The 115,343-nt window shown below is 47.0% G+C and carries 103 protein-coding genes and 1 tRNA gene (1 of these 104 running past the window's edge); 47 read left to right on the forward strand and 57 right to left on the reverse strand.

All coding sequences use genetic code 11. The annotated features are described in order from the left end of the window. Positions 1 to 66: 66 nt before the first annotated feature. Positions 67 to 1,704: a hypothetical protein gene (locus tag H6626_03435; protein USN48154.1), complete on the reverse strand. Its 1,638-nt coding sequence runs from the start codon at positions 1,702 to 1,704 to the stop codon at positions 67 to 69. Between the two features lie 295 nt (positions 1,705 to 1,999). Here H6626_03435 and H6626_03440 point away from each other — a divergent pair, with 295 nt between their 5' ends. After that, positions 2,000 to 2,449, forward strand: coding sequence for a hypothetical protein (locus tag H6626_03440; protein USN48155.1), 450 nt, complete (start codon positions 2,000 to 2,002; stop codon positions 2,447 to 2,449). Here the strand turns inward: H6626_03440 and H6626_03445 are convergent. Beyond that, positions 2,418 to 3,359 carry a rhomboid family intramembrane serine protease gene (locus H6626_03445; protein USN48156.1) on the reverse strand — a complete coding sequence of 314 codons (942 nt, stop codon included), beginning with the start codon at positions 3,357 to 3,359 and terminating at the stop codon, positions 2,418 to 2,420. The genes H6626_03440 and H6626_03445 overlap by 32 nt on opposite strands. Before the next feature lie 578 nt (positions 3,360 to 3,937). Between H6626_03445 and H6626_03450 the strand changes: the two genes are divergently transcribed. Then, a complete protein-coding gene (locus H6626_03450) occupies positions 3,938 to 6,826 on the forward strand; it encodes an Ig-like domain-containing protein (GenBank protein USN48157.1) in 2,889 nt (962 codons plus the stop codon). 140 nt (positions 6,827 to 6,966) lie between these two features. Here the strand turns inward: H6626_03450 and H6626_03455 are convergent, their stop codons facing one another. The 5 genes from H6626_03455 to H6626_03475 all read right to left on the reverse strand — a co-directional run bounded on the left by H6626_03455 (position 6,967) and on the right by H6626_03475 (position 12,420). Next, positions 6,967 to 7,446 (reverse strand): DUF2007 domain-containing protein, encoded by a 480-nt coding sequence (locus tag H6626_03455; GenBank protein ID USN48158.1) that lies wholly within the window; start codon positions 7,444 to 7,446, stop codon positions 6,967 to 6,969. Positions 7,447 to 7,541: 95 nt separating this feature from the next. Further along, entirely contained in the window at positions 7,542 to 9,623 is a 2,082-nt protein-coding gene (locus H6626_03460; protein USN48159.1) for a hypothetical protein, read from the reverse strand. 80 nt (positions 9,624 to 9,703) lie between these two features. Next, on the reverse strand, positions 9,704 to 10,597 hold the full coding sequence (locus tag H6626_03465; GenBank protein ID USN48160.1) for a hemolysin III family protein: 894 nt from the start codon (positions 10,595 to 10,597) through the stop codon (positions 9,704 to 9,706). 188 nt (positions 10,598 to 10,785) lie between these two features. Next, entirely contained in the window at positions 10,786 to 11,784 is a 999-nt protein-coding gene (locus H6626_03470; GenBank protein USN48161.1) for a 2-hydroxyacid dehydrogenase, read from the reverse strand. A gap of 33 nt (positions 11,785 to 11,817) precedes the next feature. Then, positions 11,818 to 12,420, reverse strand: a complete 603-nt coding sequence (locus tag H6626_03475; GenBank protein ID USN48162.1) for a hypothetical protein — start codon at positions 12,418 to 12,420, stop codon at positions 11,818 to 11,820. 252 nt (positions 12,421 to 12,672) lie between these two features. Here H6626_03475 and H6626_03480 point away from each other — a divergent pair, with 252 nt between their 5' ends. Beyond that, positions 12,673 to 12,939 (forward strand): DUF4160 domain-containing protein, encoded by a 267-nt coding sequence (locus H6626_03480; protein ID USN48163.1) that lies wholly within the window; start codon positions 12,673 to 12,675, stop codon positions 12,937 to 12,939. Further along, a complete protein-coding gene (locus H6626_03485; protein USN48164.1) occupies positions 12,918 to 13,187 on the forward strand; it encodes a hypothetical protein in 270 nt (89 codons plus the stop codon). The genes H6626_03480 and H6626_03485 overlap by 22 nt, the downstream gene beginning before the upstream one ends. A 55-nt stretch (positions 13,188 to 13,242) precedes the next feature. Here H6626_03485 and H6626_03490 read toward each other — a convergent pair whose 3' ends face one another. The 3 genes from H6626_03490 to H6626_03500 form a co-directional block, all read right to left on the reverse strand. Further along, positions 13,243 to 13,977, reverse strand: a complete 735-nt coding sequence (locus tag H6626_03490) for a PilZ domain-containing protein (protein USN48165.1) — start codon at positions 13,975 to 13,977, stop codon at positions 13,243 to 13,245. After that, a complete protein-coding gene (locus tag H6626_03495) occupies positions 13,974 to 15,095 on the reverse strand; it encodes a transglycosylase SLT domain-containing protein (protein ID USN48166.1) in 1,122 nt (373 codons plus the stop codon). Before H6626_03495 ends, H6626_03490 begins: the two co-directional genes overlap by 4 nt. 120 nt (positions 15,096 to 15,215) lie before the next feature. Further along, positions 15,216 to 17,576 carry a hypothetical protein gene (locus H6626_03500; protein USN48167.1) on the reverse strand — a complete coding sequence of 787 codons (2,361 nt, stop codon included), beginning with the start codon at positions 17,574 to 17,576 and terminating at the stop codon, positions 15,216 to 15,218. Positions 17,577 to 17,698: 122 nt separating this feature from the next. On the opposite strand from H6626_03500, the gene H6626_03505 reads away from it, so the two are divergent. Both H6626_03505 and H6626_03510 read left to right on the forward strand, forming a co-directional pair. Next, positions 17,699 to 19,555 carry a SpoIIE family protein phosphatase gene (locus H6626_03505; protein USN48168.1) on the forward strand — a complete coding sequence of 619 codons (1,857 nt, stop codon included), beginning with the start codon at positions 17,699 to 17,701 and terminating at the stop codon, positions 19,553 to 19,555. A gap of 92 nt (positions 19,556 to 19,647) precedes the next feature. After that, on the forward strand, positions 19,648 to 21,039 hold the full coding sequence (locus H6626_03510; protein USN48169.1) for a hypothetical protein: 1,392 nt from the start codon (positions 19,648 to 19,650) through the stop codon (positions 21,037 to 21,039). Between the two features lie 71 nt (positions 21,040 to 21,110). Here the strand turns inward: H6626_03510 and H6626_03515 are convergent, their stop codons facing one another. Then, positions 21,111 to 21,905, reverse strand: a complete 795-nt coding sequence (locus tag H6626_03515; GenBank protein USN48170.1) for a hypothetical protein — start codon at positions 21,903 to 21,905, stop codon at positions 21,111 to 21,113. A gap of 131 nt (positions 21,906 to 22,036) precedes the next feature. Here H6626_03515 and H6626_03520 point away from each other — a divergent pair, with 131 nt between their 5' ends. The 5 genes from H6626_03520 to cdd all read left to right on the forward strand — a co-directional run bounded on the left by H6626_03520 (position 22,037) and on the right by cdd (position 27,004). Then, positions 22,037 to 22,489, forward strand: coding sequence for a hypothetical protein (locus H6626_03520; GenBank protein ID USN48171.1), 453 nt, complete (start codon positions 22,037 to 22,039; stop codon positions 22,487 to 22,489). Between the two features lie 89 nt (positions 22,490 to 22,578). Beyond that, positions 22,579 to 23,331 carry a hypothetical protein gene (locus tag H6626_03525; protein USN48172.1) on the forward strand — a complete coding sequence of 251 codons (753 nt, stop codon included), beginning with the start codon at positions 22,579 to 22,581 and terminating at the stop codon, positions 23,329 to 23,331. Between the two features lie 10 nt (positions 23,332 to 23,341). Next, on the forward strand, positions 23,342 to 25,417 hold the full coding sequence (locus H6626_03530; GenBank protein USN48173.1) for a cyclic nucleotide-binding domain-containing protein: 2,076 nt from the start codon (positions 23,342 to 23,344) through the stop codon (positions 25,415 to 25,417). Positions 25,418 to 25,497: 80 nt separating this feature from the next. Further along, entirely contained in the window at positions 25,498 to 26,592 is a 1,095-nt protein-coding gene (locus H6626_03535; GenBank protein USN48174.1) for a DUF2817 domain-containing protein, read from the forward strand. Continuing rightward, positions 26,582 to 27,004: a cytidine deaminase gene (gene cdd / locus H6626_03540; protein ID USN48944.1), complete on the forward strand. Its 423-nt coding sequence runs from the start codon at positions 26,582 to 26,584 to the stop codon at positions 27,002 to 27,004. The genes H6626_03535 and cdd overlap by 11 nt, the downstream gene beginning before the upstream one ends. Here the strand turns inward: cdd and H6626_03545 are convergent. From H6626_03545 to H6626_03575, 7 genes are all read right to left on the reverse strand, one after another. After that, the gene (locus tag H6626_03545) at positions 27,001 to 27,510 is read right to left on the reverse strand and encodes an adenine phosphoribosyltransferase (GenBank protein ID USN48945.1); all 510 of its coding nucleotides are present in this window, start codon (positions 27,508 to 27,510) and stop codon (positions 27,001 to 27,003) included. The two genes, cdd and H6626_03545, sit on opposite strands and share 4 nt — an antisense overlap. Positions 27,511 to 27,527: 17 nt before the next feature. Beyond that, complete coding sequence (locus tag H6626_03550; GenBank protein USN48175.1) at positions 27,528 to 27,899, reverse strand: hypothetical protein; 372 nt, start codon at positions 27,897 to 27,899, stop codon at positions 27,528 to 27,530. A gap of 2 nt (positions 27,900 to 27,901) precedes the next feature. Further along, positions 27,902 to 29,065 carry a PQQ-binding-like beta-propeller repeat protein gene (locus tag H6626_03555; GenBank protein USN48176.1) on the reverse strand — a complete coding sequence of 388 codons (1,164 nt, stop codon included), beginning with the start codon at positions 29,063 to 29,065 and terminating at the stop codon, positions 27,902 to 27,904. A gap of 2 nt (positions 29,066 to 29,067) precedes the next feature. Then, entirely contained in the window at positions 29,068 to 29,871 is an 804-nt protein-coding gene (locus tag H6626_03560; GenBank protein ID USN48177.1) for a tetratricopeptide repeat protein, read from the reverse strand. 28 nt (positions 29,872 to 29,899) lie between these two features. After that, entirely contained in the window at positions 29,900 to 31,021 is a 1,122-nt protein-coding gene (locus H6626_03565; GenBank protein USN48178.1) for a Glu/Leu/Phe/Val dehydrogenase, read from the reverse strand. A gap of 98 nt (positions 31,022 to 31,119) precedes the next feature. Further along, complete coding sequence (locus H6626_03570) at positions 31,120 to 32,994, reverse strand: hypothetical protein (protein ID USN48179.1); 1,875 nt, start codon at positions 32,992 to 32,994, stop codon at positions 31,120 to 31,122. A gap of 158 nt (positions 32,995 to 33,152) precedes the next feature. Further along, positions 33,153 to 33,803 carry a hypothetical protein gene (locus tag H6626_03575; protein ID USN48180.1) on the reverse strand — a complete coding sequence of 217 codons (651 nt, stop codon included), beginning with the start codon at positions 33,801 to 33,803 and terminating at the stop codon, positions 33,153 to 33,155. A gap of 333 nt (positions 33,804 to 34,136) precedes the next feature. On the opposite strand from H6626_03575, the gene H6626_03580 reads away from it, so the two are divergent. The 4 genes from H6626_03580 (at position 34,137) to H6626_03595 (ending at position 37,494) form a co-directional block, all read left to right on the forward strand. Next, the gene (locus tag H6626_03580; protein USN48181.1) at positions 34,137 to 34,682 is read left to right on the forward strand and encodes a site-specific integrase; all 546 of its coding nucleotides are present in this window, start codon (positions 34,137 to 34,139) and stop codon (positions 34,680 to 34,682) included. A 347-nt stretch (positions 34,683 to 35,029) separates the two neighbouring features. Then, positions 35,030 to 35,542 (forward strand): hypothetical protein, encoded by a 513-nt coding sequence (locus H6626_03585; GenBank protein USN48182.1) that lies wholly within the window; start codon positions 35,030 to 35,032, stop codon positions 35,540 to 35,542. Then, positions 35,539 to 36,249 (forward strand): hypothetical protein, encoded by a 711-nt coding sequence (locus H6626_03590; protein ID USN48183.1) that lies wholly within the window; start codon positions 35,539 to 35,541, stop codon positions 36,247 to 36,249. The genes H6626_03585 and H6626_03590 overlap by 4 nt, the downstream gene beginning before the upstream one ends. Before the next feature lie 459 nt (positions 36,250 to 36,708). Then, a complete protein-coding gene (locus tag H6626_03595; protein ID USN48184.1) occupies positions 36,709 to 37,494 on the forward strand; it encodes a hypothetical protein in 786 nt (261 codons plus the stop codon). Positions 37,495 to 37,898: 404 nt separating this feature from the next. Here H6626_03595 and H6626_03600 read toward each other — a convergent pair whose 3' ends face one another. Next, positions 37,899 to 38,762 (reverse strand): hypothetical protein, encoded by an 864-nt coding sequence (locus H6626_03600; GenBank protein USN48185.1) that lies wholly within the window; start codon positions 38,760 to 38,762, stop codon positions 37,899 to 37,901. 88 nt (positions 38,763 to 38,850) lie between these two features. Further along, positions 38,851 to 39,132 (reverse strand): hypothetical protein, encoded by a 282-nt coding sequence (locus H6626_03605; protein ID USN48186.1) that lies wholly within the window; start codon positions 39,130 to 39,132, stop codon positions 38,851 to 38,853. A gap of 162 nt (positions 39,133 to 39,294) precedes the next feature. Here H6626_03605 and H6626_03610 point away from each other — a divergent pair, with 162 nt between their 5' ends. The 15 genes from H6626_03610 to H6626_03680 all read left to right on the forward strand — a co-directional run bounded on the left by H6626_03610 (position 39,295) and on the right by H6626_03680 (position 55,502). Then, on the forward strand, positions 39,295 to 39,888 hold the full coding sequence (locus tag H6626_03610) for a DUF177 domain-containing protein (GenBank protein ID USN48187.1): 594 nt from the start codon (positions 39,295 to 39,297) through the stop codon (positions 39,886 to 39,888). Positions 39,889 to 40,004: 116 nt separating this feature from the next. After that, the gene (rpmF, locus tag H6626_03615; GenBank protein ID USN48188.1) at positions 40,005 to 40,190 is read left to right on the forward strand and encodes a 50S ribosomal protein L32; all 186 of its coding nucleotides are present in this window, start codon (positions 40,005 to 40,007) and stop codon (positions 40,188 to 40,190) included. Between the two features lie 52 nt (positions 40,191 to 40,242). After that, positions 40,243 to 41,229, forward strand: coding sequence for a ketoacyl-ACP synthase III (locus H6626_03620; protein USN48946.1), 987 nt, complete (start codon positions 40,243 to 40,245; stop codon positions 41,227 to 41,229). Positions 41,230 to 41,232: 3 nt separating this feature from the next. Next, positions 41,233 to 42,204, forward strand: coding sequence for an ACP S-malonyltransferase (fabD, locus tag H6626_03625; GenBank protein ID USN48189.1), 972 nt, complete (start codon positions 41,233 to 41,235; stop codon positions 42,202 to 42,204). After that, positions 42,201 to 42,938, forward strand: coding sequence for a 3-oxoacyl-[acyl-carrier-protein] reductase (gene fabG / locus H6626_03630; GenBank protein ID USN48190.1), 738 nt, complete (start codon positions 42,201 to 42,203; stop codon positions 42,936 to 42,938). Before fabD ends, fabG begins: the two co-directional genes overlap by 4 nt. A gap of 43 nt (positions 42,939 to 42,981) precedes the next feature. Next, positions 42,982 to 43,221 (forward strand): acyl carrier protein, encoded by a 240-nt coding sequence (gene acpP, locus H6626_03635; GenBank protein USN48191.1) that lies wholly within the window; start codon positions 42,982 to 42,984, stop codon positions 43,219 to 43,221. After that, the gene (fabF, locus tag H6626_03640) at positions 43,221 to 44,507 is read left to right on the forward strand and encodes a beta-ketoacyl-ACP synthase II (protein USN48192.1); all 1,287 of its coding nucleotides are present in this window, start codon (positions 43,221 to 43,223) and stop codon (positions 44,505 to 44,507) included. Before acpP ends, fabF begins: the two co-directional genes overlap by 1 nt. A 21-nt stretch (positions 44,508 to 44,528) precedes the next feature. Continuing rightward, the gene (rpiB, locus tag H6626_03645) at positions 44,529 to 44,981 is read left to right on the forward strand and encodes a ribose 5-phosphate isomerase B (GenBank protein ID USN48193.1); all 453 of its coding nucleotides are present in this window, start codon (positions 44,529 to 44,531) and stop codon (positions 44,979 to 44,981) included. Positions 44,982 to 44,995: 14 nt separating this feature from the next. Next, a complete protein-coding gene (locus H6626_03650; protein USN48194.1) occupies positions 44,996 to 46,231 on the forward strand; it encodes a serine hydroxymethyltransferase in 1,236 nt (411 codons plus the stop codon). Continuing rightward, positions 46,179 to 46,844: a M23 family metallopeptidase gene (locus H6626_03655; protein ID USN48195.1), complete on the forward strand. Its 666-nt coding sequence runs from the start codon at positions 46,179 to 46,181 to the stop codon at positions 46,842 to 46,844. The genes H6626_03650 and H6626_03655 overlap by 53 nt, the downstream gene beginning before the upstream one ends. Before the next feature lie 93 nt (positions 46,845 to 46,937). Beyond that, positions 46,938 to 47,777, forward strand: a complete 840-nt coding sequence (locus tag H6626_03660; protein USN48196.1) for a TIGR02147 family protein — start codon at positions 46,938 to 46,940, stop codon at positions 47,775 to 47,777. Positions 47,778 to 48,175: 398 nt separating this feature from the next. Then, positions 48,176 to 49,324 (forward strand): hypothetical protein, encoded by a 1,149-nt coding sequence (locus tag H6626_03665; protein USN48197.1) that lies wholly within the window; start codon positions 48,176 to 48,178, stop codon positions 49,322 to 49,324. Positions 49,325 to 49,327: 3 nt separating this feature from the next. Then, on the forward strand, positions 49,328 to 50,440 hold the full coding sequence (locus H6626_03670) for an SDR family oxidoreductase (protein ID USN48198.1): 1,113 nt from the start codon (positions 49,328 to 49,330) through the stop codon (positions 50,438 to 50,440). Continuing rightward, complete coding sequence (locus tag H6626_03675) at positions 50,433 to 52,091, forward strand: AMP-binding protein (protein USN48199.1); 1,659 nt, start codon at positions 50,433 to 50,435, stop codon at positions 52,089 to 52,091. The genes H6626_03670 and H6626_03675 overlap by 8 nt, the downstream gene beginning before the upstream one ends. Before the next feature lie 552 nt (positions 52,092 to 52,643). Continuing rightward, positions 52,644 to 55,502 carry a hypothetical protein gene (locus H6626_03680; GenBank protein USN48200.1) on the forward strand — a complete coding sequence of 953 codons (2,859 nt, stop codon included), beginning with the start codon at positions 52,644 to 52,646 and terminating at the stop codon, positions 55,500 to 55,502. A 474-nt stretch (positions 55,503 to 55,976) separates the two neighbouring features. Here H6626_03680 and icd read toward each other — a convergent pair whose 3' ends face one another. Both icd and H6626_03690 read right to left on the reverse strand, forming a co-directional pair. Beyond that, on the reverse strand, positions 55,977 to 57,302 hold the full coding sequence (gene icd, locus H6626_03685) for an NADP-dependent isocitrate dehydrogenase (protein ID USN48201.1): 1,326 nt from the start codon (positions 57,300 to 57,302) through the stop codon (positions 55,977 to 55,979). A gap of 81 nt (positions 57,303 to 57,383) precedes the next feature. Continuing rightward, on the reverse strand, positions 57,384 to 58,847 hold the full coding sequence (locus tag H6626_03690; protein USN48202.1) for a hypothetical protein: 1,464 nt from the start codon (positions 58,845 to 58,847) through the stop codon (positions 57,384 to 57,386). A gap of 281 nt (positions 58,848 to 59,128) precedes the next feature. Here H6626_03690 and H6626_03695 point away from each other — a divergent pair, with 281 nt between their 5' ends. Then, positions 59,129 to 59,449: a cytochrome c gene (locus tag H6626_03695; protein ID USN48203.1), complete on the forward strand. Its 321-nt coding sequence runs from the start codon at positions 59,129 to 59,131 to the stop codon at positions 59,447 to 59,449. Positions 59,450 to 59,554: 105 nt separating this feature from the next. On the opposite strand, the gene H6626_03700 is transcribed toward H6626_03695, so the two are convergent. Both H6626_03700 and H6626_03705 read right to left on the reverse strand, forming a co-directional pair. Further along, entirely contained in the window at positions 59,555 to 60,763 is a 1,209-nt protein-coding gene (locus H6626_03700) for a hypothetical protein (protein USN48204.1), read from the reverse strand. Between the two features lie 221 nt (positions 60,764 to 60,984). Beyond that, positions 60,985 to 61,416: a cytochrome c gene (locus H6626_03705; GenBank protein ID USN48947.1), complete on the reverse strand. Its 432-nt coding sequence runs from the start codon at positions 61,414 to 61,416 to the stop codon at positions 60,985 to 60,987. A gap of 945 nt (positions 61,417 to 62,361) precedes the next feature. Here H6626_03705 and lipB point away from each other — a divergent pair. Together lipB and H6626_03715 are read left to right on the forward strand one after the other, a co-directional pair. Continuing rightward, a complete protein-coding gene (lipB, locus tag H6626_03710; GenBank protein USN48205.1) occupies positions 62,362 to 63,141 on the forward strand; it encodes a lipoyl(octanoyl) transferase LipB in 780 nt (259 codons plus the stop codon). Continuing rightward, a tRNA-Val gene (locus H6626_03715) sits at positions 63,132 to 63,208 on the forward strand. The genes lipB and H6626_03715 overlap by 10 nt, the downstream gene beginning before the upstream one ends. A 12-nt stretch (positions 63,209 to 63,220) precedes the next feature. Here H6626_03715 and H6626_03720 read toward each other — a convergent pair. The 7 genes from H6626_03720 to miaB all read right to left on the reverse strand — a co-directional run bounded on the left by H6626_03720 (position 63,221) and on the right by miaB (position 74,087). After that, positions 63,221 to 64,138 carry a hypothetical protein gene (locus tag H6626_03720; protein ID USN48206.1) on the reverse strand — a complete coding sequence of 306 codons (918 nt, stop codon included), beginning with the start codon at positions 64,136 to 64,138 and terminating at the stop codon, positions 63,221 to 63,223. Between the two features lie 150 nt (positions 64,139 to 64,288). Next, positions 64,289 to 65,461 (reverse strand): hypothetical protein, encoded by a 1,173-nt coding sequence (locus H6626_03725; GenBank protein ID USN48207.1) that lies wholly within the window; start codon positions 65,459 to 65,461, stop codon positions 64,289 to 64,291. 281 nt (positions 65,462 to 65,742) lie between these two features. Then, on the reverse strand, positions 65,743 to 69,222 hold the full coding sequence (gene dnaE, locus H6626_03730) for a DNA polymerase III subunit alpha (protein USN48208.1): 3,480 nt from the start codon (positions 69,220 to 69,222) through the stop codon (positions 65,743 to 65,745). Position 69,223: 1 nt separating this feature from the next. Continuing rightward, complete coding sequence (gene guaA, locus H6626_03735; protein USN48209.1) at positions 69,224 to 70,747, reverse strand: glutamine-hydrolyzing GMP synthase; 1,524 nt, start codon at positions 70,745 to 70,747, stop codon at positions 69,224 to 69,226. 35 nt (positions 70,748 to 70,782) lie between these two features. Further along, the gene (gene guaB / locus H6626_03740) at positions 70,783 to 72,246 is read right to left on the reverse strand and encodes an IMP dehydrogenase (GenBank protein USN48210.1); all 1,464 of its coding nucleotides are present in this window, start codon (positions 72,244 to 72,246) and stop codon (positions 70,783 to 70,785) included. An 18-nt stretch (positions 72,247 to 72,264) separates the two neighbouring features. Beyond that, positions 72,265 to 72,777, reverse strand: coding sequence for a bifunctional nuclease family protein (locus tag H6626_03745; protein USN48211.1), 513 nt, complete (start codon positions 72,775 to 72,777; stop codon positions 72,265 to 72,267). Beyond that, positions 72,774 to 74,087 (reverse strand): tRNA (N6-isopentenyl adenosine(37)-C2)-methylthiotransferase MiaB, encoded by a 1,314-nt coding sequence (miaB, locus tag H6626_03750; protein USN48212.1) that lies wholly within the window; start codon positions 74,085 to 74,087, stop codon positions 72,774 to 72,776. Before miaB ends, H6626_03745 begins: the two co-directional genes overlap by 4 nt. A 251-nt stretch (positions 74,088 to 74,338) precedes the next feature. Between miaB and H6626_03755 the strand changes: the two genes are divergently transcribed. Next, positions 74,339 to 74,881: a hypothetical protein gene (locus H6626_03755; GenBank protein USN48213.1), complete on the forward strand. Its 543-nt coding sequence runs from the start codon at positions 74,339 to 74,341 to the stop codon at positions 74,879 to 74,881. Between the two features lies 1 nt (position 74,882). On the opposite strand, the gene H6626_03760 is transcribed toward H6626_03755, so the two are convergent. Continuing rightward, on the reverse strand, positions 74,883 to 75,647 hold the full coding sequence (locus H6626_03760; protein USN48214.1) for a hypothetical protein: 765 nt from the start codon (positions 75,645 to 75,647) through the stop codon (positions 74,883 to 74,885). 66 nt (positions 75,648 to 75,713) lie between these two features. Further along, positions 75,714 to 76,754, reverse strand: a complete 1,041-nt coding sequence (locus H6626_03765) for a hypothetical protein (protein USN48215.1) — start codon at positions 76,752 to 76,754, stop codon at positions 75,714 to 75,716. Positions 76,755 to 77,038: 284 nt separating this feature from the next. On the opposite strand from H6626_03765, the gene H6626_03770 reads away from it, so the two are divergent. The 4 genes from H6626_03770 to H6626_03785 all read left to right on the forward strand — a co-directional run bounded on the left by H6626_03770 (position 77,039) and on the right by H6626_03785 (position 80,696). Then, the gene (locus H6626_03770) at positions 77,039 to 78,217 is read left to right on the forward strand and encodes an acetyl-CoA C-acetyltransferase (protein ID USN48216.1); all 1,179 of its coding nucleotides are present in this window, start codon (positions 77,039 to 77,041) and stop codon (positions 78,215 to 78,217) included. Then, a complete protein-coding gene (locus tag H6626_03775; protein ID USN48217.1) occupies positions 78,214 to 78,909 on the forward strand; it encodes a CoA transferase subunit A in 696 nt (231 codons plus the stop codon). Before H6626_03770 ends, H6626_03775 begins: the two co-directional genes overlap by 4 nt. Positions 78,910 to 78,912: 3 nt before the next feature. Next, a complete protein-coding gene (locus H6626_03780) occupies positions 78,913 to 79,575 on the forward strand; it encodes a CoA transferase subunit B (protein USN48218.1) in 663 nt (220 codons plus the stop codon). A gap of 131 nt (positions 79,576 to 79,706) precedes the next feature. Then, positions 79,707 to 80,696: a Crp/Fnr family transcriptional regulator gene (locus H6626_03785; GenBank protein ID USN48219.1), complete on the forward strand. Its 990-nt coding sequence runs from the start codon at positions 79,707 to 79,709 to the stop codon at positions 80,694 to 80,696. Positions 80,697 to 80,737: 41 nt separating this feature from the next. On the opposite strand, the gene pyk is transcribed toward H6626_03785, so the two are convergent. The 5 genes from pyk to bamD form a co-directional block, all read right to left on the reverse strand. Beyond that, positions 80,738 to 82,207, reverse strand: a complete 1,470-nt coding sequence (gene pyk, locus H6626_03790) for a pyruvate kinase (GenBank protein USN48220.1) — start codon at positions 82,205 to 82,207, stop codon at positions 80,738 to 80,740. A 47-nt stretch (positions 82,208 to 82,254) separates the two neighbouring features. Then, complete coding sequence (locus H6626_03795; protein ID USN48221.1) at positions 82,255 to 83,910, reverse strand: hypothetical protein; 1,656 nt, start codon at positions 83,908 to 83,910, stop codon at positions 82,255 to 82,257. 164 nt (positions 83,911 to 84,074) lie between these two features. Continuing rightward, positions 84,075 to 84,404 carry a ribosome-associated translation inhibitor RaiA gene (gene raiA, locus H6626_03800; protein USN48222.1) on the reverse strand — a complete coding sequence of 110 codons (330 nt, stop codon included), beginning with the start codon at positions 84,402 to 84,404 and terminating at the stop codon, positions 84,075 to 84,077. A 165-nt stretch (positions 84,405 to 84,569) separates the two neighbouring features. After that, a complete protein-coding gene (locus tag H6626_03805; protein USN48223.1) occupies positions 84,570 to 85,352 on the reverse strand; it encodes a hypothetical protein in 783 nt (260 codons plus the stop codon). Further along, positions 85,349 to 86,041 (reverse strand): outer membrane protein assembly factor BamD, encoded by a 693-nt coding sequence (gene bamD, locus H6626_03810; GenBank protein ID USN48224.1) that lies wholly within the window; start codon positions 86,039 to 86,041, stop codon positions 85,349 to 85,351. The genes H6626_03805 and bamD overlap by 4 nt, the downstream gene beginning before the upstream one ends. Positions 86,042 to 86,196: 155 nt before the next feature. Here bamD and H6626_03815 point away from each other — a divergent pair, with 155 nt between their 5' ends. Beyond that, entirely contained in the window at positions 86,197 to 86,940 is a 744-nt protein-coding gene (locus H6626_03815; protein ID USN48225.1) for a hypothetical protein, read from the forward strand. Here the strand turns inward: H6626_03815 and H6626_03820 are convergent. From H6626_03820 to argS, 3 genes are all read right to left on the reverse strand, one after another. Beyond that, the gene (locus H6626_03820; protein USN48226.1) at positions 86,937 to 87,941 is read right to left on the reverse strand and encodes a hypothetical protein; all 1,005 of its coding nucleotides are present in this window, start codon (positions 87,939 to 87,941) and stop codon (positions 86,937 to 86,939) included. The genes H6626_03815 and H6626_03820 overlap by 4 nt on opposite strands. A 150-nt stretch (positions 87,942 to 88,091) precedes the next feature. Then, on the reverse strand, positions 88,092 to 89,681 hold the full coding sequence (locus tag H6626_03825; protein ID USN48227.1) for a thioredoxin family protein: 1,590 nt from the start codon (positions 89,679 to 89,681) through the stop codon (positions 88,092 to 88,094). A gap of 58 nt (positions 89,682 to 89,739) precedes the next feature. Further along, complete coding sequence (argS, locus tag H6626_03830) at positions 89,740 to 91,446, reverse strand: arginine--tRNA ligase (GenBank protein ID USN48228.1); 1,707 nt, start codon at positions 91,444 to 91,446, stop codon at positions 89,740 to 89,742. A 184-nt stretch (positions 91,447 to 91,630) separates the two neighbouring features. Here argS and H6626_03835 point away from each other — a divergent pair, with 184 nt between their 5' ends. Continuing rightward, positions 91,631 to 91,906, forward strand: coding sequence for an HU family DNA-binding protein (locus H6626_03835; GenBank protein ID USN48229.1), 276 nt, complete (start codon positions 91,631 to 91,633; stop codon positions 91,904 to 91,906). A gap of 19 nt (positions 91,907 to 91,925) precedes the next feature. Here the strand turns inward: H6626_03835 and H6626_03840 are convergent, their stop codons facing one another. Together H6626_03840 and H6626_03845 are read right to left on the reverse strand one after the other, a co-directional pair. After that, complete coding sequence (locus H6626_03840) at positions 91,926 to 93,716, reverse strand: DUF4339 domain-containing protein (GenBank protein ID USN48230.1); 1,791 nt, start codon at positions 93,714 to 93,716, stop codon at positions 91,926 to 91,928. Beyond that, positions 93,713 to 95,344, reverse strand: coding sequence for a ChaN family lipoprotein (locus tag H6626_03845; protein ID USN48231.1), 1,632 nt, complete (start codon positions 95,342 to 95,344; stop codon positions 93,713 to 93,715). Before H6626_03845 ends, H6626_03840 begins: the two co-directional genes overlap by 4 nt. 119 nt (positions 95,345 to 95,463) lie before the next feature. Here H6626_03845 and H6626_03850 point away from each other — a divergent pair, with 119 nt between their 5' ends. Beyond that, positions 95,464 to 96,657 (forward strand): DsbA family protein, encoded by a 1,194-nt coding sequence (locus tag H6626_03850; GenBank protein USN48232.1) that lies wholly within the window; start codon positions 95,464 to 95,466, stop codon positions 96,655 to 96,657. 41 nt (positions 96,658 to 96,698) lie between these two features. Here the strand turns inward: H6626_03850 and H6626_03855 are convergent, their stop codons facing one another. Continuing rightward, complete coding sequence (locus H6626_03855) at positions 96,699 to 97,292, reverse strand: hypothetical protein (protein USN48233.1); 594 nt, start codon at positions 97,290 to 97,292, stop codon at positions 96,699 to 96,701. 474 nt (positions 97,293 to 97,766) lie between these two features. Here H6626_03855 and H6626_03860 point away from each other — a divergent pair, with 474 nt between their 5' ends. Beyond that, positions 97,767 to 99,200, forward strand: a complete 1,434-nt coding sequence (locus H6626_03860) for a hypothetical protein (protein USN48234.1) — start codon at positions 97,767 to 97,769, stop codon at positions 99,198 to 99,200. Positions 99,201 to 99,248: 48 nt separating this feature from the next. Here H6626_03860 and H6626_03865 read toward each other — a convergent pair whose 3' ends face one another. After that, positions 99,249 to 99,707 (reverse strand): STAS domain-containing protein, encoded by a 459-nt coding sequence (locus H6626_03865; GenBank protein USN48235.1) that lies wholly within the window; start codon positions 99,705 to 99,707, stop codon positions 99,249 to 99,251. A gap of 241 nt (positions 99,708 to 99,948) precedes the next feature. On the opposite strand from H6626_03865, the gene H6626_03870 reads away from it, so the two are divergent. The 3 genes from H6626_03870 to lptD all read left to right on the forward strand — a co-directional run bounded on the left by H6626_03870 (position 99,949) and on the right by lptD (position 105,761). After that, positions 99,949 to 102,573, forward strand: coding sequence for a CHASE2 domain-containing protein (locus tag H6626_03870; protein ID USN48236.1), 2,625 nt, complete (start codon positions 99,949 to 99,951; stop codon positions 102,571 to 102,573). Between the two features lie 121 nt (positions 102,574 to 102,694). Next, a complete protein-coding gene (locus H6626_03875; GenBank protein ID USN48237.1) occupies positions 102,695 to 103,462 on the forward strand; it encodes a 3',5'-cyclic-nucleotide phosphodiesterase in 768 nt (255 codons plus the stop codon). After that, entirely contained in the window at positions 103,437 to 105,761 is a 2,325-nt protein-coding gene (gene lptD / locus H6626_03880; GenBank protein USN48238.1) for an LPS assembly protein LptD, read from the forward strand. Before H6626_03875 ends, lptD begins: the two co-directional genes overlap by 26 nt. Here the strand turns inward: lptD and H6626_03885 are convergent. The 12 genes from H6626_03885 to H6626_03940 form a co-directional block, all read right to left on the reverse strand. After that, entirely contained in the window at positions 105,758 to 106,183 is a 426-nt protein-coding gene (locus H6626_03885; GenBank protein ID USN48239.1) for a hypothetical protein, read from the reverse strand. The two genes, lptD and H6626_03885, sit on opposite strands and share 4 nt — an antisense overlap. Positions 106,184 to 106,206: 23 nt before the next feature. Beyond that, the gene (locus H6626_03890) at positions 106,207 to 106,515 is read right to left on the reverse strand and encodes a YraN family protein (protein USN48240.1); all 309 of its coding nucleotides are present in this window, start codon (positions 106,513 to 106,515) and stop codon (positions 106,207 to 106,209) included. Between the two features lie 25 nt (positions 106,516 to 106,540). After that, positions 106,541 to 107,170 (reverse strand): ribonuclease HII, encoded by a 630-nt coding sequence (locus H6626_03895; protein USN48241.1) that lies wholly within the window; start codon positions 107,168 to 107,170, stop codon positions 106,541 to 106,543. A gap of 14 nt (positions 107,171 to 107,184) precedes the next feature. After that, on the reverse strand, positions 107,185 to 107,610 hold the full coding sequence (gene rplS, locus H6626_03900) for a 50S ribosomal protein L19 (protein USN48242.1): 426 nt from the start codon (positions 107,608 to 107,610) through the stop codon (positions 107,185 to 107,187). Between the two features lie 51 nt (positions 107,611 to 107,661). Further along, on the reverse strand, positions 107,662 to 108,246 hold the full coding sequence (locus H6626_03905) for an RNA methyltransferase (GenBank protein USN48243.1): 585 nt from the start codon (positions 108,244 to 108,246) through the stop codon (positions 107,662 to 107,664). After that, complete coding sequence (gene trmD, locus H6626_03910) at positions 108,243 to 109,061, reverse strand: tRNA (guanosine(37)-N1)-methyltransferase TrmD (GenBank protein ID USN48244.1); 819 nt, start codon at positions 109,059 to 109,061, stop codon at positions 108,243 to 108,245. The genes H6626_03905 and trmD overlap by 4 nt, the downstream gene beginning before the upstream one ends. A gap of 1 nt (position 109,062) precedes the next feature. Beyond that, on the reverse strand, positions 109,063 to 109,596 hold the full coding sequence (gene rimM, locus H6626_03915; GenBank protein ID USN48245.1) for a 16S rRNA processing protein RimM: 534 nt from the start codon (positions 109,594 to 109,596) through the stop codon (positions 109,063 to 109,065). A 139-nt stretch (positions 109,597 to 109,735) separates the two neighbouring features. Continuing rightward, the gene (locus tag H6626_03920) at positions 109,736 to 109,981 is read right to left on the reverse strand and encodes a KH domain-containing protein (protein USN48246.1); all 246 of its coding nucleotides are present in this window, start codon (positions 109,979 to 109,981) and stop codon (positions 109,736 to 109,738) included. A gap of 101 nt (positions 109,982 to 110,082) precedes the next feature. Then, positions 110,083 to 110,328: a 30S ribosomal protein S16 gene (gene rpsP, locus H6626_03925; GenBank protein USN48247.1), complete on the reverse strand. Its 246-nt coding sequence runs from the start codon at positions 110,326 to 110,328 to the stop codon at positions 110,083 to 110,085. Positions 110,329 to 110,416: 88 nt separating this feature from the next. Further along, a complete protein-coding gene (ffh, locus tag H6626_03930; protein USN48248.1) occupies positions 110,417 to 111,757 on the reverse strand; it encodes a signal recognition particle protein in 1,341 nt (446 codons plus the stop codon). A 26-nt stretch (positions 111,758 to 111,783) separates the two neighbouring features. Next, positions 111,784 to 112,587, reverse strand: a complete 804-nt coding sequence (locus H6626_03935; protein USN48249.1) for an ABC transporter permease — start codon at positions 112,585 to 112,587, stop codon at positions 111,784 to 111,786. 2 nt (positions 112,588 to 112,589) lie between these two features. Further along, complete coding sequence (locus H6626_03940; GenBank protein ID USN48250.1) at positions 112,590 to 113,486, reverse strand: ABC transporter ATP-binding protein; 897 nt, start codon at positions 113,484 to 113,486, stop codon at positions 112,590 to 112,592. A 173-nt stretch (positions 113,487 to 113,659) separates the two neighbouring features. Between H6626_03940 and H6626_03945 the strand changes: the two genes are divergently transcribed. Both H6626_03945 and H6626_03950 read left to right on the forward strand, forming a co-directional pair. Continuing rightward, on the forward strand, positions 113,660 to 114,646 hold the full coding sequence (locus tag H6626_03945) for an HD domain-containing protein (protein ID USN48251.1): 987 nt from the start codon (positions 113,660 to 113,662) through the stop codon (positions 114,644 to 114,646). Positions 114,647 to 114,653: 7 nt separating this feature from the next. Next, positions 114,654 to 115,343, forward strand: partial view of a hypothetical protein gene (locus H6626_03950; protein ID USN48252.1) — the start only. It continues 1,101 nt past the right edge of the window; only the first 690 of its 1,791 coding nucleotides appear in the window; its start codon is at positions 114,654 to 114,656; its stop codon lies off the right edge, out of view.

Here is a 115,343-nt window from a genome sequence, read left to right on the forward strand (position 1 = left end):
CGTGCCGTGCTGTGGCTGCGGGGGCAGCGCCTCTTTGGCTTGGGAGGGCTTGAGGGGACCCAGTCTTCAGCGTTTCTTTAAGTTTTTTCTCATTTGCCAAAGGAGTTGACTGATGAAGGGTCGGCGTTTTTCTCCGGTGGCTACGATGAGCAGCTTAAGGATTTTTAATCCATGCGGGTCGGTGAATAACAGGATGAGCAGTTCTCGGATGTAGTTCGTGTTGAGCGTGATGTAGTTGTCTGTTCCCACACCCAGCTTGATGCCTTTTTTCTCCCACCAGGAAAATGGATGGTCTTTGTAATCTTCAAATTGGCCTGTCAATTTTTTATTTGAAGATGGCAGGGTGATTAGCGACACGTTTTTGTCAATCACCCGGTTGAGGATGTCGTGTTGGTATTGTTCCACTTCTTGAGCTGTGTGATATTTTGACTTAATAAACGTGATGATTTCATCTTCGTTTAGGGGTTTGCCGTTTATAAGTTTATCGCGAACCAGATCGTTTCTGTCCCAATAAAGACCCATCACTTCACTATACTCTTGGGTGTGAGGAGTCAGGCTTTGACCCTTTTCATTTTTCTCCATCACTCTTTGAAAAATCGTATGGAAATAAAAATTGGGGTTAATCCCAAGGCTTACGCCGTGTTCAAGGGCGTCGATTCGCCAGATATTCATGGCGTTATCGACTGATTGAATTCCTCTCTTTAAGGTGTCCCAGGTTTCTCCATGGTGGGATCGAATCTGAAAACCCATGGCCTGCAGCTTTCGAAGTCCCCGGTGCATTTCAAGGAAGTGTTCTTTGCGATAGAGGTGATTTTCGCTGCCTACAGTGTCCACCTCGCGCAAATGGTCTGTGAGTTCTGGGTGATCTTGTAGCATTTTAAGAATGCAATCCACTTGAAATTCAAAGTGTTCTTTTTTGGTCTTAAAGTGATTGTGATCGTAGAAACTGGGTTCTTTTCTGAAGCTCGGTGATAAAATAAACTCAAAATCGGGGTGTTGGCGTTTAAAACTTTTAAATCCTGAATACAAACCCATGACCACATCTTCGGGTGAGACATTTTCTGATCCCGGAATGGTTTCTTTTGCATCGCTAGTGGATCTTGAAAGCGTAAATTTGAGTCGAATATACCCCACATTGTACTTGTTATAGAGTTCTTCGGCCATGTGATAAGCCGCCTCTTCGTGAGCTTCACGGGAGGTCAGAAGATATTTAGGCAAAGTCAGGCGCTCTAGATAGCGAGAAAATTGCTCGGTCTCTTTGAGGCGGATCAGTCGGTTTACATCTTGCACAGTGGAGATGGGGGTGGCATCAGAACCATAAATCTCACGAATCTTTTCTTCGTAGATATTTTTGTGAGGGCCATCCAGGAGTTGCATCAGTCGAGGGTGAACAAAGTCAGCAGTGAGTGATCCTGTGAGGTGAATGTGTTCCTCACGATACTTTAAGGGGAAGGCCCATAAAAATTTAAATAAAGCGGCGGCCAGGGGATGATTTAGCAGATCGTCAATTTCGCATTGATTGGTTTGAAAGCGACCCAGTAGACCTTGAAACTCTTTGACGGAGGCCAGCAAGTGGGTCTTTCCCTTGAGATACCGTGAATTATAAAGAGCCTCTAAAGTGTCATCGATGGTTATGCCATTGGTCTCACTGATAATGCCAGTAAGGGCTTCGTAGAGATCGTGAATCAAGTTGTGGTCTGACATGCCCTATTCTAACATCGAACTTTAAAAAGCGGTACTGGACGGGACGTGTTTTGTCGTAGTATTTCCCAAGATAGTGGGAGCGCAACATGGACCTCCGTCCGTACCTGAGGAGAGCCCCGAGTGGGGTGACCCCGAAGCCACAGCACGGCACGAGTGGCCGCATTTCGTCTTCGGATTGCGTCACTAGCGTGCCGCAACCCGGATACGCAATGCACATCGTGATGTGCTGTGGCTTCGGGGTCACCCCACTCGGGGCTCTCCTTAGGTACGGACGGATCTTTGAAAGTGGTTGGATATGGATTCTTGGGAAGTTGCTGTTTTTGTTCTACATTTGTTTTCTGTTTTTTATATGACGGGGATCATCTGGTTTATTCAGCGCGTGCATTATCCTTTGATGGCCGTTGTGCCGGAGGAGCAATTTGTTGAATATGAAAATCGCCACACGCGACTCACTGGGCCTGTGGTGGCGCCAGTGATGGTGCTGGAGTTGTTAACGGGTCTATTGCTGCTTTGGATGGCGCCATTTGGAGGGACGCACTATCGTTGGCTGCTGTTGGCATCTATGCTGCTTGTGATGGTTTGGCTTGTGACCTTTGGTGTGAGTGTTCCTCTGCATAAACGCCTATCGCATTCCTTTGAAATTCGGGCCCATTCTAAGTTAGTGTCTACCAATTGGGTGCGTACTTTAGCTTGGACGGGGCGGGCGGCTATTTTTATTTATCTTTTTGTGAATTGGCAGCCTTAAGGGGTCGCATTTGTCGGAGTGGGCGAAGCGCGCCCCAGAGGATGGCACCGATAACAGCGCCACTGATATGGGCTGTGTGTGACACAGAAGTGAGGCCATTGCGTTCGAGCAAAAAGTAACTGAGGACATCTACAGCCAAATAGCCTAAGGCCACCCAGCCAATTTTAATTCGAAGCCACCTTAACCCGCGAATTCGAGCATAACCGCCTCTTTGAAAGTGCATGGAGTGAATCCAAGGCACCATATACACCAAGCGAGATTTTGGAAACTCCAGGGTGTAGAAAGTCATGACCGCCATGACTAAGCCGCTCAACCCAATGTGAGGAACGTCCGGATGAGTTCCCCAAATGATTTGGCTCATGGCCACAAATCCAAAGGTGAATAAGACAAAAGCTCCGTATCTGAAAAATCCCAGACGTTCTTCCACGTCATCAGCAAGAATTCCAAAAAAATAAAGGTTATAAATGAGGTGCACAAAACCGGCATGAAGCAGTGGACCAAAAAGTATATTGAGCCCGTGGTTTTTAAGAGGGTCGCCGGGGTAAAACCCATATTCTTTGATGATTTCAGGGTGACGTAAAGTGAAAGGGGCGAAAAGCAGGGCACAAGCCACAATGATAAAGCCTGTGATCCACACATGAGTGGGTACGTCGCGATGATGGTCCTCATGGGGAAGGCCGAAAAAATTTAACACGATTTTTGCCATGCTATCAGGGACTTCTGAAAAGGCGCTTTCGTCTTTTTCGTTTTCCATGGTCAATGTGGCCGAGGCATCGCCCCAGTCTTTTGTGCGAGTGGAATCCCCGCGTTCATTGATAAAATCCTCTGGATGAGGGATTTCAACGTGCTCTTCGGCATCCACCCACAGCATATGACAGATACGGCAGATATCGACTTCAAAACTCCCCATCCATCGTGGCTCCTTCACAGTGTGCATGGGTCGGGTGCATGAGGGGCAGGGTTTGGCAGGATTACTTGGGGCCGATTCGGACCTGACCCACAGCTCGCGGGCACCATCTTCCCCTAAAAAATGTTTGGCCATGTACAAAGTCAGAAGTCGCCCACGGGATTCGGGGCTGTACCAGAATGAGCCACCCTTAGCGCGAGCACCTTTTAATCTTGTTCCTGTGATGGGGCATATAAGCATAGTAAAACGGTATCCTATTCATTTTGCGATGGCAATGAGTGCAAATCCTTACGGCAAGTCGAGGGATCTTTCATTCTCTAAAGTACCGATTTTAGTGAGACGTTGGTCTAAGGGGATTGATGAAAAGTGATGACCAGCTATCCGGGAATTTTTATTGGTTTGCGCTTGAGATGACATAGTCATAGGAAGCCTAGGGCGATAGAATTAATGCGACATAAATCATTTATTGAAAAGCGTCTCAGATTGAAACCCTTGAGTCAGTGAATGCGAAGATTTTTTTGTAGACCTATTGAGCTATGGTATCATCAGCATATATGCCTTACACAGAATAGGGGCGTTTGATGACGTGGCATAGAGGTTTTGTAAGACTATTATTGGTAAGTGTGTGGGGCGTATCGACGCTAGGATGCACGAATGCCAATCCTATTTTTGAAAACTTTTTTGGATCAAAGGGTGATTCAGGTTCTGAGAATAAAATTAAAATTATATCTATTGCTGGTGCAGACGATGGTGTCTACAGGGTTGCTGATCGTGTGACTATTGAAGTTGTCTTCGATGGTGAGGTGGTTCTGCAAGATGGGTCGGCATTATTGCCTTTAGATACGAGTCCTGTTTTGCGTTGGGCGCGGTGTGTGCAAACATCTTTTAACCAGTTGAGTTGTCAATATTTAGTGGGTCAAGGGGACCAGGCTTCTGATTTAGATGTTTTAAGCGGAGGGCTTCTTAAGCTTTCCGATGGGGCAAGTCTTAGAGGGGCTCATGGCGAGTCGCTGGATCTGGCATTGATTGAGCCAGGCAAACCAGATTCTTTGTCTTTCCACAGTGACATTCAAGTTTATGGTGGCGGTCTATGTTTGGAGCATGCTGACTCCGCTCTTTGGGCGAGGTTCGATCAAAATGGCGACGGTTCAATCTTGGCCCCCTACCTTATCTGTACAGCTGCACAGCTTCAAAACATATATGTGGGGTGTGGAGAATTCAACAATGTGTCTTGTGGCAAACACTTTATCTTGGGTGCGGACATTGATCTACACCTATCCACTTTTAACCGCGTATCTGAGATTTCCTCTTACCCTTTCCAAGGGTCTATAGTGGGCAATGATCACCGCATTAAAAATCTGCAGATTCGAGGTGGAATGGGTGTGGGCCTGATGAAACACGTGGGGTCATCGGGGCGAATTGAGCATCTACAGATTGAGAACATTTTTGTCTCATCCAACTATGCGACAAGTCATAGCGTTGGCGCACTGGTTGGAAAAAACGAAGGCCAGATAGACGGTGTGAGAATTGTTCATTCCCGAATTGATCGCGACGTCGCCACCACCTTTTACGGTGTTGGGGGGATGGTCGGGTACAATGTGGCATCGGGTGCTGTCACGAACTCCCATGTGGTAGGGAATAGCCAGGTGTCGGGTGGCACCGTGGGTGACCAGATGGGTGGGCTGGTTGGATTGAATGAGGGCCGCATTGAAACCAGTTCTTCCACGGCCAGTGTACTAGGAAGGCACGAGCTTGGCGGGCTTGTGGGCCTCCATCAATGGGAAGATGCGGAGATTCATAGTAGTTTTGCATTGGGAGATGTATCAGGCGCGACGAGTCGCTTGGGCGGGTTTGTGGGGCATGCCTATCAATCGAGTGGTTCGGGTAAATTCATTTCCGATTCTTTTGCCACGGGTAGTGTTCAAACAGCGTCAGGTGATTCCGTGGGAGGATTTGTCGGCCTGTCTTATCAGTCAGACTTTTACCGAGTTCTGGCCACGGGCAATGTCACTGGTGATCAGTATGTGGGTGGTCTTGTGGGTGGGCTTTCTAATGGGACCGGCTTGAACGAAGTGCAGTACACTAACGGTGTGGTTGATGGCAACGGACCTGTGGGCGGTTTGGTCGGTGTTTTTTCCACCAATGGGAGTGAGTTGAACGACTGTATTTTTTCGGGGGCTGTAGATGGTAATTTCCGAGTGGGAGGGTTATTGGGGGAGAGTTCCAATCTAGGTAATGTCAGCCATTGTCTCGTGCTCGGAGAAAACCTGTCGATCGGCTCACAAAAAGGCACTCTGGCTGGCTATTCTGCCTTTGAGAGTAACTATGAATATGTTCTCTGGAATTCGAATTTGATCCCTCTAAGTCCTTTTGGGTTTTTGGTTTCACAAGATGGATTTAACCTTTCGAATTCAGCTCGAACAGACGCTGAACTCAAGCAAGCGGCCAGTTATGCGGATTTTGACTTAAATATCTGGAAGTTGCCAGGCCCCAACACAGTCAACCACGCCACATTAAAAAACATTCCAAAACCAGAAAGCGTCCTCGGCGCATCGCTTATTGCCTATCCTGACAGTGTCGTTGTGATGGCGAACTCTTCAAGATCTTTTTTGCCGGCAGTGTTTACATTCAACGACTGGGACTTGGAAGGCAATGCCATCACCTTGTCGGCTGTGACTCCCTTCACCAGTGCGGGCGGAACTCTGACATGGGACCCGCTTTTCGGTGTGATCTATGAACCGCCCCAAGGATTCCACGGCCACGACATGGCCAGCTATGAAATCACAGACGTCAATGGAAACAAGGCATTCGGGGTGATTGAAATAGAAGTGGTGCAGTTTTTTGATTACTTTAATCGAGGCAGCATATCAAATGCCGAACATCCGTGGAGCACTTATATTACATCAGGACATACAGTGGGCGTTATGGACGGAAGTATGAAACTCATAGCCAGTGACGGAAGTTACAGTCCCCAAGTGACCCGGCCAGTGAACAAGATCACCGGCGGAAAATACCTTTTACAGTTTTCAGTGAACTTAAAAAGAACATTCACAGAGGGTGCCTATGCTCTTTTTGTTCAATTGGGCCAGGAAGATCAAATGGAAATCGGGGCCAACTTGAATTCAATAAATCGCCTCAACGGTGTGGCCGTAAGCAGTAAATGGGCCGGCACAGATTCCAGTCACGATTTGGGGGGCATGGATGCGGACCAAAAATGGGGAGTAGAGACGGGCCGAAATTCAACATTACCCGTCGCTGTCGCCACGGGCTCACACACCGTTCAAATTTTTATAGATATGGATGCCAAGCAATACGAGTTTAAGGCTTTAGGTCATAGCTCGGGCCCACAGTCTTTTGCAGATGCGAACATCAGTGAAATCGATTCCATCAGAGTATTTATGAACGGCTTCAATTCAGCCAACTTCGATCCGGTACTATTTGAACAAGTAGAAATCAAAAAACTGCCGTGAGCTGCGATACTGGTACCCAGTCGATGCTAATGCGAGTCCCGGCTAGTACGAGGGCAAGTTTATTTGATTCCTATTAAAAACTAAAGTTCTGATAAGTTATATTATGTTTCATTAAGGATGTAAGTCTAAGGGACCTTGATCTAACCAGCGACCAACAAAATCAAGTATAGCCCTATGAATAATCCCACCACGTTCAGGGCGACAATGGTCAAAATGATTGCCGGGCTATTGGTTAAATTTTTAGGATCTGATTGCATTAGTTTTTTTAAATTAATGAGCGACACTAAGTTTGCCACAATGGGGATCACGCCGAGGCCCAGTAAGGCAAAAATGAAAGATCGATTTCGGTAGAATTTTGCAGACCCCAGATCTTCATGGTCATCCGTAACGAGACTTATGTTTTTAGGCTCCAACGGGTTATCCAGAGTCTCTAAAAGGCTTTTTGCGCGTTCCAGCTCATCCTCGTGGACCATTAAATCAAAGGCGCCAAGATCACTGCCGGTTACAATGCTGGCGTATTCGTGACTGCCCACAATGGTGGCCTCTATGCCTTGTTCAGAAAGAAAACATAAACAAAGTTGGGCTTCGGTTTGCGAGCTAAAGCGTTTTAGAGGCTTCATAACTGCCACTATATACGATTTTATGATTTTGCGACAGCCTTCTCGGTGGCTCGTTGGCATCACGGACTCAAGCCCCCCTAAAACAAAGGGCTTGGCTACTTCAGGCAAGTGTACTGCAAGTGGTGGTTTCCTGGAGGCAAGGGGTCCCTGAAGATGACCGTAGATCCTGAAAACCTATGAGGTGGCGCCTCAGAGCCGTCTTCAAGTAGAACTGTAAGGTCAATCTCCCCGTCTCCGTCTTTGTCTTGAGGCACGCAGTCCAGCTTAAATGTTGTGACTTGCTCTCGAACATCTTGACCAATTTCAGCAAGGTCTTCAGAGTAGTTTTCTTGGCAAACGGACCCGACCACGCCATTTGTCAACTGACTGAGTTTTAAATACTCAAAACCAAACTGGCCTTCATTGTTTGGGCAGCTGAATTCCCTTAAGTTGATCATTGAATGAAATTGAAATGATTTATTGCCTTGCCATTTTTGATCAATAAACCGCAATAAATGATCGGCTTTGTTGATTGCCTCGCTGGCGTTTTCGTTTTCATCTGAAATGAGCACAACGGCCAGGGGTGCATGCTCTCTTACGAATTGAGCCTGCAGAGGGTATTTTTCAGGGTGAAGACTTTTTTCTAGAACTCGGTATGTTGCTCGAACCCCTTGTTCTGAAGGGCTTCCATCTGTGCCAAGCTCTATGGCTTGACCCAGCTGTTGTTGGGCCAGGGCTGCTCCGGCATCAGAGGTTAGTATGGAGGATCCGCTGCTAAACCGAACAAACCCGCCGTCACCATGTTCAATAGGCTCATGCTCACAAGACCACCATTCGCTGTCACATTGACGTTGCGGGCGCGAAGAGCGTGGATCAGTGGATGTCACTGCGATTTGCCAGTGAAGGCCTTCGATTTTTTCAATGAAGTTGTCGATTCTTCGAGCCATGTTTCGTTGTTCCTCGGCCATCGACCCCGAATTGTCGACCACAAATAAAACATCCACATCAAAACTAGAATCATCTAGTGAGAGGTGCTGGTCCATGTCTTTAAAGCGATCAATGATCTGCCACGAATGCTCCAGAGTGGATTTGTTCCCCACAAGGTCTTCAGCCATAACTGTAAACCGGTATTGGCCCGGCATGGGGTCCACTTCAATTGTACTTTGAGCAGGACAGGGTTGGATATTATCGTTTAATCGGCACTGCACAGTCTTAAGGCCACTAAAGCTATCGCTGACAACATATGAGATTTTTGAAGGCTTGTTGTTGTAGTGGTCTGCGGGAGTCTCAGTCCAGGCTACTAATGGGGCTGTTTTGTCGATATGCCAGGTGTAGGATGCCGGTAGTGAGTTATTCCCCGCCTGATCCATTGCCATCACTGCAAATGTGTGGGTACCCTCATCGAGGTTGTTAAATTTGGTTTCATTTTTACAGCTGGTAAATGGTTTTGTGTTATGGCTACAGAAAAACCCTTCTATTCCAGATAGGGCGTCTTCGCCAGAATAAGTGATTTTGTGATCGGATTTGCTCGACCATTTTTCAGGTTGGCTTTCTATCTTCACCAAAGGCAGTGTGTAGTCAGCAATCCAGGTTGTTGAAATGGGCTGGGCTTTGTTGCCAGCTCGGTCTTCTGCTTCAAAATAAAATGTGTTCTCACCCTCTTTAAGATCACTAAGGGTGACTTCCTTTTCACAGCCGTATGTTTGCCCATGAATGCCTTGCTGGCATGTTAAAGACGCAACACCCACGCCGCGATCCACCGCCAAAAGGCCCAAGCCTAAACTTTTTTTATTGTTATAGTAGCTGGGTTTGTTCTTTATTTCTAACTCAGGCGGCAGGTTATCGTGGATAATGTCGTCGCTGAGGCAGCCAGATTCAATACCCTCTTCATCGCGAAACTTTGCGTAGACAAAGGCTTGGGTGTTGGTTTGGCCAAGGGTCCAAGCCACTTCAGCCTCAAAGTCCTGCCATTCTCCACCGGACTTACATGTGGGATCGTTTGTAATATACATTTCTTGATTGTCTTTAGCGGACACAGACAAGGTCACAGGCATTTTTGTAGTAAAAACATCACCTCTATTAATAAGAATAAAGTTTTGGTTGAGTCTTTGGCGAAGAGCTTCAGGGGCTTCCATGAATTGAACTTCGCTGCATCCAAAATAGAAAGGCGCAATCAGTAAAATTAAATAGCGTCTCATAGGTGATTTCTCCTATACCTATGGACAACATCGGTATTTGGGCCAGAGACCTTAGTATGATTTGGACTTTTATCGAAAAACTAGACCTGCGACGAGGATTCCGGCGCCGAAACCACTTCTTCCTGGACGTAGCGAAGACTCAAGGTCTTCGGAAAATACCTGTGATGAAAGCGATCATGAAACTGTTTTTGAATGAGGTTTTTTAAACTTTCTTTTGAATCAGCCACCACTTGAATAGCTTCACCGATGACGTGAGCCCGAAACTCATGACTTGATCGCTCTCTCACATCCACCACAAAATGGTCATAAACCGGGTGGTTTGCCCACTGATAAATAAAATACCAGTGGCTGGCGGCAGCAAACACAACTAGTAAATGAAAAATTTCATGATACTGAAAATATCCGGTGACAATCACGGGCCAATTTAAAAGGTCCATCACTGCGCCCACAGTATAGGCAAGGCCGCCAAATACCAGCCACTTCATCTGTGAAAGGCCGATCACGTTTTTTAGTTTGTAAAAAGAAAGAACCCCTACCCAACCAAGACCAATATAAAGACTGGTCGTCGCCCAGTTTGGAATGTCGTCAAAGAAGACGGTTTTTAAAACAAGTCCCGTGATCGCAATAATCCAAACAAAAGCCAGAATTCCCCAGCGCCACCACCTTCGACAAAGAATATAATGAATCGGTGTAAAACTGCCGGCAATCATTAGCCAAATGGCGGCATGATCTAATCGCTGCATCACCATTCGCGTGGTGCTGCCAAATCGCGGAAACAAATGGTACACGCCACTCATTGAAAATAAAAAAATAGAGGCAAATACAAAAACTGACAGTGCGAAAATGCGTGGCCCATTGCCTCGCCCTCTTCGTATGAGAAAAATCCCGCAGAACAAGAAAATACCGGCAGCTAAAAGATGCGACCAGCTGCTAAATGGATCTGCAAATCCAAGAACTGAGACTGGGTAAACCATGTTGTCCCCTATTGAGATGGTAAGGTACCGAAAAAGCTTATCAGATGGGTGACATTATGCCCATCATGCGGCGAGTCCTCATGAAATCCTCACATTGAATCGGTGTAAACTTAAATTTTCTGACAAGAACTGGGATGAAAAGCTCAGTGTCGACAGCGTCAGCGAGCTAGACAAAGGGCGGTTTTATTTTATCTTGAAATTTCCACTCTATTTTGAAGGGGTTTGCCGGCAAAAAATCCACTGAGATTATCAATGGTTGTATCAGCAATATTGGTGAGTGCCTCTTTAGTTAAAAAGGCCTGATGGGAGGTAACCAATACGTTGGGGAAGGTGATCAGCCGCGCCAGCGCGTCATCGGGCATTATAGATTCTGAAAAGTCATGAAAAAACACCTGCTCTTCTTCTTCGTAAACGTCTAGTCCTGCAGATCCAATTTTATTGGCTTTTAACGCATCAATAAGAGCGCGTGTTTCGATAAGCCCTCCCCGCCCTGTATTTATTAGCATTACATGGGGTTTCATTAGCTCAATGGCCTCCTTGTCGATTATATGCTGCGTATTTTTATTAAGAGGCAAGTGCAGACTAATGATGTCAGATGTTTTAAAAAGATCATTGAGATTCACGTAATTAACGCCCCTCTCGATGAGGTCTTTATCAGGATCAGGGTCAGAGGCCACCACATGGCAGCCAAAACCCAACATGATTTGTGCAAACACCTTCCCTATTTGACCGGTGCCAATGACCCCCACAGTCTTGTTGTAGAGATCAAATCCCATAAGCCCATCAAGTCGAAAGTCCATGTCATGCACTCTGTGATAGGCGCGGTGGAGTTTTCGATTGAGTGTTAAAATAAGGCCCACTGCAAACTCAGCCACGGCGTGGGGAGAGTAGGCCGGCACCCGCAGCAGGGGCAGGTTGTGCCGTTCAGCTGCTTTTAAATCCACATTATTAAAGCCCGCACAACGAAGGGCAATAACTTGGCACCCCTGCCCTGCGAGTTCAGCTAAAACTTCTTCTGAGAGCCGGTCGTTGACAAAAACACATACGGCCGGGAACCCTGATGCCAATTTTACAGTTTCAGCATTTAATCGAACTTCAAAAAAATGTAAGGAGAAGCCCTGCCGTTTTGCAGCCGTCAATAGGGTTTGCTTTTCATAATTGTGGGTATCAAAGACAGCGACCTTCATAGCGCCTATTGGTAGTCACATATTTAGAAGGGGTCAATCGCCAAACAGATTGTAATCGCTGTCTATGGGTTGGTACTCAAATTTTGCACCCTTATCGCCCATATTTTCTTTGGTATGTTGGTCAAATATGGTTCTTGGGCCCTGCTCTCCCGCCGGTCGGCGTCCGGTATCAGCCGGATTTTTCTCTGGGGTTTGGGCTGCGATCTCAATACATTTGCTAAAGGGTTTTGGTTGGTAGGGCACCTTATCTTTTATGGGCTGTGCACTAACCAGAATGTTGTTGATATCTTTGGCGTCTTTTTCAACGTAGAAGTAGAGTTTTTCATTCGGGCGAAATGTGGGTGGCGCCAGAACTCGTCGGCACAGTCGCTCACCGCGAAAAGTGAAATCAAAAGCCACCTCAAAAATCGTTCTTCCAGCATGATCGATAGCCTGTCCGCTGATGTCGATCTGATGGACTTTGTCGTAAATTTGAAACTGGAGATGGATGGGCTCACCCCATTCAATGATATCTATTCGGGGATAAAACAAGCCATTATAAAAGCGGCCATCAAAGATTTGGTATTCTTCAGAACCTGATATCGAAGGAAAACTCACCGTGATCAGAATGACGAAAAGAAAATGCAATAGCCTCATAGACAATACACCTATCGGCGGCGGCCTCGAAAACTTTAGGACTTTGGTGGGATTTGGAGGCATTTTTTTTGGGCTTCGGATCATTCTGTTTGTGAAGTGGTGGGCACTCCAAAAAAAGGGCCATATCTTAGTAGGGCAAACTACGGCGCAACAAGTAGGCCCTTTTAAAGTTGATTTGAGGTGAGCCAATGCTAGTCTCAAGGTGTATTTCGAGGTAGACGGAATGAATAAGAACTTTCTGGGGGCACGTTAATGCCAAGAATTTGTGAGTTTTTTGGAATTGTGATAAGGATGTACTGGTTTGACACTGATAAACACAAGCTACCCCACTTTCATGCCAAGTATGGAGAATTTAAGGCTGTTTTTGATTTGGAGGGGAAGCTGATCGAAGGAAGTTTAGGCAATAGGGCCGATAAATTAGTGGCGGAATGGTCTGAGTTGCGAAGAGATGAAATCCACAATGCCTGGAAAAGGGCAGTAAATGGTGAGGAGATTCCATGGGTAAGGCCGATCCGATAGTCGTCGCTGTGAGGGCGCTAGAAATGCCTCTAGTTCAATTTGATACAGATGAAGGTATTCGTTATACGTGCGATCTAAAAAAATTTGAAGGCGTCTATTGTTTTCCGAAATCACAAGAAGAGTGGGAAGAAGTGTTTGAAATGGAAGGCGATAGAATTGTCTGGAAAAATCGTTTTGAAGTGCATGTGGATCAAGCGATAGCCTACACCATACGCAAGGAATCATCGGAGCAATCCTCTGCCTCTTGATCTTAAATTCGGTTGAGGCGACCCAAGTCGCACACCATGCGGAATCTTCCCCAATCTAAGTAAGATGATCAGGGCGTTGGCCCACCTCATCGAGGTAGGTTCTGAGGGCCTGTCGATCACTTCGGGTCATATCGACGAACTCAATTCCTACACCGCCAGGGTATTTTCCTGAGGCCATATTGTGCCGAACAACCCGCGCATCACATTTCACCTGCCGAAGCGTTCCTAGAGAAAAACGCATAGAAAACTGTTCGCCGGTTTCGAACTCGGTCTTGCCTTGGCCCGAAAGAGTTAGAAAGGCTCCTGTTTCTGACAAATCAAAGCTTTTCAGCTCCATAGGTTTGTCTCGAACAGGCTGCACGGTTATGGGCAAAGTCACCTGTCTGCGCGGGCTATGCAGCCAGCGGCGTTGACTGGGGTTTTGCAATAGGTAGATCACATCTTTTGACAAAACCACACCTTGACCCAGAGCGAACATGATTGTGGCCCAGGTTGTTTGCGTAAGGTTAAAATCTTCGCCATAAGAGCCCACCACATAATTGTTCCAGCCCACAGCCAATATCATGAGCGGGACGGCGATCAGCATGCCCCGGCTGGCAGAGAAAATAACAGGGATGCTCGCTAAGCAGGTCAAGGTGACCATCCAGTTAAGGGCAGAAATTTTATAGAAGACGCCCTGCCAATCCTGAAAACCTATGCCATAGATCACGGCTGCTTGCACGGGAAACGAAAGAGCGATGAACATCAAAAACCAACTGAGAATGTTTAATGTTATGGGTCGCTTATTCATAATTTATCCTTTTGCGGAGTGGAAAAATAGTAACAAAGACTATTGATCCTGTTTACATACTTTTTAGCCTCTCCCAACTGGGGAGAATCGAGATAATCTTTTCCATTTTCTTCGATAGCTTTCTTTACACGAGCGGCACCCGAGTTGTAGCTGGCTAGGACCACATCGGTCATTCTTTGGTTGGGCGATTTAAACGTGTCGTTGAGGTGGCTGTAGTTTTGAGGGCGCGTCCAATACCCGTTCAAATATTCTAAGTAGGCTATTCCGCCACGAACAGACAACTCAGGATTTAATCGCCAATCTTCTTCGCGGGAGATTTCATTAGTCGCAATGAGTGTCTTAACTACACTGGCCGGATACTTCTTGATTCGTTCAGACCGGGGCCACTCCGGGTGTTTCTTTGCAATTTCCACATCTGCCAAATTAGTGACTTGTGTTAACCCTACGGCTTTTGCCCAACTGACCGCATTTGGATCAAAGCTGGATTCTTGCGCGATCAGGCCGGCTAAAAGTGCCGGGTTAATGTGGTGGTGGGACGACCATGCCACTACAGATTGCAAGTAGCTGGGCGGTGGCGAAAACTGCCCCGTACTAACAAGGTCTTTATCTTCATACAAAAGACACTCAGGAGGTTTTAGATCGTTGAAAAAGAGTTCGGATTTTGACTCTCTAGCGTAAATAAATCTTACGTGATTATTTCTACTGGGGAGTAGCGGTAATTTTTTAAAAGTAAACGTCCACTCCTTGTGGTCTGGAGTTTTTGATTGAATTGCCTGTTTCAGAAATGTTTTTGTAACGTTATGTCCGTTGTAATAGACACGCAGTTGAGCTGACTCTGGTACGGACTCTGGATCTTTTACTGTGACATGAAAATCTATCGGTCGATGCAGAATCTGTCGACCTGGAGAAAATTCCACAGTGGGGTGAAGCGAGGCGATCTGTTCATCATCAGAGGTGTCCTCGGTGGCTCCCGTATTTGTGGCACTAAGCATCTCGGATTGATTTTTTTTGGGCAAAGCAAGGCCCTCAAGAGCACCAAACGGTGTGGTCGGCCCCACGCATCCTGAAACTAAAAGTGTTAAGCCCAAAAGGCTAAATGTTCCCCACGCCTTAACCATCGTATCCCTTTAAAATATGGATTTCGATCTAGTTAGCCTATCGGCTGGAAATTCAATAAACTTGAGGAATTTTAAGAGTTTTTTGCTCGTTTTTTGGATTTCGAGATGAGGTGGAACCTATTAGGCTCCTGGGATTTTTTGGACCTCAATTTGTCGAACTTTTGACCAGTCGGAGGTGTGTTTTCCGTGGACAGCTCTCACCCGCCAGTAAGTGGTATTGGCTTCAAGCGAATCTTTAAACACGAAGCTAGCGCTGTCTTTTTTGATGTTCTTGTACACACCGGAGAAGTCTTCAGCCCGTGACATCTGAAGCTCGTAGTGCTTTACGTTTTTGACATCAGACCATTTAAATAAAATAGGCTCCTGTCTGCTTCCGCCAAATGAAACCATAGTCACACCATCGATTGGCAGTTGCACCTGTGGAGCCTCAAGTGAGAGCTTTTTCTCAAGATTCACTTTGACTGGTTTTGTGTAACTGCTCAGTTTTCGTTTTTCATCCTTCATAGCGGCTACCGACAGGTAATACTGACCTTCATCAGCCAACTCTAATGTCATGCCTGAGTCTTTCACCTGTTTTTTTGCCACCACTTGTTTCATATCTGGGTCCTTAGCTAGAATAGCATTGTAAGACTCTGTCCATGGAAGATTTTGCCATTGCACCTTCACCGGTTTGTAAACCGCGGTTAGGTATTTCGGATCATCAAATGACTGACTAAATTCAAAGCTTGGTGGTATGGCTGGAGGGGCTAGTTGCGTTTTCAGGGTGCCCGTGGAACTCGGTTCTGTTTTGTCGCCATTGGCGTACACACCTTGCACTCGCCAGTAGAAATTCCCCAACGTGACATCTCTCCAATCAAAGGAATTGTCTTTTAGAGTCTCAGAGACAAGTGGTTTTTTAAACGTTTTTTCTTTTGATATTTGTATAATATATTTTTTTATTTTCTTTCGATTTTGCCATTGAAACTTCGGTGGGTTTAACAGTTGGTCGGCCACACTAGATGGACTTCGAACATCCACCTTTTCATCAAATTTCAGCAGCACTTTGAGGTCTTTTTTAACAAGTTTCAAGGGCGAGACATCGAATAGAGGTTTTGGTTTTTCAATTGGACGCGGAGGACCGTAGGCCGTTTGGGCTTCCACTTCGGCCAAGCTCTCCCCGGCTCCAGGCTCTAAAAACAAGACTTGCAGATCTTCGGCTGCTTTTTCTGCCGGTGGTGGAGTCAAATCAGTCGCAGGTGTGGGCTCCAAATACACCACCTGAAGATTTTCTGTTTTATCCACAAAGAAAGTCCCTATCTGACTCCATAGCATGGGTTCGCTCTCACCGCGTTCAGCTGACACCCGCCAGTGGTAGGTGCCCTTTGGCAAGGCCACCGGTTCATATCGTGTTTTGTTGGTCATAATATCAAAAACAGGAGCTGAGAAATTCTTATCCGTGGCCACCTGCAGCTGGTATTTTCGTGCCCCCGCCTTGGGGGTCCATTCAAAACTCAGGTTCAGAGTGTCGCTTTCACCGAGTGGTTTTTTTGCCGTCAAATTGAGATTCACAGTGGGATAGATCAGCTCTGGCCCCTCATTTGAGGAGAAGTTAAAGGCCACGGTTTGGCTAAGGGGTTGTGGGTCCACTTCATCCTGAGTGGTTAAGCGCCAATAGTATTTGGTTTCAGGTTTGAGATTTTTAGCCTCCACACTCAACTTTGAAGCGTTTGTTTTTTTAGCTAACACTGTGGTGCGAAAATCTGCGGATTCAGAAAGTTGAAATTTCAATTTTTCATTTGGATTTGCTTTGCTCCACTCAAATACGAGTTGGCCATTTTTATCTGCAGACGCGACCGTGTTGTTTGTCGGTCCCAAGGCATCCACTGACAAGAGCTGTTTTTCAATTTTTAGGTCTTGGCTTATGATTAGATTTTCTTTGTCGCCCACGGTTTCGGTTTTACCAAGAATATGGACCTCAACAGATCCGGCTTTGGGTGCCATGCGCACTCCGCCGTTTTTTATACGAATGATTCGGGCCTTAACGCCATCGGTACTTTTAAGTTTTGCTTTTTCATTGCCGTTTTTGATGCTAATTGACTGTTGCCCTGAAAGATCCGCCATTAAAGTGCCGGCCTGTAGGTCAAGACTGACCTCGTCGCCATCCCGGCGAATGACCACTAAACTGCTAGCCCCCACCTGAATGGTGTTGCCATCTCCCAAGCTGATTTCTGTTTCAGAATTCTCGCCGGTAAAGATGCTATCGCGATCAAAAACCACTTCTTCGCTGGATAAGTCATGCCACATGAGGCTTCGGTTCACTCGTCGACGAACATCATTTCTTGAAAATTCAATGCGACCAATGGGCTCAAGAGAAGGATTATTTGAAGCCAAGCGACTAATAAGGATATTTTCATTCCACAGCAGTACGCCAAATACGCACGCGCCCACTAACGATATCGCTAAAATGAATTTGTCTAGCCTGCCAAGGCTTTGGTCCATCATATAGTCGTTCAACTCCTCAAGGTGCTATCGTAATTGCAGGCTGAAAAGTTTAGAAAAAAATAAAATAATAAAAATCTTTAGTTTTTCTACACTTCGCCCGACAAGTGAGAGCAATGAAATTTATGAGCAATATATCTTTAAAGCTTAAGTTAATGATGATGCTGGTTTTACTAACCACCATAATGCTTGTGGTGTATGGATGGCTGGCCATTGTAGACTTTCGTCGTGACAAGATTGCCTACGTATTTGATGCCAATTTATCGCACAGTCGATCCACCGCCATTCAAATTCGCTCGGAGCTGGACTTTGCGGTAGACAAGATCAACTTTTATTTACGTGGTTTTAATTCGCAGAAAGTGACCTTTCACCCCTATGCTCAATCAATGTTTACAAGCGACAGTTTATTGCAGGGGCTTTGGGTGTTTCAACCAAATAGCCAATCTCAACAGTACGTCGAGGCGACAAAGATCCTCCAAGACGGCCTTCCCGTTACCACCGAACAACTTTCTGAGCCCTTTAACTTTCTGACTCAAGAGGCCTTAGCGAACAAGATTTCTCTTAGAATTCTACCTGAAGTCCCTGGTCATTGGCTACTCGGGTTACGTGTGGCATTGGCCGGGCAAGCGGAACCGGTCGTGGTTATATCTTACGTAAATAAGGGTGGGTTTATTGAATCCTTCGCCCAAGGCCAGATGCAGGATTCGTTTATTGTGCGAGACACCGCAGAGCGTGTGGTCTCCCCGATTCACTGGACCTATGATCTGCCAGAGTCGGCAGTGGATGGCGCCATTAATGCCATTTTAGATAAATTGGCCGGCCCTGAGGTAATTAGTACCTATCAAGCAAAAGGATCGAAAGAAAAATACCTGGTGGCCGCTTCTGAAATTGGATATGGGGGCCTAAAGGTTGTGTCGATGATTCCGGAGTCGACAGCGCTAGAGGCCGTTTATGTGATTGTGATTAAATCTGTGTTATTTATTATGTTACTCATCTGCATCACCGTCTTTATTAGTGTGTTGAGCTCCACGGGGCTGACTGCTGCACTCAAGCGATTATTAGCCGCGACTCAACAGGTGGCTCAAGGTAATTTTGATGTGGAAATTCCTGGCCAGGGCCGTGATGAGGTGGGTTCGCTATCTGCAGGTTTTCGATTGATGGCGGCTGAAATCAAGCGTCTACTCAGTGAGACGGCAGAAAAGGCTCGCATGGAGTCTGAGTTGAAAACAGCCCAGGTTGTTCAGTCTACACTCTTCCCGACCGGAGATCTTGTTCACAGTGACCTTGAGATTCGCGGGTTTTATCAGTCAGCCAGTGAATGCGGTGGCGACTGGTGGTTTTATAGTGAAGTGGGCAGCAAGGTTTATTTCTGGATTGGCGATGCCACTGGCCACGGAGTGCCAGCCGCTCTCGTGACCAGTGCTGCAAAAAGTGCGGCGGGCATTCTTGAAAAATTCCCCGACCTTCCGCTAGATCGAGTGATGGAACTGTTTAACTCAGCCATTTATGGAACTTCTCATGGTACCGTTATGATGACTTTCTTTTTGGGTTGTTTTGATCGAGACAGCATGCAATTTGAATACTGCAATGCCAGTCACGACCCTCCGTTTCTGATGAGGCCGCAAGAGGGCAAAAAGCTAAAGAAAAAAGACCTCACACCTTTGATGGAAAAAATAGGAAAACGCCTGGGTGAAACCCCGGACAGCCAATATGAAAAAGTAAGTATTGATCTATCCCCTGGGGATAGGATTATTTTTTATACAGATGGCGTCACAGAGCTCAATAACAGTGAGGGCGATATGTGGGGTGAACGTCAGTTTGCCCGCCTCATATTGCAGTCTTTTAACGACGGCGAGTCATTGCAGGACTCGATGAAGACCCTTGGCGAAAACATCAAGAGTTTTCGTAACGGCCACCCCCTCCATGACGATGTGACCTACTTTATGTTTGAGTGCGCAAAAAATAAGCAGCAAGCCGCCTAATTACTGGAATATTTTAAAAAACAATTAATTGACGCCCCCATGGACTATGCAGATAATTTATGCACAAGTTCATATTGGAAGGGGCATCAAGCATGACATCACTCAAATTAGGACGAATGATTTTTATCATCGCGGTCGGGTATTTTCTGTCTGCCCAGGCTGTGGCTCAAGAAGCAAAGACAAAAAAGAAATCTGCCCCAAAGGCGGCGGCTAAAGCCGCACCAGAAGAAGGTGATGCTTCTAAAGAAGTGGCTGCTGACAGTGAACCCGTAGAAGCTAAAGACAGGAAATCAGCAGAAGAAGATACTTCGGCCAAAGAAACTAAAAAGGCAGGCCTCCGAGTGGAATGGTTTAAGCCTCAAGTGGGTCGCTCAGCACAAAAAGATCGCGCTCGAGTGACACTTTCTGGGCGAACTCAACCTCAAACTAAGGTGAATATCGAAGAAGAAAAGGTGGCTCTTGTAGGCAAAGAAGGTGAAGTCACTTATATTGAAAGCGGAAAAGTAGTTGTTAAAGGCCAATCGTTAATGGCCGACAGCGATGGATACTTTGAGCTTGTCCTTGATCTTCCATTTATGACAGCCCAGCTGCCGGTTGCGGTCACGCCAAAAGGGGGCGAAGCGAAGACTTATCAAATTAACCTCTCTGTGACAGAAGAAGAAGTGCGCATGACTAACCGTGCGGGTCTTCGTTCCTCGCCGTTTACCGATAAGCGTTGGGGGATCTGGGGCGGTATGGGTGTGAACTTTGTTTTGTACGGCCAGCACGCCAGCTATTTTGCTAATGGCGAGCCCCTTGATTGGACTACCATTGAAGGCCCCTCCGTATTTCTTAAAGGACAGTGGAACATCAACGACCAATGGCGCACGCACCTCACCTTCAACATGTCTCCTGGCTCGGCTACGTCTAAAGACAATCCAGGACCGCAAGATATATCTGTCGAGGGCAACTCGAGCTACCAATGGCTGATTTTCGCCCCTGAAGCCACTTGGTTCCCCAGAAAGGCCCGGTTTTTGGTCAGCAATAAATACCCCAGTAAACTGGGTGTTCATTTTGGATTGCAGCAACACATGGTACCGTTCGTGGCCCGGTCATCAACAACGTCACAAGCGGCCACCGAGATTAAAACAAATAGCCTCACTATGGTTACTGCCGGAGCTCAATATCTGGTAGATTTTAGTAAGAAGTGGTCTTTTGAGACGTTTATGCGATACCAATACCCTGCAATAGCGGGTAGCACCTTTGATCTGACTCCTAAGTTTGCCTTTGACGGATCGTTAGGTCTAATTCGTCGTACGGCTAAGCGCACCGGCAAAGGCTACTGGCGTTACGGTGTGTTCTGGTACGGTCAGTGGCACAGATACGACGCCACACATGAAGATGCCTACAATGCTGTCAATGATGTGGCTAACAAAGAAGTGACTGTGGACACGACACTGTTTTTCTCAAATCTTGAGTTTCGCGTAGGTTACGAATTCGATTGATAACCCAGTAAATATCGAATGAAAAAGCCAAGCTACTTTTAGCTTGGCTTTTTTTTATAATCAAAGGACATCTACAAGAGCCCGATGCCAGGAATGATATCCCACTTCACCACTCCGTTAATGGTCAAACCTGGCGCCTTTAAAGCCGATTCAAACTGCCCTCCCCCAAAAATCACCGTCCAATTACTTTTGGAGTAATGAATTTGGCCCGTATAGGTGCGGCTGAAGGTTGAGTTCTCAAGCATTTCTAGGTAAATGCCCATCACCGAAAAAGCCCACCTCTCATTAAATTTTACACCGAGGGCGGACCGAGCCATAATCAGCCGATCGCGCACACCATTGGCCACAAGCCCTGAAAAGGGCTCTACATAATCATCCCCTTCCACTTTAGGACTCAAATCGGTCTGTCGATAGCCTGCGAATAAAAACAACGGGCCTGCGCCAAGACCTAATCGGCCTTCCACAAAGTGACTCATAAAATCACCCTGGCACCGATAGGCCTCACAATCATAGGCCGTGTAGTCGCGGCTGTTGTTGTAAGCCTCCCCCCCGGCTTTTACGCCCAAAAAGGAAATGGGATAGACTTCCCACTCCACGAGAGCACCATTATAGACCCCAGCTGTGGACAATGTAAGAGCTCCCCTGGTGTACCCATACCAAGGGCTTTTACTGGAGTTTCCAGCTCCTGGATTCCCCCAAAGCACAAGCCCCTTTCCCCACTCCAGATCAACTGTCCCGCTTAAGGGGTAGGTTCGTAACTTGCCACTCACAGTTAAGTCCATATGGGCCCACACTTTCTTTGAGGGACTCCACATCATTAATATTAACAAAAGGGCTTGGATGAGACGAGGTCGTTGGGTGGCCATTTTTTGCTCTCCCCTTTCTTGAAATCTATAGTTTTTTCAACTTACTCAATTCAAATATCAATCTAACGGTTGTTAAATGGTACGCAAGTTGCTAATTAGACTGTTTTTCCAAATAAAGTAAGGGTGAATTTATGCAGAGCGTTTATGGGGTTTTACTTTGTCTTGTGACCACTGTGTTCTTTGGAGTTTCTGCTTCTGCGGAAACGGGCGCGACAAAAAGGGATTGTCGCGGAACTCTTTCACAAGCACCGCGCCTGAAGGGGTTTGCTGGGCTGAGATCTGTAGCTTTGGAGACAGAAGGTGAGATCACCTCCGTTCGATACGAAGATCTTGCTCTGATGGAAGAGTCTGTGCGCAATTCCGTGCCGGAGCCACACCTCGTGCGAGTGGACTCTATCGAAGGGCACCTGGCCACAGTGACAATAGCCGAGGCCACTGAAGATGGGGAGCTGGCTTTTCCAACTTCGGAAACCCTGGCGATTACCTTGTCTAAACGACTTCAACATGCGCTCCAGTGGCGCCTGGATTACCAAAATCACCGAGAAAAGCCCCTTATTATTTGGGCTATTTTCAGTAACGACTAACTCCCCAGGACCTACGTGCAGTTTCACAAGCTCAACCTCGAGATCCCGCAGGTTTTTGCCGATATAAAGGCACAACAAGTGGGTGAAAAGTGTTCTCTTTCTTAGCGAAGATTTTTAAAACAAAAAGCGGTTCTGCGAGTGAATCCACTTCACTTCAGAAAATGATTACTTTAAATGCCATGGATCGCCGAGCTAACATTCGGGTGAATTATCCTGACATGGGGGCTGTTGGTGGACTTCCTGAGGTGAATATAAAGGGTAAATCCATTCGCGTGGCCGATGTGAGTGTGGGCGGACTTTGCTTGATTGATGACAGTGGGCATATGGGTCAATCCGTGGGGCAAAAGGTGCCAATCACTTTGAAGTGGGCGGACGAGCAGATCACTGTGAACGCCATGGTGGTTGGAGTCAACCTTAACCGCAGACATATTCAGTTTTTAGATTTAAGCGCTCCCGGTCTTGTGCGACTCAGTTTGCTGTTGAAGCCCGGATACATGGGCACGAAATTTCGTCAAGTACCCCAAGACGGAGTGGATGTGAGCATTCGCGCTGAAGAGATGTGGCTTGCTCCCACTGGTGAGACGGTGATCTTTCTCCCCGTTTCGAACGACAGCGAGGTCTTAGCTGAAGTTCACTTTCAACATCATCACGTGGAAATCCTCACCGATTATACACCTGTTTACAAGGTTTCTCGCGGACAAGTGGTGGCGGGACAGCGCGTGTCTCCGTACTATCTAGATGAGTTGCTTGTATGTTTGGCCAATTTTAAAAAGCCCAGTGATCGAATCAAAGATCTGATGCGTCACCTTTATGAATTTAGTCTGACTGAGAAGTCGGCTTAGGAGATTATCCGTGCAAAGTTTTGAGAACTTCCGTCCCCGACTTAAAGCTGGTCAGGTTATCCCTCAAGGGGACAAGGTTGTTTTTGAAACAAGCTCCCCATTTGACCAAATCGTATTGCCCATTGAAAACCTTGATCTCTTGTTATTGTGTGATGGAAAGCGCTCTTTAAGAGAGATCATTGAAGAGCTTTATAGGCGGCAAGGCAGCGTACACTTCAGGGCCACCTACAAAGCGGTGATGCTTTTGCGCGAAAGAGGTTTTTTACAAAATGGCCATCAACTGAAGCCGGTCGAGCAAGAGCGACCAGACTCGTGGAACTTCAACTTTAAACTTAAGCCTATCTGGCAAGTCTTTTTAGGTAAACGCATTTTTAATGATCGGATTTCTCCAGGACTTTTTTATTTGGTATCCATGGCCACCATTGTTTTGGCTATTTTGGCTTTGGGGGAGATTTCTTTTGATAGCCTCTCCCTAAAACTTCTTCATGTGGATGACTCTTTCGTACGAAGCCTGGTTTTGTTTGTTGTTTCAGGCTCTATTTTGATGTCTTTGAAAAACTTTTTGAAATTGTTTTTGCTGCTGTTCCTCACTGGCCGCGCCTACAACTTCAGTCTAGCTTTCAATGGTGCATTTTTCTACTTCAGAACAGGAAGTGAATCGCTGTTTTTAATCTCTAATAAGTTATATGTGACAATATTTCATTTAAGCGTTGCTTTAAGTTACTTTGTTTTTAGTGCCGTTTTTTATTGGTTATTCCCTGATGCACCCTATAAAGAGGTGCTGTTTATGATCAGCGCTGTGTTGGCTATTGTTGATCTCGACCCTTTTCGACCGAGCGAACTATCTCAGTTTTTTCGAGCCCTGTACGAAGATGAAAATTTAGTGCGGTTGACGGCCTACCTTAAGACGCGATCGTTTTTATCGCTGATTAGTCCCTCTGAGCGCCAGTCCGATACAGGTTTGTATTTTATGTACTCCCACGTTGCAATTGTTTGGTCTGTGATTAGTTTTTACCTCTTGGGCGGATCACTGGCAAAAGAGGCTCGTGGATTATTTGATACCATTGCAAAAGCGGATATGGACGAGCAACTCGCAGCAATGGGAATCTTATTCGTACTGGTGAGTTGTTTTGCCATGGTTTTTGTTAACCTAGGTCAAGTGGTCATGGCCAACATCGTGATGCCTGCCCAAAGGCGTTTGCGCAGTTATGCGAGAAAGCGAAAAGTTAGAACAGTTAATGACTTTCAATATAATGAAGTGATGACAATCCTTGAGCATTTGCCGCTATTTACCGCATTTAACAATGAGTTTTTAAGTATGATTGTCAGTAAAAGCGAAATTATAAAATATCCTGTGGGCACTCCCGTTGTAATTCAGGGGAATATGGGGCGATCTCTTTATGTGCTTCTAGATGGCATCTTGGATGTGGAAAAACGAATCGACGGGGGACAAGTGAATCACCTTGGCGAACTTCATCCATCAGCCATTTTTGGCGAAGTGGCTGTGATTGAAGAAAAACCTCGAACGGCAGACGTGGTGGCGCAAACCGACGCCATCGTGCTTGTTATTCCTGCCCACGTGATTCGGCAAATGGCCCGTGATTCACAATATGTCAGAGAGATTGATGATTTTCAAAACCTTATCATGGTCAATCAGTTTTTCTCATCGGCGCCGGAGTTTCGTGACCTCCCTACAGAGGTGGTTCAACTATTTATGGCTCGTGGAAAAATTGAAATATACGGCCCCCAACAAACCATCATTCGACAAGGGGCCAGGGGCGACAGTTTTTATATGACCCTTAGGGGTGCGGTGGATGTGTTAATCAACGACCATCCGGTAGCTCGCATTAAACAAGGTGGCTTTTTTGGAGAAATTGCCCTCATCGCCGATGTTCCGCGAACGGCCACTATCACAGCAAGGGAGCGCACCGTGGTGCTTAAAATTGGTGCTGATGCTTTTTGGGAAACTTTGTCGCAAGACATTCGCATGGCCCTTTTTATTGAAAGCGTAGGTCAGATGCGCATACAAGAAGATATTGATTTTTATCACCAGCCTGTGGCGGCTCTCCCCCCTTCAGTCGCCTAAAAACGGCTAAAGTTGACTCTCACAAAGCCTTGCCGCACAATGGTCGAGTTGGCTTCCATTAGTAAATAGGGTTTATTAAATTGTTATTAAAACAGGTTTTAACTTTGCAATCCATTCTGCTCACAGGCCTTTTTGGAGGCGTTCTCGTAAATTGTTCAGGAACGCCTGAGCGGCAGTGGATCGTTACAAAAGACCGAAGCGCGGAGAGTGCAGAGCCGGGCGATTTAACATCTGAAGTCGATGTCACTGAGCCTCAGATGCAGACACTCTCAGTGCCTCCGGCACCCGTCCCTGTTAGTAAAAAGTTGACGGCGGCCCCTAGTGTATCATCTGCGCCAAGCCCAGTAATTCCTCAGGATCTTTCAGAAAACTGTTACAGCGACTTAAAAGACCTGCCTGGAGTTCGAAAAAATTCTGAGGTGTACGCGGCCTGCCAAAAAGTTCAAATGCTGCAAGATTGCTTCAGTGAAAAGGGGCGACCCATCTACCACTACGATCGCCAGAGCGAAAACCCCAATCAGGCCAAACGAATTCTGACCATTGCTTTAATCCATGGTGATGAGCTCACAAGTGGGTCGGTGGCGCGGTCGTGGATCACCCGTCTTGAATCTCTCGATCCGCGCAATTCTTGGCGGGTTATACCCATTGCCAACCCCGATGGCTGGCAACTTAAGACCAGGACCAATGCGCGAAAAGTGGATTTAAACCGAAACTTTCCCACAGAAGACTGGCAGGAGTTGGCTTTGCGCTACTGGCGAGAAAAGAAAAAGGCAGACCCGAGACGCTATCCGGGCCCCCATCCCGCAAGCGAAAAGGAAACCCAATGCCTGATGAGCCACTTTAAAGACTTCAACCCGCACTTTATTATTTCAGTGCATACGCCCTTAGGCATGTTGGATTTCGATGGTCCAAAACAATTAAAGTTCCCCCTGTTTAGCCCCCTGCCCTGGATCTCTTTAGGTAATTTTCCGGGCAGTTTGGGGAGATACATGTGGGTGGATCAAAGTGTGCCGGTGCTCACCATCGAACTCAAGGGGACAGAGGGCGTAAAACAGCTGGAACGATTTGATCAGCTGCAAGATGTTTCAGGCACTGTGGCGATACAATCTATAAAATTGATGGAGAAATTCGGACAACGAAAACCACAAAAGGCAAACGGTGATGATGAAAAGTGATGAGCTTTTAAATGTTCTTTTTGATTCGGCAAAGGCGGCTTTTTTAAATGCCTACTCCCCGTACAGCGGGCACAAAGTGGGCGCAGCCCTTTTGACGGACTCAGGGCAGGTGTATGCCGGATGCAATGTGGAAAATGCCTCCTACGGTGGCACAGTGTGCGCTGAGAGGGTGGCCATCATGAAGGCGGTCAGTGAAGGTCATCGGCGGTTTAAGGGCATACTTGTGATTACGGATCAAGAAGACCCGTGGGCCCCTTGTGGTCTTTGCCGGCAAGTGATGGCTGAATTTTTTGAATCCGATGCGCCAGTGATTATGACCAATCTAAAAAAGAAAGTTGTTGAATCTACGGTTAAAGACCTTTGTCCTGACCTATTAAAACCTGAACAAGTGCTGTCTAATCGACAAAACTAGTAAGAAAAAATGGCCTGTATGGGTTTTTCAAGCCTTTGCCGGCCACCCAAAAAAGTCAGTTCCATTAAAAATAAATGCTCCACCACTTCGGCACCCATTTTTTGGCAAAGTGCTTCGGTGGCCTGGGCTGTGCCACCTGTGGCCAGAACGTCATCCACGATCACCACTTTATCGCCGGGTTTGAGGTCACCCTCTTGGATCTCAAGGGTGTCTTGACCGTATTCTAAGTCGTAGCTGATGCTCATTGTTTTTCTGGGGAGCTTTCCTTTTTTTCGCACCAACACCAAGCATTTGTCCAGATGTTGAGCGAGAGCTGCGCCTAGAATAAACCCACGACTTTCAATAGCGGCCAAATGGGTGGCCGTCTGCGGGACAGATTCAGCCATTACTTTAATCAGGCTTTGAAAAGCGTGATGGTTTGAGAGTATAGGGGTTATATCTTTAAAAATAATTCCCGGCTTCGGAAAATCCGGAACGTCGACAATTAACTCTTTGATGGATTGCAACTTCAACTTTGTTCTACCTAGTTTTGCTCAAACTTCTTAAAGCCGAGCCTTAAAGCTTCATCTAATTGCTTGTCAGAAATCTCGTACACGTTGATCATTCCTGTAGGGCTTCCGCAGAGCTGGATGTGCATTTTGCCGTCGGGTCGATTTTCACTGGAATAGACAATGATGTTCTTTTCGGTGAGTTCTTTGGCCATGATTTCTAAAGCAACGCCGCGCTTCTGCTGACATTGTAAGCTTTCATCATCTTTGTAGACAAATACGTGTTCAGCTGGACTCATGCTCTCACTTTGCCCTTGTGGTGTGCGACGACAGTGCCCAGATGTACAGGAGATTGTAAATACAAAAGCCATGTAAAACAGACTGATAAGATATTTTTTTAATGTCATATTCATCTTTCCCATGGCCAGGTCTCTGATGGAGATTTCCAGGCCATTCTCAACGAAAAGAGATTTGCATTCACTGACATCAAGAAGGTCTCACCTGTTTCTGGGTCAACATGAGGCTCAGCATTAAGACCTCGGCCCGTATCGTATTGGGCCACAGGCGCTCCATCGTTAGAGCTCACCACTTGAAGCACTCCATCAGATTCACCGTACACCAATAAACCACGGTAAAGCACCGGGCGTGTGGCAACACCTCGACGCAGCTGTCGCTTCCATATCATTTTACCGGAGCGCCGCTCAAGGGCCACCACTTCTCCGGTTGATGTGGCATAAAAGACTTTTTGAGGGGCCAGTGTCACCGATGTCGCCCCACCAAGATCCGTGCGCCATAGAATCTGACCTGTTTCTTGTTTTAAACAATAAACACCGTCGTCATAGGCCGAAACATAAAGAAACTCTTCATCCGCTATTGGTCCAGCATCTACATCTTTGAATCGACGATTGCGGTTAAGAGAACGCTCCCAAATCACGCCGCCGTTTTTTCGATTCAAGGCCACTAGAAAGCCATCGCTAAAGCCTAAGAATACCTTATCTCCAATAACTGCAGGCCGACTGCCGCCACGCACAGAAATATTAGAAGAGTCTCGTCGATTGTAGAGCCAAACCTGTTTGCCTGTGTCAGCATTCAGTGCGTAGGCCACATTGTTTCCACTTAATAAGAAAACCTCACCATTATCCACAGTGGGGGTGGCTAAGCCTTCTGAGCGCAGTGGGAAAGTCCAGCGAATATGCCCAGTTTCGGCATTTACTGAATAGAATTGTCCATCGTTGGCTCCAAAATACAAAAAGCCATTGACGAGCTGAGCCCCGGCTTCAACACCTCCGCGTAGCGGAAGGCGCCAAATGAGGTTTCCGGTTTTTTTATCATATGCCGTAAGCCCATCAATGCTGTTGCCCTGAATCACCACATTCCGACTGACCAGTGGCTGCATCTGATGGAGGAGCCTAAAACCCAGATGAGGTTCAGATAAGGTGTTTCTCACCCACTGCCGTTCGATGACAAATTTTTTCGCAGGCTTAAGGCTAGACGTCCACTCACTGAGATGGCTGCAACCCCCAGAAACCAGTGACATAAAGGCCAAGATGAGTGTTAACTTCGGACTAACCATCCTTACGACTCTCCACCCGAGGAGCTGCTGTTTTGCCTCAGCAACAATAGGCGCCGAAACGTGCGAGCCGTTCGAGCCGCAGATGTCTCAGAGTAATCTTCATCGACTTGCGAATAAACGCCCAGGGCCTCCGTATTTTTGTTTAACTTTTCAAGGCAAATACCTTTTTTCAATAAGGCATCCGCAAACAAATATTTTTGTTGGCTCTTGTTAATCACGTTGTCGAGATGTTCAATGGCATGTTCGTAGTTGCCGAGGTCCATGCTGAGTGTTGCCAATTTACTTTGAAGAATTCCATAGGTGAGATGCCCGGGTTTCACTTCATTCACCACAAGCTTCAGAGATTCCACAGCCTCTTTTGGGTTTTTATTTTCTGCGTAGGCTTCAGCCGCAATAAATGCCGCCGAAACCGCAGACTGAGTGCCTTTATAATCGACAATGACTTGGCGAAACTTCTGAAGCAGGGGCTCCACTTCTGCCGCGAATGAATCAGCCTCTGTCACCACTTCAGCTTTAGTGGCACCATTGCTGTCTTTCGACTCAGCTATGTCTTTTTTCTCGGCCAAGGATTCTTGTTTTTTGGCCAGCTCATTTTCCACTTTAAATAAAGCTTCTTTGGCCACGACCTCTTGATGTTTTTCAAACTGCTCATAACCCACATAGGATGCGCCCAACACAAATGCCGCCACCAATACGGACATCACCAACTTTCGATGATCTTCAATCATTTTGATCACTCGATCAGAGAACATCACAAATGAGTCGGGCCCTTTAAGCTCTTCTTTTGTTATTTTGGTTTTGCTCATGCTTAAATCTCCTTCGCCGCCCGACGAATTACTTTTGTCTTTCGTTCATTTCTTTTAGCGTGGAAAAAGGCCTGGCCGTTCGCCCATGATGGTGCTGGCGAAGCCCCCCGATTTTTTCAATTCGGTGCTCTGCCAAACGGTCAGCGGCTCGCTGTGTGGCAATGTTTTCGCGCTTTGATATGGCAAAGACCTTCATTAGGTTATCATAAACCTGAGTGGTTTTTTCAAAAGCCCGATCAGATGAATAGCCCTCTAGCTCAACAAACACATTCATCAATCCGCCAGCGTTGATCACGTAATCGGGCGCGTACAAAATGTTCATTTCCATTAAGGCGTCACCATGGCGCAATTCAGCCAGCTGATTATTTGCCCCACCAGCAACGATAGAGCATTTTAGATTTGCAATGGTGTCGTCATTGATCACTGCACCGAGTGCGCAAGGAGCAAAAACGTCACATTCGCTAGTGATAATGCCCTGTGGATCTAAGGAAGTGAGGTCATACTTACCAGAAATGCGCTTCACTTTATCTTGATCAATGTCGGCCACGGTCACAACGGCCCCCTCTTTAATCAAAAACTCCACCAAATGGGAACCCACATTGCCTAAACCCTGCACGGCAACCCGCACGCCTTTAAGTGAGTCAGCCCCGAGTTTTTCTTTTACCGCGGCCTTTATGCCCATCAATGTTCCATGCGCCGTATAGGGGCTGGGGTCACCCGAGCCACCAAAGGCCTCAGGGATTCCGGTGACATAGGGGGTTTCCATAAACACGTACTCCATGTCATTGACCGTTGTGCCCACATCTTCTGCGGTGATGTACTTGCCACGCAAAGAGTTCACGTAAGTTCCGAACGCCCGAAACATCTCTTCGGTTTTATCTGTCTTGGGATTACCAATGATAACAGCTTTGCCTCCGCCTAAGTTTAGGCCGGCTGCTGCAGCCTTGTAGGTCATCCCTTTAGAGAGACGAAGAACATCGATAAGGGCGTCGTCTTCGTTGTCGTAGTTCCACATGCGTGTGCCGCCAAGGGCGGGGCCCAGCGTGGTGTTATGAATGGCAATAATAGCTTTCAGTCCCACGTCTTTGTTTTGGCAGAAAATCACTTCTTCATGGTCGCCGTATTGCTCAATGAGTTCAAAAGTGGCCATAGGATAAATCCCCCTTGCGATGCTGCGCTGCAGACGTCTGTAATTGGCATCACGAGGATAGGAATATGTCTAAAAGAGAGCAAGAAAAAACTGTGGCGTTACGGGCAGTTACTCGGAGCGCCATGGACCAAACAAGTCCCCGGGGAGCCGTCAAGACTGCCTCCAGTACCCGCCTGAAGTCCCCCACTGACGTTCACGTTTACCACTGAGGAACCCTGATATCCGCCGCCAGGCATCTCAAAGTGAATTCGCCCTCCGGCACCGGCCCCCACATTGTCTGATGTTGCGCCACCGGCCGCCTTGAGCTGAAAGTTGCCATCCACTTGCGCCGTCTCTGCTTTTACATAAACCGACCCGCCGGCACCGCCCGACTCCACTGCTCCTGATCCATCATTGCCATCGGCGTCAACGTAAAGTCCACCACCAGTGAACACGCGAATGGCTTTTGACAGCAATCGGACTATGCCGCCGCCATGGCCTGTGGGGGACGCATTGGCGCCGCCAGCTCCCCCCATGTAGATGGGACCAAACAGACACAGTTCGGCTGGCAGAATATCTCCACAGGTCGTCGCGCCGACCGCGGCACCGCCGAGACCTGCGCCTCCGCCACCCACGCCGCCATGGCCACCGCCGCCCCCTTGAGCGCCGCCATTGCCGTTAACTGTAGACACGCCTTGTTCAATGCCCCTGATCGATTCCCCGGGCCCACCAGATCGCGCCTGAAACCCTTGCGCAGACATATCAAATGTCACACTCACCCCACTGGGAACATAGGTTTCATTGGCCACTCGTAAAATCATCAGTCCACCGTTGTGGTTTCCAGAATCAAGATTTCCAAAGTTATTTGAAAGAGTCACATTAGATGTGGTGTCCACTTGAATGCGATTGAGGTGAGGGACGCGAACAGCGACCAGTCGACAAAATTGGCGTGTGTCGGTGCCCGCCGACGTATCGGACGCAAAATTTCCTGTGAGTTGAGTGGTCGTGATATTTGAAAACCGCGAATCAAAAATTTCTAAATGCAATTCTCCATTAGCCACCACATTGAGCACCTTAGATGATGTTCGAGCCCCCGCCCTTGGCCCCGAAAGCGGATCCCCGCAACCGGTTCTTATAAGATCCCCATTATGATTTTCGGCCGCCACATACAACATCACCTCATCGCCGGGCGCCGCATGAGTGGCCTGAGTCCAACTATCATGAAGCATCACTCTCACTTCGCGATCAGAAATTTTTTGCAGATCCGTGACCTGCGTGATCGATGTGAGGTTTCGGCCATTGTTGGAGCTTGCAACGGTGTCCAGATAAGTGGTTCCACTTGAGATGAGCAAATCCCCATCAAACCCACCGCCATAAGATATGGGCTCACTGCCAAGCTCCGGTGCATTGATTGAAAAATCACAATCGGTCAGTCGAATCGTATTTGCATCCAATGAACGGTACATAGTGAGGCTCATCTCGCCAGGCGGCAGATCTAACACTGTGGCATCGAGCACGTGGGGTTCAGAAAAGTTGGACTTATCAAGGTTTGGGTCTGTTAACGGTGTGCAGGCCCCTGATTCCGAATGCCACCCCACCAACCGAAGGGTTCGAGCGGGCCCCGAAGGAACATCGTTGATCATGAGAGTGCTTCCCGCAGAAAAAAGTCCCGCAAACAGCCCCACTTTAAATAGAGTTCCATCCGAGCGAGTGCACTGTTTATTCTCAAGTCCAGGACCTGAAACAAAAACAGCATAGCAGTTAACGTCGTCAACCGATGTGGGGTTGATAAAAGAATTCCACGCGGCAGTTTCTCCGGTGGCATCCGTGCTGTAAAGTTGAGGCCAAGAGGCGGTCATAAAAAGGGGGTTCAAAGTTTTATTAGTAGCCGCCGCTGCGGGGAGGTGCACCACGAGTTTTGAGGTCTCTGAGGCTTGCCGTGTGCAGTGGGTTGAAAAAATGGCCGTAAATATAAGAAATAAATAGATACGCATACGCCGCCCCCATGGATCGATGTTCGATCCTTATTATAGGGCTGATTGACCTAAATAAAAGTCCAGTTCACTTTCGGGGTTGCGCCGCAAAAAACGTAAGTGAGTTGAATGCACTTTGAGACGCCCCATTGGATTCATCAAGGCCGCTTTGCCGGATGTTATTTGAGCAGCATATAAGCCAAAAGTGCTAGCCAGAGCCCCGTATTGGCCAATAATAAGATCTTCCAGAGATTTAAATATCTATCATTCCCCGCAGAACCACTACTTTGGGATGTGCCATAGAGGCGCCTCTGCATCTCAAACTCAAGGCGCTTCATTTTATCATCTACTTTTTTGTTCAACTCTTGAAGTTTTGCATTCTGGTCGGTGAAAGCCGCCGGCTTAAAGCTATTTTTTGGATGATACTCCGGGCTTCGCTCCACTAGTTCCAAATACCACTGCAGAGCTCGATATATATGAGGCGGGACTTTTCTGTCGTCTCGGCACCAGCGAGTCCATGCAGAGGGATCCACCATTAAAAGTTGCGCCATTTTTCGTCGCGATAAACCCAATTTTTCGCGGATTTGCTCAAGGTCCCCGAGAGTTTTTTTTAGCACAGCCACTTCGGCCTCATAGTGCATGCGGAGTGAAGTTTTAGGTCGCTGGAGCGATGAAAAACCTAGGTTTTTGGTGTCTGTAGGAGTGGTTTTTGGCGGACTCTCTGGGGCCGGCGCTCCACTGGCCTCCTCAATGGCCTGACCAAGGATCTGGTCCACTTCGTCACCACTCAAGTCTGAGAAAAGTTCTTTAATATGATTTTCCGGATCCACGCACCCCTCCTTGAGTCATCTCGACCAACATCAAATTGCATCTCGCAATTTTATATATTGTGTTTTACAATAGTACTAATTGCAAATGGCATTTCGAGGCCAGGACGCGCTATAATATTTAGTCTAATTAAGGCAACAAAATCACCCTAAGGCCAAGATCTGCATGATTTCAAAATTACCTAAAGCTTATAGTTATAAGTTTTAGTATTAAGGTATTGTTTTTAAAGGGATTAAGTGCTTCAATTAATCTGTGTAGTCATTTGGCTCTGCGCTCCAATGCAACAACACGGCGCAGCACCAGTGAAAAAATCAGACTCGCGAGGTTAATGCATCATGTCTACTGCATCACGTTATTCGCTCAATAAATCCAAGTATCTTTTGGATCCAGAGGTCCAGCAACTCACCCATTTACTGAAAAGTCACATTGATCGCGACAAAAGAAACTGCACACTTTTATTTTTGGGTCTTCACACAGGAGGCCGCGCCCAGGAGCTTTTGCAAATCAGGCACAGTGATTTAGACTCCCACCATGAAACGGTCCTTATTCGGGGGCTTAAGGGCTCCAATGACCGCGAAATTCCCGTGGCCTCTTGGTTGTTTCGCGAACTCACTCGAGTCTCCGAGGAGCAGCTTCAGGCGGGCTCGGGGGAGTTTGTTTTCCCCATCTCCTACAACAGGCTTTATCAAATTTGGGACTTCTATCGACCCGTCGCCAAAAAGTTTCACTCTTTACGCCACACCTTCGCCATTCGCCTCTATAAGAAAACCCGGGACATTCGCCTGTTACAGGTGGCCTTAGGGCACCGAAACATCGCTAACACCATGATTTATGCAGATTATGTGTACTCACAAAGTGAACTTCGCCGACTTCTGCTTTGATTAGAATATAAGAAGGATAAAGCACCTATTTTGCTTAGCGGCCGTATATCACCCCACCCACGGCAGTCATTTTTAGCGCGGTCTCTTATATTTTCTGGCACATGTTATCAGGGATCCAATTAAGATTATTTTTTTACTTTTTTGGCGAGATGGTGCCCTTAGTCTGAGGTTCCAGCCGTGCCCTTGAGGCGCTCACGCTCAGTAAGGCGCGCTAAAGCTTCAAAAATTTCAAGGGGCCTTATTTCTGCCCAGTAATTTGATCGACTTCATAATCAGCGAATATAATTAATATATTTCAGATTGCGACATCGTATAACTTGTCGTAAAATGAGTCTAGGAGGTTTGCCATGGATAAGTCCCAGATGATAAGAGCCCTTGAATGTTTAGATGCTAAATTAGATCGACCCACAAGACTTGTTCTGGGAGGTGGCGGAGCTCTGATTCTGGCCCATGGACTGCCTCTTGTTACCCATGATCTTGATGCTGTTCCGCTCGATATGGAGCTGAGTGAACTCGATCGCCTGATCAAGCAAGTGTCTGTTGAGCTACAAATTCCTGGGGACTGGATGAATCCCTATTTTTCAACATTCACTCACACATTACCGGCTGACTACAAAGACCGTTTGGCTGTGGCCTTTCAAGGGCAAAACCTAAAAGTGTTGGCTCTTGGCAAAGATGAAATGTTGATTATGAAATGCTTTGCCCATCGCTTGAAGGATGTGGGTCACGCCAAAGCATTGATTAAAAAAGGAGCTCGGGTGAAATTTGTCGAGTCCCACATCGAAAAATTGCTCGAAAAAAGGATACCATTGGCACAAGAGGCCTTGGATTTTCTTGATGAGCTTGTGGATGAGTCATGAAGGGCCTTGTAAACATCCCCACCCCTTCAGACTTAGAGGTTGCCTACAGTGAATTACAGAATTCAGGTGGCCCGCTTGCCGCTGTTCGTCTTGTGACGCTAGCGGAGTGGACGCGGTTTGATCCTAGATTGGGCGAACTCTTGATTAGTCACGTCGGCGATCATTGGCATGACATTGACCCCATGAAGCTCAATCAGTTGATTGTAGGTTCAACGTGGCCGGCTGTGTGGGGGGTGCTGCTTTCGCAAACGCTGTTGCGCAACCGAATTAACCAAAGTCAAAAAACTTTTGATAAAAATCGCTTTGCTCATTGGCAAAAATTGGTTTTGGCTGGGGTGGCGCCCACTAACGGTCGCCCCCAATTTTTCATTGGACTCTTGCGTCCTGGCAGCCCTCTGATGGCGAAATATGCGACTCGATCCACCCGAGCCTTTGAAAATTGGGGTTTTATAGGGCAAGAAGTGATGATAAATAAGTTTGCAGCCCACCCCCAGACCGTACTCGATAGAAAACACCGCATGCGAGCGTTATCAGAGCTTCTAAAGAATGGCTCCCACATCACCGTCGATGACTACATCCACGCCCTAGACTACAAGGTCTCCCGCCGCCAAGCCCAGCGCGATATCCAATCCTTCCCCGGAATTAAATCGAAAGGTCACACACGCAACCGCGTTTTTTGGACGCCCGTCCCTAGTGGCTACCAGTGATGCAGAGTTTAAATAATCTATCTTGATCTTGAACAGCTCTTTAGGCCATTAGCCAGAAAGTCCCACTCGTTGCTCCACACATTTCCCTTACGGATTCACGAAAAGACCCAAGACATTCGTCTGCTGTAATTGGCGATGGAGCATCGAAATACTGCCAACGACTTAATCTTTACTGACTATGAGCACTCCCAAAGCGAGCTTTGTCGACACCTTTTGTAAACAGTCGACAACCGGACTAGTACACCACTTCAAATGGTTTATAATATTCACTAGGCGCACCATCCTCCCCGACCCTCCTTTTTCAAAGCCATGGGACGACGTTTGTCGGCTCGGCTCGAGGAACGTCTTTAATGCTTGCTCAAGAGCTGGCATTTCAATAAGCGACCCAATCTTGGGTGCCAGTTGATTTTGGGGTGTTAGCGCCATTGGCAAATTCACTTAGGTCGCTGGAGGCTGTTGATGAAAAACTTTAATGTTGCACTCATTGCATTGATACTATTGTCTGCTAACCCGATGGCGTGGGCCAAAGATTACAGCGACCTTCTAAATAATAGTGATTTAAAGATCACCAGGTCGGGTCTTACGATCATTAATGACCATTCCCATTATCAAACCAGTGAGAAACATGGCGCTATCAGAAAATTAAAGGGCCAAGAAATGGTCTACTATGCCGACCTTGTCGAACACTCCACATACAAAACGCTTCATGTTTTTGCACCTACTAGCAAAGGTCAATTCACTTACAATGCCTATAGAATTCAAGATGCATCATTAAACAACTTTGTGACTTGCGACCTGCAGCTCGATAAAGGCCTTATTCTAGACACCAAAAAAATGGACTGTTTGCACATCAACGAGTACTTGTGTGGCCGTACCGCACAAGGCCTGAAGCGAGGGGCGGACTCGTCAAAAACCGAGAGCGAAAATGTTGAAGCCATGAAGGCCTCCATTCCACGATTTATGAAGGTCAACAGCAACAATAAACATGTGGCCAATAGCAACAACATCTATCTCCGCCAATCCACCCGCAGAATCACTGACGAGATTTCCCATTTCAAAAAGGTTTTTGGAGAAAATAAGTTCACCGTGGACACTTCAGAAAAGCCCCTTGAAGAGGTTCATCAAAAAAGGGCTTCACGACAGGACGTCGAAAAACTAGTCTCACGCATTAGCGATGCCTGCAAAAAAGCCGGATGGAGTCATTCAAAGCGGCAAAAAGATACCCTTAGTCCCGGCACCAAGTAACCGCCAGATCCCATCACCGTCCCTACAGACTCTCCTCAAGGTAGCTTTTGAGTTTTTTTCGAGATATTTGGGTGTATCGAGGCCCATTTGCGGCTTTTTGTTTTATTTGTGTCTTATTTTGAGAATTACATTGGTGTATCCGTACTTTCACTACCTCCTCCCAAGATACCACCTGATAGAATCGCAAATTCGCGTTTAGGCGAATGCGGAAACGTTGTTTTTCGCGTTTTGTGTTAAAAATATTTCATCATGATTAAGGACATGCAGCGAACAGTTCGAGAATACTTAGGGCCGGAGGACTACACAGGAGAGTCGCCTTTTGAGTGAACAACAACTGCCAAACGAATAAATTTTCTCGCTGATTCGTGGCCAGTCGCTTATTTTTATTTATGCCGTAGGATTTCTTAATCTTGCGGTTTGATATGCGCCCGGAAGAAGCGACTATTCACCTTTTGCCCATCGCCCTCCACGACACCAAATAATCCAACAGAAGTGCCATAGTTGAAATAGCTTTCATCGACGGCAACAGGCTGCCCTTTATAGTCATCGGCAATCACTTCGCTCATAGGTGGATTATTGGGATCATAAATGGGCGCTTGCTTGCCATCGTCAAAAATCAAATAAAGGCCATTGGTACTCGCTTGTATCAGCCTATACAGTTCGGTGTCCTCAATGTTGCTAAAAGATTGGTAAACCATGCTCTTTAAAAGGGGATGATTGGGGTTTCTTAAAAAACTCGTTTTTGTTTTTGGCAACTCTACTGTTGTCATGTCCCCTGGCCAAATCACGATTTCCAATCGGTTCATAGGTGTTGATGTCTCTTTGGCCCGACCGGCGTCAATGATGCTAACCTCAGTTTTAAACTCTTCGAGCACCTTGTTTTTTAGATATTCAGCCGTGACAGCAATCGCTTTGGCGTCTAGGTCATTTAAGTAGATCCGCCCTACTTTGCCATATCGGCCCACCATCTCTTTGATCGATAGCCAAGTTCCGAAAAATTGCCGATCAGGATCACCTGGTCTCACATCCACATGGTTGACACAGCCAAGTTCAATATGATTAAGACCGGCGGCCTCCGGCGAGAGAAAATCAATTTTGGATGAAATCTTAGATGTTGATTTTAAATGATTTGAGCATGAAACATCGGCATCCCGATCATTTCCTGAAGATCCAAATGCTCCCTGAAAACACAGAAATACAAGAATGAATGCATTTACTCTCAACATAAACAATTTTTTACCTCGGACTTGCACAGCAGATGGGTCCATTTAACTCTAACACATGGCTGGATCCATCCTGTCTGATGGATCCATTTATGAATTTTACTACGGCAACGGACAGTAGACCCGCAGCAACCTATCGATTGTCTGCAACCCCAGACTCATCAGTGAAGTTAGTTTCTGACTGATAAAGATCAATGACATCTTCGGCGGCCACATCTTTTCGAGCTTGGTCATAAATATCATTCAGGCTCGCCGTCAGGTCTGACTCAGACTTTTCTGTTTGATCGATCATCTTATTAAAGTCGATTTTCACCGTGGGCTTTTCAATTTCCATAGCGTTGGCTGAAATTCCGTAGCTTGCCAAAAGTGCGAAAACCACTGCAATCATTAAAAATAGTCGAGTTTGTAAATTCATACCTCACCTCCTCGTTACCTTAACCCCTGTGCAACGCCAAGACCCGAGGCGGGGCCATAGGTTTGAGTAGAGGGTGCTATGCCAGAGCAGTAACAATTTGCGCTTTTTGCGTGTAAATTGTGTGGACGTTTCTGGGGGTGAGATGCTACAACGCTTAGCCTTATGTTACAGAAACACAGTCGTCATGACCTTCACATTCATTTAAACGAGCTCCCTGAACAGGGCTGGGATTATCACTACACGAATAAATCCGGCGAGCTTAACGATGTCCTAAAAGACCTCATTGGTCAGCGCCCCTACAGCATTGAGTTTCATCTCAAGCCCATTGGCAACGCCTTTGAAATTCGAGGGACAATTAAAACGGCCCTCGGACTCATTTGTTCGCGATGTGCCATTGAATTTGAGTACAACGTCAATGAACCCATTAATGAGATCTTGGTCATTGAAGAGGGGCGCCCCCGCGGCAGCCGCTCTTCTCGAACTAATCATTCTAGCGAATGGACCACCGAGGGTCCTTTTTGCAACTATCTGAAAAGTCCTGTGTTTGACGTGGCCCCGTATATACACGAGCTGGTGGCCGCCTCTGAGCCCTACCAGCCCCGCCCCCAATCCGGGTGTGATGAAAACTGTGAAAACCTTAAAAAGGCTCAAAAATCTGGCTATTTTGGCCACAATGCGCCTTTAGAGCCTGAAAAACAAAGCCCTTTTTCAGTTTTGGCGGATATCAAATTAGATAAAAAGGCCACAAAGCACTAAACACAATAAAGGCTTGATTTTAATGTTTAATTCGCTAATAAAGGGCCTCTGAAATTGAGTTGCGGCACCTCGGAAGCCGACCCCAATTCATTAACTGACCTAAAAAAGGTGATAGTATGGCAAGCCCCAAATCGAAAATTTCTCGCTCTCGCCGCGGTATGCGACGGGCCCACACAAGTCTCACAGCACCCACAGTGCATAGCTGCCCGAACTGCTCGGCTTTGATGAAACCTCATCACGTATGTCCTTCATGCGGTTATTACAAAGGACGAGAAGTTGTCACGTCGGGCGATATCGCTTAGTTGAAGTGACCAACGCCGCACAACGTAGGGGGATTTTATGACCACGCCATCACTGTATCGCGCGCGTATTGAAGGAACAGGCTCCTATCTTCCGGAGCGTCTCATGACCAACCACGATTTAGAAAAGATCGTGGACACCAACGATGCATGGATTCTTGAGCGAACAGGAATTGCCGTTCGCCATTTTGCCGCTGAAGGTGAATACACCAGTGACCTTGCGCTAAAAGCCTCACAAAAGGCCCTTGAAGCAGCAAAAAAGACCCCTCAAGACATAGACATGATTATTGTAGCCACCGCCTCGCCGGATCAACCCATGCCCAACACGGCATGTGTTTTACAGGCAAAAATGGAGATGGGAAATATCCCCGCCATGGACTTGTCGGCCGCGTGCAGTGGCTTTGTCTATGCCTTTACTGTGGCCAACCAATTTATTATGACGGGCACCTATAAAAACATTCTCGTTGTCGGGGCTGAGGTTTTGCATCCGTATATCAATTACGACGATCGCGAAACTTGCATCTTGTTTGGTGATGGCGCTGGCGCTGTGGTTTTATCTCGAGCGGAAGAAGGTGATGACTCGACGGTATTCAGTTCTCACCTGCATGCGGATGGTTCTATTGGCGATCTTTTTGTTCTGCCAGCCGGAGGCTCACGATTGCCGTTTTCCCAAGATGTTCTTGATAATAACCAGCAGTTTGTGACCATGAAGGGTCGAGAGATTTTTAAACACGCTGTAAGAACCATGAGTCAAGCTTGTGGCGAAGCCCTTGAGGCCAACAATATGACCGGCGAAGACGTCAATTGGGTCGTGCCCCACCAAGCAAACATTCGAATTATAGAAGCTGTGGCGAAGCACTACGGAATCTCTATGGATAAAGTGGTAGTAGAAATAAAAAACATGGGCAACACCTCGGCCGCCACTATTCCCGTGTCCCTTGATCGCGCCGTTCGAGACGGTCGAATCACACGCGGGCAAAATCTGATTCTTACAGCATTCGGTGCCGGGATTACTAGTGGTAGCGTCCTTTTGAGGTACTAACTTATGTGGGCCGCACTTTTTCCAGGCCAAGGCAGTCAGCATGTGGGCATGGGAAAGTTTCTATTTGAAAACTTCACCACGGCCCGTTTGCGTTTTGAAGAGGCCAGCGACATTTTAGGTACAGACTTTAAACGCCTTTGTTTTGAAGGTCCCGAGTCTGACCTCGCCCTCACTGAAAACACTCAGCCGGCACTCCTTTTGGTTTCCACTTGTGCTTTTCAATGCTTTAGCGAAGAGACATCATTTCAACCTCTGGCTGCCGCTGGTCATTCTGTTGGCGAGTATGCGGCTGTGGTGGCTGGTGAAAGTCTACGGTTTTCAGACGCGATAAAGGCCGTCAAAACTCGAGGACAGTCCATGCAGCAAGCCGTGCCCGTGGGCGAAGGGGGCATGGCCGCGGTGATGGGCCTTGACGAGGCTCAGGTTCGACACATGTGTCTGTGGGCCGAAGAACAATCTGGGTTTACCCCACTGGAGCCAGCTAATTTCAATGCCCCCGGGCAAATTGTGATCAGCGGCAATCAAAAAGCCATTGACTGGCTCAAAGAGAACCTCACTAAAGACATATTTAAACCGGCCCCCTCTAAAGTTCGAATAATTCCACTTAAAGTGTCGGCCCCTTTTCATTGTTCAATGATGAAGCCCGCTCGTGAAATTATGCACAATGTGTTACATAATTTAGAGTTCTCACGTAGCCAGTTTCCCATCGTGCAGAACGTTGACGCTCAAAATTACTCGTCCGGTAATTCCCTTAGGCAACACCTTATTGAACAGGTCGACTCTCCCGTGCGCTGGATCCAATGCGTCGAAAAACTTCGAGATCTGGGTGCCACTCAGGTTATTGAATTTGGCTCCGGACAGGTTCTGTCAGGTTTAGTGAAGAAAATTGACAGCGAACATTTAGCTACGTTTAATATGAATGCTTTAGATGAATTTAAGGCCGTCGTATCGGCCTACAACCAGGACAACGCATGACGGTTCAAGGTAAAAAAATTGTGATCACTGGCAGTTCTCGAGGAATTGGTGCTGCCATAGCCAGGCAACTGGCCGCATCGGGCGCTCATGTGGCTGTCACCTATGCCGGTTCTGAGTCTTCGGCAAAGTCCGTTATTGATTCCCTAGACGGTGATGGCCATCTTTGTGCTCATTTGGATGTTCGTGATTCTGAGTCGGTCACCACGTGTTTTAAATCTATACTTGAAACCTTTGGTCAAATCGACGGACTCGTCAACAACGCAGGGATCACCAAAGATCAGTTGATCTTACGAATGAAAGACGAAGATTTTGATGAAGTGATCCAAACTAACCTACGCGGCACGTTTCTCTGCACAAAATCTGTGTTAAAACCTATGATGAAGGCGCGGTCAGGATCCATTGTGAATATCACAAGTGTGATCGGCCAAATGGGTAACCCAGGACAAGCTAACTATGCGGCCAGTAAAGCCGGTATTGAGGCTTTTTCTAAATCGGTGGCCAAAGAGCTAGGGTCCCGTGGTATTCGGGTCAACTGCGTGGCTCCAGGTTATATTGTGACCGAAATGACCGAGGCGTTGAACGAACAACAAAAATCAGCCATATTGCCAAATATTCCGCTCAATAGCCTGGGTGATGTAAATGATGTGGCTAAAGCCGTTCAGTTTTTACTCAGTGAAGATGCTAAGTACGTGACAGGGCAAACCTTAAGCGTTAATGGCGGAATGCACATGTGATTGGTTTTTTATAAATTATAACGCTTTTACTTTGGAGGAACAAATGTCAGGCGTGGATGCACAGGTAAAGAAAATTATTGAAGAACAACTGGGCGTAGAGGGTGATCGTGTAAAACCCGAGGCCTCATTTATTGATGATCTTGGCGCCGACAGCTTAGATATCGTTGAATTGGTTATGGCTATGGAAGAAGCCTTCGACATGGAGATCCCTGACGAAGAAGCTGAAAAGCTGAAGACGGTACAAGATGTGACCAGTTACATTGAAAGCAAAGGCAAGGCTTAATGAGCCATATCAGTTCAGAGAGCATCTTTAAACGCCACTCGCGCGAACAACGACGAGTGGTTGTGACGGGAATGGGAATGCTAACTCCATTGGGGTTAACATTGACTGAATCTTGGGATGCGGTTGTCAACGGACAATCCGGCATCTCCACCATCACCCAATTTGATGCCTCTGAACTAGACTCGCAAATAGCCGGTGAAGTAAAAAATTTCGATCCGGATCCTTTTGTTCCTAAAAAAGAGCAAAAAAAAATGGATCGTTTCATTCATTTTGCAATGGCCGCATCCGAAATGGCCATTTTAGATGCAGGATTAGGCTATGATGAAATTGCTGGCCTTCGCTCGGGCGCATTGGTCGGCGTGGGCATTGGCGGATTACCCCTTATTGAACGCCAACATGAAGTGCTCACCACACGGGGAGCTAGTCGCATCACACCCTTTTTCATTCCTGCCTGTATCACGAACCTGGCCTCTGGCCAGATCAGTATGCGTTGGGGACTTAAGGGGCCAAACTTTTCTGTGACCTCAGCCTGCGCCTCGGGAAATCACTCCATTGGCGAAGCGGCCAAATTCATTATGAATGGTGAAGCCGACATTATGATTGCCGGTGGCAGCGAAGCCACCATTTCTCCTTTGGCTGCTGGTGGTTTTGCGGCCATGAAAGCCTTATCCACTCGCAACAGCTCTCCGGAAACAGCCAGCCGCCCTTGGGACGTAGACAGAGATGGGTTTGTGTTAAGTGAAGGGGCCGCCATCCTTGTGCTTGAAGATTTTGAACACGCCGAAAAACGCGGCGCCCGTATCTATGGCGAACTTCGGGGGTACGGCGTGTCTTCTGACGCCTATCATATGTCAGCGCCGTCTCCTGGTGGCGAAGGGGCTGCTCGGGCTATGAAATCGGCCATTACAAATGCTTACCTCAATGTTGAAGACATTGGTTATATAAATGCTCACGGCACCAGCACTCCTGTGGGTGACTCCATTGAAACCCAAGCGATAAAATCTGTATTCGGTGATCACGCCTATAAACTCTGGATCAGCAGCACGAAAAGCATGACAGGACACACACTAGGGGCCGCTGGCGCCATTGAAAGCGTATTTAGTTTGATGACGCTGACAAAGAGTGTGGCACCACCCACAATCAATCTTGATAGCCCCAGCGAAGATTGTGATTTGGATTATGTGCCCGGCGTAGCTCGAGAACGAAATTTTGATCATGTCATCAATAACAGTTTTGGTTTCGGTGGCACCAACGCTTGTTTGGTTTTTTCTAAAATTAACTCTTAAATCACTCAGGGAGCGGTATTTATGTCGCAAAACCCCCAGATAAAGCGCCTTTTTATTGGAACTGACCATGCGGGACTCGGCCTGAAAGAGTGGTTACAGAAAGAACGTCCTCGTCTACCATGGGAAGACCACGGCTGTTTTAACACAGAAAGAGTGGACTTCCCTGACTTTGCCGATAAAGTGGCTCAGGCTATCGTCGACACCACAGACTTTGGCGTATTGATCTGCGGATCTGGACAAGGGATGGCCATACGAGCTAATAGATACCCCCACATACGGGCGGCCCTTTGCTGGACACCTGAAGTGGCCCGCCTGAGCCGCGAACACAACAATGCTAATGTTCTCTGCCTAGGCCAGCGACTGATTTCGCCAGACATGGCACTGAAAATTCTTGATGATTTTTTGAATACGGGTTTTGCAGAAGGTCGACACACCTGCCGTGTTGAAAAACTCTCACGCCCCATAATACCTTGAAAGGACACACGCCCATGAGTCTTAAACAAACTGATTCTGAAGTGGCTAAATACATTGCCCAAGAACTCGATCGCCAAGAATATGGCCTTGAAATGATCGCCTCTGAAAATTACGTTTCAAAAGAGGTTCTTGAAGCACAAGGGTCGGTTTTGACAAACAAATATGCCGAAGGCTATCCGCGAAAACGTTATTACGGTGGCTGTGAGTTTGTGGATGAAGTGGAGCAACTGGCTATTGACCGCGCCAAACAACTCTTCTTAGCTGAGCATGTTAACGTACAACCCCATTCGGGGTCGCAGGCCAACATGGCGGTTTACTTGGCCGCCGCTCAACCGGGATCCAAAGTGCTTGGGATGGACCTCTCGCATGGAGGTCATCTCACACATGGTTCGCCTGTGAACTTTAGCGGTTTTTTATATAACCCCGTTCACTATGGACTAGACCCTGAGACCCATCAGTTGAACTACAATCAAATTGCTGACTTAGCTAAAGAACATAAACCTCAAATTATTATTGCCGGATACAGCGCTTACCCTAGAACTTTAGATTTCAAAGCTTTTCGTGAAATCGCAGACAGTGTTGGCGCAGTTTTAATGGCCGACATTGCCCATATTGCAGGGATCGTGGCTGCCGGCGAACACCAATCCCCTATTCCCTATGCCGACTACACTACCACCACCACTCATAAAACCTTGCGTGGCCCGCGAGGCGGGATGATTCTCACAAGAGAAGATCTGGGTAAAGGTGTGAACTCTAAAATTTTTCCGGGCATCCAAGGCGGTCCACTTGAGCATGTGATCGCAGCAAAGGCCGTGGCCTTTGGTGAAGCCCTGAAACCAGAATTTAAAACTTACATCAAGCAAGTTCTTGTTAATGCTAAAGTGTTGGCCGAGGTTCTGGTGGAGCGAGGCTTTCACCTTGTCACTGGGGGTACGGAAAATCATTTGATCTTGCTGGATCTTTCAACAAGAGATGACCTCACTGGCAAAGAGGGAGAAATCGCCCTGGATACGGCAGGCATCACGGTTAACAAAAATACCGTACCCAATGAAAAGCGCTCACCCTTTGTGACCAGTGGCCTTCGCATTGGAACGCCTGCATTGACCACACGGGGAATGAAAGAAGCAGAAATCAAAATTGTGGCTCATTGGATTGCTGATGTCCTCAATGATCACACCAACGAAGATTTACAAAAAAATGTACGACATCAAGTTAAAGAACTTTGTCAGCAATTTCCGCTCTATTCATAAGAGAGGTCTGATCCTGACCCTATTTTTTGTGATGACGGCTTGTTCGGGGTTGCGCAGCACCCAGGGCGTCTACAAAAGCTCATCGGGCTATTCCGGAATGGGTGAGTTTTCGGGGCCGGGTTCACTGTCACAGCCCGAATACGAAGGGCCAATGCCAGCGCCTGAGGATGACGGTGATCCCAGAAATTATGTTACGCCAAAGGGGCTCCCCGCTCCTTCTGGCCCGTTTACTCTCACCCCACCTGTGCAGCGCATGCGAATCACTCAAAGATTTGCAAACCCGAAAAACCCACGCCACCAGGGCATTGACATTGGAGGCCGCATTGGCACACCGATCTATGCGGCTCACGAGGGCGTTATTGTTTATGCGGGCACCGGCTTTAAGGGTTATGGTCGATTAATTATTATTGAGTTTGATAAAACCTGGGCCAGCCTTTACGCTCACATGAGTGTTCTTCGAATGAAGACGGGAGACACTGTACGGCCGGGCCAAGAAATAGGGCTTATGGGGAAATCCGGTCGTGTCACCGGAGTGCACTTACACTTTGAACTGCTTAAAAATAAACAGCCTGTTGACCCGCTCGAGTACTTTTCTACTTCTGTGGCGCTTTAACAGGCAAAGAACTGTTCGCAGAATAAACGAAATTTGTTCTTACTGAAAACCAACTCGCGACAGGATGTCGCAACAAAACGAAGTCGGGTGCCCATGCGGGATTATCGAGAGATTCTGATCAATGAGCTTGAACAACGACAGCTCAACAATGAGAACTACTCGCTTCGTGCTTTTGCACGAGATCTTGGGGTGGCTCCATCGCGCCTCTCAGAAATTCTTCGAGGAAAACAAGGGCTTTCTCGCGAACGCGCTCGCCAGGTGTCAAAAAAGCTGGGTTACGATGAAACGGGGCAACAGTATTTTTGCAACCTTGTTGACCTTCAACACGCTCGCAGTGCTATGGAGCGGGAGCGGGCCAAAAAACAACTCGAAAACCAAGCCAATCTTAACTCCATTCAACAAATAAAATCTGAACTTAAGTTTTTAAACCACTGGTACGATCTTGCCCTGAGGCGACTGACACAGGTTAAGGGGTTTGAATCTGACCCGCAGTGGATTGCCCATCGTCTGGGCATTTCGGTATTGGCCGCAGAACAAGCCATTGAGCAATTGGTCGCAAATGGTCTGTTAAAAAAAGACGAAAGCGGTCACTTGAGTATTTGTGAAAATATCGCCACCGGATCGAAGAATGTTCACCCTGAATATTCTGAAGAAATTAAGAATTTGTATACTGGATTTTTTGAGCGGGCCATTGAGGCGCGCCTAGATCATCCCATCGATTACCGGGACCACTCGGCCCATGTGTTTGCAATTAACTACGATCAGGTTCAAAAAATAAAGGCTTTCTTAAGAAAGCTTGAAGATGAAATTGACGCCGAGACCTATCTGAGCGAAGAAAAAGACGCCGTGTATTGCTTGGCCACACAGTTTTTTTGTATCGAGAAAAACCCTCCTCAATTTGGTAAGGCGACCACTGGCAAAAAACCATCTTGATCCCAACTTTAGTTCACCTCTTTAAAGGATTCCCTCCCAAAAAGAGTCTCATCGCTTCAAAGAACATGCGCCTTGGCCTTTTCTCACTTATATCTTTCAAATCTGACCCAAAATTAGGCGAATATGTTGCCTTACTTGTAGCCGCCTTAATAGTACACAATTAGCTTTGTTTATTCGATCTTTAAAAATATATGTTCGGCCCTGTTCTGTGGCAGCAGTTTTTCTTAACAAACTCAAAGGGTTATTTGAAACTTCGTCGGTCCACATCTGTGTTCTGTGTTGTTCTATTAAATTTATGAATTCAACTCTTTACCCTCATCCTTTGCTGCAACAAACAGCTCTCCTGAAGTCGGTACTCGAGTTGAACTGTCTTCACCTCTCCAGACACACTGGGATTCATGGATGCAGAAAAAGTATTTCGAAGAGAAGCCACACTCACTGACTGGGTCGCTCGTCATGCCTGGGGCAAAATTAAAAAAGCGCTACCGCATAAGTTTGTAAAGCGCTGCGCCATCTGTATTTTGCCTGAGACACATTCTCCGCTGAACAAAGATGGGATCTGTCCTGAATGCGAAGGGGGCACGAAAAGATCAGGGCCCGCGACACCTCAAGATGACCCGCATCGATCCCAATGGACTGAATCGTTGCATTTAATTTTACAATCAGCCTGCCACTCCGGCGGCGGCGCCTACGACGCGCTTTTGCTTTTTAGCGGAGGCAAAGATAGCACTTACATGCTGAAGCAAATTCAAGAGCAGCACCCCACACTGCGCCTTCTCTTGTTGCTTGTGGACAACGGGTTTTTAAGCCCCATCGCGGTAAACAATGCCAAATCGGTCATCCAACACTTTGATGTTGATTTTGTGCACTGGAAACTGAACCCCCGTTTCGTTGCAAAAGTGTTTAGAACAGGGTTTTTAAACCTACACTTGCAAAAAAACTACAGCCTTATTGATTTACTCGACGGGCAGATGACTTTCGATACGGCCAGAATCCTGGCTTCAAAACTTGAAATCCCCCTGGTCCTGTGCGGGCTTGGTCGCACTCAACTTGAAAATGTTTTTGGTTCCATTGGCTTTGAAATGACAGAAAAAGAAGAGGCCAATCCCTTTGAGTCTCAGGCGGGACTCCATCTAGAAGATTTGTTTTCTGATGACGAAGTGAAGTACTGGTTTCATCGAGGTTCAACTAAAGTCCCGCCTCGTTTCCTAATGCCTCTTGTGGCCTGGGGCACAGGTGAAAATGAAGTTTTAGAACACCTGCGACCTACGGGGCTAATTTCAAGCCATCACACAAGTCCCCTACTGACCAACAATCAAATTATACCGCTTATTGGAATTGTTGAAGTGCGACGATTTGGATTCAGCACATTTGAAGTGGAGTTTGCAAAAACCATTCGCCAGGGGCAGGCCGATCGGACTTACTGGCTCAATATTTTTCAAATGCTCGAATACTCGGCCCATACTGGACATTTTATGGGGGCCACTTTTGACTCCACACTGTCTCAATTGGATTTGACGCGACAACAACTCGGCTTAAGGGAGTGATCAATGGCTCACTACCTGATATCCGGGGCTACCGGCGTTCTTGGCAGCCACATCTTTAGATCAATTTTCAATAAGGGCCATCAAGTTACGCTCATGCTTCGTGGCCGCACCGAAGAAGAGCGAAGAGCACGCCTTAAAGAACTCGTCCTATTCTACAATTTGCCTCAAGAGGCCGTGGATCAAGTTCGCCTTTTGCACTTTGACCTCAGTCGACCTCATTTAGATATGAACCTTGAAGAGGCCAAAGAAACTTTCTCAAGCGCCGATCATTTCATTCACAGCGCCGCCAGTGTTCGACTCAATCAAACACCAGAGCAGGCTCGGACCATGGCCATACATGGCACCAAAAAACTTTTAGAGTTTTGCGAGCGATGGGGATTTCCCAATCACTTAAAGAAAGTGGAGTACATCTCCACCGTGGGGGTTGGGGGTAAAACTTTTTCTGAGCTTCCTGAGGCGTTTATTCATGAAACGAGGGATTTTCATAATAACTACGAAATGGCCAAATCAGAATCTGAGGATTTTATTGAACAAAAAATCCTTCAGGGCCTGCCCATCACCGTCCATCGACCCAGCATGATCATTGGCAACACCTATACCGGCGCTATTTTGCATTTTCATATTTTCTACACCCTCATCCAATTTTTAAGTGGTCAGATGACGGGTGGATTCCTGCCCACATTAGGACAGCGCAAGCTTGATGTGATCCCCGTGGACTTTGTCTCTCACGCCATCACGTCGGCCGCCATAGACCAAAACACCCGAGGTAAAGTTTTGCATTTATGTTCTGGCCCCGAGTATTCAATTCCTCTGCTTGAGCTCTCAATCTTGAGCAGAACGCAGCTCTCAAGCCATCACATTAAATTACCTGCCCTTAAGTGGATCCCGCAGGTGTTGGCTCTGGCTCTCTCAAAAGCAACGACCTACCTGCCAAAACATCCCGCCACCCGCACATTGAAATCGTTACCGCATTTTTTGAATTACCTCTCTACAAAACAAGAATTTTTAAACACTGACACAAAAGCGTGGCTTAAAACCCATAATCTGGCCGTGCCAACCCCGGAAGCCTATCTGCCTGCCGTCTTTGATTATTGGATACGGAGAACTCATGAGTGACCCAAATACAGCAAAGACTCTGCTTTCGGTTTTAGAAGATCGCGTAATCGCTTCACCAGATCAGGTGGGTTTTTTTGAAGAATATGCTGGCAGCTGGAGGCCTGTCACTTATAGAGAGTTCTCTAGGCAAGTGGCCTCATTGACGCGTTTCTTGCAAGAGTTCGGAATTGAGTCTGGCGACACTGTTGCCGTGATGGGACGGCCTCATTTAATGTGGGACTTGATCGACAAAGCAGTTATGTCATTGGGGGCTGTGGTTCTGGGTCTTGACCCTCATTTTTCACCAAAAGACTGGCAAGAACTAAAGAAAGCGCTACCAGTTAAGGCGGTGCTGTTTGAGACTCACCCTATTTTTTTTGAAGTTGGTACCAAGAGTTTTTTGAAAGACATCCTTTGGCTGAGTTGGACGGAGCTCGAAAAAAAACGCCACCTCACTCCGCCCAACGTAGAAGATGTCTTAAGCCAGATACCAAAACCCTCCTCACCAGCCACAATCATGCTCACCTCGGGTACGACGGGGCCAGCAAAAGCCATCCCATTCACCCACGAACAGCTGTTTACGGCCTGCCAGGCAGCCAAAGAGGCCCTTCAGCCCTATTCGGAAAATGAAACGTGTCCATCCACAATCTCTTGGCTTCCCATGCACAATGCAACAGGACGACTAATTACAAACGTAAGCATTGCACTGGGAGTTGCTCAGTACTATTTAAGTGATCCCACTCAAATTATGAGTGCGATCAAACAAACAAATCCACAGTACTTATTTGCCCCACCCCGGCTTTTTGAAAAAATATCCTTAAGCGTTCAAGAAAAACTGCGTGAGGCTCCGCTTCTAAAAAGACTGTTTTTAAAAATCCTAAAACAAATATCTTTCTCGAAAACACTTCGACCTTTCACCCAAAAACCCCTGAACCCACTTCGACATGCTCTATTTGGAACCAATATGAAACTCTTGTTGAGTGGCTCAGCTCCCCTTCGTCCTGATGTGGTGGATTTTTTTTCGTTCATTCACCTTCCCATTTATGAGTGCTTTGGAATGACAGAAATCGCAGCCCTAGTGACAATCAATACGCCCCATCAGTATCGTCCCGGTTCAGTCGGCAAAATACTACCTTGCCATGAATATCGATTGGCCGAAGATCAAGAGTTGTTAATCAAGGGCAGTACCGTATTCAAAGGTTATGTGGGAGCACAAAACGAAGATCTCTTCACAGACGATGGCTATTACAAAACCGGTGATATCGCTGAAATACATGAAGGCTTTGTATATTTAAAGGGCCGAAAAAAAGAAATAATCAAAACCTCAACAGGACTTCGAGTGTCACCGCTAGAACTAGAAAACCACTATTTACAAATACCCGGCGTGGAGCAGTTTATTGTGATCGGCAACAATCGAAAACACCTGACAGCCCTAATAGCAATGAGCGACTCATGGAAGACCCATTCGCTCGACACAAATGATTATGTTACAAAGCAATTGGCTTACTTTGGCCAATCCCTCCCCAAAAAGTTACGCATCAACCGCTTTTACCCGCTACAAAAGCCACTGGGCATTGAAGAGGGCCACCTCACCCCATCATTAAAATTAAGAAGGCAAAAAATAGAAGAAGACTTCGCAAGAGAAATCGACAGCCTCTACAAGTCTGCCTAAGGCCTACGAAAAGGTATCCCTTTCCTTTTTGCGTTGCTGTGCAACGCAAAAAGGAAAGGGATACCTTTTCGTAGGACCTGCCTTTGCAACGGGGCAAAGCTACACTTCAATTAACCCCGCCCACCTACTTGCGGCACCGTAGCCTTTAGACCGCTTAATACGACAAAGTAATCATTTTTTCTCAAAATGAGTCACAGGGGTGACCCAAACTGCTCGGGCAGCTCATTAAGAGGGCTCGGCTTACCGCAATTAAACTACACTGCAACTCAAATTTTTTAGTCCCTTTGAATCGGCATCAATATGAGAAGTGTGAAGTGACACACTAACTCCCTGTCATTATTTTAGTTTTTGGGTTAAAGGTATTTCCAATTATAATACGTGAAGTCAGTTACCTTTTGTTCTCATTTAAATCCGAGCAATAACCGGACATTTATTCGTCTCTAAATCTCATAATGAGACCGTTTTTTTGCCTCAAGTTTTTTGAAAAACTGCCGATAATATTTAAAGCTGAATAGAATTCTATCGTCACATTCAAACCCCCGAGGAACGTATATGTCTGATAAATTTGAAAAACCCATTACTAAAACAGCTGACAAGATTTATAGGACCGCTCTATCCATCTTGTTATTGTTCGGATCCGCATCATTGGTGTCCTGTCGACTCGGGGACAACGCCATAAGTGGGCAAATCAGCAATCCGTCACCGGGCGCCCCCGCAGGACCAGATCTTGTCCCTGATTCTTTTAGTTTCGTAAATCAGGATAGTGTAAAACAACTTTACCTGACAAAATCTTCGACCCAACAGGTTTCTGGAATTGATTCTCCCGTGAACCTGTCAATAAGTGGTAGTGGAGGAGCACCTTTCGAGTTGGGAGAGGTACAAAGCTACTTTGAGGACAGCTTATCTCTGGCACCATTTACGAGCAACGGCCATGCTTTTGAGTTTTCTGCAGATGGAACAAAAATGTATTTACTCAATGCCAACATTGGCAAAGTTTTGCAGTTCAGCCTACGAACACCGTGGAACATATCTAGTTCAACTTACGACAACATCTCCCTTGATTATTCAACTGAAGACACCAATGTGAAAGACCTCCGAATAAGCACTGATGGGCAACATCTGTATATCGTGGGCCGCTCATCTGTTAAGGTACACCAATACAATCTTTCATCCGCATGGGATTTATCAACGGCTCAGTATGATTCCCAATTTTTTGGAGTGTCCACACAAGACTCACTTCCCACGTCTATTCATTTTGGCGACAATGGTAGCAAACTCTATCTATTTGGCAGCTCAACTTCCCGTGTCTACCAGTACACCTTGCCGACAGCCTGGGATGTAAGCTCTGCCAGCTATGACTCAGTGAATATTGATTTATCAGGTTATGACATCGCCACCGGACATATTTCTCTAAAAAGTGATGGCAGTGAATTTAGTTTTTTTGGCATGTGGACTATGTCTCTCTACACATTAGCACTGGGTTCGAGTTGGGATCTCTCTTCAGCCAATCCTTCAGCATCCATATTCGGTGTTGGCTTTATGGGAGGGGGAAGTGTCAACAGCTACACGGTTTCGCCTAATGAGAACTATTTGTACATTCTTGGTGGCGGCACTAGTCGCAGCATCTTTCAATACTCACTCAATGTGACAGGTGACATTCAATCGATACTAGTACCAGATAACAAAAAAGCTCTAGGGCTGGGAGCTCTCAATGCTAACCCACAAAACATAGCCCTCAGCACTGATGGTAGCCGCCTATTTATGGTCGGCCCAGGTGTGATCTATCAGTTGGATTTATCAGTCCCCTTTGATATTCGCACAGCCATTTATAGCGGTGCTTCATTGAATGTGTCAGGCCAAGATTCTGGATCAGCCTCTTTAACTTTCAAACCTGACGGATCTAAACTTTATGTGGCTGGATATAGTAACGACCGGGTCTATCAATATACTTTAGGAACGCCTTGGAATATCACTACGGCCTCGTACGACTCAATCAATTTTTCCATCGCCAGCCAAGACGGGCTGCCCTATGGACTCGCGATTAGTAGCAACGGATCTAAGCTCTATATGCTTGGGCGCTCAAATAAGGCTGTTTTTCAATACACGCTGCCCACCCCCTGGAGTCTTACGGGTGCGAGCTACGACAGTGTCAGTGTGCCCGTTTCATCTATTGAATTTTTTCCGGAAGGTATTTCGCTTAGTAGCGACGGAAGTAAGTTGTATCTCACGGGTGAATCTTCAGATTCAATTCATTCATATACGTTGGCTACGCCGTGGAGCTTATCAACTGCAAGTCTCGATACCAGCGTGTTCTCTATTGCCACCGAGTCAGACAAGTCCCGAGATGTGGTCATAAGTTCTGATGGGTCGCAGCTTTACATACTAGACGACGACAATCTGGCGGTTTACCAATACACTCTCCAAAACGCCTTTGACCTTACCTCAACAACTAACCATGATATCCGCTCTGCGTCTGTCCTAAATCCTGAAACCAATCAAAGAACTTTATCGATGAAACCTGATGGCACTAAACTCTATCTGCTCGGCGCAAGCCGAAAAATCCATCAATATTCGCTCACAACACCTGGCGATCTAACCACCGCTGTTTACGATAATGTTTTAGTGGATGTGTCTGCCCAAGCGTCCCAACCGTGGTCACTCAAATTTAATAGCGATGGGTCAAAAATGTACATCCTCGATGCGATGTTCACACAGCTGGTTCTTCAATATAGCCTACCAACTCCATGGGACATCACTTCAGCCAGCTATGATGCAGTGGCTTTTGATGTGGGTCCAGAGGATATTAATCCCCGTGATATGGTTTTTAGTAGTGATGGCTCAAAAATGTGGCTACTGGGCATGACTTCTGGCTCCGTATTTCAGTATACACTCAGCCCTCCCTGGGACCTCTCATCGGCAAGTTACGACAGTGTATATTTTGATATTTCAAATGAGGTCACATCTGCTTATTCCATGCAGATAACTGATAGCGGAAGAAAAATGTTCGTCCTAGGAAGTAACGTTGTCAGCCAATACAACTTGGCTGATCCTTGGGATATTACCAGCTCGTCTTACAGCGGACAGTCCTTTACTGCTTCTATTTATTCAGAATCAATGATGCATTTCGAATTCAGCCAAGATGGCAACGGCCTATTTTTTCTTGGCAACACCCTTGATCGAATTTACAAGTACTCAGTTGGTCGAGGGGGCGACCCGGAATACCGCATTTGTACGGACGCTCAATGCAATGAGATCTTGTATGATTGGCGCAGCGACAGCTCTGGCGTCGTCAACAACAACAACTATATCCAATTGCGCCTGACCTCACCTGGAGCCGCCTCTCAAACCAACACCGCCACAATAAATATTGGCAATTACCAAACCACTTGGGCTGTCACCACAGAACCTTAAAGACCCCGGCTTCCCCTTATGGAGACAGTGCGTCGGGCGAGCCGCCTCGTCCTACCCACGGGCATCGGCGTCCTCCCGATGTGCATGGCGTATCCGGATTGCGTCACGAAAGTGACGCAATCCGAAGACGACATGCGGCCACTCGGGCCGGCGCCGATGCCCGTGGGTAGGACGAGGCGGCTCGCCCGACGCACTGTCTCCATAAGGGGAAGCCGGTGTCTTTAGCGACTTGTAATGAACATATATGATACGGGGATCATTAACATGGCCAATAGAAACCATAGTCCCACTAGCAGCGTGTATACAGGTATCCCCGCATCTTGAAGTTTGCTTAGCATCACTTACCCTCCTGTGCTTTGTACTCACTTCTTGTGTTGCAAGCAGAGGACCGGCAGTAAATGAAACTATGATCATTACATGTCGATGCTGATGTCTTTTTGAAACATTATGTTACGAGCTATGTAATGAAATCTCCTACATATGACGAATGACTGCCTGGCCGAACTCAGAGCATTTAATTTCTTGAACGCCCTCCTCGCCTTCTTGTCGCATCAATCGAGCAAAGTCATAGGTAACAGTACGCGCTTCAATGGCACCCATCATGCCTTTGATAATGAGTTCTGCGGCTTCATTCCATCCCATATGCCGTAACATCATCTCGCCGGATAAAATCACTGACCCTGGGTTCACCTTGTCTTGATCAGCGTACTTCGGTGCTGTGCCATGAGTGGCTTCAAAAACAGCGTGACCGGTTTTGTAATTGATATTACCGCCAGGGGCAATACCAATGCCGCCCACCTGGGCTGCCAGCGCATCAGACAAGTAATCTCCATTTAAATTTAAAGTGGCTATCACTGAAAACTCTGACGGACGAGTGAGCACCTGTTGAAGGGCAATATCGGCAATGGCGTCTTTAATCACAATCTTTCCGCTATTGATGGCCGCTTGCTGTTCTTTGTTCGCCGCCTCTTCGCCTTTTTCTTTTTTTGTACGTTCCCACTGGGACCAGGTGTAGGTTTTTTCTGCATACTCCCGCTCGGCCAGTTCGTAACCCCAGTTTCTAAATGCACCTTCGGTGAACTTCATAATATTGCCCTTGTGAACAAGAGTGACCGAAGGTTGTTTATTTTGAATGGCATACTCAATGGCTGAACGCACCAGTCGCTCGGTACCTTCTTTGGATACTGGCTTGATACCCACACCACAAGAATCAGGAAAGCGGATTTTTTCAAAGCGCTCTGGAAATGTAGATTTTAAAAACTCTAAGACTTTTGTCACATCCGGGCTGCCAGCTTTAAACTCAATGCCCGCATAAATATCTTCCGTGTTTTCACGAAAGATGGTCATGTTCACGTTTTCAGGAGTCTTTACGGGTGATGGCACTCCCGTAAAATACCGGACCGGGCGCAAGCACACATAAAGATCAAGAATCTGACGGATAGCCACATTCAACGACCGCATGCCTTCCCCAATGGGCGTGGTTAGCGGGCCCTTTATCGACACCAAATAACAGCGAAACGCCTCGATGGTGTCATCAGGCAGCCAATCATTAAACTTATTAAACGCCTTTTCGCCGGCATACACTTCAAACCACTGGATTTGCTTTTTCCGGCCGTAGGCTTTTTCCACAGCGGCATCAAACACGGCCTGTGAAGCTCGCCAAATATCAGGGCCCGTGCCGTCACCCTCTATGTAGGGCACGATCGGCCGATCTGGCACGTTGAGACGCCCATTTACTAAAGTAATAGGTTGACCGTTGGCAGGAACATTTAAATTTTTAAATGACGGGGATTGTGACATGATGAACTCCTTGATTGCACTCAAGGAGAATGACAAACCCATCTACTGTCGGTCAACGCCCTTTTTTTGTGAAACCCTTAGTCAGAGTGTCTCTGTGTCAGAGGCCGGGCAATACACGGGTTCTTCAGCCACTGGCTGAGTGGCACACCCGATTTGTTCTCGCGCCAAGGGATTTGCCAGAAGCAACCCTTGTATGCGCATTTCTATTGTGGGGTACTGAGCCATAGCCGCAGCACCATCTTGCTTTTTCTCTACTTTACACTGACTCCGCATCACGTTGGAATATCCAGCCCGATACTGCTCTGATGTCAACTCGGGACGATACCTTCGCATATACTCGGGCAACACTTCAGCCGCAAACCAGTCAGCCATCGCCTCTTTGATTTGATCGGAGCCGTGACAGAGAATGGGATTTTGCGCCCCCACTTGTTGATACCATTCCATTTGAGGAGGCTGCTGTGGCCCAGCCGGAAAACCTCGAAAATTAGGGCCCATGTGTGATGGTGGATAGGGCCACGGTGCAAAGGCCATGGGCGTGGGCAACATAAATACCCCTCGGCGCGCCGCAATGGAATCTTCAGATCGTAAACAGGACAGTACACCGGCAAAGGGATACTCCCTCTCAAGCACAAAAATATTATTAGCCCTTGAATACTTAAACCCTGGCTCGCTCCCAATAATACAAGGATCAATACTATGGGCCATTTCATGAGCCAAGACATGAACCAAATGAAACTCACTGTTGTTTACAAGTAGAGCCCCTTGGCAAACCTTGGCCACCAATTTGCCACTCACTTTATTGAAATAGGCCATGGGTAATACTTCACCATAGGCCGTCTTTTCAAAACCCTGAGGATGAGGCATGCCTGGAACATTGTAGCAATCGCCACCTTCTAAAGAAATACTGTTGATTCTCTGCGTGAGCGAATGGCGAAGTTCAGCGTCCCCAACGATAGCCGAAATTCGTCCTATAAGAAGCTCTTTAACGCGCGGAAAAATTTCACTTTGCAATCGCCTCTCAAGGTCGCTCACCTTACCCCGAGTTTGGTTTCGCACATAGCGAACACCCGCAGACTGTAGCGACTTAAATGTTTTGTGTTCTTTGATTCCACTTTGAGAATTTATAACAGGTATTGATGATGAAAAAGCCGGGGGCAAGGGCGCCCCTGCCATATGTCCTAAACGCGGAGGCTGCTGGTTTGTGGAAGACCGCAGCGGCAGTATTTCATCCACCAGAAGGTCTACGAGTTCATCGTTACTCACACCCGGCACAGCCGAAGTGGCCGATATTCGTGGCAGATCCTCTATTTTCTTTTGAAGTTCCTCTTGCAGCTGCTCTCGCAAGACATGAATATTTTCACCAAACTCAGAGCTTCCCAGTGAGGCAAAGGTGCCGTCATCAGGAGCTTCCCCTTCGCAGGAATATTCCACCATAGAGGAACATAAATCTTCGGCCCCCGCCGACAATGAAAATAACAAAACAAATGGAATGAAAAAAATAGACCTAAACAATGACCTTAAATGGCCGACCCTTTGGTGCTGCATGAATCCCCCCGGAAGATAAACCCTAACCTTGCTGAGGAAGATAGAAAGGCGCCGCCCTTTCTGTCAAAACTCCCTGCGGATCCCTCTAGGTTTTCCTCTGTTTTTATGAATTATTTACCTAAATGGAGGGGTGTCTTATATCTGATTATCACACCCATAAGTGAGTTTTCTGACTATTTGCTTTTTAATAGAGAAAACGATTTGGCAATCCCAGCGACCTGCGTTACCAGTGGGGCACAAAATATCTTAATAAGAAGAAACTCTGATAAGTGGGAGGACGTATGCGAGTCATTATCAGCTTAATTATTTTTTCTTTGGCAGTTCTGGAATTTTCCGTCAGTGAAGCCGCCGGCGACGCCACCCAAGGTGAACAAAAAGCCCAAATATGTGCAGCATGTCATGGGGCTGGCGGTATGAGCGCAAACCCTTTGTGGCCAAACCTCGCCGGTCAAAAAGATCAATATCTTCTGAAACAACTTAAGGCCTTTAAATCAGGTGAAAGAAAAGATCCATTGATGTCACCCCAAGCCTCCACGTTGACAGAAAAAGACATGGAAGATCTAGCCGCGTATTACAGTAGAATTTCTGCTTCGGGGCAATAGCCAGGGGCCGACTAATTTATATGCACGGCCTATGGGTCTAGCCTTACCACCACGGGTGAACCTCAAACCGGAATTACGCCGCTCCGGTCTCAATTTCTTTTGATTTTAAAACCAAGCGTGCATCACTAACCAATAGGAAGGATGAGCGGCTGGCGCATTTGATTTATCCAGTGATGGTGCTCCCACCTCAGCCCATTCTGCTCGCGCTAATATGTTGAGGTTGCTGTTGGCATAATGTTTAAAGCCCAGGCCTCGGCGGTGGAAACCGTCTCCCGTGTTTTCTTTATCCAGAGCTAAGAAGTCGTACTTAAAAATCATGGCCCACTTCTGGGTCAAATCCCAATTCAGTTGGGCATACCACCCCGCAGACTGTTTATCTTGGACGGCTGTCTTGAAGGCCGTGTCTGTCACAAGCCGAGTACTAGCGTTTGTTAGGAAGCCCAATTTGTCTTGATTCCAATTCTCCGTGACCACATGTTCAAATAACAATGCCCCCCTAAACAAGCTGTCCGTCAGGCGGTCCAATGACAATACGCCATATGCGGAGTAGGCCTTGAGCTCTTTATACCCTGGCACAGTGAAATAGCTCGAGCTGGCTCCTACATATCCCGGCAACGAGGGCTGCCCCCAACGGACGTTAAGCGAAGTTCCGGAGTGCAGCCCCAAATTAAAAGAAGAGGTGGGCGCATCTTTTTCAGAATCGAGAAATGCCCAGTCATAGTGTATAGTTTCGGCGACAGACCCCGACAACAGCACTCCAAAATAGTAATGGTTCCAGGTGGTGTTATTTTGCATGCGCACATAGGTGCGATGCTCATCAGTGAGTAGACCGAAGGGAAGTGGAAACTGTCCAACAAGTACATGCTCTATGGCACTTCCGGCTTTGCGACTCCAGAGAAGGTATGTGTCACGTAGGTTTTCTTCTTGAGTGAAGTTACCAAAGTTGTAACTGGCCACCACATTAAACTCAGTGCCGCTTTCATACTTTTGAACAGGCACATTGACAGACCCAATGACGGACATCCAATTGAACCCGCTACGTGTGGAGGTGTCTTCCATATTTTCGCCACCCATATAGATGGCCCTTAAATCGCCTTGAAAATTCTCATGCATGGAAAAGGGTGAGGACTTGAATGTTCGCGAACCGTAGAGCTTACCATACTGATTTCGAATGCCTCCGCCCGTGGGGCTTACGTGACAGGCCGCACAACTAATTAGGCCATGCTTGGCTGCATACTCTGGCCTCGCCCAAACAGACACTGATAGTAAAATGGCCCACAACACCAATACAACCTGGGTCGCGCGTTGTTTCATCTCTTCACCTCCACACCTAGCGCATATTGAATTTTCTAGAGACTTATTAAGACGGCCATAAGTAAGGCCACACACTTATCCCTGCTTTAGGTCACCTTTAATAGATTCTCAATCAAAAAGACCGAGACGTATCCTATTTGATATGTTGGGGTCTATTTGATTGAGAATCTATAAAATCTAACCCAAATCTGGGCGAATTCGTTGTCTTATTTATGGCCGCCTCAATTTAATCCTGAGAGGTACTCAGACATCTTCTCTATTTCTTCGTCTGTCAATGCGGCAGCCATCCCTTGCATAATAGGATTTACTCGCTGCCCTGAGCGAAAATTCTTAAGTTGATCCACTAGATAAACTTTTTGTTGTCCAGCCAGGTGCGGAAAATTAGGCACCATCGAATAACCTTTTAGGCCATGACAAGAAGAACACTTCTGCTCAAAAAGAACCTGCCCCGCACTGGGCGCAGGGGCATTCGCAGATTCTACAGGGCCTTTTGACGACTCGTCGTCCACCACTGATTCTCCCACTTGCGGCACCGCAAGTGGTTTTTCGGGGGTGGCCGCCGCAGCCAAGGCATCAGCCACACCCAAGCTTTTAACGAAAACCGTCACATCTTCCACGCCCGACTCACCCAATGGAGCTAACCAAGCGGGCATGGCGTTGACTCCTCCTGCGACCACCTTAGCGATATCTTCAAGAGAGCCCTCGCCGTGCATCCATTCGCCGTCACGCAGATTGGGCCCGACAAGACCCTTCGCATCCGGCCCGTGGCAACCTGAACAATTTTTCTTATAGATTTCTTCGCCTCGAGCCACCTGCTCCGGCGACAAGTCCTCGGTCAAAACAACTGCAGCAGAATTGGTAGGCTCAATCTCGGGGATCTCTAAATGGCCGTGACCCATACACCCCACAAGGGCGGACACTGCACACAACGACGCCAAAGTCACAGATAGATTTTTTAGATCCATTTACGTACCACCTTGAAATAAGAATTTCCTTTTACGGGTGCAATCACAAAGCCATTTGTGGGGCTTTCTTATCGCTATTTCAAGTGGCCCTGTCATCTCAAAATGTGTTCAGGTCTGAACAATTTACATAAGACAGCCCAATTCTGTAACCGCCCTTGTATACAAACGGAGCCCATCCGACCACATCCCACCGGCCCAGGACTAGGCAGCTCTATTTTTCTACCCCAGACAGAATCCTTGTAGCTGGCCCTCGCCATGTGCATTTAAGGAGTGCCCAAGCACTGATTTCATGGTGACGAAAGCTCCTTGCTTTGATGTCTGATCATAATTCGTCTCTCACCGGCGCACCTCGATTCACCCATTTACGGGACCCTAGCGCACACCGATTCCATTAGTGACCCTGAAATCCCTTACAGCAAGGCGCCTTAGACGTTCTTTGACCCCGAAGAGAGACACCCCATGAAGCCTTCAAACCACAGAACATTTTCGCCACAATGAAATCCGCGACTTGCCCTTTAGACGGCCGCCCCATACCTTTACGTACCACTTACAACTCTGGTAGGGATCATCCGAAAGAAAACAAGATTGAAGGACTCTCTTGATCAACTTAGACAGTGAGATTTGAATATACCTATGAGTGAACAGTTCGAGCCGCGCCCCTTTGATGGCAACCCTCTCAATCAAAACCCCTTGGCCACGGAAATAACCCGTGAGGGCATCCCCTCTCGAGGGTCAAAAAAACCCATGGGCTATTTTACCGCTGACTGGCAGGGCACTACCAGCTACATCACAGCCTTGAGCCTACAAGAGGGTATGCTGGAACAAGTGAAGCCCCAAAATCAGGGTGTGGTTTTGGGGCTCGAGCACCCCAAAGTGATCACTTTAGGGATCAGGGGCCAAATAGAAAAAGACCTTTACCGAACCCCGACAGAGTTAAAATCTGAAGGGTTTCAGTTGGCCTCAATAAGACGAGGAGGGCAGGCCACCCTACATAGTCCGGGACAGCTTGTCATATATCCCATACTCCCCATTAAAAACTGGGGGCTTGGTGTGCGGGAGTATATTCGTATTTTGGAGAATGTCTGTTTGACCCTGCTTGCAGACCTGGGAGTGAGCGCCACCACCCGGTGTGAGAAGCCCGGGATTTATTCAAGCAGGGGGAAATTGATTTTTTTCGGCGTGCAGATTTCACGGGGCGTGAGCTTTCATGGCCTGGCTCTTAATTTGAAAAATGACTTAAGTCTGTTTCAGAATATTCGAAGCTGCGGGCAAACCTGCGAAACTTTTGACCGATTGTCCGATCATGGCATTCGCCTGGAATCACAAACTCTCTTTGAGCTTTGGTGCAAAAGACTTGATGATCACCTGCGAAATAGGTTATCAAAGACTCACCTGAATCATGTTGGGATATAGCTCAGTTGGTTAGAGCGCCACGTTGACATCGTGGAGGTCAGCAGTTCGAGTCTGCTTATCCCAACCAATTTACAACGCCTTAATAGAGTTCCACACGATCGTTTTCTTTAAAACCAGATCCCGAATGGACAATGGCAATCGCGCCGTCTTGACCAAAATAACTCACCACTTCGATGGTGCCCTTCATGCGTCCCGGAGCTTGACCGATATAGCGGCCGTTTTCAGGATCAAACACTTCATCTCCCGTTTCGGTCACTTTCATGATATCGCCAATTTGCACGCCGGAGAGCCGACCTGCATTGACAAAAATACGCTCGCCAGACACGAGGGCCACGCGCCCCTCCCAATCCAGTTTATCGATGGCTTTCATGATAAGTACAGCAGCTCCGTTAAAGGCTTTTTTTGCCGCCGCCAGCACCAGGTTAGGATCATCTTCAAGAAACCGATCACTGTACGTGTACTCGGCGACCCGAGTGGTGTAGGCCTCCACCGAAGCACTTCTTGATGTTGAGAGAATCTCTCTCCCGTTGCGAGCCGCGACCACTCGTATTCGAACGGTGACATCGGTTCGGGCTTTGATCTTACGAATGATCCCAATCTCGTCACCAATTCGCTGAGCTTTTACTTCTAAAATTTTTCCTTCGATGATGGCTGAGATTCCCATGTTTTTTGCCACTGCAGCGATTTGCTCTAAGTTATACTCGCGCCGTTCGTTGATGTATTTTCCTAAGTCATGGGGCATATCGCTGTTGTTGACGATCACAAAACTTTGCGACGAATACAAGTTTTGGATCAGCGTGCGACGGGCCACTTCCGCCACCTTATCCGACCGCGTGGTTTTTTCATCTAAAAAGGGAGGCACAAGTATTCGTTGCCTGAGTGGAGCTCCCTGTCCGCGCGCTTGATGGGTGACCGGATACACTGGCACTTCCACAGCATCGCTGCGTTGCAAATCGGTGAGACCACAAGCCGGCAGTAGAGAAAAAACCAAACTCAAAAACAGCCATTGTGAATACGAAAAAACAGTATGTTTCATGTTTTTAGGATAGCAAAGTTGAAGCAAAAGCCAAACGCCATTCAGGTCCTCTGCCCAGGCTGAATTTTAATGACCTTGACCGACTTGGACTTTTTTAAAGGCACTACAACTCTAGCGATGGCTCACTGTAAGCTCAATGCCATCAGTGCGAACCTGCGACACCTGGACCTTGAGCGGGGCAAAGGAGCTTTTCGTGATCAATTCGGCTAACTGCTGAGGGTTGGCCGAGGCATCAAGCTCAAAGGTCACTCGCTCGGGTTCAAAAAGGCGCTCCCTAGCCGTTTTGATGGGCTTCACTTTCTGCACCAGAGTCTGCTTAAATAAGTTAAGATCTTTATAGTTTAATGAACCAGCAAGCACCAGCTTAACCAAAGAAGATCCGAAGGTTCCCCGCTTCCATGCATCTAATACTTGAACAGCAAGGTCATCGCCCACCTTTTCTCTGGCCTCACTGAGGCGCTTATGAACAACCTGCCTAAAATCTCCGGCATCAGTTTCATAGCTACGGATAACCTCACCCACAACGCGACCATTACCGGAGTGCAAGGCCTCAAGTCTTAAATCGATCCGGTAAGTGTTAATGGCATTCTTCACCCCACTTAAACTCATTTCTCCCCGCACAACTATGGGACTATTAAAATACTCTCCCATAATCAACGCATCATCCTTTTGAGGTGTAGTCACCTGCAAGATCTGAGGGACAAGCCCCAAAAAGCCATTCTCCACTGGCGACAATCCATAAAATCCTTTATCCCACAGGGCTTCTTTCATCTTCGCCCACAAAGTCATATTGAGCTCAGCCAACAAGGCGTTGTCTTGATCTTTTGCCTCACTCCACCAACTGTACCCTTGTGAATTTACACGATCCACCACTCGAATCAGCGGCAGAACCTGCGGCAGGCCTTCCATGTCATACAACAACCCTTCATTGAGCAGCATTTTCTGAAGACTACTGAGCGACAACTTCATAGATACCGGCATAGCCCAACCATCGGCCTCTTTGGCCATACTCCCAGAGTTCATGGTTAACACATACTTAGAAGAGTTCTTGATGATTTTACTTCTAATAAGGTCCATGTTTCGCGCCGTCTTCGCCTCACCCACGATTTCTTTTATGTATTTCAGACTCACCTCTTCAATGGCCTGGGTTTCCATCTGCTGCTTGGCACTGCTACGATTGGCCGTGCTGGTCACACCCGAATAATTCACATCCACCACTTCAGAAGAAAAAGCCAAAGGCGAAAAGAAAAGGAAAAAAACCGCTATCAAGTATGGACGCAACAAAAGAACCTCCAATCACACATGAGTGGTCAGCTTACCACAAACAGGGTTCCAAAACAGGGTTCCAGGTCCTAAACCTGGTCACGGAGCATCAAAGAACGCCACCTAGGGGGAGGGGAGGCGCGACGCCAACATCACGATGTGCATGGCGTATCCGGGTTGCGGCACGAAAGTGACGCAATCCGAAGACGACATGCGGCCACTCGTGCAGTTGGCGTCGCGCCCCCCCTCCCCCTAGGTGGCGTTCTTTGATGCTCCGTGACCAGGTTTAGGACCTGGAACCCTCACACAGACATCTGAAATGAATCCGTATCGCCAAATACTGTGTGAAGCTTTTCAAAAAACTCATAAGAGACATGAACGCCCTTGGGCTCTGTCACCTGCAGTCGCACCTGCTTTTTAAGCTCCGGCAGCACCATGTCCATACTCAACCGAGTCTGCCCTGGACTGTTTGCGATCAACGCCTGCAGCTCTTCCAGATGGGGCGTGATTTTCTCGTCCATTTTCATCACCAACCCCTTTGCTCGCTGCATACAGTCTTCTAATCGCTCAACTCCATCCACCAAGATTTTCAGACTGTCTCCGTCCTTTTCAAGCTGCCCACTGACAATACTGGCTCCATCGGACTTCAATAGGAGCTCGGCATTTTTATAGACATCTGGAAAAACCACTAACTCCACCGCTCCAGAAAGACTATCGAGCTGTGCAAAGCACATGCGCGTGCCTTTTTTGGTAATGATTTCTCGCAAACTCGTCACTATCCCCAAAACCTTTACAGAGGATTTCGACTCCGCCTCTTGTAAACTCTCCACCGTATGGGTGATCCAGGGTTGAGCAATGCGGTCTAATCCTTTTAAGGGATGATCACTTAGGAAAAAACCTAAAACCTCTTTCTCATAGGAAAGTCGTGCAGAACGAGACCACGGAGAGCATTCGTCGAGGCGGACTTTTTCTTGCTCCGCCACATTCTCATCAAGAGAGAACAAACTGCTTTGTCCCAACTCCTGATCTTTTTTCGCCCTATCGGCTCGCTCAATAAACTTCGAATACCCCGCCATAAGTTGAGCTCGATTGGCTCCAAACCCCTCAAAAGCACCGGCCTTAATCAAACATTCCACAGTTTTTTTATTCACCCGACGCAAATCCACAACTTCAAAAAACTGCTCTAAACTCTCAAATTCTTTAGTGGCAAGAGACTCCCTCGCCTCCACTATGGACTCCACCGCCGACTGACCCACACCCTTAATGGCTCCCAGAGAAAAATAAATTTTATTACCCCTCACAGAAAACTTGTAGTCTGAGTGATTGATGTGCGGGGGCAACACCTCGATACTGTGCTTTTGCGCATCCTTGACGTATTTAACCACTTTGTCGGTATCACTCATCTCTGTGCTGAGCAGGGCTGCAAAAAACTCCACCGGATAGTAGTTTTTGAGATACGCCGTTTGTGCGGCCACCACACAATAGGCCGCCGCATGCGATTTATTAAAACCATACTTGGCAAATTCGGCCATGGTATCAAATAATTCTTCGGCCTTTTTTAGATCATGCTGATTTTCTTTGGCCCCTGACAAAAATCGAGTTTTTTGCTCAGCCATGACTTCAGCAATTTTCTTACCCATGGCTCGACGAAGCATATCGGCTTCACCCAGGCTGTAGTTGGCAATTTTGGCGGCAATGAGCTGCACCTGCTCCTGATAGACCACAATGCCGTAAGTCTCTTTCAGGATCCCCTCAAGCTCAGGAAACAAATAATCAACTTTTACTTGGCCCTTTTTACGTTTTAAATAATCCGGGATCATGTCCATCGGACCTGGCCGATAGAGGGCATTGATCGCCACGATATCTTCAAAACAATTGGGCTGAGCCTTTCGGATCAGATCTGTAATACCCTCGCCTTCAAACTGAAAAATACCTGCCGTATCTCCCTTGCACATGATCTCGTAGATACCGGGATCTGAGAGAGAAATCTCAGATGTTTTTATTGTCTTATTGCGGTTTTGCGCCACAAGCCTTAAGGCATCGTTGATATGCGTGAGTGTCTTTAAACCTAAAAAGTCAAATTTGATCAGGCCAATTTTTTCAGCATGTTTCATATCATACTGAACGACATTCTCCCCCTCAACGCCCCTGTACAATGGTGCATGAGAAACGATACTTCCATCGGCTATAATCACGCCCGCCGCATGAATACCCGCATGCCGAACAAGGCCTTCAATTTTCTGCGCCAAATCCATCAGCGTATTCACCTTAGGATCTGTCTCCATCAATTCGCGCATGCGCGGCTCAGTTTCAATGGCTTCCTTGAGGGTGATTCCCAGTTTCTCGGGAACCAGCTTCGCCACCACGTCCACTTCGGCATAGGTCATGCCCATAACCCGACCCACATCACGAATGGCGGCACGAGCCTGCAGTTTTCCGTAGGTGATGATCTGAGATACACTTTGTTGTCCGTATTTTTGCGTGACGTACTCAATCACTCGCTGCCGATTTTCCTGACAAAAATCAATATCAAAGTCAGGCATGGACACCCGTTCAGGATTCAAGAATCGCTCAAAGATAAGGTTATAAGGCATGGGATTTAAATCAGTAATCCCCAGTGAATAGGCCACAAGTGAACCCGCTCCCGAACCTCGACCCGGACCCACGGGTATGCCGTGGTTTTTCGCCCAACCAATGAAATCTTGAACGATTAGAAAATATCCATTAAAGCCCATGCCATCAATAACATTGAGCTCGTAATCCAGCCGCTCAAAATATTTACTCTTATCTTCTTCTGGCACTGTCTCGTTTCTTAGCGCAAGCTCCGCAAATCGCGCCTCTAAACCCTTTTGCGACAAGAAAGACATCTCTTCTTTTGTGTCTCGACCCTCTGCTGTGGGAAACGACGGCAAGTGGTAAATGGGCTTGCCCTCTGAGTCTTTTAAGTGAAATTTTATGTTACATCGATCCGCCACCTCTAAGGTGGTGTCGCAAGCCTTTGGCAAATCCGCAAACAGTTCACGCATTTGCTCGGCACTTTTAAAGTAAAACTGGTCTGACCCTAACCGGAATCGAGTTTCATCCTGCAAGGTCTTGTTGCTGCCAATGCAAATCAACACTTCTTGCGCAATTTGATCACCCCGCTTGAGGTAATGGACATTATTTGCGGCAAGCATTGGTATTTTACGTTCATGAGCCACTTCCATTAGAAAGTGGTTTACGCCATCCCAATCCTTGAGGCCTGTGCGATTCAACTCAAGATAAAATCGATCCCCATAGATTTTTTGAAAGGCTTCAATTTTTTTAATCGCCTCGTCTTTGCCTTTGTTTTGAAACTGCCATGGCACTTCACCCATCAGACCGCCTGACAGGGCGATCACATTGTCGCTGTACTTTTCAAGAATTTCATAATCCACACGCGGCCGATAATAAAACCCCTCCTGATAACCCACCGAGCTGATTTTACAAAGATTCTGGTAACCTTCGTAATTTTGCGCTAGTAGCACCAAACGCCGATTCGGAACTTTAAGTGCGTCTTTATCATCACCCTTGATGTGCCGACTCTTTGGAGCCAAGTACGCTTCTAAACCAACAATGGGCTTTACCCCGGCAGCCAGTGCTGAAAAATAAAATTCAACCGCTCCGAACATATTGCCATAATCTGTAATGGCCAAGGCCGGCATGCCAAAAGCATGGGCCTGCTCACAAAGATCATTAAATCGACAGGTGGCTTCTAGAAGTGAGTACTGAGAATGAACATGCAGATGGACGAATGACGACATTTTACTCCCACTCAATGGTACCAGGCGGTTTACTTGTCACATCATAAACCACTCGATTCACGCCCCGAACTTGATTTGTAATTTTATTCGAGACCCGGCGCAAAAATTCATCTGGAAAAGAAAACCAATCCGCCGTCATTCCATCAGATGACGTCACTGCCCTTAAGGCAAGGACGTTTTCATAAGTTCGAAAATCTCCCTGCACACCCACCGCCTTAACGGGCAGCAGCACGCAAAAGGCCTGCCATATTTTATCGTACAACCCACTTTCTTTTAATGCGTTCACATATATGGCATCACACTCCCTTAAGGTCTCTAGCGATTCTTTGTTCACTTCGCTCAAAATTCGAATGGCTAGACCTGGGCCCGGAAAAGGGTGTCGCCACAAAAACGAATGAGGGATCCCCAGCTCTTCACCCAATGCCCGTACTTCGTCTTTAAAAAGCTCTCTTAATGGCTCCACAAGCTTCAGATCCAGATCTTTTGGCAGGCCGCCCACATTGTGGTGAGATTTTATGGTCACACTCTGGCCACGCAACGAAACACTTTCAATCACGTCAGGGTAAAGTGTTCCCTGCGCCAACCATTTGATGTCGCCAATTTTTTTTATCTCATCTTTAAAAATATCAATAAAGGTGTGGCCAATGATCTTGCGTTTTTGTTCTGGATCTTCGACGCCGGCCAAATTGTCTAAAAACGTCGACTCCGCGTCAACACCATCCACATTCAAGCCTAGTAGATTGTATTGATCCAGAACCTCATTGAACTCGTTTTTCCGCAAAAGACCATTATTTACAAAAACACAGTGTACACGATCAGCCCCCAAAGCTTTCGTCAACAATGTTCCCACGACTGTTGAGTCCACACCACCACTGAGCGCGCAAAGCACACCTTCATTCTCAGGCACCATCTGTTTAATCATTGCAGTGAGGTGTTCACTAATGGACGGCGCTGTCCAGTTGGGTTTGGCACCGCACAGCTCAAAGACAAAGGCCCGCAAAAGTTCTAGTCCCTCTTCTGTGTGTGAAACCTCAGGATGAAACTGAAAAGCCCACACCCGCGCGCTGATCAAAGCCGCAGGATGTTTCGCATCTGAAAAGGCTGCCACCTCAAATCCCGGCGGCGGGACCTTAACCACATCGCCATGACTCATCCAAACTTTTTGAGTGCGAGGGACTCCGCCGATGGGATGCACCCAAGTCACTTCATTAAAACCATATTCGCGCTCGTTTGAAGGCTCAACAACTCCACCCAGATCATAACTGATCAGCTGCATGCCATAGCATATCCCCAAAACAGGTGCTATCTCCATAAGTTCTTTTACAGCCACTGTAGGCGACTCAGCTCCCGATACGGAACTTGGACCACCGCTGAGTATGATGCCATCTGGTTTGCGGGAGCGAATTTCTTCGATGGGAGTGTCATATAACACTATTTCTGAATACACATTAAGCTCTCTTAAACGTCGAGCAATCAACTGCGTATATTGAGAACCAAAATCTAAAACTAAAAAGCCACCATCCATGACCTTCCCCCTAAAACAACAGTTCGTGTTTTTTATTAATTCAAACGATAATTAGGCGCCTCTTTAGTGATTGTCACATCATGCACATGGGATTCACGAAGGCCTTGTGGGCTGATGCGCACAAACTTGGCCCGCTGTTGCAACGACTCAATATCAGGAGCTCCCAAATAGCCCATGCCTGAGCGCAGACCACCTAACAGTTGATGTAGAATGGCACTGGCCGAACCCTTGTAGGGCACTTTACCTTCAATACCTTCTGGCACTAGCTTTTCAGCATCAAACACATCCGCTTGACCGTAACGATCTTTCGAACCCAGGCTCATAGCGCCAAGACTTCCCATCCCACGGTACACTTTATAAGTACGCCCCTGATACAGTATGGTCTCGCCAGGACTCTCATCAGCCCCTGCCAGCAAACCACCAATCATTACCGTGTTCGCACCTAAAGCGAGGGCTTTAGTGATGTCACCCGAAAACTTAATACCGCCATCGGCAATGATCGTCTTGCCTCGTTTTTTAGCCGCCTTTGAGCACTCAAGTACCGCTGTGATCTGCGGCATTCCCACTCCAGAAACCATACGAGTGGTACATATACTGCCAGGTCCCACGCCCACTTTCACAACATCGGCACCGGCATCCATCAGCACTTCAGTGGCCTCGGCCGTCACCACGTTACCGGCCACGAGAAGCGTGTCTTTAAACTGGGATGAGAGGTACTTCACCATATCCAATACATTTTTTGAATGACCGTGGGCCGTATCCACAACCAGTAAATCCACGCCCGACTCCACCAGTGCGGCCGCTCTATCTCGTGAGTGATTATCAACACCAAGAGCGGCTCCCACAAAAAGACGACCATGACCGTCTTTGGTGGCCTTAGGAAAAGCCTTCGCTTTTTCTATATCCTTGATGGTGATAAGCCCTTTTAAATAATTATTCTCATCAACGACGGGCAGCTTCTCAATCCTGTGCTTTTGCAATATCCCCTTGGCCTGCTCCAGGGTGGTTCCCACGCGCGCCGTGACCAATTGGTCTTTGGTCATGATATCTGACACGGGTTGGGTGACGTTGGTTTCAAAACGCAAATCCCTGTTGGTTAAAATACCTACCAACTGGCCATCCACCGTGATTGGCACTCCACTGATAGAATAGTGTTTCATCAAATCCAAGGCCGTTTGCACTGGCTGATCTGGGCCCAATGTGATGGGGTCTGTGATCATTCCACTTTCGTACTTTTTGACTTTTTCTATTTCACCGGCCTGTTGCGAGATCTGCATGTTCTTATGAACAACTCCGAATCCACCGAGTTGAGCCATGACAGTGGCCACTCGACTTTCTGTGACCGTATCCATAGCCGCTGAAAGTATTGGCATATTCAAAAATATATCACGGGCAAAGTAACTTCGCGTTTCTATTTGTGTGGGAGTAATTTCTGAGTACTGCGGCACGAGTAATATATCATCAAAGGTCAATGCCGAATTTTGCAGATCCTCTTGCATACTATTCTCCCTCTATGGCTAATTCAGGTACGGACCTGGCCCCGGCCCATCCACCATCATAGCTTGTATTTCTTGACTCATTCCTAGCAATTCAGAATCAATTCTTCGAGATTCCTCAATCAAATCAGCACGACAAAAAAAGCGCACATCGTTGTGCAGACAAAAGGAAATCACCTCGTCCGCCCGGCTTTCCAGTTTCTTAAGTTTTTCACTTCCTGAAAACTGAAGCTCAACAATTTGGTAGTGACCATTTGTGCGCACAAAATAACAGCGTTCAATTTGGACCCCCAAAGTAGAGAGCATTTTCTGGGTCAGATTATGAGGAGAGGCGTCTGTGCCGGTAATAGCTGACTGAGACATGGCTATGCCCGCATCTACTGGGCTCATCCAAACCGGAAGCACTCGTCGTTCTGTTTTATCTTTGAAAATCATCACTGGGCGCACTTGATCGGGGCCCACTGCGACTCCGTAGGGGAACATTTCTATCCATTCATCCACGGGCCGCAAACTGCATTCCACTCGACTACTCATTGAACCAAATCTCCATGTAAAACCTGCGGAAAGGCTTTTTGAATGTAAACATCCACCTGCCGTCCCACGAGATCTTCAGACCCAGAAAAGTGCACTTGTTTGTTCTGTGTGCTCCGACCCGTCACGCGCCCGGACTCTGAGTCAAATTGTTCCACCAAAACCGTTAGAGTTTTACCTTCATATTTTTTGGCCATGGGAAAAGCCAACTGCTTGTGTTTATCAAACAATCGATTCAACCTGTCTGACTTCACTTCTTCTGGCACTTGATCTGTGAACCGTGCCGCCTTAGTGAATGGGCGGGGACTGTATTTAAAAGCAAATATACTTTCGTAAGGAACTTCATCCAATAAACTTAAAGTATCCAAAAACTGCTCTTCAGTTTCGCCTGGAAAACCCACAATGATATCAGTGGACAGCGAGGCGCCGGGGAGAGTTTCCAGAATCATCTTGGCTTTTGCAATGTACTCTTCTCGAGTGTAACCCCGATTCATCCGCTCGAGCACTTGCGAATTGCCCGATTGCACAGGCAGATGCACATATTCCATAATTTTTTGCCTGTGATCTTGCATGATTTGCACAAGTTCTTTGTCGAAGTCTTTTGGGTGACTCGTGGTGTAGCGAATGCGTTCAATATCTGTGTCTGTGGCCAATGTTTTTAACAGTTCGCCGAAATTGGCCCCGCATTCTGACTTGTACGAGTTTACATTTTGACCAAGCAACGTCACCTCTTTCACTCCCCGCTGCACCAAACGTTGAATGTCGACAACAAGCTCTTGTAAGGGCCGACTGCGCTCACGGCCTCGAGTGAACGGAACCACACAAAATGTACAAAAATTATCACAACCCTTTGTGATGTTCACAAAGGTGGACACACCCGGATTTCGCACCAAAGTTTGAATATGATAGGGCTGCTGGTGCTCAAATTTGGCGGCAACCACTTTTTCATGGTTTTCTTGCACCTTGGCCACCAAGTCAGGAAGCTGATCAATGGCATCAGTTCCGAACACAAAATCCAGCAAGGGCACATCAGAAAGCAATTTGCCTTTTTCTTGTTGGCCTACGCAACCACCCACTCCAATCATTAAATTGGGGTTATGGGACTTTAGTTTTTTGTAGCGCCCCACTTCGGAGTGAACTTTATGTACGGGTTTTTCGCGAACACTACAGGAGTTAATAATGATCAACTCGGCCTGATCAGGTGAATGCACCGGGGTGAAATTGAGCATCTCCAAAAGGCTGTACATGCGCTCAGTGTCATTTACATTCATCTGGCAGCCATAAGTGGAAATATAGACGCCTTTTTGATCCATTAATGAATTTCCTTCACCTTTAAAAACGCAGTCATTTTGATAGCTTTACGCAACAAGGTTCACTTGTGGGGAGTTATAGACCCGGGGCCTCTAAAGGTCAAACGAGGGACAATGAAATTGCGCAGGCATTGGAGGCTTTTTTGTTGATAGCGCTTGCAGTCCGAAGCCACCAAATCCCCTTCTATCACCAACACCCATTGAACTTTTTTGAGCGTTGAGCTAGGAGTAGGAACTTTCCCCCAGGAGTAGCCATGGACCCCCGATTAAAGAGCTCGAAAAAATGGACACGACTGCCCAAGGAGCTGCTGGAGCAGATCGTTGGTGTGGTCTCTGAAACCTTTAAAAAACCACTGGCTGGCCAAAAGGTCATTGCCGAGGGCCGCATCTACCAAGCGGAGCTGTTACTGCGCGTGGGCCATCTAGAGCCAGGTCGCCTGCAACAAGCCAATTTTGAAGTGTCCATAGAATTTGATCCGAAAAAAGAAAATGCCCTCAAATTGATCCACACGGGGCTCGACGCCATTGGTTCGATGTTGCAGCAATATTTTGATGGCTTAGATTTGCAAGAATTTCCATGGGAGTGGCAGAGCTTTGAGCTCAACAAAAAAACGCTGCACCTCCGGGTTTCTACGGTGAATACAGACCTTGAAGCCGAAGCCGATCGACTTTTAGCAGTCGCCTCTGATGAAATGCTGGTGGAAGGCGAGGATCAGGATGTGGAAGAGCAAGCCGTCTATGAGATGCTTGGCCTAAACGATGACGACGAAGAGGGCGGTGGCCACACCACCCACTAACTTAGTAATCTTCTTCGTTTCGACTTCCGCCCTCAGAAGCCATACCACGAATTTCTTCGATATATGACTTATCTTCATCTTCAAAATTACCTGAACTTGAGTCATCTAGTTCTAACTCGTGCACAGCACTTAAGAAGTCTTTTTCTGAGCGCAAATCCTTGCGTAAAATTTCTATGAATTTATCCGTGTACCGAGCGGTCAACTCTTCGATGTATCGCTCAAGCTTACCACCCACTAAAATCTTTTTGCGGTTTTGAATCTTCTTCCAAAACAGCAGGTAATGATAACGACAGTAGCCATCCACAGTTGCCACTTGATCACAATCTGACACACGACAAAGCCTGCGGCCTTCGGCATCCGTCAGGATGACTTCTTCTGGCTCTTGCGGCTCTTCGTTTTCTAATGCGGACAGTTCCAGCTCCTCAATTACCTCAACGGGCGACTCCACGGGAGCGGCCTTGGCTTTTTTCACGGGCTTTTCAGCAGCTGGAATAACCTCTTTTTTCGAAGTTGCTTTTTTAGTCGGCGCCACGGCTTTTGCGGTGGTCTTTTTCTTCACGGTGGCTGCTTTCGCTACCGCTTTTTTCTTCGCCACTTTCTTAGCTACTGTTTTTTTAGTGGTCTTCTTCGCCGCTTTTTTTGCCGGCTTCTTGGTTGTTTTCTTTACAACCTTCTTTTTAGCGGCTTTTTTTGCGACTTTTTTATTTTTCTTCTGAGTTGTCTTCTTTTTAGTCGTTTTTTTCACGACTTTTTTCTTTTTTGCCATAGCTATCTCTTGTGTGTCATTTCCCTGAATTGGTCAAGCCAATTAGGCCTATCAAAGATGATCCGCTCACCAAAGTCGAATATTCCCGGACTGTGTCCGCACAAACAATCGACCGGATCTTTGACCTTTCAGCCGTCCTTCTCGCACCTTCAGCGAAGGATAACGATTCAATTTCAAATAATTGGGAACATAGAGGGTGCCCTCTTCAGTTCCCAAATTAGCCCAAGCTCCTGACCCGGGCGCGCGCAAGCTCACCTCGCCTTGCTCCGTCTTAATACGCACGTCGGCTTCGCCTTTCACCGCTACGGATACGGTACCTTCTCCTGAATGGCCACGAATGGCGCCTTCATGGTCCAAAATTTTCAAACTCCCTTGCCCATTTTTAAACTCAATACGGCCTTTCACATTTTCAACCACTGTGGGCGACTTAAATGCCGTAAGATAAATACTGCCTTCCACTTCATCTAAATTCGTGACACCAGAAAAGTTCTCCACAGAAAAGGGGCCTTCCACCTTCTTCGCTCGCACATTAGCGTCATAGGTTTTAACAAACACAGCTCCCTTGTGATCTTCCACATTGAGCTGGCCCTTTTGCAAAAAAAGCCGCGCATCGCCCTCAACGGATTGAATGTTGAGTTTTCCAGCTAATTGATTAATCTGAATGTCACCCTTCCAATTCTGCACTGTGACATTGCCCTCTCGCCAATTCAACTCCACCGGCAAAGCGGCTCCCCGAATCTCAAGCCTGTAAGCCGGAATCCCGCCCGACATCAATAATTTGGCCCAACTCTGCTTAGATTGCGGACTTTCCACCTCAGCAAAAATCGTCTGACCATCTTTACGCACCGTAAAATGCCATTCATCGCCCATCTGCTGAGCAAAGCCCGGAGCCGATGAGGATTGGGACTGCACCAACTGAATCACCACACTTTGCGCACCAGGCTCAGCAACCATTTTTACGTCGCCAAAAAAACCTTTTACATTCAAGCGATCGCCCGCCGACACTCCCATGGCCATGGGTTTAAACCGCAAGTCGCTGGCTACGGCCGGAAAGGCCCAAAACACAAAGCCAAACACCAACAACTTTTCAATGAGTTTCAAATTCATAGAAACACCCTTTAAATGACACAGCACAGTGGGGTCACTTTTCAAACAGAGTAATGCACTTCTTTAGGGAGTGCAATAATCGGTGAGACACATCATGCAGTTGCGGTTTTTTTACGCAAATGTCACCACTTTAACAAATCACCAAAGCGAACTGCGCCTTTGAGTTGACAACAGACAACTCCCCCTTAAACAATTGCAGCCATAAAACCGCAAACCGTGACATTAAAGTGTTTCGGCCTGTGGCGAACAAGAACCCTCCTTCATTTTTTTAAGAGGATACAAAGATGTCTAAAGAAGTTTTCATTCTCAGCGCCAAACGCACACCGGTTGGATCATTCCAGGGAACCCTCGGCCAAGTGCCGGCCCCTCGACTGGGCGCCACAGCCATCACTTCCGCTCTACAAACAGCAGGTATCCCGACTGAACAGGTAGACGAATGCATTATGGGCGAAGTGCTTACGGCGGGAGTCGGCCAAGCCCCCGCTCGACAGGCCGCCATTTACGCTGGCCTTCCCACAAAAACAGCTTGCATGACCATAAATAAAGTTTGTGGTTCTGGGTTAAAAGCAGTGATGTTAGCTGCGGATTCCATTCGATTAGGCCAAGCTTCTGTGGTCGTAGCTGGCGGGCAAGAAAACATGACTCTGGCCCCACACTTACTTGAGAATTCACGAGCAGGCTACCGAATGGGGCACTTCTCAACCACCGATTCAATGATTAAAGATGGCCTATGGGATCCTTACAATGATTTCCATATGGGTGTGGCTGCAGAAATGTGCGTGAAAGAGTATAAATTTTCTCGTGAAGAACAAGATGAGTTTGCAAAACAAAGTTATGAGTGGGCCATGGAAGCCCAAAAATCTGGAGCCTTTGATGCTGAGCTCGTTGCCGTACAAATTCAAGATCGCAAAGAAACCCTTACCATCACCGAAGATGAAGAGCCTGGCCGGGCTCGCTTTGATAAAATGACCTCCTTACGCCCCGCCTTTGACAAAGAAGGTACAGTTACTGCTGCCAATGCCAGCAAAATAAATGATGGAGCTGCAGCCCTCGTACTGGCCAGTGGTGAAAAAACCAATGAATTCGGCTTAACTCCCATGGCAAGGGTTGTGGCCTATGCCACCCACGCCCAAGATCCAAAATGGTTCACCACGGCACCGGTTAGCGCCATAAAAAAATCCCTGGCACAGGCGGGATTAAAAGTCGACGACATCGATCTTTATGAAATCAACGAAGCTTTTAGTAATGTAACCATGGCTGCAATGAAGGATCTCAGTATACCCCGAGAAAAGGTCAACGTTCATGGCGGAGCTGTTGCCATTGGGCACCCCATTGGTGCCAGCGGGGCTCGAATCTTGACCACTTTGCTACATGCACTTAAACAGAGACAAAAAAAATATGGCCTAGCGACATTATGTATTGGCGGCGGCGAAGCCGTGGCGTTAATTGTGGAGAATCTATGAACAAGGTAGTGAATAATGCTTTTGAAGCTCTTGAAGGTCTATCAAGCAACATGACTTTGATCGTGGGTGGCTTCGGCCTTTGCGGCATTCCAGAGAATTGCATTGCGGCCCTTCGAGAAAAAGGCGTCACAGGACTCACTTGCGTTTCTAATAACGCAGGCGTTGACGATTTTGGCCTTGGTCTTTTGTTACAATCAAAACAAATTAAAAAAATGATCTCCAGTTATGTGGGCGAGAACGCCTTATTTGAACAACAATACTTGGCGGGTGAGCTTGAAGTGGAGCTGGCACCACAAGGCACCCTGGCTGAGAGAATTCGCGCAGGCGGAGCAGGAATTCCAGCTTTCTTTACTCCCACGGGCGTAGGAACATTGGTCGCCGAAGGCAAGGAAGTGCGACAAATTGATGGTCGCGAGTACGTTTTAGAGTCTGCGATTAAAGGTGACTTTGCGTTAGTTAAAGCCTGGAAGGGCGACCGCTTCGGCAACCTGGTGTTTCGGAAAACGGCCAGAAATTTTAATCCCCTGGCGGCCACGGCTGGCAAAATCACTGTGGCTGAGGTGGAAGAATTAGTTGAACCGGGTGAAATTGACCCCGACCAAGTCCACACCCCAGGCATTTTTGTACAAAGAATTTTTAAAGGCTCCAATTATGAAAAACGAATTGAGCAACGAACCACTCGACGGGATTAAACTATGGGCACACCACTCACGCGAGAACAAATCGCACAACGAATAGCTAAAGAAATTGAAGATGGTTTTACAGTTAACCTAGGCATTGGCATCCCCACACTGGTGGCCAACTATATCCCTGAAAACATAAGCGTTATGTTACAAAGCGAAAATGGCCTTTTAGGAATGGGTCCCTTCCCATCTGAAGCAAATGTGGATGCGGATTTGATCAATGCCGGAAAGCAAACCGTAACAACTGTTCCTGGAGCCAGCTTTTTCTCCTCTGCCGATAGCTTTGCCATGATTCGAGGCGGACATGTGGACCTTACTGTACTTGGCGCCATGCAAGTGGATGAACAAGGAGATATCGCCAACTGGATGATCCCCGGAAAAATGGTCAAAGGCATGGGCGGCGCCATGGACCTCGTCGCGGGAGCACAAAAGGTGATCGTGGCCATGCAACACGTAGATAAAAACGGCACGCCGAAACTTTTAAAAAAGTGCACCCTTCCTCTGACAGGTAAGGGCTGCATTAACACCGTGGTGTCTGATTTTGGCGTGATACAAGTCACAGAGAGCGGTTTCGTATTAAAAGAAGTGGCTCCAGGGCTTGAAGTAAGTGATGTGGTGAAGGCCACTGGAGCCCCGCTTGAAGTGGCCTCAGACCTGAAGGTCATGGAGTTTTAACTCCCTCGTTCACATTCTACGAATTAGGCCCTACGTCCAGTACCATTGGCTCTAGTTACCCCTCATAATTAAAATACTGGGAACTAGATAGCATTAAGTCATCTCAGGTGAGAGCGCTGGGAGCTAAATCGGTGGCGGGCCTTCTTGAACTAAAAAAGGGTGAAATTTTATTTAATGAGGGCGATGCCTCTGATGCCATGTATGTGATTAAGGCCGGGCGCATAGCTATCACCAAGAAAAAGGGGAACTCTGAAATTGAGCTGGCCGAGTTAAAGCCCGGAGAAATGCTCGGAGAGATGGCGTTTTTCGACAACAAACCCCGAAGCGCTGGTGCCAAAGCCAAGACCAACGCCACAGTTATTAAACTTCCCTTTGTAGCCCTACATGCCCAGTTTAAAACGTTTCCAGAATGGCTCAAGGCCATGGTTAAAACCGTCAACGCGCACTTGCGAAATGCCAACCAACGCATCAAAAATTTAGAGTCTTCACAATCTGGTACCGAAGAAATGTTCCCTCCGCACACGGTGACCCGCCTTTGTGCAATATTAAGCCTTATTGGCTATAAGTCGGGAAGAAAAGAAGAGACCGGGTTAGTGATCCCGCAGTGGACATTGAGAAACTACACCATTCAAATATTCCAGCAGCCCACGCACAAAATGCAAAAAATGATGGACGTACTCACCTCGCTAAACATCATGACCGTGGAAGACCTGGGCGAAGGCAAACAAAAAATAACAATCACCGATCATGAAAAACTCACTGGCTTTGTGGACTGGTACAATGAGTACCTGTTTAAAGACGAAAGTAAACGAGTGACCGTGGAAGAGCGCGAGCTACCCATCATCAGAGCCCTTATCCATTTTGGACGAAAACAAACGGCCAACGAAAAAGGCGAAGTCACTGTATCGCTCACCCATATTCAGCAAAATTCTCTTAAAGACCTCGGCATTCCCACAACCACAAACGACTCTGATGGTCTTGCCAAAAAAGGTCTTGTCCAAGATAAACAATCGGCCGAAGGAGGAGAGCTCACTCAAACTTTTCTGCTGCCAGAACTGGAGAAAATCCTGCCCTTTTGGGAAATTGTTTACACCATCGAAAAATACAATAAAAATTCTTAAACTAAACAAGTGCCATTGACCGCTAAGCGACAGTCATTCAATCATTTGCAACGAAGAGGCCGAGCTTGAGAAGGGGGCGCCCCACCCCCACTGTCACCAATGGTGTATACTCTTAAGGAGTTGGTCTTGGCCCCCTGCTGAACGGGCGCACCTAGCGTGAGCACCATGCGGTCACCGCGCTCTACAAGGTCATAGGTCAACAATAAAGATTCAATCTGCGCCATAGCCTCTTCTGTTGATTTATAGGGGCGAATAGAAAGGGTTTGAATGCCCCACACGAGTTCGAGCCGATTTAATGTGCTCAACAAATGAGTGACGGCAAGAATTCTCGCTTTTGGTCGATGCTTAGCAATAAGTTGCGCCGTTCTTCCCGACGTTGTTAGGCAAACAATCGCCGTGGCCCCTAACTTTTTTGCCGAAAAGGCGGCACTGGCAGCGATAGTTTCTGGCACTTCCAATGTGGGACTATCTTCATAAAATTTATAAAAATACTCTCCCGTGCGCTCCACTTCGGTGATGATCTCATGCATTGTGCCTATACACTTAAAAGGGTACTTGCCGCTAGCTGACTCGGCAGACAGCATAAGGGCATCGGACCCATCTATAACGGCATTGGCCACATCTGTGATCTCGGCACGTGTGGGTCGAGGATTCTCCACCATACTGTCAAGCATTTGGGTGGCCGTGATCACGGGTTTCCCTAGTCTGTTACATAATTTGATGATTCGTTTTTGAATGGAGGGAAGCTGCGCTTGCCCCACCTCCACCGCCAGATCTCCCCGGGCCACCATCACAGCGTCACTTAAACTCACAATATCCTCAAGGTTGTCTAGCGCCTCTCGCATTTCAATTTTTGCCACAATCTGAGTCCGGGGATTATGGGCATTGATCAGTTCACGCAACTTAACAATATCACTCCCTCTTCGGACAAAGCTGAGCGCCACGTAGTCCACGTCATTTTCCAAGCCAAACTCTAAATCCACCAAGTCTTTTTCTGTTAAGGCCGCAACCGGCAAGTTGGCTCCTGGTAAATTCATACCTTTTCGATCTTTTAAAATTCCACCAAACACCACAATGCAGGTCACCTCATCTGGAGTGACCTTGACGACGGACAACTCAATTAATCCATCATCTAACAAAATTCGCGTGCCCACCTGGCAAGACTGGGGTAGCTCTTTAAAATCGGTGGCTATCAATGATCCGTCACCCTCTGGGGCCGAAACGGAAATGACCACTTGTTGCCCCTCAGTCAGATTCACAAACCCATTTTTAAAACGTCCCACGCGGATTTTTGGCCCCTGCAAATCCTGCAGTATAGAAATCGGAGCGTTGAGTTCAGAAATCAAGCGACGAATGTGTTTTATAACCTCTAAGTGAACTTCGTGTTGGCCATGAGAAAAATTAAGGCGAGCCACATTCATCCCGGACTCAATGGCCTTTTTTAGGCCGTCTTTGGTATTTGTGGAAGGACCAATTGTGGCAACAATTTTTGTTCGACGATTGGCAAGCATAATGCACCCCTAACTACATTCGAAGTATACATTAGCTCACCCCACAATCAAGTCTTGCGGACAGCACCTAAAACATTATTCATCTGCTCTTGATGCCGGCGCTCTGAGGCCTGTGCCTTGTTGTCGTTGTCGGTGCGCAAGCGGGCTAGGCGCTGTTCATATTGAATTTTTTGAGCCTCTAAATGAGCCGTTTGCTCTTTTTTTAGACTCTCTACAATTTGCTTTTCACGGGCCCCAGATTGACGTTTCACTCGCATCAACTGATCATTGAGCTCAGCAATTTGTTTTTTAAATTCTGAGATCACGCTGCTCAACCTGCGGCCACTGGCAGCATCGTTTTCTCGCATCTTCATGCGCAAAACCCGAAGGGCTTTTTCTTTTTCATCAAGCATGGTCGATCGCAATTCATTGCGCTCTTTCACATTGTTATCTTGAATGTTTTCGAGTGTTTTTTCATAATTTTGCTGCAGTCGCTTTTCTTTTGCCAATGAATCATCGCGAATAGTGGCTATTCTCTGATCCGCCTGATCTACGGTAAATTCATTTCTCTGCTTCAAATCGTTTGTGATCGTTAAGAAGTTGTCGCGATTTTTAACGTTCTCCGTCTCCATTTTTTGACGATAAAACCGAGCCGTTTCTTTCATCTGATCATTGGCTCTTTCTTGAACCGTGTAGATGTCTTTTCCATTTTGAACTTTGAAATCGCGCAGCATCTTGTCACGCTCATCCACCAAGAGATCAAGCCGCCGTTGGTAAGCGCGGATGGTGTTATTGATGCGAACGTCGGCCTTTCTGTCTGTCTCCAGTTGATCTCTTACGCTTTTCTCTTTAAGAGATGAGATGGTTTCTTGAAGACGACGAATATCATTGTCGATTCGCGTTTGCACCGTCCCTTGGAAGTCAGCACCAATTCGCTCACGCGCCCGCCGCTCACGATCGACCTCTTTTTGAAAGTCTGCTTTTGTTGTTTCTAGATTATCTTTAAAGCCATCTCTCAATATTCTTTCATGCTGCTTTCGCGCCTCTCGCTCTCTTGTCACTGAGGCCACATTGCTGTCAGCCATTCGCTTCATATCTCGGCTGTGACGACCATCTTGAGCTTTCATTCGCCCTTCAGCCTGATGCCTGTAATCGTCATAATTGCGCTTCATTTCTTTGACAGTGAGGTCGCGCTCCTCGCGCATTCGGCCCACTTCTTTATCATGCTTATCAAGCAACTGATCTCTTTGTCCGTCGATGGCTTCTTTTTGTTGAACCCTCATGTCTTTTAATTTATTGAAAAAGTCTTCATTGGTTTCTGACATGTTTTTACTATAATTTTCGGAGAGAGCTTCAAAACGGTTTTCGTTGGCTTCTTGAATGCGCTTTTTCTCTGACTGCGTAAAATTTCTTTGCTCTTGAATTTTTTGTTGTGTGGCTTGATTTAGGTTTTCAAGTCGCCGTTGCTGCACTTGACGAAGCTCTTGAATGGCCTCTTGATGTTGCTGATCGCGCTCCGTCAAAGTGGCATTCATTTTTTGGCGATACTGACCCATTTGTTCGCCGTGAGAGGATTTTATCTGCTCAATTTCTTTCATATGTGCGTCTGTGATCTGACGCAGTTGTTTTGTGTGCTTGCTGCGAAGATCATTTTCGCGCTTGCGATACTCTTCGCGAATTTTATTTGTGTCGTTTTGTGATGTGGAATCATTAACTGAAGACATAAGCCTCTCCTCCTGAGATCACCTATAATTTACTCTAGGTGTGGCTTTGCTACGCGGGTAACCCCGCCCCTATATCTTTAGTATATCCCAAAGTAGGCAGACCACCTAAGCCTGCCCCACGCAACAAGAAAGGATCTGGTCCTTGGCTGTAAGACTTTGGTCGCTTAGTGCTTCTCTTTTAACTTACGGGCGTAGTCGTCTAACTGGCGCTCAGCGGCCTTAAACGCATCACGAATGGCCACATATACATCTGTGTGAGCTTCATTTTTCTCTGGCTCTTTGGAAACCACTAGTTCTTGGCCAGGAACATGCAAAACAATTTGAATATGAAAAGAATGGCCCTTTTGATGGTGATGATGCGGCGATGCCACTGTGACCTTACAAGAAGTTATATTTTCAAAATGATTTTGCAGCTTTTCTGCTTTTTCTTCGATAGCTGCACGAACGGCATCAGAGGGGTCAAAGTCGGGAAAGGTTACAGTGAGTGGAAACATAGCTCTCTCCTAGGGAATTCTGTTTTTACTAGCAATTGTCTCCACTCATAGTCTTGAACCCTGCCGTCGTCAATGCACTGGCGTAGTCAATCAAAAATTAAGTTACTACAAGGAGATACTTCAACTTTGTATTGCCACTCCCCATTAAATTTTGAAGGGCTCACTCTATTGGTCCAGGTAGAGCTTTTTTCGGTATTGCCGGAGAATCTTTTGGGTTTCTTGTTGCCAGTGCCGCTTGGCCGCCTGTCGCCGGGCTTCCTTACCCGCCACCTCGGCCAGGTGGCGATTCACCAGCTGCCGGTGCCAAACACTGGCGGCCTCCACAGCCTCTTCCCAAATGGGGCGGAAGGCCAGAACTTCTGATTTGAAATCCCCGGAGTCTGCGTCAAACAATTGAGCCCATTTTTTTAACAATGGTTTTATGGCCACCGGGCGAGCCAACTGGGTTTGGGCCACACCGTTTAGTGTGACTAGTCCCATCTCTTGCTCAAAACCAGGTTCTAGCAAGAGAGGCTTTTCACCACCCAAAAGATGCACCTCGGCAGAACCAAACAACAAGGAAACCTTCATTGAGTGTTTGCTTTTTTCAAGGAGGGCTTTGCCAGACAATAACTGACATTCGCCAAACTCCGATCGAATCGAAAAACTTTCGTTTGGCATCACTAGGGCATCCCCTTCAACCATTTGCATATGGCTACCACTCAGGCGCACCATAGCTGCACCAGGCGCCAATCTAACAGAGGCCGCTTCCCAATTAAGAGTTTGCACACTCTTGCTGTTGTTACGGATAGCACATACGGAAGCGCTTTTCCAACAGTGGCGGGGTTCTTCGATCAGATCCACGGGACCGCCGCCGCTAAGTTTATGCGCGTCTAGATCAGCCGAGGCCACTTTTACTTCTACAGTGAAGGCAAACCACGCCATCATTAGCCTGAGTGCCAATTTCATAGGTCCACTGCCTTTAGTGAATGATTGGCCTGAGAGGCGAGCTCTCGCTGAGGATAGAGGCGAAGGATAGTTTGATAAATCTCTACCGCTTCTTGTTTGCGATATTGAGATTCATAGATCTTGCCCACACGGAGCAGAGCAAAGCCGGTCAGCTCACTCTCAGGAAACAACTCCACCATGTGGTTCACTGTAGCCACGCAATCTTCGTACTGGCGCAATTGAAATTGTCCCTCTACCAAAAGAAAATAAGCATCCACTATTTTTGGAGAAAAGGGGTATAGGCGAAGTAGCTTGGATAGCATCGCATTTGATCGATCGTATTGGCTTTTTCGAAAGGCCTGAGTGGCCTGCTCATAAAGACGATTGGACTGCGCCAGCCGCACTTTATCATAATCGGCCGCACCCACCACAGAAGCCAGTTGCCGCAAAGGGTAACTGCGTTCGCCCTCGCCTTTTTTCTCGATGGCCTCAGGCAGCATCACAGCCACGTGTTGCTTAAATTCAGAGAGTTGAGTTTGCGTCAATAGATGGCGAAACTGTTCCCGATCCAGCTCGCTCTCTAGAGAAGCCACCTGCTTCTGATATTGTGTCACACCGCTGAAATGGTCATGGAATTTGTAATTGGCATACACCATAACCAACGCCATCATCAGCGTGACTTCTATAAAAAAATCCCGTTCTCTTTCCATCACTGACTCTATCGGCCAATTCCAGTGAGTCCATGAGGGTTTACCTGTAAAACCTAGTCCTTTGGCTCTCCCCTATTCATCGCCATTGACTCGACACCAAGGACTATGGTCTAGTTGCCTCTGTTCGCTGACTGAAAACTCGGGGGAGGGATTCAATGACTCGGCGTTTAATCTACCTATTAGGATCGGTACTTTTTGGTCTAGCTTCTGGCACGAGCACGGCTTTTGCTGACAATTTAAATAATCGCCAACGTCGATTGAGCACCCACTACCTTTCATCCACCAATACAGGACAAGAACTTCTGAGGCCCTTTCAGAGCACCGACGATTATTACAATCGATTTAGTATTGGCGATTTATGGTCGCCGCACCCAGAAAAATTATTCGAGATAAAAGCCTCAAAACAAAGTGTGCAATTTCGATTAAACGGTGACTTACTTGCAGCATCCCCTGAGTACTTAAGCTGGGTGCTGGCTCAGGCATTGGTGCAGTATCGTGCGGTATCGGTGGCACAAAAGTTTGAAGCTGATCCCATGCCCTACTTCATTGAATTCTCCCAATGGGAGCTTTTAATAAGCCTAAAATACTGGGAAGAATTTGGCGCCCCTCAAGACTTTGATTATGCCGACCATCCCATAGAAAATATTCGAAAGGTGCCCCAGCGGCTGAACGCCAGCGTGAACCAATGGAATAATATTTGGAGAAATCAATCAAAAGACCAATTCCTGATGCAAACCGAACGGCGCCATTTAAACTTGGGATACCCCAATCAATCCCTAGTGGACTTTGCCCGCACAACCACCTCTGATAAAAACCGCGAAGCCGCACTCATATTGCTGGATGCTTTTCATCGAGATCTTGAAAAAGAGTGTCAGCGTCGACCGCGGTGGTGTCGCTAGTTGGATAATAGACGACTGCGGATCTTCTCGGCAATCACACTCAAATCCTGGCCCGTGCAAGATCCTTCATTGTAGTGGGTGTTGCACATCACGGCCATGACCAATCGTTTTTCTGGATCTTTAGGGTGAACCACCACTCTTGCGTCATTTCGACAACGCAATCCACCCGTGCGCCAAGTTAGTGTTCCTGTTTTACCATAGAGATTAAGACACTGTTCACCCGAGCGACAAAAGGCTCGCCCCAAATAACCCACTGGCGCCTTCGACCCACCAATTAAATCTTTGAGCCACTTCAGGGCTACAGATGACAAATTAGAAAAATTATTTGACTCCACAGCGGCCCACAAATTGAGCAGTCCATTTACGGAGGCCCGCTGAGTGGTTAAGCTCGGCAGCCCGTAGGTTTTTTCGGGCTGCGGCACAGAACATCGCGCCCCTGATCCATACAATAAACCAAGCCAAAGTCCTTCGGGCCCTTCACCATGAAATCCCCACTGCCTCAATTGGTCATTCAACCAACAGGGGTCGTATGTGTTCGGCGAGCGACCACCGCCCACATGTCTTAAATAGGCTTCATTAATAGCACGACACACTTTTCCCGCGTCTCGATTGCCATCACGAAAACCACCGGGCCTGTGATAAATCAGGCTACTTTTGATATCTTCAGTATTTACAAAAATGGTTTCGCCCAAATCCACGCTGGCAGGTGATGTGGGCCTTGTGTCAGATAACTGTAGATATCCTTCCGCCTCAGCCGCCAGTGCGCCCAGGGCGCAAGTGATCTTCATGGTGCTTGCTGCACACAATGAAGCTTCACCGTTGATAGAACCCCACTGCTCCACCTCACCCGTGGCACCCAACTCGGCCAAACCAATCGCCAATGTGCGTTTGCGAATCAAACGCCGAAGGCTCTCTGGCAACTCACCGGCGGCTTCACTGATTAAGCTTTGAAACTCATCAGACCGAGTGTCTGATGACAGCAGTTCCCCTGGCAGCGACACAGCCCCCCATGCGCGCCAACAACAAAGCACGAAAAGAGCCATTGCAAGGCCCCGAAACCATTCCCCCATCCATCCCCCATGGATTGAAAAACTTCTAGAATTTAAATGATAAACTTAGATTTCGAGCGAAAGGTATCCCTTTCGCGGAGGCTAGTAGCTTTTGTAATATTTCTCGCAACTGGTTTTGTAAGTTTCTTGGGTTGACTGAGAACATCGTTTTAATCCTGAGTCTTTCACCATGGCTAGCCACTTAGATTCTTTAGTGCTCACCGACCACTCGCTGACTTTTTTTCTGAGTGACTCTAGTACTCGGTAATTTCGCCCCCAAAAACTATCCACCATGCCCGTGTAATCACCTAACAGTGTTGCCACATGTTTTTTAATGAGATCCTTGCTGTCTGGCTCGATGGCCATCAGGTTTGTTACATAATTTGAATACCACTGAAGACGCGTCGCCGGCCCCTTTGCCTCTTTGTAGGATTCTTCAAACCATTTCAAAGCCTCTTTGTTCTGACCCTCTTCTTTTGCGATATACCCAAGAGAAGACATAAAATAATATGGCTTAAGGCCCGCTTTAATTTCACTTTTTAGAATTTCCTTGGCCTCCTCAGGATTCCCAAAGGCATTAAGCAGATAGCCCGCATGATTCACTAGCGTCACACGCTCATGAGTGTCTTTCACCACCCGCAAATCACTATTTAACGATGATTGCAAAGCCCGCCGATCGGCCTCGTCTACAATATACCCCTGTTTTTTAGAAAAACCCGCCAGTGGGTAAAAGCTGGAGTAGTAGTTATTTCGACTGACACCTTTTGAGTTTCTAAAAACTCGCAACTGTTCAGCATAGAAATTCATCCATGCCTTTCGATCTCGGTCATCATCGGCGGTTGTCAAAAATTGAAGGTACTCATCGCCAGAATAGGCAAAAAACACCATGTTTGCGCCCAACGTATTTTTATCAGCCAGCAGTATCTCTACTCTTTTGCGATATGTTTGGCGCTCGGGGTCTGGCAACAACTCACCCTCTTTCTTGCTTCCCAACTTCAAATCAAGTGCTGTCAAAAACAGTGTGGCCTTTTCCGCCGCATAATTTGCACTGTCTAGTTTTGACTCCAATTTAAAAAGTTTGTCTAAAAAGGGTTTTGGATTTTCTTTTATATCTTTATCTTGTGACCAAGAGTAGTTCACCAATGATTTCAGTCGACCTTTATCAATAGAATCTGAAATCAATAATTCATCTAGCACCTGGCCAACGGGATCCCACTGATTCTTTGCAAAATTCATGGTGGCCACGATGTCTTCTGAGGAGTTATAGGGAGACAGGCGTAAAATCTCCCGCCCTTGAGGGGTCAACAACATCAATGTAGGGTAGCCATAGGCTTTTAGTTTTTCTCCCCATTTCTGTGCATCTTCCGTGTCACCATCCAGATAAACTGCCAAATAATCTCTAGTGGCTTCAATAAATTGTTTTTCCCGAAACAACGTGGATTTAACTTCATTACAGGGCGGACACCAATCAGCCCCCCAGTAGACAAAAAGCGGCTTGTTTAGTTCGAGCGACAGCTTAAGTGCAGCATCCATTCCCTGCTTATTCCAATGGATTTCTGCCGGAGTTGCTGACCCCGACAGTTCTTTTTGGGACTTACAGGCTGTGAGGGCCGAAAGAATCACACCGAATAAAATCTTAAGGACTTGTTTTCTTTTGTGTCCAAACTGCGAGAGTCTACTGAAGTCAAACATGAAAATAGTCTGCATTTTTTGCATGGAAGACGCTCGCTTTCTATAAAGATGAAGCCCATTACATAGCTTTAGGAGTTTCTATATTGAGTAACTTTAAGCCATTTTTCAGCACAGCCAATGTAGCTGATACCAGTGCTATTCGTGCCGCCTCAACCTCAGGCTCAACACCAAGCACTCTGCACTTGTGATAAAAGTGGTTAAAAGCACGGCACACGTCAAGTAGGTAATGGGCGAGCACATTGGGTTTGAAACCTTTAAAGGCCACATTCAATATTTCAGGGTAACTCAATAGAATTTTTACCAGTTCTCTTTCTTCACTGGAGTCCAAATCCACAGGCATCGAGGGCGGCACGGCTTTTCCGTATTTTCGCAAAATACTCTCGCACCGCACACAAACGTATTGAACATAAGGGCCACTGTCCCCTTCAAAATCAAGCACTCGATCCCAATCAAAATCTACATTTTTCACACGATCGTTGATCAAATCGTTAAACACGATGGCACCCACGCCGACTTTTTTAGCCACCTCATCTTTGTCGTCGAGGTCTGGGTTTTTGCTTTCGATAACTTCTTTCACCATATCAATGGCGCGTCGAAGGACATCTTCTAAGAAAATCACATTGCCTTTTCGGCTGGACATCTTGCCCACATCTTTAAAACGATACATACCAAAAGACACATGATGGCAATCCTTGGCCCACTCGTATCCCATTTTCTCAAGAACCTTAAAGACCTGTTTAAAGTGCAACGTTTGCTCAGCACCAACCACGTAGAGATTTAAATCGGCTCCCAACTCTTCTTTTCTATAAATGGCGCTGGCCAAATCGCGAGTGGCGTATAAAGAAGCCCCATCACTCTTTCGAATCAAACAAGGCGGCATATCGGCATCATCAAGCTTGACCACCACAGCGCCTTCACTTTCTTCCAAAAGACCCAGCTTTTGCAATCGATCCTCAACAGCCTTCAAGCGATCGTTATAAAAGGACTCCCCACGCACTAGCTCATGCTTCACACCCAACATGGCCCAGAGGCGATTGTAGTCCTGCATGGAAACATCAACAAACATTCGCCAAAGGTCAGCAATGCCCTCATCGCCATCTTCAAGACGTTTAAACATTAAGGACCCTTCTTTTTCTATTTCAGGATCCAATTCGGCTTCGTCGTGAAATCTCACATACAGTTTATACAGCGATTCAAATGGCTCGGTGGCAAAAGGATATTCGCTGCCCCATTTTTGGTAGGCATATGCCAGTTTACCAAACTGCACACCCCAATCTCCAAGATGATTAATACCAATCACGTTATAACCTTGGGAACGAGCCAAGTTGCAAATGGCCTGGCCAATCACTGTGGCTCGCAGATGACCGATATGCATGGGCTTTGCGACGTTGGGTGAAGAAAAATCGATGACGACGGTTTTTCCAGCTCCCAGTGATGAATGCCCCAATCGATCGCCCTCTGTACGCACGGCCTCAAGCAATAAATCCTGCAGATGTTTATCTGAAAACTGGAAGTTAATATAACCATTCACCGGGGTCACAGATAGTAAACCCGGAAGTTGCAAGCCTTTGATCTTTTCAGAAAGCTCTTTGGCTATCAATGGCGGCGCTTTTTTTAAGGTTTTTGCCAGAAAAAATACGGGCATTGCCAAATGCCCGTGATCGAGCTGCTTAGGCGTTTCCATGAGCGGAACCACCTCATCAACAGTGAGCCCAAGTTCTCCTTTTATTTTTTCAGCCACATGCAGCTTTAGCTTTGTCAACATCTTTAATCCTGACGCATTTTTCTATAGATTCCTTAACCTATCTAGGATGTGGCCGGTTTTCAAGCTTGACCTCATGTCACTGCGCGAATTTCTTGACCGATGAGCTTGTTCCATTTAATTTCGCTCTCCTCATTGAAATCAAGATGTCTTTTATTAACGACAACAGTTAGGTAGAGGTGGAATTTTGAATAAAGCAGAATTGATCGAGAAGCTCGCAGAAAAGACAAAGACCACAAAGACTCAGTCAGAAAATATTCTTGACGCAGCCATTGAGATTATTCAATCCACCGTGGCCTCTGGAACAGAAGTAAAGCTTGTTGGCTTTGGCACCTTTGATCGCAGCAGTCGCCGTGAACGAAATGGTCGCAACCCAAAAACAGGTGAGAGCATCGTCATTCCTGCCTCTACCGTACCCCGGTTCCGCCCAGGAAAAGAATTCAAAGAAAAGGTCAGCCACTAAACGTCGGCCTTATTTGAGCCTATTTAAACAGGCTCAATCCTTGCGTATCAGTATAGAATTGTTCGGCTGCCCGCACGGGCTGCTGAATATCTCCCATGGAAATGGGTTTACCCTTGCTTAAAGTGGCGTTGACCTGTTGGCCGGCATCAAGCAAATCTTTATAAATTTGCTTGAGCTCCATCCATTGAAGGCCCAACACCCAATCACCCGCCGATTTCGGACCCACTGAGGCTAGCGCTCCCGTTTTTTGCCTTCGAAGCCCCGTTCGCCAACGCGGATAAAACCCTCGCCAGGAACTCGGATTTTTTGTTACTTGGCTCACTTGATTCTTCAAATCTCCGGCCAATTTATTTATAGTTTTTGATACAACAAAAAGGGCCTGCCGTTCTTGTTGAGTAAAATAGGTTAAGCTTTTCACGTGGGTTTTTATCTGTTTAGTAAATAAGTTTTGATTTTTTCCAAGAAAAAATTGCCGGCGCGCCTTTAATCCTTCAGATTCAGCCTCCACGGAATAAAACCCATCAGGCAGTCGTTCTTTTTTTAGATCCACAATGCCGTCACCGCCCCATCGAACAGTTACCACGTGATACACGCTTCGCCGATCCAGTACCTTGCCCCCATAAGCTTTAAAGGTCACTTTCCCTAAAAAGTGCTCGCTAGCATCCGTCTTGAGCACCACGCGAGGCGAATCCCCCTTCAATCCCGATAAGCTCAAATTTAAAAAACTGGGTGGTTTTTTTACAGGCGGAGGCTTTGGTTTTTCTTGCTGAGCCAACTCTACCTTCGGCGGTGGTTTTACCTGCTGAACCACATCGACCTTCGCATCGGTTTTTGGCTTTTCAGGAGCAATGGGCTTAGTCGGTGAGGGCACCGGCTGGTCCGCTTTTTTGACCAGCGTTGCTTTTACCGCTTTATCCGGTGGGAGCTCCGACGAATCCACTTTCTCTGGCTGTGGCGGCGCGGTTTCTACAACTTCTGGATCAGGTGAATCTGGCTTTGAAGATAAAATAATGGCCACAATGGCTGCGCCAACAAGAAGTCCAAAAAAGCTGAACTGTAATACGCGGGGATGAACAATTTTTCGCTCAATCCCGCGCCAGACTTCCTTTGCCAAAGAGTGCGAAGTGTTTTTTTTGTTGGACTTTCGTTTTTCGGCTGCTGATGCAGCTACGGCCGCTGATTTTTTGCTTTTTTTTGATTTGGATCGATGCTGTTTTTTTGAAGATGACCCTTTACTCTTCTTGGTGGCCTCTTCAACCAAATCCACCCCGTCCGCCTCCAACGGAATCACCGCAGAAGCCATGGTCGGCTCCTCGGGCACCGGCATTTCCATGATGTGAGCCAACATTTCAGCGTCCCAGGCCGTTGGGGGCTTAATATCAAAGTGTTGTTTTTGCGATGCTACCATGGGCGCATTCAATGCACTGTTAAAATCAGGCAGATTTGAAATGCGATACCACTCCTTCATCCCCTCTTTCCAAACATAATCAGAGTAACGACAACTCCCCTCATGCAGCATCGAAATAATCTGTTCTTTTTGAAACGGCCCCTGCTGAAAACGAATTCGCTTCCCGTTTTCGTCTTTGCTTTTTACCAACAACACCCAGAGGTCATCACCTTCAGGCTCTGGCAAATCTCGCAACAGCTCTTTGAATTCTTGAAACTCCTTTAAACCCTTCCAATGGCTGTCGCCCTCTAAAAAAACTAAATCAAAAGGTCCGAGACGGCCCGATTTGAATTCTTTAACAATTTCGTGAGTGGTCACGGGCCCTTGCGAACGCCCTTTTTTAAGATAGTACCACTTTTTCATAGGGCCACCTCTACATTGGCCAACGGAACCTGCTGAGATTCAAGCCGCTTCACCATGGACAAGTAGAATTGATCAAAATTGGGGTGACTCATATCTTGAGAAAGCACTTCTAATAACTTGTCGCCGCTTATGCGACCATTACGGTAGGACAGATACAGCTTTTCCCCCAACATGTGGCCTAGCAGCCGAGCCGCCTCAATGTAACTGGCCTTTCGCCTTGGCTTCACCTTCAGTGGCCGAAAACGATCGGTATGCACAGCAATCACTTCTCGCATTCTTTGATCCAATGCCAACAATAAAGCTTCTCTTCCATGATCATCGGGAGACGTGACTGCCAATTGATTTTTTAAATCCCGTACCGTTTCTGCTTTTCTTTTGTGATTGATTAACTTTGATACAAAGAAACCCACAGCTTCAATCCAAATGAGGCCTAGAAAATCTTGCGGCACCTGCCAAAAGAGCCTTTGCCTCTTACAAAGTTTTGCATGCACATATTGTCCAGCGAGACTTGCGGCATGATTAATGGTGTGACGAGAGAGGTAAAACAACCCGCTTTTTGGCAGGTAAAAACTTCGATCATTCCGAATGGAATATTCGGCTATGGTCTGAAGTCCGGGAGGCACATCTTCTACAAGACCTTCAAAAATACGATCATCGGCGGCACTGTAAACGGCCACATCCGAAGGGACCATCTTCACGGATAGGTCTTCGGCTACTAGTTTAATCAAATTAGAAATATAATCGGTAAAATCAACACTCTCATCATCATCTTCTTCGTCGTCAATGTCTTGATCAAAAGTGTGTTCGAGAAACATCAGATAGCTTTGCCACTTCACCCAAGGAGGCGAGCCCAGGATACAAAATCGCAAGTTGCTAGAAGCCATAACCTCTACTTCGTGCTCTAGGCCCTTTCGCGCCAACTGGAAATACAAACGCTCCGAGTTTTGAAAGATCGTTACGCAAGCGCCCCCGCCAGACAATTTCTTTCGCAATTTTTCAGGGAGGTGCCGCTTTGCCAGATGCAAGTCTCCGTACAGCACGTAGATCAAACACTCAGGGTGGCGTGCACTAATCTCCCCGATCACTGAAGCGGCGTGCTCATCGCGTTTAAACAACGACTTACCCGATCGACGAGATGCATATTTGTTCACACCAAAGACTCTGTACCCCTTCGATCGGGCCAAATCAAAAAGGGGGCGGTAGTTCTCCCACGTAAATCCCCACTTCAGGTCCCAGTCCACCAGTTTCAAAAATTCTTCTTCAGAAACTTCTCTGGCCATAAAGGCATCTAAATGCTTTTGGTGAACGGACTCCACGCACTCTAGCGCCAGACACACATTGCGAGTGTCAGGCAGGGATCTCAATATTCGTAAATGAGTGCGCTGGGATTGAGAAAACGCATGAAAATCACCGCCAAGTACAATCTGGGCCGCATCCACGCTTTTAAATAAGTCGCGATGACTCGCCGGTGACCACTTGCTAAAGAACTCCGCCTTGTAAGATAGAGCGTACTCACGCAAATCCTCCGGCTCGGGACCCAAAAATTGTCGCACTTGTGCCTTAATCTGCAGCAACAGCTTTTTGCGCGCCGCCAACCATCTTTTTTGCTGCGAATCTAGGACACTCACCCCTTTACCACCTTCCCTATCAGTTTTGCTGACCGCCGGTGGCTTGGCAAGAAACTATATTCCTATTGCCCACCCCCTTTTTTTTCGATTTAATGCATGCATTGAAGGAGACTCACCCTATGCCACGAAAAATGATGATTGCTGCCGTTTCTACTATTGCTGCCATTGGGTTTCATATTTATTTAACTCTACATTACTACTCCCTTAACTTTGGAGGTGGCGCCGGGCAAAGCGTCTGCAACATCAGCGCTGTTTTTGACTGCGACGCCGTGAGTGCCAGCCAATATTCAGAATTCCTCGGAATCCCCATGGCCCTTTGGGGAGGGATGACCAACTTGATCTTGCTTCTACTCATTGCGATTTCGGGATGGCGACTTGCAGACAACGCGTCAAGAGCCAGCCGAATCACCCTCTACCTGGCTTCCCTGGTGGTGTTGGCCTCAGTGGCTATGGGCACTGTGTCGCTCACTTTGATTTCTTATTTCTGCTTATTCTGCATCGCTACCTATATTCTGTCAGTAGTGACATTTGAAACCCTTCGACAAAGTCAGGATGGGCCCGTTTGTTCAAACCTGATGTCCGATACAAAGGCGCTATTCACCACCGATAAAAAATATCTACTGTTACTGGTGGCCATTCCGGCAGGTGCCTTTTTAATTCACACCTCAGCCCTATCCCAATACGGTATTGATCGCCTTGCTCAAAGAGTCAGCAACAATTTGGCCGACTGGAAGAACACAAAAACGGTGCAGCTCGCCGGAACTCCCATGCTCGTCAAAGGTCCTGCGGCCAGCGAGGCCAAAATGGTCATTAGTGAATTTGCCGATTTTCGCTGTGGCTTCTGCAAAGCCGTGGCCTCGCCGATTCATCTTTTTCTTAAATCTCACCCCGATGTACGTATGGAGTTTTACACATTTCCTCTTGATGGGGAGTGTAATGACGCTATCACAGGCAAGACGGGTCTTTCTTGTCGATTGGCAAAGGCCGTGCTGTGTTCTGAAAAGCAACAGAGGGGCTGGGATATGCATGACTACATATTCAAGAATCAAATGAACATAAACCAATTCAATGCCGTCCCTCAGATTGACCGAGATCTTGCAGCCTACGCTTCAACCATCGGCTTGAATTGGGACGATGTGGTCACCTGCATGGAGGCTCCTGATACCCTGGAAGCCATTAAACAGCAGGCCAAACTGGGTCATGATATTGGGATCAGTGGCACACCGGCTGTGTATATTAATGGTCGAAAAATGCAAAATGCCATTCGCATATATAAACAGTTACTTGAACAGGCCTATGCAGATAGTCAGTAACGCTGAATTGCTAGATAGGCGGTGTCGCGAAAGCGCCCCGCCTAGATAAGTTTAGATAAAATGGCCATGGTCTTGTCCACAAGATCATTGAATACAAGGCCAAAGGTGCTGCCAAGTCCGCCAAACAGTTCAATAAGAAAGGCGGCTGTCAGCACGATAAATGTCGTATGAAAAAAAGTTTTCACCACCCAGATGGTGGAGCGCATATCTTCAAGCTTGAGCTCTCGCTCTACTTTTTCAATTTTCCTTAAATAATACTTAAGCTCTTCAAAATGCCCCTTCACTTTATCCACGAGTTCTTGCTGCCGGGATCTCGAAAGCGCATTCAATCCCGGAAAATTTCTCTTCATTTTAATGGCGCTAATGAGATCATGGCAGTGCCCCACGTATCGCTCGGTGCGCACCCGAAACTGCGGATAAATCTCCAAAGCATCCACGTAGCGCTCGATCTCATATTTAGCTGAATCATAATTTCCAATCACCACAAGATGTAAAATCCCGTGCTGCAAACTATCCATCGGCCCGGCTTCAGAGGGCGCTGTCAGCTGTCTCTCTAGAGCATCTTGCAGATCATGCTGCATAGACTCCAGTCGAGCTTGTTCTAAAGATTGATAATCAATTTTCGCATTGTCCATACTTATGTCTACGGCAGAAAGCCCAGAAAACTTTAGGATTTTTTTAGGGTACCAGGTCCTAAATCGGGTCGCGATGTGTCAAAGTGGCCACATCAAAGGAGAGCAACGACGCCAACGGCACGAGTGGCCGCATGTCGTCTTCGGATTGCGTCACTTTCGTGCCGCAACCCGGATACGCCATGCACATCGTGATGTTGGCGTCGTTGCTCTCCTTTGATGTGGCCACTTTGACACATCGCGACCCGATTTAGGACCTGGTACCCTGGGCACGAGAGTGACGCAATCCGAAGACGACATGCGGCCACTCGTGCCGTTGGCGTCGTCGCTCTCCTTTGATGTGGCCACTTTGACGCATCGTGACCCGATTTAGGACCTGGTACCTTGGGCAATATTTTCCTCGTCTTTTTGACAGTGCATACCTCAATCTGAGACAATTTTTTTAATGAGGTGTCTTGTTTGAGCCAAGGAGGGACCATGGAAGACATCATTGCGACTTCCAATTTTCAAAACAATGATGATTTTGAGTCTGGCAAGGCGGAGCCCATGTTGTCTCACATTCCTGTGCCCAGCCAATTGCCAACGGCCCTTGAGCTTGATCAACTGCCCGATCACGTTTTGCGCAGCGGAGCTGTGGAGGCATTGATTCAACAAAACGACGATTTAATGGCACGACTTCGAGTGACATTGCGCCGGATTTCCGTTTACGAAGAACGGCTTCATAGAAGCGAATCTGAGAGGCAAAAGATTCTCGCTGAGTATGAGAACTTTCGCGATCAAGTTTTAGTTTTGCGCGAAAAAACAGTGGCACTAAGTGAACGTCACCGCGTTGAAGAAGAGGCTCTTGGCGAATTGCGGTCTCAAGTTCGACTGCGAGAAATCGAGTATGCGGAGCTCTATACCACGTCTCAAGACCGACAAGATGAACTTCAAAAAACCGTACAAAAATTAAGCAAACAACTGGCCCGATTGAGTCGGTATCGCCATAGAGTCCGGCGAGCCCTGCAAAATTTCCGAAACCAATTCAGCAATGAAAAAAACGAAATTGAATCGCAATTTACCCAGGCGCTCGAAAATACGAAAAACTCTTTAAATTCGCACATCCAAGAACTCACTGTAAACGTGAGCCTGCTTGACAAAGAAAAACGATATCTCCAATCAGAGCTTGCCTCCGAGACAGAAACAAAAGCCCGATTGCAGAAAGATCTCGCTGAAGCCGCCGAGTATATTTCTGAGCAGGCCAAACAAGCCACTGAAAATCAAACACGGCTGGTTGACACTTATGAAGACCAACTGGAGTCACTGCGACGAGACCTTGCTGATGCGTCTGCTGAAAAGCAACAGCTTCTGCGAAAAATGAGCGACTATGACAATGTCTATGAACGCAACGTAGACCTGGAAAATCAATTGATTCTCCTGAAGCGACAAAAAGAGGATTCAAAGACCGAGCTCGATCAAGAGATCATCCATCTTCAAGAAAAACTGGCTAGTTACCGGGTGGAGGCCAAAAACAAGACGCTTGAGAACGAGGGGCTTCGCGAGGACAAGGTATCATTGCACAATCAAATGCTGACCATCAAACAAGAGAACAATCAGCTCTCTGAACAGGTGGAAAGCCTACAGTGCCTATGGAGAGACAATCAAAAACAACTGGAAAAACAAAAAGACCAAAATGTGGCTCTTCAGAAACTCAATCAATCTCTCAGTCAAAAGCTCAATGAGTATCGACAACAAGCGACGCGCCTCAAAGAGGCTCTTGACCGAAATCAGCTGCAACAATCCACAACATCAGCAGCCACCACTGAACCTTCTCAAAATGCACCGAGTGATCACGAGTTCAGCCCCGATGTAATGAATCGCATTGATGAACTGATTCATGAGATCCATTCGGGTTTCACAAAAATGCCCTAACCCCTGCGGGGAGGGCCATGTTACTAAGACGCAGATTTCGACTCAGATCTATTTTTCTGTGCTGCTTTGCCCGTTGACTACGGGAAATGCGGGCGCAGGCTCAACAACGCCCGAAGAGGACTCAAAACTGTGCTTAGGTAGTTCCGTCGCAACAGCCACAGGAGGCTGGGGTGGGCGCTGCAAAGAAAGATGCGCCACGTATTCATTTTCAAAAAACTCCATCTGCCGGATCACACTATTGGCGCGAAATACGCGACGAAACTCAGCTCCCACACCGCAAAATCGCAATCCTTCTTTGTTGTTCTTTGTAAGATCAGCCAACCCTTCCACAAAGGGTGTTATCCCGCTGGATCCTATGAAAGAGAGACCCGTTAAATTAAAAATGACCTTTTTTCCTGAAAAGTGACGAACACAGTTGGCTCGAAAGGCATCAGCACTTTCAAAATCCATGAAGCCACCTAATCGCACAACAATAATATCACCAAACTCTTCTATTTTGGCATCCATACTCACACTCCCCAATTCAGGCTGTATAATTTGTGGGCGCAAAAAAGCCCTCGTTGAATGACATAGTTATTGAAACTGACCACCATTAACAGATTATAGCGTCCATTTTGGTGAGGCCTCAGGGCCAGATTTTAACTTTCCCTCTAAAGGACCAGTGAAACTGGCCTTGATCATTGCCCAGGAGATCATCGTTCATTAGACTTAGTTCAGGCGGCCATAAGCAAGGCCATTTGGTAAATCTATGACTCAACTTAAGAACTGGCTTCGACAAACTCTTCCCACGCTCACTGTTGGCGCACTCCTGACATTATGTGTTTGCGGTTTAGCTCTACTCTATTACCCGGTGCGATCGTTGCCAGATATGGAAAACGAAGGCTTTTTATTAAAGCTAATCCGGCTATCTGACCGCAAGGCCCTCGATATACGCTTTGAAAACCGTGGCCCCCGAGCTGGCTCTGAGCAGGTGGCCCTGTTGACTGTGGATGAAAAAGCCGTTCGCAGTGTGGGCCGATGGCCCTGGCCTCGCAAACTTGTGGCCGATGCTATTTCTGAAGCCTTGGATCTGGGCGCGAAGACTGTCGCCTTTGATATGGTGTTTGCCGAACCCACGCAGTGTTCAGAAAAAAATGACGACGCGGCTTTTGCAAAAATGGTTAAGAATTATTCTGATCGAGTCATACTTGGCACGGCCGCATCGGACACTCTTTCGCAACTGAGACTGCCTCCGCACACGGCCTATTGCCGCAATCTCATATATGAATTGTCACCCGCATTTAAAACCTGGGACAACGATCAAGAAATCATTAGCGTGTTGGATGAAAATGAAGTTTACATACCTTACCAAATAGGCGATGAACTCAAAAAACATCTAGAACAAATTAAAGATGATGTCCTTCACCAAAGAGCATCCTTAGACATCGTTGATCACCACGATGCTTTGATGGCTGCCACCGCCGCTCAAGAAGACTATTGTTTCACAAGGTGGTTGACCGAAAATGACGAACTCACCTCCATGTTTGAGTCGTTGTGGCCCCAATTAAAAGCCGAAGACGAAGATTTTCAAGCCACCTCTTACAAATCATGGGGTGAACACCTCAAATCCAAAACCCTCAACAACTCCGTCGACGACAGCTTTGATTGGATCATGAATATACCCTCTTTTTCTGAAAAAGCTTTGCACCAAGGTTTTTTCAATACGGTATTAGATATTGATGGCACCATTAGAGAGTCCCAGCTGATCAGTCGAAGTGGCCATCACTATATGCCATCAATCGCACTAAAGAGCTTTCTTGTGGGAAATCACTACAATGCAGAAATCACCTTAACAACCCACCCTCACGACTTGACCACAAGCCACATTTCCGAACTTCGCATCACTAACCTAGACACCGGAAAGGTGGCAACAACATTACCGATCGCCAGCCAAGGCCGCCTGATCATCAACTATGCCGGCGGGCATAAGATGTTCCCGCACGCGAGTCTGGCCGACCTTTTAACCGCAAAACCCACAATGACCGTAAGCCAGAGGCTCTTTGATGAACGCTCCAATCAATGGATTGTGCGCGATTTGGAAGTGAACAAAAAAGATTTTATCAAAGATAAATATTTTATTATCGGTGCTACGGCAAAGGGCATCTATGATCTTCGAGTGACACCCTTTGAAAAAGACTACCCAGGAGCCGAAACTCACGCCAACATCATAGATAATTTGTTGCGTGGTGACTTTCTGCGCTACCACCCAGATGAATTCAAATACATGATTGTCTTTCTCTTGGTGTTTGGCCTTTTGCTGACACTTATTTTATCCATTTCCGGCGCCATCCCGGGCGTTGTCATTGGCATTACGGCCTTTTTAGGCATTTTGTTTGTTGACCGAAACTGGCTGTTTGCCAATGGGTATGTGGTCTCCACCATCTTCCCACTATTCATGATCACCACGCAGTATGTGGGACTAACTTTCTTTCGCTATTTCACAGAAGAACGAAAAAAGCGCGAACTTAGATCCACCTTTTCAAAGTATGTGTCACCGGCCATCGTCAATGAAATCCTCAAAGACCCAGTTAATCTCGAGTTGGGGGGGCGCAAGGAAAACATCACTGTATTCTTCTCTGACATTAGGGGCTTTACTAGTATTTCAGAAAAACTCGACCCGAAAGAACTCAGTGATCTCCTCAACAGCTACCTCACACCCATGACAGAACTCGTGTTTGAAAACAGGGGCACCATTGATAAGTACATGGGCGACGCCATCATGGCCTTTTTCGGCGCCCCTATCCACTACCCTGACCACGCCAGCCAAGCTTGTCGCTGCGCTTTAGCCCACATTGAAAAACTAAAAGTCTTGCAAGAAGACTACAAACAAAGAGGCCTGCCGGTGATTGATATTGGCATCGGGCTTAATACGGGCGAATGCAGTGTGGGCAACATGGGATCGAAAACCATTCGAAACTATACAGTCATGGGTGACTCAGTAAACCTGGGATCTCGCCTTGAGGGAATCAATAAACAATACGGAACTCGAATCATCATTAGCGAATTCACCCACCAGGCCATTAGCACCACCTTTATTTGCCGCGAAGTGGATTGGGTGAGGGTGAAAGGTAAAGCGCAGCCAGTAAAGATATTTGAGCTCTGCGGCGAGAACACTGTGGAAAAGACATTGCAAACCACTCTGTTGCATTTTGAAGAAGGGTACAAGTATTACCACCAACGCAATTTCGACAAGGCGCTTAAGTCCTTTGAAGAAGCCGCCCGCATTTCGCCAGAAGATGGCCCCACAAGGCTCTACATCCAACGGTGTCACTCTTTTCAAGAGGCGCCGCCCCCTCCCCAATGGGACGGAGTCTATGAAATGAAAACCAAATGACGCCTCGTCTCCAAGGCTAGCTTATTGCTGTCAGCCACGGGCAAGTGGCATAATATAGACAGCATAACGCAAATGAATCTGAGACAAATAGGATTTTTTTCGCAGCATATGGGGATACAGCATGAAAGTTCGAGTGATTGGATGTCATGGTGGGGTGGCTCCCGACTATCAGACCAGTTGTTATTATGTGAACGATCGCTTTTTGGTGGATTGCGGCTCGGCCTGTTCTGTTTTAACTCCGAAGGAACAAAACGAAATCACTGATATTTTTATCACTCACCCTCACTTAGACCACATTAAAGATATTTGTTTTATCCTAGAAAACACCTTTGGGCCTCAGCGTGAGCAACTGAATCTCAGGTCGACTCCTGAAATCTTAGATGATGTTCATAAGCACATGTTAAATAATGTGATATGGCCTGATTTTTCAGTGATACCGTGCAACCCGGAAAAGGACCGGTTTATTTTAGGGTTTGAACCCATCAACCAACAAGTCCAACTGGACGACATGACCATTCGACCATTTAGAGTAAATCACCCCGGACACGCTGTGGGCTATGTGGTAGAACAAAATGGTGAGCACGTGGTTTTTACGGGTGATTCCGGACCGTGTGCGGAAATTTGGAAACAAGCCAACTCGTGCAGTAATCTAAAAGCCATTTTTACGGAAATCACTTTTCCCAGCCGAATGGAAGGTCTTGCCAAAGCTTCAGGCCATTTCACGTTAGAGCAACTTATGGACGACTATGCCCTCTTACAGAATAAAAATGTGCCTATCTTCATATCACACTTTAAGCCCGCTTTCTTAGAGGAACTGCTTGAAGAATTTCAGAAGCTGGCCCCTGATCAATTCAAAGTGATGCATGAAGATGACATCATTGATCTCTAACCTTCGGACTGTCTCTATTATTTTAACATGGGGGCTAGTAACTGGAATGCTTCCTGTTCCGGCAAAAGCCACAACAGCCACCGTGTCAGGGCTCTCTCTTCGAGCCAATACCATGTTGAGAGACAGCAAAAAAAAGCAGGTGGTCCTTAAAGGAAATGTCCAACTTGGTTTTAAAGACCTCGAAGTGCGGTGCGATCACGCCACCATTGACCTTAAAAACAAAACCATCACAGCCATAGGCCATGTCATTTTTCAAACAGAAACCTTGTTCTCTGAAAGCGACGAGGTCATCTACAATTACGACACCGGCAAAGGCACGTTTAAGAATGGATATATTCAATCAGGTTCTGTGCTTTTTGAAGGGGATGTGGTTGAAAAAACTGGAGAGAACTCTTTTGTCGCCCATGATGCCAAGTACACCGCCTGCACCACCTGTCCGCCAGCATGGAGTTTTTCAGGACGAACCATCGAGGCTGAACTCGGCGGATATGCATGGATAAAAATTCCTGTGTTAAGCATAGCCACGCTCCCCGTTTTAATATTGCCAGAAATTGCTGTGCCCTTAAAAAGCACACGCCAATCTGGACTCCTGGCGCCCGAATTTAGCTACAGTGACTCAGGCGGAACGGCTATTGCCCAAAGTTACTTCTGGGCTATTGATCGACACCTTGACCTCACCTTGACAGCTAAACACTACGCTAAAAGGGGCTGGAAGGGCTTGTTTGAACAAAGATATATGTTATCTAAAGAAAGCCACGGGTCCATCTCTGGCGCCTATAACTACGACAATGCGTTCAAACTGGCTGATGGTTCTTTGGGGCCGGCCAATCGTGGCTTTATTCGCTATCAGCACCGCCACAGCCTTCCTCACAATATGATCCATCGAGCGGAAATCAATTTTGCAACGGATCTTCGTTACCCCGGAGATTTCCCTGAAGAGATGAGCGGATTTGGAGACTCGGCTTTGGAAAACCGCATTTCCCTCACTCAAAACCTTGAAAATCAACATCGAAGTATCGAAGCGGCCTACTATGTAAACCTCTTGCAGACAGATCCCAAGGCCCCTAACCGAGATGCCGTGCATCGTTTTCCTGAAATTCGGATGGACATAACAGAACAAAAACTGGGATCAACAGACTTTTATTTTAATATGGATTTGAATTTCACATATTTTGCTCGCCTTAACTCGTCTTTTGATGACGTGATCAATGGAGCCGATGGCCTTGAAGTTACGGGAATCGTAGATACCACGTTTGATCCCACCATTGATCTTGTCCGATCCGGGCAACGCTTCTATGTTAACCCCACTCTGTCGTATCCCTTTCATATCGGCCCGCTTTTGGACATACGCCCCAGCCTCACCTACCACGAAGGACATTACTTTTTTGCTCCATCATCAGATATAGCTACATCTGATTATTCCCAGCATGCCATAAGGCGCTATTTACAAACGGATGTGTCGGCAAAAACCCAGCTGTCTTCTATCTTTGAGACTGAGGCCGAAGAGAATCAAAAATATCCCTCCGCGTTCAAACATGAAATCGAACCCGAGATCATTTTCTCGACGATTCCATGGACCAAACGGCCTGACCATTCGTTTTTTGGCGACTTTGACGATCAGCCCTACAGGCGCCGGGCTGAACCTGTGAGTGACGGCGATTTTAATGGGACAAATCGAATTCAGTTTGACTACCAAGACCGGCTATTTGCAAAACGTTTAATTAATCTGATTCTCACTCAAAGAATCATTCGCAAACTTTGGTATGGCGATATCCCCACCTATAAAAACACGGTTCTATTTCGATTGAGCCAATCTTATGATTTAAACGTTCTCGATGAACCCGAACCAAAACCATGGTCGCGCCTTGATTCGTTACTTAACGTCAACTCAGAGAATGTGGAGATCTATGCCAAGGCCTCTTATCATCCCTACGCCGGTGCCGTGAATTCATCTTCACGACTTCGTTGGTTATTTACGCCGCAAAACTTTATGGACTTCACTTACTCGCAAAACTTCGTGATCGACGAAAATGACATCTTTGATTATGGCAGCCGCGCTGAATACTGGGGCCTAGGCGGCGGACTGGCCAGCAAATACGTTGACCTCACCGGGCACCTCAACTTCTCAGCCATCTCAAACATCATCGAGTCTTGGGAAACTCAGGCCAACCTGAAACCCCCTGGCCGATGCTGGGGCATTGTGATGAGCCTTCGAAAAGTGATCGACCGCGACTTCTACGTGAATTTTGAATTTAATTTTGATTTCGGCGGCAATAAACTGAGCGGTAACGAAACTTAAAAGGAATCAATGGTAATTCCTGCAGCCATCCCGTCCCACTTCATATCCTCAGAAAATAGCGGATAAACTTGAAAGTTGTAACTCACTTCCGGCGGCAAGCCTGGATCAGGTGGAAGCAGCTGCTCTTGCATGCGCTGGTTCTCTCTCTCAATTTGACCTGGAACCACATACACCACATAAAGCCCAAGAAAGATCCCCAAATACAAACCCAGGGAGGCTCCGCGGGCCACATTTCTTAAGTTGTCACCTGGTTGCTCTGTAAACGCGAGACTGGCAGCCCCAACCAGTGTTCCAGCTAAAACTCCGTAGGTGCAACTCATCAAAAATTCTTGAGTAGGATCGGCCTGCGCCACTCGAGGCGACATACTGAACAACAGCGACAAAACCAAACTACATACAACGTATTTCTTAATAATCTTCACAACTTAAATTTTTACATAATAATCTAGGGAGTCAACAAATCCATCAGCCCATCTTCGAACACAAACACCTCATCATCTTGACTCACGACAGCAAGTTGGATACTCACGTTTTCTGTCTCTCTCTCGCAATACCATTCATAGGCTTCCATCAATCTTTTCGCCTGCCGAGCCGTCACCACCGGCCCCAGCCAATCAAAATTGACCACTGACTTTACTTCCACCAACAACCAGCCGCTTTGAGGATGCTTCAGAATCAAGTCGATTTCAGCATAGGGAGTTCGAAAACGACGCTCAACGAGTTCGTAACCTTGATCTGCGAAGTATTTCGCCACAAGGTTTTCGCAATGGAGGCCTCGATCATGAATGGCCAAGGAACTCTTTCACTCCAGAAAAACTTTTTCTATGCTCAGGGCATGGACCCCATTTTTCAATGGCCTGCTTGTGATCTTTGGTGCAGTAGCCTTTGTGCTTTTCAAATCCGTATTCTGGGTATTGAGTGGCCAAATCCATTAACAATTGGTCTCGCGTCACCTTAGCCACGATAGAGGCGGCCCCAATAGGAGGCGCACGAAAATCGCCTTTCACAAGCGGCGTCTGCGTTATCTCATCAAGACCAGGCACTCTTTGGTTTCCGTCCACTAACAGATGCACATGCGACCCTGGTTTTTCACCCAATTCTTTTAAAAGCGCAAGAACAGCCCGTTTCATAGCCAAAAGCGAGGCCTGCAAGATATTTATCTCATCAATTTCTTCCACTGAGGCAAAGCCCAAACAGACATTGTGATTGTTCTTGATTTTATCAGCTAAAACTTCGCGCTTTTTCGCAGTGAGAGCCTTTGAGTCGACAAATTCATCGGTACTTTGAGCTGGATCCAGTAAGGCCGCTGCGGCATAAACAGGACCCGCTAAACACCCTCGACCCACTTCATCAACGCCGATGATAATGGGTTCTTTAAGAGTTTTCCACGGATAGGGTTCGTATTTCATTTTAGGGCCGGTGCTTAGGCCTCAGTGTTCTCGGCCTTCGCCTCTGCGACTTCAGCAGTTTTTGCTGTGTTCACCGTGGCCTCGTCAGGTCGAACCATCTCGCTTTGTAGACGGGCTGCTCTTCCGCGGAGACCGCGAAGATAAAATAGACGAGATCTTCGAACTTTACCACGGGACTCTAGTTTCACCTGCTCAATAGCGGGGCTAGCAAATGGGAAAGTACGCTCAACACCTATACCGCTCGACATTTTTCGAACTGTAAATGTGCGACCCGCGCCTCTACCTTGGATCTTGATCACAACGCCTTTGTAAACCTGTGTTCGAGTTTTGTTACCCTCGGTCACCTTGACCGAAACGCTCACCGTGTCACCGGTCTTAAACTCTGGGAATCTATTAGCTTTTGCATTTAAGGCTTCAGCCACTCGTCGCACTATGTCCATAGCATTTCTCCACCATTGTGCATGGTCCACTTGAATTTTGAACGGCTAGACCTACCATGAGCCAAGAAGGCGGTCAAGACAGATGCTGACTGCGGATCGCACCGAAAGATGCCGATAATCATCCATGGAGGCCCCCACAATGGGGTCCAAAATGTAGTCACACTGCTGAAGAAGGCTGTCGTGCAGCCCAAAACCTGTCCCAAACAGCAACAACAGGGGCTTTTCGGGATCTTTTTGAATCATGGTGCGCAGCTGTGGAAAGGTGATTTTGGGGGCCACAGACAGATCGCGTGCGGCCGTGGCCACCACGATGGGCGGAGTATCAAATTGGCTTTTTACCTCCTCCACCGTGGCCGCAGGTTTTACAATCCCAAGGGCCGTTCGCCGCATAGGATTAAATTCCTTCCCTCGACCCACCTGCCAATGATCCACCACTCGTGACACAAACATCAGCTGTTCTTGCATGCGATTGACAATGTAATATCGAGGCACTCCGTATGTGCGTGCCGCACGTGCAATATCATGAATATCAAAGTTGGTCACATTGGTGACCACTTCGGTACCTGCACTATCCACCACAGGCCAATGCACTAAGGCCACATTCACATTGTGCACAAATCGCTCAATCATAGTCATTCACCTGATAATATCTTGTGGATCTGAGAATTATTAAAGCCCCACACCGACAGCTCGTCCGCCCCTATGGTCTGCGCCCAACGAAGCGCTTCTGATAATTTCGAGTTTAAAGAATCAGCCTCCATTGTCGCCAATAGGTCCGGCCGCAAGCACCACGTTCTAAGTAACGAGACTCTCTGTCGTTCTTTTTCTATACGAGCGTGATCTCCCGAAACCAGAGTTTCTGGAACATTTAGCCCTTGAAACTCACGCGGCCTCGTCCACTGCGGACACTCAAGGAGACCTGACGAAAAGCTCTCTTTCCATGGCGATTCATTATTACCTAAAACCCCTGGAATAAATCGAGCCACAGAGTCTACCACAGCCATGGCGGCCAACTCCCCTCCTGACAGCACAAAGTCGCCCAATGAGATTTCATCATCCACGTACTGACTGATAATTCGCTGATCAATGCCACCGTAGCGGCCGCAAATAAATGTCACCGCTTGATTGGATGCCACCCATTGATCCGCAGCCCTTCGCACCTTTTCATCGTCCCATTTTTGCCCTTGAGGCGAGAGATACACCACGTGTCCAAGCTGCTGGTGCTTTTCTAAGTGCTCTAAAGAATCAGATAGCGGGCCCGGCAACATGATCATGCCATCGCCACCGCCAAAAGGTCGATCATCAACAGATTTATGAGCATCGGAGGCAAAATCTCGTGGGTTTACCGTCTGCAATTTTATCAGTCCCGCCTTAATGGCCTGCCCCACCACTCCTGTTTGCGAGAAACTCTCAATGAAATCGGGGAATATCGAAATTATATTAAACTGCATGCTATGGTTCTAAAAGCCCTTCCGGCAAATTCATATTGACGACTCGGGAGTCAAAATTAATGCTGTCGATTAACTCGTCCACGAAGGGCACTTCATACAACCCAGAATCTGTTTTGACCACCAAAAGGTCTTGCGCCCCATTAGAAGAAAAGTCGAAGATGACCCCGCTTTTTTGCGAATGCAGATCTTTTAATTGAAACCCTAATATTTCATGCAAATAAAGGTTCTCGCCAGACTCAGATACTAACAAGCCCTGCGGTATGTACCACTGCATACCTCTGAGGGATTCGGCACCGGTGCGATCATTTATGTTTTCTAACTTGAGTAGCATTCCCTTTTTAAAAGGTCTTTGTTCAAGAATTCTCATGGAAACAAGATGGGCCTCAGCCACCGGCGAATTTAAATCTCTAAGATGAACCCACTCCAGTTGTTTGGCCCAAGGGCATGTTTCTGAAAAGGCCTCTAGATACACTTCACCCTTCAGCCCGTGAGCTTCTCGAGCCCATCCCACCTTGATCCACTGTGGTATTTCCAATTGATCTTTAAGTCTATTTTTGCGCTGCATTACTGGTGGGTTTTAGTCAATTCTCTGAGCTCTGTAAACCCTTATTCACCATAAAAAAAGGCGACCGATGGTCGCCTTTTCAAAAGCTTATTAAAATTAAATCTAAAAGCTACTCAACAATTTCTAGAACGCTTCGCTTATTCAACTTAGTGCTGGCTGCATTTAGGATTGTTCGCATGGAATGGGCTGTTTTGCCTCTTTTTCCAATCACCTTACCTAGGTCGTCTTTGGCCACCTTAAGCTCAACCACAGTGGTTTGCTCGCCCACGACCTCGGTCACATCCACATCATTAGGGTTATCAACCAGCGCCTTTGCCATAAACTCAACGAGATCACGCAAATTTGAAGGATCCATTTCCACTACCTCACTTCTCTCACATCTTGAAAAAATTATATATTACCCAGCGAGGAATCCCAACTTTTTGGCATGCTCCCCCCTCTGATCTAGACTCGTTGCTAGTTCGCCTGGGCTTTTCGGATTAGGCTTTGGACTCGTTTTGTAGGCTGAGCGCCTTTACTGATCCATTCCTGAATTCGATCCATTTTAAGATCTAATCCCTTTTCCCCTTCAGCTGCCATGGGATTGTAGTTTCCCACCACTTCAATAAACCGTCCGCCGGCTGCACGACGTTGATCAGCCACAGTTACGCGGTATTTGGGCTGATGCGTACATCCCACTCTAGATAGGCGAATCACAACCATTTTACGAATCTCCTTAAATACATAAATCTCAGGCGGTTACGTGTACCCGCTTTACATCTGATCTGCAAGGGTTAAACCTGAAAAAGCTTTAAAAGGGCAGACCCATCCCGCCGAATCCCCGTCTCCCCAAGCCCATTTTCATCATTTGAGACATCATTTTACGGGACTGCTCAAATTGTTTAACGAATTTATTCACATCAGAAACCTGAGTCCCACTGCCATGGGCAATTCGCAGACGCCGTGAGCCATTGAGAATCTTGTGATTCCGCCTCTCCTCCAGGGTCATGGAGTTGATGATCGCTTCGATTTTTTTTATTTCTTTCTCTGGCGGGGCCATATTTTTCATCTGCTTCATCACTTGCCCCATCCCCGGCAACATTTTCATGATTCCTTCAAGACCGCCCATTTTTCGCATCATGTGGATCTGCTTAAGGAAATCCTCCACAGTGAATTCATTTTTTGCCATTCGGCGGGCCGCCACTTTGGCTTCTTTTTCATCAATCACTTCTTGAGCTTTTTCGACTAAGCTCACCACATCACCCATATCGAGGATGCGTGACGCCAATCGGTCAGGATGAAACACCTCTAGGGCAGCGACTTTTTCGCCCACGCCGAGAAATTTTATGGGCACACCTGTGGACTGACGAATACTTAAGGCTGCTCCACCTCGGGCATCCCCATCAACTTTAGTCAGCACCAACCCCGTTAACCCTAGGCGCCCGTGAAACCCTTCGGCCACGTTCACAGACTGCTGACCCAACATGGCATCCGCCACTAACAGGACTTCGTTTGGCGTCCAAATGTCTTTTATTCTCTGCAACTCACTCATGAGCTCGTCGTCAATCTGCAACCGCCCCGCCGTATCCACGATGACCACTTCGACCATATTTTCTTGGGCCCAATTTTTAGCCGCCGTTACAATTTCTTCGGGCTTTTGATCAGGTCGAGAGGGAAACACGGGAAAGTCATTTTGCTTTCCTAAAGTTTTTAACTGCTCTATGGCCGCTGGTCGGTAAACATCTGCCGGCACCAGGCCAGGTCGTTTTTTAAATGTCTTTCTAATGTATAAAGCCAACTTTGCTGCCGTTGTGGTTTTACCGGCCCCTTGCAGGCCCACAAGAAAAATCACTGCGGGCCTGCCCTTTAAATCAATGGCTTCAGCGTTTCCGCCAAGAACTCGCACCAACTCATCTTGTACGATTTTTGTAAATTGCTGACCGGCGGAGACGCTGCCAAGCACTTCCTGACCCAGCGCTTTTTCTTTAACGCCATCGACAAAAGACTTCACCACCTTAAAGTTGACGTCAGCCTCTAGCAGACTCATGCGGATTTCTTTAATCGCCTGCTGAATATTTTCTTCAGTGATGCGACCTTGTCCGCGAATTTTCTTTAAGCTTCCTAAAAGTTTATCAGATAGATTCTCAAACATATCCCGTTCTCCAAAAAAATATCACATCACCAGCGAGTGAATGAGCCGTGACGCAGGCTTCGAAGGGCAATCAGGTTAAGCAACAATAGAGTTGCCAAAGCCATCGCGGCCGCACCTAAAAGACTCACGTCACTTTGGCCGAGAATGCCATACCTCACTCCGTTAATCAGGTACAACAACGGATTCACTTTCGACAAAGCCTTCCAGAAAGGATGTAAGTTCTCCAGTGAGAAAAACACGCCCCCTAAGTAGATTAAGGGCAGCAGTACAAAACTTCCCACCGCACTCAACTGATCCACCGTGCGTGCCCAAAAGGCCACCGACAGGCCCAGCATTGAAAAAGCCAGCCCACCGGTGATTACAAAAAACAATAAAACCAAGGGATGAGCCACAGAAAGCCATTTTTCATACATGACAAAATGGAAAATTTGCCCCACAGCAAAGGTGATGGCTGCCACCACCAATCCTCGAACCAGGCCACCCACGGCCACCGCCCAAACAATTTGCTGCTCCCCGAGAGGAGATACTTTGTAATCTTCCAAATCACCACTGAATTTCGAACTGGCAATAGAACTTGAAGAGTTTTGAAAGGCATTATTTAAACAGCCCATCATCACAAGGCCCGGAATCAAAAAAGCCAGGTAGCTAAAGCTGGAGCTCAGTTCTATACTTTGCCCGAGACTGACGCCAAAAATTAAAAGATAAAGAGTGGAACTCACAATAGGTGCGGCCACGGTTTGCACAATCACTTTTCGAAAGCGTTGAATCTCTCTCCAAACCAAGGTCAAAAAAGGCGTGTACCGGTATTCGCGCACAAGTGTTGAATGCATAACTAGCTGTCCCCCAAAACCGATTTAAAAGCGTCTTCTAGTCGACCCTCTTGAATCCGCACATCCATGATAGACTTCATGTCGAGCTTTAGTTCCGTTAATAAATCACCAACGCCCATCTCGGCTGGCACCCGAAATCGCAGAGATTTCTCTTCCACTTCCACCAACAGGGGATGATCGATTTGAGAAAATTTATCTTTAAAATAAAAACAAATTTCTCTTTGCGTTAAATCCTGAACCAATCCCTTTGTGGGGCCCAAGCGAACGAGAGTTCCCTTTTGCAAAATCCCCACCCGATCACATAACTCCTCCGCCTCTTCAAGGTAATGGGTGGTCAAAAGCACTGTCATACCCTCTGAACGCAGCTCTTGCACAAATTCCCAAAGGTTCGTTCGAAGCTCAATGTCGACTCCGGCAGTGGGCTCATCAAGCAACAACAGCTCAGGCTCATGAACCAGGGCTTTGGCAATCAACAAGCGCCGTTTCATACCTCCACTCAGTTGTTTCACTCGGCGATCTCGTTGTTCCCAAAGTTGAAGTCTTTGCAGTAAATAGTCGATTCGGTCTTTGCACCGACGAATTCCAAAAAAGCCTGCGTAAAACTGCAAAATCTCTGTCACCGTAAAATAGCCATGATTAATTAATTCTTGTGGCACAAATCCTATGCGCATTTTTGCAAGTTTTGGCTCAGACACCACATCGTGACCAAAAACCTTTACCACTCCTTCAGTAGGTTTTTCGATGGTCACAATAGTAGAAATAATAGAGGTCTTCCCTGCGCCATTGGGACCGAGAAGCCCAAAGATTTCGCCTTTTTTAAGGGAAAAAGACACATCATTCACAGCTCGAAGTGTGCCGTAGTTTTTCACTAAGTGACTGATTTCTAATGGCTGCTGCAAAATCCACTCTCCTGGCTGCTGTGTCCTTGCCCTTTGTCTAGCTCGATCTCTTTTTAGCTGAAAACAGCAGTTATAGCCCCCGATGAGGATTTTAAACAGCTTTAGATGCTGTGCGGCAGGGAAATAAAGGAAAAACAGGTCAAGTCATTGCACTCACGTGTCGATAACAATACATGGCTGAACTCACTCATAAAAGCATGATACCCATTCCCATCAGCGAACTGATTGCAGGGATAAAAATACCCGTAGATATATTCGTGCGGCTGGGAGATGCAAAATTTGTGTTGCTGGCTCGCGCCAACACAGTTACCCAAAAAGATCAGCTCCGCACCTATGAGGGCAAAGAAGTCGAATATCTTTGGGTCAAAAAATCTGAATATGGACGACTCACACGCAAGACCATCGCCATTGCCGGAGTTGTATTAAACAACGACAATTTAAATGTGGGTCAAAAAAGCCTCGTTCTCACTGCTGCTGCGCAATCTGTATTTAAAGAGCTTACCCACATAGGCTTGAACCTGGATTCTTTTAGTCATGCCAAAAAAGTGACCGAAGCCACCGTGGCTTTGGTTGAAAACCACAGCACTCTCCATTCACTTATGGAGAGCTTAAAACAGTGCTCTGAGCCCACGCTGCGACATTCAATGGCCGTAAGCGTAGTCAGTGTGATGATGGGACAAGCCATGAAGTGGGAGAACAAACTCACTCTTGAAAAATTGGCCCTTGGTGGATTGTTGCATGACATCGGAAAAAAAGTATTGCCTCCAGAAATCCTCAACAAACCTCTGGCCATGATGAGTTCAAAAGAAGTGGAGCTCTACCAAACTCACCCATTTAAAGGCATGGAGATGCTCGTGAGCTTAGGCGTGGTCCCCGATGATGTGGTTTCTATTGTTTACGAACACCATGAAAACTCTATTGGCCAAGGGTTTCCTCAAAAATTGCGCAATGTGAAAATTCATCCCCTGGCCCGAGTCACAGCTCTGGCAAACGCCTTTATCAATCTAACCATTCCCTCGCCGGCCCATCCCCATTCAAAAAATCCAAGGGAAGCCTTAATGGTGATTGAACATACCATGGGACAGCCTTATAACAGAGAGACGTTTAGGGCTCTTAAAGCCATTGTAGATAATGTTCACTTAAAACCCGATGTGGCCTAGTCACCTCATGCCTGTAGTCAAATTTCGAATTGAAAAGCTAGATTGCCATTTGCACAAATGGCAAAAAAACCTGTCTCAAACTCAGAGTTTGCGCCTGGGCCTGGGCCTTGCCCTATTCACATTTTCGGGCTTGTTGCCCTGGACAGAATCACCCCAAATACTTTTTGTTTTTTGGCTTAGTAGCTTTTTTGCCTTTATTTTTTTTGTACTCAGAAGCCGCCGACAAAGGACCTTTATTGATAAACTTTCGGCCCGCAAACTTTTTTTCAGTCGAGTCTTGGCCCGGCAAAAGGGTCACAGCCCACAAACCAAATGCGGAAACCTCGACCGCCTTCCCATAGATCTACAAGGCGTCGCTAAAGATTTGCATCTTGTGGGACCGTCCTCTGTATTGGCCATGATCAACGAGTGCGTCACTGACGGAGGCGAACAGCTTTTAGTCAAACAGCTCACTGAACCTACGTTAGAAAAATCGATCATCGAAGGGCGCCAGCAGCTGATTCAAAAACTCACACGGCTCGCTCCATTTCTGAGTCGGCTCAACACAATTAACCTGAAAAAAAACCAGCCGCTTGCCGCACAGTTTTTGAAAAAATCTCTCATGCAACCAATTCTTTTAAAAGGGTTTTTTATTTTTGCCGTCGGGCACGGGCTGCTCTACCCGCTCACTTGGACCCTCGTTGTCTTAAGTCTACTT

The sequence above is a fragment of the Pseudobdellovibrionaceae bacterium genome, assembly GCA_023898385.1.
In the GTDB taxonomy this organism is placed as follows: Bacteria; Bdellovibrionota; Bdellovibrionia; order Bdellovibrionales; family UBA1609.

Bases quoted from the DNA above. Each gene is read 5' to 3' on its own strand.
- acpP (USN48191.1), top strand. From the start codon at position 42,982: ATGTCAGGCGTGGATGCACAGGTAAAGAAAATTATTGAAGAACAACTG.
- guaB (USN48210.1), bottom strand. From the start codon at position 72,246: ATGCAAGAGGATCTGCAAAATTCGGCATTGACCTTTGATGATATATTA.
- H6626_03465 (USN48160.1), bottom strand. From the start codon at position 10,597: ATGGTTTACCCAGTCTCAGTTCTTGGATTTGCAGATCCATTTAGCAGC.
- H6626_03780 (USN48218.1), top strand. From the start codon at position 78,913: ATGGGCACACCACTCACGCGAGAACAAATCGCACAACGAATAGCTAAA.
- H6626_03665 (USN48197.1), top strand. From the start codon at position 48,176: ATGGATGCAGAAAAAGTATTTCGAAGAGAAGCCACACTCACTGACTGG.
- pyk (USN48220.1), bottom strand. From the start codon at position 82,207: ATGCTTGCCAATCGTCGAACAAAAATTGTTGCCACAATTGGTCCTTCC.
- H6626_03675 (USN48199.1), top strand. From the start codon at position 50,433: ATGAGTGACCCAAATACAGCAAAGACTCTGCTTTCGGTTTTAGAAGAT.
- H6626_03745 (USN48211.1), bottom strand. From the start codon at position 72,777: ATGAGTAGTCGAGTGGAATGCAGTTTGCGGCCCGTGGATGAATGGATA.
- H6626_03610 (USN48187.1), top strand. From the start codon at position 39,295: ATGTTACAGAAACACAGTCGTCATGACCTTCACATTCATTTAAACGAG.
- H6626_03550 (USN48175.1), bottom strand. From the start codon at position 27,899: ATGACATTAAAAAAATATCTTATCAGTCTGTTTTACATGGCTTTTGTA.
- fabF (USN48192.1), top strand. From the start codon at position 43,221: ATGAGCCATATCAGTTCAGAGAGCATCTTTAAACGCCACTCGCGCGAA.
- H6626_03920 (USN48246.1), bottom strand. From the start codon at position 109,981: ATGGATCCTTCAAATTTGCGTGATCTCGTTGAGTTTATGGCAAAGGCG.
- H6626_03870 (USN48236.1), top strand. From the start codon at position 99,949: ATGACTCAACTTAAGAACTGGCTTCGACAAACTCTTCCCACGCTCACT.
- H6626_03895 (USN48241.1), bottom strand. From the start codon at position 107,170: ATGAAATACGAACCCTATCCGTGGAAAACTCTTAAAGAACCCATTATC.
- H6626_03805 (USN48223.1), bottom strand. From the start codon at position 85,352: ATGAAATTGGCACTCAGGCTAATGATGGCGTGGTTTGCCTTCACTGTA.
- H6626_03770 (USN48216.1), top strand. From the start codon at position 77,039: ATGTCTAAAGAAGTTTTCATTCTCAGCGCCAAACGCACACCGGTTGGA.
- H6626_03680 (USN48200.1), top strand. From the start codon at position 52,644: ATGTCTGATAAATTTGAAAAACCCATTACTAAAACAGCTGACAAGATT.
- H6626_03505 (USN48168.1), top strand. From the start codon at position 17,699: ATGAGCAATATATCTTTAAAGCTTAAGTTAATGATGATGCTGGTTTTA.
- H6626_03605 (USN48186.1), bottom strand. From the start codon at position 39,132: ATGAATTTACAAACTCGACTATTTTTAATGATTGCAGTGGTTTTCGCA.
- miaB (USN48212.1), bottom strand. From the start codon at position 74,087: ATGGATCAAAAAGGCGTCTATATTTCCACTTATGGCTGCCAGATGAAT.
- cdd (USN48944.1), top strand. From the start codon at position 26,582: ATGAAAAGTGATGAGCTTTTAAATGTTCTTTTTGATTCGGCAAAGGCG.
- H6626_03455 (USN48158.1), bottom strand. From the start codon at position 7,446: ATGAAGCCTCTAAAACGCTTTAGCTCGCAAACCGAAGCCCAACTTTGT.
- raiA (USN48222.1), bottom strand. From the start codon at position 84,404: ATGTTTCCACTCACTGTAACCTTTCCCGACTTTGACCCCTCTGATGCC.
- H6626_03670 (USN48198.1), top strand. From the start codon at position 49,328: ATGGCTCACTACCTGATATCCGGGGCTACCGGCGTTCTTGGCAGCCAC.
- H6626_03565 (USN48178.1), bottom strand. From the start codon at position 31,021: ATGGCCACTTTTGAACTCATTGAGCAATACGGCGACCATGAAGAAGTG.
- H6626_03815 (USN48225.1), top strand. From the start codon at position 86,197: ATGACTCGGCGTTTAATCTACCTATTAGGATCGGTACTTTTTGGTCTA.
- H6626_03500 (USN48167.1), bottom strand. From the start codon at position 17,576: ATGATGGACCAAAGCCTTGGCAGGCTAGACAAATTCATTTTAGCGATA.
- H6626_03560 (USN48177.1), bottom strand. From the start codon at position 29,871: ATGAGCAAAACCAAAATAACAAAAGAAGAGCTTAAAGGGCCCGACTCA.
- H6626_03440 (USN48155.1), top strand. From the start codon at position 2,000: ATGGATTCTTGGGAAGTTGCTGTTTTTGTTCTACATTTGTTTTCTGTT.
- H6626_03825 (USN48227.1), bottom strand. From the start codon at position 89,681: ATGTTTGACTTCAGTAGACTCTCGCAGTTTGGACACAAAAGAAAACAA.
- H6626_03480 (USN48163.1), top strand. From the start codon at position 12,673: ATGCCAAGAATTTGTGAGTTTTTTGGAATTGTGATAAGGATGTACTGG.
- H6626_03905 (USN48243.1), bottom strand. From the start codon at position 108,246: ATGACTATGATTGAGCGATTTGTGCACAATGTGAATGTGGCCTTAGTG.
- rpiB (USN48193.1), top strand. From the start codon at position 44,529: ATGTCGCAAAACCCCCAGATAAAGCGCCTTTTTATTGGAACTGACCAT.
- H6626_03655 (USN48195.1), top strand. From the start codon at position 46,179: ATGTACGACATCAAGTTAAAGAACTTTGTCAGCAATTTCCGCTCTATT.
- H6626_03595 (USN48184.1), top strand. From the start codon at position 36,709: ATGAAAAACTTTAATGTTGCACTCATTGCATTGATACTATTGTCTGCT.
- H6626_03840 (USN48230.1), bottom strand. From the start codon at position 93,716: ATGAAAAAGTGGTACTATCTTAAAAAAGGGCGTTCGCAAGGGCCCGTG.
- H6626_03510 (USN48169.1), top strand. From the start codon at position 19,648: ATGACATCACTCAAATTAGGACGAATGATTTTTATCATCGCGGTCGGG.
- H6626_03945 (USN48251.1), top strand. From the start codon at position 113,660: ATGGCTGAACTCACTCATAAAAGCATGATACCCATTCCCATCAGCGAA.
- H6626_03935 (USN48249.1), bottom strand. From the start codon at position 112,587: ATGCATTCAACACTTGTGCGCGAATACCGGTACACGCCTTTTTTGACC.
- icd (USN48201.1), bottom strand. From the start codon at position 57,302: ATGTCACAATCCCCGTCATTTAAAAATTTAAATGTTCCTGCCAACGGT.
- guaA (USN48209.1), bottom strand. From the start codon at position 70,747: ATGGATGGTGGCTTTTTAGTTTTAGATTTTGGTTCTCAATATACGCAG.
- H6626_03650 (USN48194.1), top strand. From the start codon at position 44,996: ATGAGTCTTAAACAAACTGATTCTGAAGTGGCTAAATACATTGCCCAA.
- H6626_03450 (USN48157.1), top strand. From the start codon at position 3,938: ATGACGTGGCATAGAGGTTTTGTAAGACTATTATTGGTAAGTGTGTGG.
- H6626_03600 (USN48185.1), bottom strand. From the start codon at position 38,762: ATGGACCCATCTGCTGTGCAAGTCCGAGGTAAAAAATTGTTTATGTTG.
- trmD (USN48244.1), bottom strand. From the start codon at position 109,061: ATGCAGTTTAATATAATTTCGATATTCCCCGATTTCATTGAGAGTTTC.
- H6626_03690 (USN48202.1), bottom strand. From the start codon at position 58,847: ATGCAGCACCAAAGGGTCGGCCATTTAAGGTCATTGTTTAGGTCTATT.
- H6626_03470 (USN48161.1), bottom strand. From the start codon at position 11,784: ATGAAGGTCGCTGTCTTTGATACCCACAATTATGAAAAGCAAACCCTA.
- H6626_03555 (USN48176.1), bottom strand. From the start codon at position 29,065: ATGGTTAGTCCGAAGTTAACACTCATCTTGGCCTTTATGTCACTGGTT.
- H6626_03765 (USN48215.1), bottom strand. From the start codon at position 76,754: ATGAATTTGAAACTCATTGAAAAGTTGTTGGTGTTTGGCTTTGTGTTT.
- H6626_03850 (USN48232.1), top strand. From the start codon at position 95,464: ATGCCACGAAAAATGATGATTGCTGCCGTTTCTACTATTGCTGCCATT.
- rplS (USN48242.1), bottom strand. From the start codon at position 107,610: ATGGACATAGTGCGACGAGTGGCTGAAGCCTTAAATGCAAAAGCTAAT.
- H6626_03875 (USN48237.1), top strand. From the start codon at position 102,695: ATGAAAGTTCGAGTGATTGGATGTCATGGTGGGGTGGCTCCCGACTAT.
- H6626_03520 (USN48171.1), top strand. From the start codon at position 22,037: ATGCAGAGCGTTTATGGGGTTTTACTTTGTCTTGTGACCACTGTGTTC.
- H6626_03755 (USN48213.1), top strand. From the start codon at position 74,339: ATGGACCCCCGATTAAAGAGCTCGAAAAAATGGACACGACTGCCCAAG.
- H6626_03495 (USN48166.1), bottom strand. From the start codon at position 15,095: ATGGTTAAGGCGTGGGGAACATTTAGCCTTTTGGGCTTAACACTTTTA.
- H6626_03660 (USN48196.1), top strand. From the start codon at position 46,938: ATGCGGGATTATCGAGAGATTCTGATCAATGAGCTTGAACAACGACAG.
- ffh (USN48248.1), bottom strand. From the start codon at position 111,757: ATGTTTGAGAATCTATCTGATAAACTTTTAGGAAGCTTAAAGAAAATT.
- H6626_03590 (USN48183.1), top strand. From the start codon at position 35,539: ATGAAGGGCCTTGTAAACATCCCCACCCCTTCAGACTTAGAGGTTGCC.
- H6626_03515 (USN48170.1), bottom strand. From the start codon at position 21,905: ATGGCCACCCAACGACCTCGTCTCATCCAAGCCCTTTTGTTAATATTA.
- H6626_03580 (USN48181.1), top strand. From the start codon at position 34,137: ATGTCTACTGCATCACGTTATTCGCTCAATAAATCCAAGTATCTTTTG.
- fabD (USN48189.1), top strand. From the start codon at position 41,233: ATGTGGGCCGCACTTTTTCCAGGCCAAGGCAGTCAGCATGTGGGCATG.
- H6626_03855 (USN48233.1), bottom strand. From the start codon at position 97,292: ATGGACAATGCGAAAATTGATTATCAATCTTTAGAACAAGCTCGACTG.
- H6626_03435 (USN48154.1), bottom strand. From the start codon at position 1,704: ATGTCAGACCACAACTTGATTCACGATCTCTACGAAGCCCTTACTGGC.
- H6626_03585 (USN48182.1), top strand. From the start codon at position 35,030: ATGGATAAGTCCCAGATGATAAGAGCCCTTGAATGTTTAGATGCTAAA.
- H6626_03570 (USN48179.1), bottom strand. From the start codon at position 32,994: ATGCGTATCTATTTATTTCTTATATTTACGGCCATTTTTTCAACCCAC.
- H6626_03490 (USN48165.1), bottom strand. From the start codon at position 13,977: ATGAATAAGCGACCCATAACATTAAACATTCTCAGTTGGTTTTTGATG.
- H6626_03865 (USN48235.1), bottom strand. From the start codon at position 99,707: ATGGATGCCAAAATAGAAGAGTTTGGTGATATTATTGTTGTGCGATTA.
- H6626_03445 (USN48156.1), bottom strand. From the start codon at position 3,359: ATGGGGAGTTTTGAAGTCGATATCTGCCGTATCTGTCATATGCTGTGG.
- bamD (USN48224.1), bottom strand. From the start codon at position 86,041: ATGGAAAGAGAACGGGATTTTTTTATAGAAGTCACGCTGATGATGGCG.
- H6626_03760 (USN48214.1), bottom strand. From the start codon at position 75,647: ATGGCAAAAAAGAAAAAAGTCGTGAAAAAAACGACTAAAAAGAAGACA.
- H6626_03460 (USN48159.1), bottom strand. From the start codon at position 9,623: ATGAGACGCTATTTAATTTTACTGATTGCGCCTTTCTATTTTGGATGC.
- rpsP (USN48247.1), bottom strand. From the start codon at position 110,328: ATGGTTGTGATTCGCCTATCTAGAGTGGGATGTACGCATCAGCCCAAA.
- lipB (USN48205.1), top strand. From the start codon at position 62,362: ATGAGTGAACAGTTCGAGCCGCGCCCCTTTGATGGCAACCCTCTCAAT.
- H6626_03700 (USN48204.1), bottom strand. From the start codon at position 60,763: ATGAAACAACGCGCGACCCAGGTTGTATTGGTGTTGTGGGCCATTTTA.
- argS (USN48228.1), bottom strand. From the start codon at position 91,446: ATGTTGACAAAGCTAAAGCTGCATGTGGCTGAAAAAATAAAAGGAGAA.
- H6626_03485 (USN48164.1), top strand. From the start codon at position 12,918: ATGGGTAAGGCCGATCCGATAGTCGTCGCTGTGAGGGCGCTAGAAATG.
- rpmF (USN48188.1), top strand. From the start codon at position 40,005: ATGGCAAGCCCCAAATCGAAAATTTCTCGCTCTCGCCGCGGTATGCGA.
- lptD (USN48238.1), top strand. From the start codon at position 103,437: ATGAAGATGACATCATTGATCTCTAACCTTCGGACTGTCTCTATTATT.
- fabG (USN48190.1), top strand. From the start codon at position 42,201: ATGACGGTTCAAGGTAAAAAAATTGTGATCACTGGCAGTTCTCGAGGA.
- H6626_03475 (USN48162.1), bottom strand. From the start codon at position 12,420: ATGAGGCTATTGCATTTTCTTTTCGTCATTCTGATCACGGTGAGTTTT.
- H6626_03695 (USN48203.1), top strand. From the start codon at position 59,129: ATGCGAGTCATTATCAGCTTAATTATTTTTTCTTTGGCAGTTCTGGAA.
- H6626_03705 (USN48947.1), bottom strand. From the start codon at position 61,416: ATGCCCGCTTGGTTAGCTCCATTGGGTGAGTCGGGCGTGGAAGATGTG.
- dnaE (USN48208.1), bottom strand. From the start codon at position 69,222: ATGTCGTCATTCGTCCATCTGCATGTTCATTCTCAGTACTCACTTCTA.
- H6626_03775 (USN48217.1), top strand. From the start codon at position 78,214: ATGAACAAGGTAGTGAATAATGCTTTTGAAGCTCTTGAAGGTCTATCA.
- H6626_03795 (USN48221.1), bottom strand. From the start codon at position 83,910: ATGTCTTCAGTTAATGATTCCACATCACAAAACGACACAAATAAAATT.
- H6626_03860 (USN48234.1), top strand. From the start codon at position 97,767: ATGGAAGACATCATTGCGACTTCCAATTTTCAAAACAATGATGATTTT.